This window comes from Acidobacteriota bacterium, from assembly GCA_040754075.1.
Taxonomy (GTDB): Bacteria; Acidobacteriota; Blastocatellia; order UBA7656; family UBA7656; genus JBFMDH01.
The window spans coordinates 1-102,500 of sequence record JBFMDH010000025.1; the positions used below are offsets into that span (position 1 = coordinate 1).

The following is a 102,500-nucleotide window of genomic DNA, read 5'->3' on the forward strand; positions in this document are numbered from 1 at the left end:
ATCGATTCCGCCTCAACCGAACGACTTCAGGGAACTGTGTAGCAGCTACACAGATGTGTAGCTGCTACACAGTTTTCCTTAATTGAATAAATAATTTAATTTATCTGAGATTTACCGGGTCTTGGGCGGGAACTGTGTAGCAGCTACACAGTTCCCGCCCAAGACCCGGAATTCATCTCATCCAATCAAACTGTTGCAATCAAACAGCCTAAGCGATTTCAGAGGTTCCACAAGCGAATGGCACAAACGTTGCCATATGGTATGTCGCGCGAAACAAAAAAAATTAAAGGAGATGTGGAAAATGATTAACGAAATGATCAATAACGATGGTGAATTGTTAGTGGAGTTGGAAATCGTCGAAATGGAAGAGGTGGTTGCACCTGGAATCTTGATTGTCAACTAAGCCGACAAGAATCTCAAAATGCGCGGCGATTATGAGCCTACGTCAACGACACCCTACCCCCGCTCGTGACGATACTTGCTCTTAATCGCCGCGTTTCTCTTTTTATGAAAGGCAAAATCAAATGTTAAGAAACCTCCCCAAACTTAATCTAAATTTTTCGGATATGGTATCCGGCGATAATGCGATTTTTATCGTCCCGGAAATTGAAACCGAACGATTACGGTTACGAAGATTTGCCTCGAATGATTATGATGCCCTTTATCGAATCTTCTCAAACCCGGAAGTCATCAAATTTTTTGGCGAAGGAGACCCGCCTTCAAAAGAAGAAACAGAAGCCCTCCTCAACCGCTATATTGATGCCTACTGGCAAGAACATCATCTCGGTAAATGGGCAGTGATTGATAAACCGTCAAAAACTCTTATCGGTTTTTGCGGGTTCACCATGATTCGTAAAATACCGGAAATCGCCTATATGTTTGCTCAGGAATACTGGGGTCGGGGATTAGCCACCGAAGCCGCTGCCGCCTGTCTCGGATATGGATTCGAGGTTGTCGGTATCGAAAGCGCCATCGCCTATACCAGACCTGAAAATCAGGCGTCGAAACGTGTCCTTGAAAAAATCGGGATGATTTATGAGAATATCGAAGCCCACTATGGCTATGTCTTCGACAAGTATGGCATCAACCGGCAGGATTATCGAAAATTCAACCATCAATTAACCTCAAGCAGCTAACCCGACCCCGATTATTAATGGGTTCGGCATAATTTGGGATGTCTCATGTTTAAAGAGCCGCAAAATGAAATTCAGTTTTGCCGGTATCCACCTAAGGTTTCCGATGCCGTTGATGTGACCGAACAAACCGAAGGTGAGACGACACGTTACATCGTTAGAAATAAACTCAATGCCAAATATTTCTTATTAAGGCTCCCCGAATATCTGATTTTCAAACAGTTGGATGGAACCCAAACGCTATCGGATATTGCACAAGGCGGACGCCGTCAAACAGCGCCCAAAGCAACAGTTCCAACCTTAATCAAGTTTTTAACCAGACTCGACTCGCTTGGACTCCTCGATGGCAATAACCCGCCTGGTATTTCACCGCAAAGCGATAAAACGGAACTTTACAGGCGTATCAAATTATTCAACCCCAGCCGGTTTTTAAACTGGTTAGAGAGACGTTTTGGCTGGCTTTTATCCAAACCGTTTATCATCCTGTCATTTCTTGTCATGGGGTTCGTGCTTCTTGGATTGATCGTCAGGGCTGATGAATTTTCCAACTATACGCTATACACCTATAAAGAATATGGGTTTGCTTCAATCATCCTGTTCACCCTGTCGATTACCGTGCTGCATGAATTCGCGCACGGCTGGGCTTGCAAACACTTTGGCGGCGATGTTGAAGAGATGGGCGTATTGATGATTTATTACGTCCTGCCGGCTTTCTATTGTAATGTTTCGGATATTTATCGTTTGAAAACCAAAAGTCAACGCCTCTGGGTTATCGCTGCGGGTATTTACTGGCAACTGTGTGTGAGTGCCCTGGCAGCGATGCTATGGTTATTAGCAACCCCCTTTTCGCTAATCGCGGATTTCAGTTTTCTGGTACTTCTGGGTGGGACTTTAAATATATTGGTGAACTGCAATCCGTTGATAAAACTGGATGGCTATTACGCGCTGTCACAAGCCTTGAATATTTCAAACTTACAAACGGCATCCAGTCATTACATCCACTCATTCATCGAAAAATTTCTTGGAAATTCAACCGCAAAAAAATTTCAACCTACTCGCCCGCTACTTTTTTTCTCCTATTGGATTCTCTCGATCCTCTATTCAATCCTGCTGATTTATTTCATTTTGAATTTAGCGGGAGCCTGGTTATTGGATAACCTGAGATTTTTCGGCGCAGGGATAACCCTGGGTCTGGCTGGCTTATTAACCAAAAGGTGGTGGATTCCCATCGCTCGGAATTTGCAGGTTTGGTTTTTAGCTTTCAAATCCGCTTCGATGAAAGGAGCAAATCCGATGTCTACTGAGCAACCGTTTCATCAATCGTCATCCGTTAAACCGGGAAGCAAAACACCCGGCGCTAGAATCAGCATTAAACGCAGCACTGTTCTCAAAGGCGCTTTTGCGTTACTGATTTTTGCCATTCTATTTACTCCCTGGGAAGCCTCAACCGGTAGCGATTGCACGCTGCAATTACCGCCCGGTCGTGAAGGCATCGCCAGAGCCAACACTGATGCGGTACTGGCTGAAATATTCGTTCAGCAGGGAGACACGATTGCCGAAGGTTCAAAAATTGCCCGACTCGCAAATCCTGAAATCGAAGATAAACTGACACAAATCAACTCGGAAATTCAACGCTTGAATGCCAACAATGCGCGGATTGAAGATGAATTGAAGGTCAAAAGCGAACTCCTGCTGTCAGCTAATTTGAAAGAAACCGAACGCAAACGCCTTCTCGAAGAATACCAATCGGAATCCCAACAAATCAGGGCTAATGCAACAGAGGCAACATCGCTTCCGCCATCGCTTGCCATCTTGCAATCGGAAATCGAATTGAAACAAACCGAACTTGAACACAATCGCCGAGAAGTCGAACGCTATAAAAAATTATTTGAACAAGGACTGGTCGGTTCGCAAATTTATGACCGGGCAATTGCCGCCATGCGCATCAGCGAAAAAGAATTGCAATCGGCGCGCGCCCGTTTGGAAGCTGCCAAAGTTGACCATCGCCGCTTGACTGCCAGCACGGAAACCGGTTCTCTGGTTGCAGAAACCGAAGCTCGCGCTGCCCGTTCAAATTTTGAAGCCTTGATAGCCGAATTGCATTCCAATCGTCAACAACTCGAAGCCTTGAAAATCCGTCAGGAAATTTTACAACGCGAATATGATGGTATGAATGTCACAGCGCCGCGCGCAGGCGTCGTGCTGGGTGAAGATTTACAAAAAACCACTGGTCGTCATTACAACAAAGGTGATGAGATTTGTCGCATCGGTGAACTGGAAAAATTTCTTTTGAAGATAGAAGTCAGCGAACGTGAAATCAGTAATGTCCGGTTGGAAAGTTCGGTTCGCTTTAAATTAAAAACCGTGCCCGGTCGAACCTTTACCGGACGGGTTTCAAAAATCAATGCCGAACCGATTGCCAATCAAAACGGGCAGCGGTTCTACCCGGTCGAAGTGATGGTTGAAAATTCCGATGGCATGCTGAGACCCGGAATGACCGGCTTTGCCCGTATTTCATTCGGTCGTCAATCGGTAGGATTTATTATTGCCGAAAAACTCTGGCATTCATTACGCCCGGAACTTTGGCTATTTTAAATTTGCGAGAGATACAAAGCACTTTACGTGAGTTGAAAAGCGGTCTTTGACCGCTTTTCAACGGCATTCAGGTGAAATCCATCACCAACTGTTTTAGACTTTCATCCCCAATAAAAAAGGGTAGGCTTTATCGCTACCCTTTTTTGTTTGCCAACCAAATCAATCAACCAGTGCGACTTTGGTCATCTTATCGCCGCGACGAATTTGATTGACCGTATCCATGCCATCAAGCACACGACCAAAGACTGCATAATTCATATCTAAAAATGGTGTGGGCGCAAGCGTGATATAAAACTGGCTTGAGGCGCTGTCGGGATTTGATGACCGCGCCATCGCTATCGCACCGGCATCGCCGTGCGGCAGTTCTCTTGACACTTCAAGTTTGATTCTTCGTTCGCGGCCGGTTTCGTCGATGTAACCGCCGGTTCCGGTTCCCAGCGGACAACCGCCTTGAATAACGAAATTGGGCTCGACGCGGTGAAATGTTAAGCCGTTATAAAATCCTTTTTGCACCAGATCAATAAAATTGCCCGCCGTAATTGGCGCTTTGTCTTCGTAGAGTTCGATGGTGATGTTGCCTTTATCGGTTTCGATGACTGCTTTCTTATTTGCCATAAATTAATCCTTTCAAATTGGTTTAAAATCGAATCTACCATCGCCGGAAAGCTTGCGACAAGTTGATGATGGCAATGGGTAAAGTTATACTGACCGGCTTTCCTATTAAATTTGAGGTGAATAATGAACATTACACATCTTTATTGCTCAGGCTGCGGGAAAGAATACGAACCCCGTCGCCTTTATAATCTCTGTCCCGCTTGCAGCAAACCCTTAATGGTCGCTTATGATTTGGCGAAAGCCGCTCAGAGTTTAACCAAAGACCGGCTTGCCGCACGCGAATCAACCCTCTGGCGTTACCGCGAAGTTTTACCGGTTGATAATGACGCCAACAAACTTTGCCTCGGAGAAGGCATGACACCGCTCATCAAAGCTCAAGGTTTAGGCGAACAACTCGGATTAACCAACCTCTTTATTAAAGACGAATCCTTGAATCCGACGGCTTCATTCAAAGCTCGTGGAATGGCGGTCGCGATTTCGATGGCGAAGGAATTAGGGGCTAAAAAATTAGCCGTTCCCTCGGCAGGAAATGCCGCCGGCGCGCTTGCCGCCTATGCCGCCAAAGCCGGACTCCCGGCTTATATTTTCATGCCGCAGGATACCCCTAAAGCCAATATCATCGAATGCCAACTGATGGGCGCAAAGGTCACTTTGATAAACGGACTGATAACCGATTGCGGCAAGATTGTCGCAGAACGGAAAGAAGCCGAAGGTTGGTTTGACGTTTCGACGTTGAAAGAACCTTACCGTGTTGAAGGCAAAAAAACGATGGGCTATGAAGTAGCCGAGCAGATGAACTGGCAATTACCGGATGTGATTCTCTATCCGACGGGCGGCGGCACTGGGCTTATCGGCATGTGGAAAGCCTTCGATGAAATGGAGCAAATGGGTTGGATTGATTCGCGTCGTCCGCGTATGGTCAGCGTTCAAGCCGACGGTTGCGCGCCGGTTGTCAAAGCCTTTGCGGCGGGCGCAACAGTGGGAGCAGACATTCCTGACGCCCATACTGTGGCATCAGGGTTACGTGTACCCAAAGCGGTTGGCGATTTTATTATGCTCGACATCATTCGCAAAAGCGGCGGCACCGCCATTTCAGTTACCGACGCGGAATTGATTGAGGGCACCAAAACCATCTCATCTTCGGAAGGAATATTTGTGGCTCCCGAAGGCGGCGCGCTTTTACCGGCGTTGAAAAAAATGATTGATAACAATCAGGTAGCCAAAGACGAACGAATTGTTTTATTCAATACGGGTTCGGGTTTGAAGTATCTTGAGGTATTTTGAAACGGATAAGGAGCGGGAATTCATCTTCCGCTCCTTATTTTTTACTCGTGAACCAGTTCGTTCAATTTGGCTTCAACGGCATTTCGGATAGCAGTCAAATGGTTTTCGCTTTCGGCTTCAAAACGCATAACCAATACCGGTTGAGTATTAGAAGCGCGAACCAGCCCCCAACCGTGTTCAAACAAAATCCGCGCGCCATCAATGTCGATGACTTCGTGGGTTTGTTTAAAGGCTTCGGTCAACAGTTTAACGATGTCAAATTTTTTCTCATCGGGACAATCAAAACGGATTTCCGGAGTGTTGATGGTTTTGGGTAAATCTTCCAGAAGCGCGGACAACGGTTGCTCGGTATTCGATAAAATTTCCAGTAACCGCGCCCCTGCATAAACCGCATCGTCATAACCGAAGTAGCGATGGGCGAAAAAGATATGCCCGCTCATTTCACCGGCAAGTACCGCTTGTTTTTCCTTCATTGCGGCTTTGATTAACGAATGCCCGACTTTCCACATCACCGCATTGCCGCCGTGTTTGGCAATGTCATCAAACAGGGTTTTTGAACACTTCACTTCGGCAATAAAAGTAGCGCCGGGAATTTCTTTTAAAATGGCGCGTGAAAAAATGACCATCAATTGATCGCCCCAAATGATTTTGCCTTTTTCATCAACCACACCGATGCGGTCGCCGTCGCCATCAAAGGCAATCACCAAATCCGCCGAATGTTCGTGGACGGCTTTAATGGCGTGTTGCATATTTTCGATTACTGTCGGGTCGGGGTGGTGGTTGGGAAAGCGGCTGTCCGGCTCGCAAAATAATTCGACAACTTCGCATCCCATTTGTCTGTAAAGCGGCGCGCCGATAATTCCGCCCATGCCATTTCCGGCATCCACGACAACTTTCAATTTACGATTGCCGAGTTTGATATTTGATTTTAGAAATTTGAAATAACACGGCACAATGTCGCGTTCGGTCGAACTTCCCTGTCCGGTGGCGAACTCTTTGGACAAGGCATAGGATTTAATTTCCTTGATTTGCTCGCCATAAATTGAACTCTTATTGAAACAGATTTTAAAACCATTATTATCGGCAGGGTTATGGCTGCCGGTTATCATGACGCCCGCATCAACATTAAGGCTATCGGTAAACAGCGAGTAATAGAGCAAAGGGGTCGGCACCATGCCAATATCGACAACATCACACCCTGATTCATTCAACCCATGAATCATGATGTCGCGAAATATCGGTGAACTCTCGCGAGCGTCGCGACCCAAGCTCACGCGGGTGATGTTGCGCTTTCGATAAAAGGTGCCGATGGCGCGCGCTACGCGATACACCGAATCTTCGGTTAAATCTTTTCCCACAACTCCGCGAATATCATATTCACGAAAAATATTCTCATTCATTGTTCAACTCCACTGCTATTTTTGCGAGGTTATTACCCGAAGGGAGGGTATCAGTTGTCAGCCGATTGTTGCCATTTTCACTCAAAAAATACCATCGGGCAATAATAACTTTCATACTTCAAGGAACCGTTATTGCCAAATCTGAAGCGGTTGGTTTTATCACCACCCCTTTACAGATTTTAGAATTACGCGAAAGCTGCAACTCTTTACAACCCTCCAAAGAAAATCACCCACCGGAATTACACATATCATTTAGCCTTGAATCCGTTCAATGCTAATGGCTTTGCCGGATTGTTCTTCGATTTCGACGACGACGCCACTGACCCGCGCATCACCGGTTGCAGGTTCAAATCGAATAGGCATTCCACGAAGAAATCGTTGGATGACAACCTGCGACTGCACCCCGATAACCGAATCGTGCGGACCGGTCATGCCCAAATCGGTAATGTAGGCGGTGCCCTTCGGGAAAATCTGTTCATCGGCAGTTTGCACATGGGTATGCGTTCCGACAACGACAGACACCCGACCATCAACATAACGACCGAAAGCAATTTTTTCCGAGGTTGCTTCGGCATGAAAATCAACGATAATGATTCTGGCGCGTGAAGCCACCTCGCCAATTAATTTATCCGCCATTTTAAAAGGACAATCGGTCGGCGGCATAAAAATGCGCCCTTGAAGATTAATGACGGCAATGGGCGTGCCGGATTCGGTTGCCCCAAACCACACGCCGCGTCCGGGTGTTTCCGAGGCGTAATTTGCCGGACGTAATAATCTTGGCTGATTTTCGATGTAAGCGATGCCCTCTTTTTTATCATAGATGTGATTGCCGGAGGTCATAACATCGACGCCCGCTGTCAGCATCTCTTCACCGATTTTTGTATTAATCCCTGCGCCATCCGCAGCATTTTCGACGTTGGCAATGACAAATTCGGCTTCATACTGTTTTTTTAATTGTCTGATTGATTGACACAAAACCGCGCGACCGGGGTTGCCGACCACATCGCCTAAAATTACGACCTTCATCAAAACCCCAACTTTCAGGGAAAATCAAAGGCGGTCATAGACCGCCCCGATATGAAAAAGAAAATTAAAAAATGTAAACCTTACGCAATCAACCTGTGCGCCCGCAATCAATCACCGCAAGGGGATGGAATATTTGGTCACCACGTTTTCATAGGTTTCACATTCACCGGCTTTGCACATCTTCAATAAATCTTCGATGCGTTGCAACAATTGCGTGCTGAAATGATTGGGTTCATATTGCGGATGCAGCGGCGCGTAATAATTGAAATAACTGCGAATAATCAGGCTGTTTTTATCAATCGGCAAAGCCGCGACATTTTCAATAAACTTGTCGTATTGTCCTTGGCGATGAACATAAAATTCGACATTTGAAACATAAAAAGCCGAGACTTTTTCTTTCAATTCATTCACATATTTGGCTACCGCTTTCATTGCCTGGGTTCCCGCTAAATCGCCGGTGCAAGGGATAATCAAATCCTGTTCCTGCAGGCGTTTTAAAAACTGCCAGTCATCTTCCCGACAGAGGTAATTGTTCTGTTGTCCGGTTAAATCTTTTTCCAGAAGCAAGTCTCTGTAAGTCGGATAGATTGAGCGCGGCGGGCGATTGTGGCTCGAATAGCGAATATCCAGTCCTGCGCTATAAAAAGCTTGTTGAATGGTTTCGATGGTTCTCAGGTCGGTTTCCGAAAGTTTAAGGTCATATTTTTGCACTTCACGGCGAACCGTTTCTAGGGTTTTATCGAATAATTTTTGATCCGAAGGCGTGGAATCAATGTACTCGACCAACCCTTTTATATCTTTCTCTTCCCAACCTTTGGTTTTAGGAAACGGTTTTCCAAATAACAGGCTGAGGTATTCGATGCGGCTACGCGCCTGAATGAACAGGGTTTTGAAAAACAGATGATGCAACAAATTATCTCGACGAATATCAAGCATAATGGCGCGGGTCGGGCGAATTTTGGCAATATAGGTAAAATTCTGATCGGGCCCGACACCGATATAGACACCGCCTTTGGTTTTAAATTCGTTCAGTTTGCCAAACACATGGAGGTAGGACGTTTCATTGGAAATCAAATTATCGGAATCGAAAAACCCTCCCGATTCCGAAAGCCGCGCACTCAAGGCGGCAAACTCTTTATGGTCTTTCGCCTGAGTTGCCGGAACCACGCTCGTTGAAAAAAATGCGATTAAACTGATTGAAAGCATCAACGCTTTGAATTTCATCAATTATCTCTCCAATTATTCGGGTTATTTCTTTTCATTCGGATTACGCGATGACAATCGACGATAGTAATCTTCGATTTGTTTGCGATACCGATCAGGCGCTTCCCCATCGTTTATTGCGCCATTGCGATTGCCCTGTTTTGCCGCAAGCCGGCGCGCCAACTCGAATTCAATCTGGCGCAGCGGGTCAATAATCTCGCTCTTGAGCAGCGCCATTTGCGCTGGGTCGTTAAACGGATTGGGGTTGATGCGATGAAGCGCATCAATGGCGCGATCCACTTCACGTCCCAAATCGGGATTATTTTTCAACATTTGTTTCAATTCACGCAAATCCGATTCTCTTTGACGGAGTTCACTGTCGAGTTGACGGTCACCTGTGCGCGGCGGTCCGCCACCGCCCATAAATTCCGATTGCATTTCAGGATTGGTCGAATTACTGGGTTGATTATTACGCCCCTGTTGTCCACCCGGTTGTTGTCCGCCTTGCTGCTGTCCGCCTTGTTGACGACCACCCTGAGCTTGTTGCTGTCCCTGTTGCCGACTGCCTTGTTGACCTGACTGTTGTCCGCCTTGTTGTTGACCACCTTGTTGGCGACCATTCGCTTGCTGACCTTGTTGATTGCCCTGTTGGCGACCCTGTTGATTGCGTCCTTGTTGATTACCCTGTTGCCCATTTCGAGCTTGTTGCTGCCCTTGCTGATTGCCCCTTTGATTTCCCTGTTGTCCATTCTGCGCTTGTTGGTTGTCTTGTTGATTTTGACGATCTGGTTGACCGCCCTGTTGGTTTTGTTGACCTCGCTCTCCCGGTTGCCCGTTTTGATTCTGCTGCCCCTGTTGTCCGTCCATCTTGCGACGCAGGGATTCCAAACTATCGGCAATCTCACGGGCTTTATTCATCGCCTCTTCACCGCTATCACCTTGACGGCGATTGGCATTGCCCTCGGCAGCCTGCAAATTTTTCAATACTTCTTCCAGATTTCCCTGAATAACCTTTTCGCGTTCTTTCGCTTGATCCATATAACCGCGATCAATCAATTCTTTATTCTGTTTGATTTTATCGGGAATGCGATTGCGACGAATGGCATTGGCGGCATCGCGCAATTTATCGGCAGCCTGTTGTTTTTCGGAACCCATATTGCGCGCCGTTTGGTCAATGTCCTGTTCAAGCCCTGCGACCTGATCGGCTAAGGTTTGTTTGCGCTCGGCGAGTTGGTCTTTCTTCTCCTGATTGCCGCTTTGCCCATTGCGGCTCAACTCATCGACGCTTCGTTGAATATCATTCTGTTTCTTAATCGCCTCTTCTGCGCGTTGGCGAAGTTGTTGAACATTTTGTTGACCGCGCGATTGGTTGGCGGAATTCATCATGCGCTGAGCCTGTTGCAATCGCTGTTGGGCGCGTTGCATTGCGGAATTGGCGTCCGATTGATTGCCGCTCGATTGTTGCGAATTCTGCGATTGAGCCGATTGCGACTGTGAGCGTTTCAAATCTTCTGCCGCCTGGCGCAATTGTTGCGCGGCTTCCTGCATTTTCTGGTCACGGCGATCACGCGACAATTTTTCAAGTTGACGCGCCATCTTCTGCAACTCTTCAATCATTTCCTGTTGTTGGCGTTGCGAACCGCCACCACCGCCGCCTTGTTGTTGCATCTGCGAACGCTGACGCCCTTCGAGTTCTTTTTGCAACCGTCTCGACAACTCTTCCATTTTACGAGCCAGTTCATCCTGTTCCTGATTCTGTTGCGACTGTTGCTGTCGTTGAACGGTCTCGTACTGGTTCTTCATCTTGTCGAGTTGCAGTTCAAATAAATCCGCCAGGTCACGATCCTGTTGCTGCTGCCCTTGCCCCTGCCCTTGTCCCTGAGCAATTTGCATCTCGCGGAAAACCGCTTCGGCTTTCAACAATTGCTGCAACGCCCGTTGTTCCGGGGGCAGCGCATCTTTCGTCGATTTCTCGCGCAATTTGTCTTTTGCAATATCCATCTCCGCAGAAGCCTTGGTTAAATATTCAACCAACTGGGCAAATTGCTGATTGCTGTTTAACTGAGCGCCCATACGCCGTCGAATGCGCTCGATTAACTGGTCGGCTTCACCTTTGAGTTTTTCCTGACTCAGCGTCACGGTGCCGAAATTCTCGTCCTTTTCTTCGGGCGTGTAGGTTTTCTCTTCCCGCTGAACTCTGAAAGTAGCGGCAATAATTTCGCGTTGTTTTTTTGCCAGCGCGTTTGAATCCTGCTCGCCCTGTCCCTGCCCTTGCCCCTGTTGTTGCGACTGGCGAAATTCACGCTCAAACGGTCGCACTTCCATGAAATAAATATCCGAAGTGGATTCCTGACCGCTGTTGTCTTTGGCTTTGGCGTAATAGGAGACAAAATCGCCGACCTGCAAACCCAATTCTTCGAGGAAAAATGTATAAGACCCGGTTAAGGTTTTCGGCTCATCGCGTTTCAAATCCTGCAAAGCGACGTGTTTTTCTTCGCCACCATTCACTTGATAAAAGAGTTCGATTGCAGCAACCCCGAAATCATCTTCGGCGCGCGCCTGTGTGAAAACTTCCTGAATGTTGGTAACTTTGGCATCGCGTCCGGGTTTATCGAAAAGCACCGTCGGCGGCGCATCTTCAAGCAGGGTGATGTCATATTCATTTGAACCGTTATACTTTTCGCCTTCTTCGCTGGTGATTTCGATTTTATAGGTTCCCTCTTTTGTCACGGTAAATGACCCGACAAACCGAATCTCGTTTTCCGGCGCATTTTCCAAATCCGGCGACATTTCAAATTTGCTGCCGTCATTTAAAACGATGCGGGCTGATTTAACTTTTCCGCTGAGAATCGCCGTCACATAAACGACCGTGCCTTTTAATGCCGCGACCTCTCCGCCGTTTTCGATTTTCTTGGAAGGAAGCCCGGAAAAAGCCGGGAAATTTAAAACCAGATCAAGTTGTTTGACATATGGAAGGTCGGCGACTTCGAGCGTGTATTCCGGCGAACGAATATTATTCGATTCGACATAATAGACAATCGAATCCTGAATATTGAAAATCGTGTGTTGAAATTCGTTGAGGTTTTTCGCAGGCTCCATCGCCGTTGCCAGCCAGTTGGCATCACTCATCTTGCGAATGAAAATTTGCGCTACACTCGCGTCAAACCCGCGAAGCAAAGCTTTCAACCGTTGATCGGAACCACGCGGAACTTTGGCATTCCCCGGAAGGATTTCGATAAACATCGCATCGGCGGATGCCGTATCCGTAAGTCCGCCGAACAGCCTGCCGATGCCGCCTGACACCGGTTTGGAAATCCACATCGAACCAATGAGCGCGGCAAGCAGAATTAAAGCGCCTGCGCCGTATCCGTAAGCCTGACGCGGGTCAACGATGCGATTCAGGTCAGCATTCGCCAGTCTTTCATCGGCATCTTTTCTCAGGCGGGTTAAGATGGCGGGCGAGGCATTTTTTTCATTTTCAGCAAACTCGACTGCCGTTGTCACGCGGTCATCCAAACGGACTTTTTCTTCGATTAATCGTGCAATTTGTATGTCGCCAATGCGTTTGCGAAGCGGCAACATCACCAACCAGATTGCCGAACTCAGAGTCAGTAGAAAAGGAATGATGCGAAGCGCCACCAATAGATTGGGTTTGTAATAAAACCGATTGGCTAAAACCGCCGCTGAAATGAAGGTAACAGCCGCAATCGCCAGCGTGATTAAAACCCCAAACAACACTTGCCGGGTTTTAATTCGCGCGCGAACTTTACCGATGACTTCATTGATTTTCGATTGTTGAGGACGCATCACATAATCCCCCTTGGTAATTTATCGACCGGGTTTCAAATTATCTGTTCCACTGAAATCAAAATCCTTGTCCAGGCTTCAAAGACAATCACCATCGAAGAAAATACCGATAGTGAATTATTGATCCTTGCTCATCGCAAATTGTCTTAGGGCTGGTTGCACTGAATCAGGAACGCACAAGTAGTTTTTCAGGATACCATCGTTTTTGCAAGCCCCGCGTTTTGTAAAATGTAAACCTGTAACTGACACTTCCAAACCCATTCATTCAAAAATAAATTTTTCCGCTCTTGATAAATGTCAGGAAGCTAACTGACAAGTTTCGCGATGCGAATGCGGCGTGCCAGTATCGCTTCTGCAACAAAAAATAAGAGCGCCAGAATGATTAACGGCAACCACCAACGTTGTTTGGACTCGAGTTCCTCTTGGGTTTGATGGCTTGAGGCAATCGGTTGAATATTGTCATCAGGGTTTTGCGTAACCCCGGCAATCAATTCATTGGTATTCAACCTGGTAAAATCCGATTCTCTGGCATCGATATTAACCGCCGCATTTTCGGCTTTTTCCCGGTAACGCAAACGATAAAAGCCTGTCTCAATGGCATCAATGGCAAGTTCGCCTGAAGCAGTTCTGCGAGCATCTTCAACACGACCACCCAACGGGTTTTCAACCGCCGGATAATTGCCTTCCGCATCCGGTGGCGCAGTAAACACCTGACCGACCTTGTAAGCAATCGTGCCTTCATCGCCGGTCAGATGTTCCAGCATCTGGCGAACCAGCGGTAAAAACATCGGCGTCAGCGGCAAATCATTCCAGGCGGTGTCGAGGGTGGTGGTCATCAACAAAACCTTTCCGCGACCTGCCAACCCCTCGATTAAAACAGGGCTGCCATCATCCAATGCCGCAAGCACCGCCGCCGTCTCTTTAAGCTCAACGCGATGGTAGGAATAAACCCGCGTAGAGGTTAATCGACCGCTTTTTGAAAACGGGCTGAACACCGGATGGTCAGCTTTAATCTGACTCATCAAAGCGTAGCCGCCGCGAGTTTGCGCGACATCGGAGAGAGTAGCAGGTATGATGCCTTTAAAATTCTGGTTATAATCGCTCGCCTCGGCATGTTTGCCTGCGGCGATAATCAACCCGCCACCACGCTCGACAAAATTTTTTATCGCGCCTGAAAGCTGATCACTTAACGTCACGACATCATTGATGATGATGGCGCGGTATTCATTCAATTCATCCGGGTTTACGTTGCCCGGCGACTTCAAAGTAAGTTCAAAGCGATTGTTCTCACCGGCAAGTAGCGCCTGTTGCAGGTAGAGGCTTTCGCTGCGACCACGCGACGGCGTCTCAATCGCCAGAATCCTGGTCTGGTTTTCACGACGAATGATGAAATGGTTTTTGTTATCGAAATTAAAACTGTCATTGGTGATTTCGATGCTGGCGCGATTTGAACCATCGGGAACATTGAAGCCGGTAAATTCGATGGTTTTGGAAGCCCTGCCATCAAGCGAGATTTCTCTGCGCTCAACCGCCAGATCGTTTAATTTGAAATCCACCGTGCCGTCGAAAATTTCATTGCCGAAATTATTTACTATGGCGGTGACCTTGCCGGAATATTTTTGAGTATAGATTACCGGGTCGGCTTTCACATCAGTAATTGCCAAGTTGGTCACAGCCGTTTCCCCGACATCAATCGGAATCAATTTCACATCCGCAGCAATTTTGGGTTGCGTGGTCGCGCGGTTCCAACCGGAATTTTGAAAATCGGAAATCAGGTAAATTTTGCGGTCGCCTTTTCCGGTCTCTTTCAAAATCGCATCGCCCGCTTGAATCGCCTGTAAATAATCGGTTGCAGCAAGCGTCGGTTTTAACTGGTCGAGGATTTGATGGAGTTCGGCTTTATCGTTTTTCAACGGGCGCAGTATTTCATAGCTCTGGGTAAAACTGACAAGCGCGAGATGTTCGCCATTTGCGGCGTTATCAATAACATTGCGAACCGCTTTTTTGGCGCGTTCAAAATAATCCGCATAGCGCATACTCGCGGAAGCATCAATCAATATCACGCTGTTTTGGGTAGCGGTCGCTGCCTGCATCCGGCTGTTGGTAAAATAGGGACGGGCGAACGCCAGCGCCAGCAGCATAATGGCGAGACACCTTAACGCCAGCAGCAACCAGTTTCTCAAATGGCGACGGCGAACCGTCTTCTGCTCGATTTTTCTAAGAAACATCAGCGACGGGTAAAAAACTTTCTGGGCGCGTGTACGCCTGACCAGATGCACGAGAATAGGAATACCCGCTGCTAAAACGCCGACCAAAAAAAATGGATTTAAAAATGCCATTAGAGTTTCCGATTATAAATTTCAATTTGAGATAAGGCTGAATATCTTAATCCGTTATTCACCAAAAGATTCGCTCAAGGCTTTGTCAAGCAGTCCACTTAAACCAAGCTCCTTTGACCATTGTTTCAAATAATCAATGTCTAATTTATCACCCTGAATTTTGATAATACTTGCAATATCTTGCCATTGTTTATCAGAGGTAAAATTGCCTTTTCGATACCAATCTAATTTTGCCAGAATAGTATCTTCGGGGCTGGCAATATATGCCCGATCTTCAGCATGTTGAGAAACCTGCTGCAACTGTCGTCGTTTAAGTTCTTGTTCCTGAAACCCTCCAAATTTAGCGATAAACATATCCACCTTAAAGATTGATTCGAGGTGAATCATATTAAAGGATTTTTTGAGTTGAATCGCCTTGATAATTGCTTGTTCATCAAGGTAAAACTCATTTTCAAATGACGCGACAAAGGCTTTCACTTGCTTCAGAGAGATTGCAACTACGAAATCAACATCGTTCGTAGCTCGCGCCATACCATGTAAAGAACTGGCAAAAGAACCACCGACGACATATGGGATATTCAAGTCGTCGAGCTTTTCAACGACGCGCAGCAAAACTGCTGTTGCTGGATTGTTCATTTTGTACGCTCCTAATTCGGGTTCAATCGCCACTTGTGATGAGGTTTTCACATTTATAAAGTAATCCAGCAAATTTTTTTCTAATTTCAGTTTCGTCAGCATCAGGATAACGGCTCTTGATACCATTAAGCGTCATTTGCCTGCACGCATTGGTTAGCGAGTCAATTTGTTGAAATTTTTTCCAGTCGGGCATTTGACGAGTCAGTTCAATGAGAACTTTTTCAGTCGCCTCATCCGTATCATCAAACAATCTTTTGCTCATCTCAATCACCTTAACCAAAATGCGAACGCCGGTTCAAATAGGCTGAAAGCGCCTGGTCTAACGGTTCATTGGTCTTCAACAATTCATAATCAACCCGGTTGGCGGTCGCGGCTTCACGGATGGCTTCAATATGCGCGTTGATGATTCGCAAATATTCGTCGCGCAAGGTTTCCGGCTGAACGTGCAATTGTTCTTCGGATTCGAGGTCTTCGAGCACCACCGGCTCTTTGAAATCAAAATCAATTTCGCGTTTGTCCATTAACTGAAAAACGATGACCTCATTGCCTTCAAATCTCAGGTGCTCCAATCCTTCCTTAACTTTTTGCGGCTCGTCATACAAATCCGAAAGCAAAACGATGATGCTGCGGCGATTTAATATTTCAGCGATGCGATGCAGTTGTTCTGAAATCGCCGTTCCCTGTTTAGCCTGCAACCGCTCAATCACACCCAGTACGGTTCGCAAATGACCGGTGCGCGACAGTGCCGGAATGTGCTCAACTGCCGATTCATTGAAGGCAATCAAACCCACGGAATCATGTTGCCGCACACCCAGATAGGCAAGTGATGAAGCGAGGTATTGGGCGTATTGCAATTTAGTCACCTCACTGCTCGCATAGCCCATCGAACCGCTGGTATCAACCATCACCATCATCTGAGTATTGGTATCACCTTGATATTTTTTGATGTACAAACGGTCGGTGCGGGCGAGTAATTTCCAATCCAGGTGACGTAAATCATCACCCGGCATGTATTGACGGTGTTCCGCAAAATCGGTTGAAAAGCCTAAGTAGGGTGAACGATGAAGCCCGGAAATAAACCCTTCGACCACTGACCGGGCAATCAGTTCCAATGAATTGATACGCGCCAGAATTTCCGGCGCGAGATAACGGGTTCCTGTTGGGCTGACAATCGGCATACGTTTTTTTATCTCACAAAATTAAATGTGATTCTGGTAGTTGATGGAATCGGATTGCCATTGGCGGTTGCCGGTTGATATTCCCAGCGTTTGGCGGCATCTATTCCCGCCTGACGAAGTTGCGGTGGGCCACTCACGGCTTCGGCTTTCGTAACCTTTCCGCGTTCATCAATGGTAATCTCAATGGTCACACTGCCACTCACCCCCATACTGCGCGCAAATGAAGGGTATGACGGTTCAACTTTTTTAATGGCTTTCGCCGCAATCACCTCACTGATCACCGGAGCAGATTGAATGGGGGTGGGGTGAGATTTGCTTGTCTCAGATTCTTTTTTCGCTTCTTCCAAAGGCTTTTCAATCGCAACGACAGGCGGCGCGGGCGGATAGTAATGAATGGCGCGATGGGTGACCATTTTACTAATCGGGATGAGATTCCCGTCTTTCAACTGGTTAATGGTTTCAACGCGCTTAACCCAATTGCCTTTGGAATCAAATTCCATTCCCTCATAGGTCTCTTTCACAAGGATTGCGCCTTGGGCGTCGAAACAAGTTTTTTCAACAGCCCGACCTCGCCCATCAAACCCCTCGACACACCTCGACAAAAAAGCTTTATCGGCGCCGGTGATGATTAATTCCTCACGATTATTGTCCGTATCGAATTTATAGGTCTTCTCTTCAATGAGGTTTCCGCCAAGCGAGAATTTATCTTCGCCGACGAGATTGCCTTCCGTGTCAAATATCAAAACGACATTAAAGGTTGTCGGGTCAGCAATGAGTTCGCATTTATTTGTCGCTTCATCAATCACCCGATAACGCATCAGTTTTTCCTGCCGGTTGCCCTCGCGGTCGTAACTCATTACCCGTTTAATCGAAGATTTGGCGTTGGGATAAAAATTGAATTCAAGCATTCGCCCTTGTTCATCGAAGTTACTGGTACTGACGGTTTCGCGCTTCCCTTCAATCCATTTTCCTGAACTTTCGGTCAAGGGTGATTGTTGAACTGCTAAAGTTTTTGGCTGCCCAACCAGATGCGCTATATCCCTATCGTTTTTTTTCGCATTTGTACCCGTTTGAGAAAAACTCAATTGGATAGAAAGGAAAAATACTGCGACCAACATTTGCTAACCCTACAACCCCGATTTTGGCGCGGGAACCGTTTCAATCAACCGTTTAATCACATCATCTGAATTGACGCGCTCGGATTCCGCATGGAAATTCAATAAAATGCGATGGCGTAAAATCGGATAGGCGAGGGCGCGAATGTCTTCAACGCTGACATTGTAACGCCCGCTGATGACGGCGCGCGCTTTACCGCCGAGCGCCAGAAATTGCGAAGCGCGAATCGACGCGCCCCAGTTCACCCATTTTTTAATGAAATCCGGCGCGCCGTCCACAACCGGGCGACTTGCAGTGACCAGTTTAACGGCATAGCGGGTTACGGCTTCGGAAATCGGTACACGGCGAACCAGTTTTTGAAAGGCGAGAATATCTTCACCCGAAACATTTTGTTCAAAATTGAATTCCTGAACCGAAGTGGTGCGGCTGACCACTTCGACTTCATCATCTTCGCTCAAATAGCCGATACGGATGTTGAACATAAAGCGGTCGAGTTGCGCTTCCGGCAACGGATAGGTGCCTTCCATTTCAATCGGGTTTTGGGTGGCGAGCACATAAAACGGTTTCGGGAGATTATAAGTCGTGCCTTGAACCGTAACGCTGCCTTCCTGCATGGCTTCAAGTAACGCCGCCTGGGTTTTGGGCGGGGTGCGGTTGATTTCATCTGCCAGCACGATGTTGGCAAACAGCGGACCACGAATAAATTGCATCTGGCGATGACCGGTGGCGCGGTCTTCTTCAATCACATCGGTTCCGGTGATGTCAGACGGCATCAAATCAGGAGTAAATTGAATGCGTTTGAATGATAAATCCAGGATGTTGGCGACCGTGCGAATCAACAAGGTTTTCGCCAGTCCCGGCACCCCGCTCACCAGTGAGTGACCGCCGACAAACAGCGAAATCAACACCTGATCAACAACCTCATCTTGCCCGACAATTACTTTTCTGACTTCGTGAATTATTTGCTCTCGCGCGGAAAGCAGTTTTTCCAAAAGTGCATCTTCTTGAACAATCTCTCTCGTGTCTATTGCCATTATCTCCTCTGTGAATGATGAGCGATGAGTAATGCGTGATGAGCAAACCTTTAATACTCATCACGCATTACTCATCGCTCATCACTCTAATCAATGTGTCATCGCGTAAAAGATGTAATTGACGCCGAATTTATAAGCGGTATTCGATTCTTCTATCGGCGCAAATGGGTCGTTTGACCATTGCCAGTAATCGCTCACATCATAGTTAAAATTGATAATCATCATCAAGCGACCGTGTTTATCTTCCATTCCCAGAAATTGCGGATTGAAATTATAGCCGCGCTGGCGATACATCGGATTGAGTTCCAGTGTTTTGATTGAGAAAAAACAGTTGAAAATCGGATGCGATACGTCGAGCGGTTTGATTTTATATTCTTCTTCGGGAAAGGCGCGTTTGACATATTCAAAAAAGTTTTGATATTCCCAATCGCCGCGAAAATCATCGACGATTAAAAACCCACCGCGCAGCAAATATTCGCGCATCCCTTTGATTTCATCTTCACTCATATCGAGATGCCCGACTTCACAAATATAAGCCAATGGGTATTTGTGAAGGTTCGGGTCGTTGAAGGTGAATACATATTCGTTTTCTTCAACATACACCGGCGTTTTTGAGACTTCGGACAAAATTTTTCTTAAATGAAGTCCGGCTTCAGGGAAATCATGTGACCATTGTTCGCCGCGATCTCCCCAGTATCCGCCGGGGAAAATCGGCCCGAAATGAATGCGCGCGAACATGAATTTATCGGATAAATCTTTCTGTTCACCCATGCGGTTGTCCGGATAAGAAAATTTGCTTTTGTCGGAGAGTTTATTTGCGGTGCGCTCTCCTTCACCTTCGGCGCGAAATGCCGCAGGCAAGGCAATCAACATCATCATGGTTATGAAAAGTGCAACAACCATTTTTTTATTCATAACTTCACCGACTCATCAAAGAAAATACTGCTGTAAATTGGATAATCCCTTAACCCGGTAAATCAATTTTCACCGCGAATCTTGAGCAACAGTTCCTGCGCCTTTTCAAATCCGGGCGCGATTTCCAAAGACTTTAAGATTTCGCGTTTCGCCTCTTTTTTATCTCCACTGGCTTCGAGCGCGCGGGCTAGATCGAATCGCGCGCCCGCTTCATCAGGCGGTTCAAGCGTCACCACTACGCGATATTCGCGAATGGAATCGCCAAGCTTCCCTTGTTCAAAATAAGCATCTCCGGCGAGCTTATGCAAGCTGGCATCAAAGGGCGAGATGTAAAAACTTGTCATAATGATATTGAGCGCGCCCGCTTTATCACCCGATTCGAGTTTCAACTGTCCGAGTCGTTTATAAGCTTCGGCATCGGTCTCATTAAAGCGAATCAACGATTCCAATGCGCCAATCGCCTCGGCTTTTTTTCCTTGCGCGAGGTAAATTTCGGCGAGCAATTCGTAAGGATTGCCGTCTCCCGAATAATAAGGAAAAAGTTCGATGGCGCGTTTCAGATGTTCAATGGCTTTTGCCTGATCGTTTTCGGATTTGTAAATCGCTCCCATTCTCAAATTGGCAAAATAATCATTCGGTCGCGTGGTTAGCACCGCTGATAAAACCGCTTTCGCCTGTTTTGGGTCATTGGTGGTTTGCGTCGGTCCTTTGCCCAACGCCTCGATATATTTTGACACTTTGGCATTAAGAAACTCTTTAAATGCCTGGTCGAATTTTTCAGGCGTAAGTTGCAAGGCGCGTTGCAAAACCTCAGTGTCTTTCAATCCTTCTTTATATGCCGCCAGCATTTTTAAAATCGTCTCGAAGCCATATTTTTCTTCGACAAACTCACAAACCTGTGAGGCTTGAAAATAAGCAATCGGCACGCCGTCCGGGGTGGTCGGGCGCGTGAAGGCTTTATCCAAATCGGCTATTTTGACGAAGCGACCATCGGTATAAGCTTTCAAGGTCTCGAAACGCCAATCATCGCCCCAACCGGTTCGCGCTCGCCGTTCTTCATAAACCGAAAGCCCTTCAGAGAACCAACGCGGGATTTTGAAATCGGTCATCTGCAACGAGATGACATGCATGTATTCGTGCCAAAGCGTGCTGCCCCAATTGAACTCGCCAGCTTCGCGTGCCGACGGGCTATCCATCGCAATCGTCGGGCCGAAACAGACGCCGAGCGCGCCAAGCCCCGGAAGCCCCAAGGCTTTTACGGCAAAGTCTTCGTGGTTTTCAAAAATCTCTACGGTAATCGGCGATTTCGGCGTGAATTTATATTTCGTGGTTAATTTTTTGTGTGCCTCTTCGGCTAGTTCCGCCGCATACGGCGCAAGCGCTCCGGTTTCATCCGGCGCGGTGCGAATGATAAATGGATCGCGCAAGGTGTCTCGGTACTCTTTCATAGTATCAAGCAAATCGAGCGTATTTTTTGCCCATACATTGAACGGGTCGCCTTCAAATGCCTTTTCGAGTTCTTCACGCCCTTCTGCCGATTTGCCTACGCGAAGCAGTTGAATGCCAAGCTGGGTTCGCGCGCTCCACAAATTGGGCGAAAGCTCGACGGCGCGTTTGTAATATTCGACGGCATCAAAATAGCGGCGATTGTTTACGGAAAAATGACCGAGGGTTTCAAAATAGACACCGGCTTTCGGATTGATCGCGAGCACACGTTTAGTCTCGGCATCGAATTCGCCGGGTTTTCCACTTAGAAAAAACATCGCTCCGCGAATCGCCCGCGCTTCAACCGAGTTGGGGTTAATCGCCAACGCCCGTTCGACGGTTTTATTCGCTTCATCGAATTTTTCATCTTCCAGTTCGAGCCACGATTTTAAAACCAGCCCCCGAACAAAATTAGGATTGATTTTCAAAGCCATTTCGACCGCGCCACTCGCTTCACGCGAAAATGCCTGCCGTTTGGTATCGGCCAATCCGACAATTGCATCGGGTGAACTAGCGTTGATTTGCAGCGCATCATTAAACAAGCTTTCGGCTTCACCGTAATTATATTTTTCGCTCAACAATTCGCCCTGCCCGATGAAAGCTTCGGCATAAGTTTCATCGGCATCCCTCGCATCAATAAAGATGTCATTGGCATCTTGATACTTTTCAAGCAAGGCAAACGTCTTGGCGAAAATCGTCAAGGTTTCTGCGCCATTTTCATTATCACTGTTGTATTTTTCCGCGAGGTCAACCAAAACCACTTTGGCTTCATCGGTTTTCCCTTGCGCGATGAGGGCACGCCCTTTATTCAACAGGGCGCGGTAAAGGGTAGCGCCTTTGCCGGTCTTTGCCGCGCGGTCAAAATCGGCTGCGGCTTCAACATATCGTCCGGTCGCAAATTCGATATTCGCGAGCGCGATTCTCAAGCCCGCATCATTGGGTGATTTCGCCAGGAATTCTTTGACACGCTTTTCGGCAACCGCATATTCCCCGATTTCGGTTTGTGCGCGGATAAGCAGTTCCTGCGCCTCGCGGTTGTCCGGCTGTTTTTCAAGCATCGCATTGCAATGTGCAATCGCTTCTTTATATGTGCCGGTTTTGAAAAAAATTTTGCCGCGTTCGATGGATAAATCCTGAGCGACACTCACGCAACTGAGCGCCAAGCCTAATAAAATAATTCCTAGATGCTTCATAAATAACTACCTGTCTGATGCAATGCTCTATTTTTTTCTTGCTTTGATTTGCCGGTTGGTTTTCGCCAGTTCAACCAGCAACCGCTCAAGTTCAGTTTCGTACTCTTCGACTTGCATTTCCGGTTTGCGCGCTTTGAGTTTTTCAATATCGACTTCGAGTTGTTGTTTGATCTCCAACAGGCGAATGACCTCGACATCGTTAGCGGCTTCTTCAACCGATTTGGAATCGAGATATGTGGTTTTGGCAATCGCGCCATCGCCGTCGCCAGCCTGTTCATGTCCCGTGCCATCGCCATTGTCATCAATCAAGGCGTGTTCGGTTGCAAGTCTGGTCTTTTGTTTATACCAGTCCTGAGTAACTTTGGTTGCAAAATTGAATGCTTCAAGAATTGAAATGCGACCGCTTTTATCGGTATCCGCCGCGCTTTCGGTCAAGGCTTTAATAAACGGTTCAGCAAAGTAGGTGGCATTTTGTTCGTTGCCGCTGCGAGTGGCGGTTAAAACAATGCGATTTTCAGCAGAAAGCGGCTTGATGAAATCACCTGATGAACTGGTGGTATTGACGAATATATTGCGCCTGGTTGGTAAGTCTCCGATGAGTTTGGCATATTCTTTGGCATTGATATCGGGACCGACGAGATTGAATTTTGGATTTTCGGCTTCGGCGGAACCGTGCCCAATCAAACAGATAAACACCAGACCTTCGGGCTTGCTCGCGGCTTTAATTGCGGCAAAGGCTTTGCGGGTTTCCTCTGCGGTGGCGCGCGCGAAATTTCCCTGTGCCACATTTTCCGCGGCGCTCACCACGTTTTCAGTTAACAGGTAAACCTGTTTTTCATCAAATCCCAGTTTGTTGGTAAGCGTGTCGTAAAGTTGCATCGCCTGCGCGGTGAATTTTTTGGTATAGCTTTCTTCGCCGCCAACCCCGGCAATCACCAGCGCAAATTTATTGGGGTCGATGGTGGCGCGTTTGGTTTGCGGTTTTTCTTGTGCAGGTTTTTCAGGTGTTGATTGATTGCTCTGCTCGCCCGCATTGACGCAGGCGCATAAGGCAACACATAAAATCAAGAGGGATGCAGAAAACTTTTTCATGACGCTTTCATGTGGTTTGAAAACGAATTCAATCAATTCGTCAAACCCTGTTTGAAATAATTTTTAAGCCAGTCCTTTGCGTTTGCGGATGAACCATTCGGCTGCGGCAAGGGCAATAGCCAGCAGGAAATTAAACGGCATATCCCAGAGGTCATAAGTAACGCGCACCGAGTTATTGCTTTCTCTGTGGGTCAAATCTTCGAGCAAATTTTTGGTTTCGCTCGGGGTGTAATAATTGCCGCCGGTTTCGCTTGCCACGCGACGGAGCAATTCGCGATTTTGCGCCGCGTCATAAGCTTCGCGATTGATTTTCCCGACAATAAAACTGGCAACCCCGCTTCCTAATCCCGCCTGTGATTTATCGCCGCGTTTGGCTGAGCTTTCGATTTTGTAAAGCCCTTCTTCCTCCGGTATGAATGAGCCGATATATCCTTCAAATCCCGAATCGGTTGACGGTTTCACGGGAACTTCAATCGTTGAACCCGATGGCGAAATCACTTTGGCGGTAACCTGTGCGCCGCTGACATTGAGATATTTCTCATCACCGACTTCGACTTTGATTTTGACTTCCTCACGCGGGTTGTAAAATCCACGTTCGGTGAATGCCTCGACGCGATGGCGAACCGATTCGACAAGGTAACGCGAGAGATTGAGCCAAAAAGTCTCGAACGATTTATTTTTTGAATCCAGCATCATGCGCCAGCGCCAGGTGTCAGACGCCAGAAATGCCATTGTTCGCCCGCGACCATAGCGCTCTTCGATAAGTAGTGGCACCGCGCGATTGCCGGTTGTGCTTTTGGCTTCGAGTAAGACGGTCGCGCCGGGTTTAATTTCGGTAGCGATTTCAGGGAGAGTGATTGGCGGCAACTGTTCCCAGGCTTTGGCGTTGGTTTCAGCCTGTTCAACCAGTTGCACGGCTTGATGCTCTTTGCCGCGCGCCGTCAATTGAGCCTTGAAGGTTTGGCTTTCTGTTGTCGTTTCGCCTTTCATAAAAATCGGCAGCAAATCGGCAATTGGCGTGTTGGTGTAGCCGCCCTGCATTAAAGATTTCGCGCCGCCGAGAACCAGAAGCGTGCCACCGCGCCGCGACACGAATTGTTCGAGGGCGCGAAGTTGGTCGAAACTGAAAAAGGTCGCTTCGATACTGCCAATAACGATGGCGTCATATTTAAATAGTTCTTCTTCGGTTTTCGGAAAGCCTTGAACCAACTCATCGGGATTTTCTATGCCCTGACGATAGTATTTACCATCGGCGGAACGCAGGATTGAAATCAGCGTCATATTTTTTTCTTCAGCGAAGGCTGATCGCAATTTGCCATATTCCCAACGAGGTTCACCTTCAATGTAGAGAATTTTCGGATGCGCGTCTTCGACCTCAACAACAACTTCGGCAGCGTTGTTATCAACGATGGGTTCACCTTCTGCGGGTTTGACGCTGAGCGCGTAGCGGTGTACGCCGAGAGTTAACGGTTTGAAATTGACCTTGGCAACGGTGGTCGCTTCACCTTGTAAAGTGACCGGTTGAGAGCGCAGCGGGTGTCCGTCTTCGAGCAAATCCACCTGGACAACCTGTTGCCCATCACCGCTGCCTTTCAGCAAAACTTCTGTGGTGATGGTTGACCCGGCAATCACCCGACGCGGTGCGGTAGCGCGGATGACCTCGACATCATTTTCGATTTTCGTGGGACCGACGCCAATGGTGAAAACCGGCAGATTACGGGCTTTCAAATTCGTGAGTGTATTTGAAAGATTGTTTGCCGCATCGGCTTCAGCGTTGCTTGCGCCATCGCTGATGACCACGATACCCGATACCGGAAGCCCTGCCGCATCGCGAACGCTTTGTTCGATGGCGGTGGTCAGGTTGGTCTGTTCACCTTCACCTGTGAGTAAACCGGCATCGGCGCGCTCGGCATTATTGGAAAATTTATAAGTGCGAATTTTAAAGTTTGAGGAGAGTTGTTGATTAAACTGACCATCGCTTGCCAGCAATTTTTTAATCGTTTCAAGGCGCGTCGGATTGGTTTCATCGGCAAGTTGCATACTGGATGAATCATCCATTAACACCAGCACGTAACTGGATTGTGGCAGAACCGCCGGAACCACAATGATAGGACGCATAATACAGAAAACGATTAAGGCGATGAGGCAGGTGCGAAGCGCCATCAGACCGATGCGCCACTCAGTAGGGAGTTGGGCAGAAAAGCGCACATAGATGAAATAGAGCAAAGCCGCAATTCCGATGATAGCAACCACCAGCATCCACCATTGCGGACGCACACCAAATCCGAATTGGCTTTTTGAAAATAAAGCGGCTCGATACTTGAACAGGAAGCTAATTAAAGGCTCCAATTTACCCTCCTACAAACGACGCTTAAACGGGCTGGAATGGTGGTTCGATTAAATTGTAGATGCTAACCACCTAAACTTGCAAAAGTTTCATTATTATTTCCCAAACCGCAGGGCAATTAAATGGGGAACTGGCTTTGGAGTGCGGCGACAGTAGAATTATACTCTGCGTTATCGAACTCCACAGAAAGCGTCTTGCATCCGGTGACCGACATCGAACCGAATTGTGTTTAACCGGATGACAACCTTCAAAATAAGATGAAGGGATTAGCCTGAACTCCAGGCTATTAAATGTCGAATGGCTTCAAATAAAAAATATTCAATCTATCTGTATATCCTTAACAACTGAATTTGACCCTTAATTGACCATGCTATAAACTTCCCCGCGCACTGTCAGGCTGTACGATCTTGTTCTGAAGTTTCCGAATTACTAAACAAATAGCATCATCATTCAGTTGAATTGTAACTAAAAGCTTTTAATGCATCTTCGCACGGGAAGCTTTATGGTATCAGATTAGGCAGATAATCTTTCGCAGCAAATTGCGAGGAACCAACCCTGTAGAGATAAGACAGAAGTATCAAAATTAAACCCGGCATCAATCTTAAATTCAAATTGGAGGACCAATAATGAAGTTACCCCTACGAAAACCAACCCTTAGGTTTTTATCTTTACTATTTGTCTTTGTTTCTATCTGTGTCGCGTTGCCTCAACTCTCAAGGACAAGTGAAACAAAGCCCCTAACAGCAGTTGCTACCTCACTCAGTCAAGACCCCCAAACTGAAAAACCCGGACAATCGTCGCAACCACAAGGCAAAACCGAAACCGGAGATCTGCCGAACCCGGATACGGCAATGATTACAGTTCCGGTTTCGTCACCCGTTAAAGGGAAGGTTTCTACTCCCAACCGCGTGAATGCCACGACTACGCAAATCAATGAAGTCGAACCCAACAACACGGCGGCAACCGCAACCGCCATCAGCGGAGCGAGCGCCAAAGTGCGCGGCACGGTATTCCCGACTGCCGATGTGGATTTTTATTCCTTTTCGGCAACCATCGGTGACCGCATTTATGCCGCCACTCAAACACTTTTTGACGCTTCAGCAAGTGGTGATAGTGTGTTGGAGGTGTTGAGCACCGATGGCACAACGGTACTTGAAACCGACAATAACGACGGTTCGTTTAATGCCTCTTCGTCGTCAATTGCGGGATTGCTCATTCCCAGCACCGGAACTTTTTATCTGCGGGTTCGCCATAACTTGCCAACCGGAACGATACGTCCCTACGACCTTTATTTCTCGCGCCAGACCGGTTCGCCGGTTGCTGAAACTGAATCCAACAATACCACCGGAACTGCCAATCCATTGCCTGCATCGGGATGGATGAGTGGCACGGTTACGGCAGTCTCACCGGGCGAGGCGGATTTCTTCAGCCTGACGCTTGCCGCCGGTGACACGGTATTCCTCAGCCTGGATATGAACCCTGAACGTGATGCCAATATTTGGAATGGGCGTTTAGGTTTTGGCTTATTCGGCAATCCCCCGGCTAATCAGATTCTTTTAGTCAATGATGCTAATGCCGGCGGGACGGCTACCGACCCCAACTCGGAAGCCTTCTTTTTTACCGTAAAAGACCCAGGCACCTATTTCGTCTACGTTGACTCAATTGTGGCAGGGGGCTTAGGGGCAACCGCGACTTATCATTTGAGTGTAGCCGTACATCCACAGGCTACCCCGGCGGGAACCTGTACGACTTATACCAACAATACACCGGTCGCGATCCCGACCGGACCCGGTATGGTGACTTCAACCATCACGATTCCCGGAAACCCGCGAATCGAAGACCTCGATATTCGCATCAACCTGGATCACACCTTCATGGCAGACCTTGATGTGCATCTACAATCTCCGGCAGGCAACGATAACGGGCTATTCACCGACATCGGAGCAGCAACCGTAGGTGGCACACAAACCCTGATGGATATCGTCATCGATGAAGATGCCGCGTTGCCTCCGGCATTCGCGCTATCTTCGAGTTTTCATATTCAACCTGAGTTAGCCTATCGACTGGGATGGTTTAAAGGTGAAGATGCCGGCGGCACCTGGACATTGGTGATTCGTGATGATGCGACCGGTGATGGGGGCACGCTCAATTCCTGGAGTATCACGGTGTGCGAACCCGCAAGCACTTCTCCCTGCGCTCCCGGGTTTACCGAAACTCCTATTTTCAGCACAGATTTTGAGTCGGGCGCAGCCGGGTTTACCCATAGCGGCACACAGGATGAATGGGAACTCGGTACTCCAACATTTGCTCCTATCACCACTGCAAATAGTGGAACAACCTGTTGGAAAACCGATTTGGATAATACCTATAATGCAAGTAGCAACCAGGAATTGATTTCACCAAACATCAATCTTGCAGGTGTGTCAGCTCCGATTCGCCTGAACTGGGCAATGCGCTATCACATAGAGTCTGCCAATTTCGACCACTTCTTTGTCGAAGCCCGCGAGGTCGGTAATCCCTCAAATGCCGTGCGCCTCTATAACTGGCTGGATGCCACAATGAACAACACCATCGGTAATCCGGCAACTACAATTGCTGAATCCGCCGGATGGGGGAACTATTCCGGTGACATCAGCGCTTTGGCGGGTTTGAATATCGAAATTGTCTTTCACCTCGACACCGATACCACCGTTCAACTCGCAGGGGTGGCAATAGATGACGTATCGGTTACGACTTGTCTGGGGGCTTCGTGTGAAATCACTTGTCCTGCGGACATTACCCAATCGAATGACACCGATCAATGTGGCGCGGTTGTCAATTACCCGGCTCCGACAACCACCGGCAGTTGTGGTCAAATTATCTGCTCTCCGGCTTCCGGCTCATTCTTCCCGGTTGGCACAACCACAGTAACTTGTCAGGATCAGGGTATCATCATCGACAGGCCAACAACTCCGAGCGGCGAATTGGCGTCCTGTTCATTCACTGTAACCGTAAACGATACGCAACCCCCAATCATCACCTGTCCGGCGAACGCTGTTGTCACCACTGCACAAAACACCTGTACATCAACATCCGCAGTGGTCAATTTCGCACCGCCGACAGCATCGGATAATTGTTCGGGCGTAACCGTCGCCTGTGTGCCGCCATCGGGTTCACCTCTGCCAGTCGGCACCTCTGTAGTTACCTGTACGGCAACCGATGGCAGCGGCAACACCGCGACCTGTAGTTTCTCGGTTGCCGTGTTTGATATGTGGTTGCAGGATGATTCCAATGCCAACAATGTTTTATTGTGGAATTCGCAGACCGGCGATTACCGCTACTGCTGCAATGGCTCGACCTTCTCCGGTAAAGGGTCGGTGAAAAAGCAGGGCTGCGTTTATACTTTAACCCACAACACCCCAGCCTATCGGGTTCAAGGATTGGTTGACCGCTCAACCTTCAAAGGCAACGGGTCGTTGCAAGTACCACCCGGCAACCCGGTTTGTACAACCATAGACAGAGATATTCGTAACAATACTTCTCTCTGTGGGGCAGCACCTCCGCCACCGTGCAGGGGTGAAGGTTGTAAGCCATAGCCTCTCAAATTTAAATTGAGAGCCTTTATTAAAGCCGACGTGGTAATTTTTCCATTACCACGTCGGCTTAATTTTTTCCCATCCTGAAAAAGTCATTAGCCTTCATCTGCACCTTTATAAACCCGGGTACACACCTTTAATTTTATGCAAAGGATAGAGCTTTACTTCGTTCTTTCGGCAACGGGTGATGTTGTTAAGCGCATCCTAAAAATTCAAATAATCGTTAGAAGCTTTAAATTTTGAGGTTTTCAAAAAAATATCGGGGGGAGTAAGATTCAACTATGATGTGCAGAAGCAATAAATTTATCGCGCTAGTGGTCGCGTTCACTTTCATCTTATCAAGCCTTTCACTCGCAAATCACTTTCAAGTGAACGCCAGTCAAGACAGCCAATCGGAAAAACCACAGGACAAATCAAAAGACAAGCCGCAGGATAAAAAACCGTCTAAACCGGAAAACCCGGATGGACCTGACCTCGTTTTGAATGCCGATTTGGTTATGCTTGATGTGACGGTTTTTGACCAAGCCAATGCGCAGACTATCATGAATCTCGCGCAAAAAGATTTTCAGGTATTTGAAGACAAATCCCCGCAGGAGATTACCTTTTTCAGTAAAGACCAGGTTCCGGTGTCGGTGGTCTTCACCATAGACACATCAGGTTCCATGCGCGCGAAGTTAGATACCATTATCAAAGCTTCCAAAAACCTCGTAAAAGACAGCAAAAAAGGCGACGAGATGGCAGTCATCGAATTCAAAGAATCACCGGAACTGCTTTGCGAATTTACCGCTGATACTCAAGAGGTTCTCGACACCCTCGACGGTCTTGTGGCGCGCAGTCAGACCTCTATGCTTGATGCCATTTATCTGGCTGCCGATTATGCAAAAAAAGACAGTAAAAACCGGCGTCGCGCCCTTGTCGTGGTCACCGATGGATTGGACAAGGAGAACTATTATAAATTCGATGAAGTCGTAAAACATTTACAGGAAAGCGATACGCAAATTTATCTCATTGGCTTTACCCAAGACCTCGATACCGACAAAGGGCTTTTCAAAAAGAGTTCCAAGGAAAAAGCCGAAGCCCTGCTGAGCAAGCTTGCGGTTGAAACCGGCGGTCGCGCTTTTTTTCCCAAAGAACTTGCAGAGGTTCACACCATCGGACAACAGATTTCCACTGACCTGAGAACCCAGTATGCAATCGGGTATTATTCGACCAACAATAAAAAAGACGGCACCTTCCGTACCGTGAGAGTTCAAGTCGCCAGTCCCAGTAATAAAAAACTGGTTGCGCGAACCCGTAGCGGCTATTACGCGCCAACCGAAGACGGCTCTCCGGCTAAACAAAAACCTTAAAATTCCCTTTGTAAAATTAATCTCGATGAAGCGACGCAACTTTTCCGCGGCGCTTTTTTAATGTTGCTTTAAAGCTTGATGACAAACCCGGCAATGGGTGCGGCGTTTGGCATTCAACGCGCGACATTCGCTGCATTGAAAATACATTTTGCGGGTAAACCAATTGGTAAAAATCGCGCTGAGTATCAATATCCCGCCTAATACGACAATCGAAATCACGGCATCCCAGAAACTTTTCATTCCCACGATATTATTCTCACCTCTCGAAAAGCGACAACTATAACACCAATTTTTTTTATCAAACTGCATTACTTTTTCGGCTATTGGCGTCTATCGGGTTATCTGAAATTTACGCATTTCTTGATTTTCAGTCATAAATTCGGAGGAAAGCCATGCTGTTCAAAACCTTGAGCGCCGCGGTATTCGGTATTGACGCCTTCGTAGTTGATGTTGAAATTGATTTGACCCCCAAAGCGGGTGACAGTTTGGTGCCCACTTTTACGATGGTCGGGCTTCCCGATGCGGCGGTGCGTGAAAGTCGCGAGCGCATTCGCGCAGCCATCAATAATTGCGGATTCTTTTTCCCGATTCATCGCGTAACCGTCAACCTCGCGCCTGCTGATATAAAAAAAGAGGGTTCAAGTTTTGATTTACCCATCGCAATTGGCATTCTTGGCGCGAACGGCGATTTGAAATGCGAGGCATTGGAAGACACCTTAATCGTCGGTGAGTTATCTCTCGATGGACGATTGCGTCCGGTCAAAGGCGGATTGCCGATTGCCGTTGCCACTCGCCAAAAAGGCTTGAAACGATTATTGATTCCCGAAGAAAACGCCCTGGAAGCCGCCGTCGTCAATGGTTTGGATGTATACGCCGTGAGTGATTTGCAAAGTGTGGTTGCCATCTTGAATGGCGATACCGACCAATCGCCGATGATTATTGATACGCAATCTTTGCTCGCCGACTCCAACTATTATTCGGAAGATTTTCGTGAAGTTCGCGGACAGGCAAACGCCAAACGCGCTTTAGAAGTGGCAACCTGCGGCGGTCATAATATATTGCTCATCGGGCCTCCGGGGTCAGGCAAAACCATGCTGGCGAAACGGGTTCCCAGTATTTTGCCGCCGCTGCAATTTGAAGAAGCCATCGAATGCACCAAAATTCATTCGGTCGCGGGCTTCACTGAAAAACGCGGCATTGTATCGACGCGCCCGTTTCGCGCCCCGCATCACACCATCTCTGATGCGGGTTTGATTGGCGGCGGCGCTGTGCCGCGACCCGGCGAAGTCTCCTTAGCTCACAACGGAGTTTTATTCCTGGATGAACTCCCGGAATTTGAACGCAATGTCCTTGAAGTCATGCGCCAGCCTTTGGAAGACGGTCGCGTCACCATTTCACGCGCTTCGATGTCGTTGACCTTCCCGGCGAGATTCATGCTTGCCGCCGCGATGAATCCCTGCCCTTGCGGTTACTTTAATGACCCGACACGCGAATGCAAATGCTCGCCGATGCAGATTCAACGTTATGTTTCAAAAATCTCTGGACCCTTACTTGACCGCATAGATATTCATATCGACGTTCCGGCGGTTAAATTTGCCGAACTATCCAATGATGAACCCGGCGAATCTTCAAAAGCGATTCGGGAACGGGTCGTTCAAACTCGCGGCATTCAACGCGAACGTTTTCACGGAGAAAAAATATTTTGTAATGCCCAGATGTCTCCGCGTCTGATTCGCAAATACTGCCAGATTGACGCGCGCTCGAAATCGATGCTTGAGAATGCCCTCACCCGACTTGGGCTTTCGGCACGCGCCTATGACCGCATCTTGAAAGTGAGTCGCACTCTGGCTGACATTGAAGGCAAAGACGCAATTGAACCCTATCACGTCAGTGAAGCCATTCAATATCGTTCACTGGATCGCAATTACTGGGCATAAGAGGGAAAATGAATTCGCAAACTGACATCCTGGATTGGCTGGCTTTTAGTTTCATCACCGGGGTTGGTTCCAGAACCGCCGCGATGCTGCTGGATAAATTTGGCAGCCCGACAGATTGTTTCAATGCCAATGTTCACACGCTTGAAACTCTTGGCATCAAACGAGAGATTATTGACCAGTTAAAAAGCATCGAACCGCGACTACGCGCCGAAGCGGAATTAAAACAACTTGAAAATCTGAGTGGCACGATCTTAACCCTTGATGATGACGATTATCCGCCGTTATTAAAAGAAACCTATGACCCGCCGATTGTCCTGTTTGCTTCCGGCGATATTCAACGCGCGCTTGCGCAACCGGCACTCGCGGTAGTCGGTTCCAGACATTGTTCGACCTATGGTCGCAATGTCGCAGAAATGCTTGGGCGCGAACTTGCGATGCGCGGCGTTACTATCGTTTCAGGACTGGCGCGCGGTATCGATTCGGCAGCCCATCAGGGCGCGTTAGATGGCAAAGGGCTAACGCTCGCGGTGATGGGCACAGGATTGGACGCGGTCTATCCCAAAGAGAATAAAAAGCTGGTCGAAAAAATTCGCGAAAACGGCGCTTTATTAACGGAATTTCCCATCGGCACACCACCTTTGCCACAAAATTTCCCCTTCAGAAATCGCATCATCAGCGGCATCTCGCTCGGCGTTTTAATTGTCGAAGGCGCAGAACGGAGCGGTTCGTTAATCACCGCGCGGATGGCTTATGAGCAAGACCGCGAAGTTTTTGCCGTGCCGGGAAACATTACTTCGGCAAAAAGTTTCGGGCCGAATTACTTGATTAAGGATGGCGCAAAACTGGTGCAAAGCTGGCAGGATGTTGTCGAGGAATTCCCTTTCGAGGTTAAAACCCAAATTCTTTCCGCTGAACGCAATGAAAAAATTCCTACCCAATTGGCAATTGATGAAATCAGCCTGTCGGAAAATGAGAAAAAAGTGCTTGCCCTTTTAAAACCGGATGAATCCCTGCACATTGATAAACTCACGGAACTGACGAAATTGAATTTTGGGGAATTAAATGATGCGCTTTTCAACCTTGAGATGAAGGAGAGAATTAAACAATTGCCTGGAAAACATTTTGCAAGGAAGCTATAAGCCGGTCGCTAAATTCTGCATGCAGGTGGCTCACATAATGAGGTTGGATAGGGTAGGTTTATGCAAAAGCGCCGGTTGAATCTCCTGCAATTCCCTTTCGAGAACCAGTTTGTCCAAAACAATCGTCGCCTGTTGAACGAAGACCTGAAATTCTTCAAAGCCTTCAAAATTATCATTCGCCGGATAATTATCGCCGTATACCACAAACAACACTTCACCTTTACAATAGATTGGCAAGGCAAAGGCATGTAAGGCTTTGTTGGTTTCACCCAGTCGGCTTAACACCTCAAAATTCCAATACCCGTCTTTGATGATGCCGACGAACGGTTCGCCGGTGGTCACCACATTGGTAAACACGCTTTGTACTTTTACCGGAATGCGAATGGCGCGTACCAATTCGTCTACGCTACCCTGATAATTGTGATTTTCTACGCCGAATTGACCGAGACCGCAGAGTTCATCATTTTTGACCACAAATAAAATCCCTCGCGAGGCGACCTCACTGGCATAACGCATAACCGACAAACTCACCTCTGCCTCAAACGAAAGTGAGCGCAATTCCGCAAGCAATGAACAAAGCAGATGGGAATTATCCTTTCCGGTTTTATATAAAAGGGCACCAGGGTTTCCACTACCATTCAATGATTGAAATTCTTCCAGATTTTCGCCGGTCGCCTCTTCATTCGGCTTATCATATTCAGCTTGAGGCTTGGCTGAATGAAACCCCGGAAAATCATTACCGTTGGACTGAGGTTGCGGCGGGTCAATGCTGATGGGGTAAACCAGTTCACGGGTTTTGAACTTTTGAGAATCCAGCGAATTGGTCGAAGAACCGTTTAAATATCCGCTACCGTATTGCCTGACGGTTGCTTCAACGGTTGCAGCCATCGCCTCATTCAAGCGATTCGATTCATCGCGGGCTTTGGCTTCTCCGAGTAAAACCTCTTCAACCTCGAATCCTTCACGCAATTTCACATCCCCGAATTGACCGAAACTGATTTCGTTCAGAGCGATTCCGAAATTGGCTTTTTCGAGTTTGATTAACTCATTTAAAACTTCCCATAAATATTGCCGGGCATAGTTTTCCAGAAGGTCTGCAGCAATCAACCCTTTTTCGGCAATCAGCGCCCCGAAAATCCAGGCTTTGTGAATTTGATTGCATTTGGTTTTCAGCTCTTGATATTCACTCAAGGTTAACGCGCCGAATCTGACCAGGTAATCTGCGAAATTTTCACCCGGCGTTCGCGTCGCATGGGTAATGCGTCCCCGCTCCAGAACGATGATCCCGCCCACACTGCCATTCGATAAGGTGAGGGTTCCGGTTCTTTCACTGAGCGACATAATTCTTAGAATATCACCCAATGCGAAATCGCTAAGATTACCAGTCAGTTCCATGGCTTTCCTATTTCAGGTAGTTTTTAATCAAATCCTTCAACTGCATCATTGATACGGGTTTGGATAAATAGCCGTTGGCGCCGAGTTGCATCCCGGCATTGACATCATCATCCGCCCCTTTGGTGGTGATAATGATAATCGGCAATTCATTTTGATGAAGTTCGTTGCGAACCTTATCGAGAAATTCCAATCCGGTCATATTCGGCATATTGATGTCGGTCAACACCAGATCAAAGTGGCGCTCTTTAACTTTATTGTAAGCCTCTGCGCCATCCGAAGCCTCGGTAATATTTGATGAAGAAATGCCATCAACCCTTGCCAAACTCATGCATAACAATTGTCTGAATGTTGCTGAATCATCGACTACCAACAGTGATCGGTTATTCATAACCCCTCCCCTTATCGAACTCTGAGCAAGTTCATAAATCCTTCAATCGTTCGTAACTTTCTGTCAGCCATCGCATAAAGCTTGGAACTGACCAGAGCCGTCGCTGCATCCCCCGCCAGCAATTCCATCAAGCGGTGATCGAGATTCGTCAGCCCGCGTTTATGTCCGAGTAGCCGGTAAATCGCGATAACCCCAATCACCCGTTCTTTAACTTTTAAGGGAATGCAGGCGCATACTTCGCCATTATCACCCAGATCATTCGTAAAGAAAGGTTCGCCGCTTTGGGCAACCATCCCTTCCAATCCATCGCCAAACGCCACACGATCTTTATCGAGCAGGTGAACGATTTCTCCTTCGTGACCGGCAAGAATCAATTCATTGGTTTCATCATCAACGATAAAGACGCCGAACTCTTCTGACCCGATCAGATTGATTAAAATTTCTTTAATACAAGCCATGACCTCTTCGGGGTCAAGCGTAGAATGCAACCGATGACTCGCCACATAAAGGTTTGCCAAACTTTCGTTCTGCTCTTCGACTTCAATATAACGATTGGCAAAATCTTTATTCTCGTCTTCGATTTCCTTGAACCGGAGGCGCAAGAATTCCAGCTTTTGAGTCAACTGGCTGTTGTCGGCTTTTAACCGCTCCATCTCGGCTTGCATGGATTCAACCAGTTTCCGTTGGACGGCGTCGGCAACATTCAACTGGTCGGATTCAAGTTCGACGATGCGATAACGCAACCGCTCGTTTTCGCGCATTAAATCCTCAGTGAATTCTCTGCCTCTTTGGAACATCTCCAAAATCTCTTCACTCTTATTGAAAAGGGTGAGGATATCATCGGTTTTTTGTACCATCATTCAACTCCTTCAATCCAAATCATGAATCGTGACGTTCATTCTGACTTCGCCATAAGGTGTCTGTATGGGAGCGACCAGGGTTTCATAACATCTATCGAAACTTTCCAGATTGGTTCCCTTAATGACGAGTGGTGGGGTCATTTTTAATCGTGTACCGTTGTTGTTAATTTGAGAAATAGCCCGCCCGATAGCCATCGAAGAAAGTTCGGCAATCGAACTGCTGACCATCGAATCCATCTCTTTCGGTTCTTCACCTATCAGGTGGGCACCCAGTTTCATGGAAGTATTTAAATCCATATCAAAAATCACGCGACCATGCGCTTCCCCCGCCAGCCCGATAATCGTAATCACTTCGCTGCCGGTTACCGGCGTCGCCTGCATGTCGATTGACGCTACATCAACATCAGAACCTAATAATTCATACAAAAGTTCCTTTGTTGAACTGATGAATATTTTGACGAAATCTAATCTCATGTTGAAAACCTCAACGACTTTCAAACCACATTTAAAACACGTTCGAGAGTCATCTTTAACATATCTATAGTTACCGGTTTCGAGATAAACCCTTTGGCTCCTGCTTCAAAAGCTTCATCAACCATATCTTTATAATCAACCGAGCTAATCATAATGACGCGCGCCGAGGGGTCTGACTCGCAAATCTTTTTGACGGTTTCGACGCCCTCCATTCCCGGCATGACAATATCCATTAAGACAAAATCGGGTTTTAACAATTTATATTTGGCAATGGCTTCAGCGCCGCTGGTCGCTTCGTTGGCAGTCACGTTTTGTAGCTCACCAATTAATCGTTTCAGGTGAAAACGCATAAATGCCGAATCATCAACGACCAGACAGGTCATTGGCGACATCCCTAGCGATAATTTATCTACGGTTCCCGACATACACTTCCTCCCTATGTCCACGTTGTCCGATTGTAGTGATCAGGTGCGAGGCCATCTCTTTTAAAGGTGCGACAAAATCTACGAAACCCTTTTCCACTGCGACGCGGGGCATACCATAAACCACACAACTTTCGCGATCCTGAGCGATGGTAAAGCCACCGGCTTGTTTGATTTCCCCCAATCCATTGGCTCCATCACTTCCCATTCCAGTCATTAAAACCCCGGTGACGTTTGCGCCATATTCTTCCGCAACCGATTTGAACAACACATCGACGGATGGCATATGCCCATTGACCAACCGCCCTCTTTCCAGGAGAACGACGCCCCCGTTTTCCAAACGTGTGACTTTCATATGAGCATTGCCGGGAGCAATTAAAACTCTTCCGGGTAAAATCAAATCGCCATTAATTGCTTCTTTGACTTCCAATTCACAAATCTCGTTCAACCATTTGGCAAACGAAGCGGTAAAACTATCCATCATATGCTGCACGATTAAAATTCCGGCATCGATATCAGCCGGGATTTTAGGCAACATATAGCGCAAGGCGTTGGGTCCGCCGGATGATGAGCCGATGGCGATTATTTTTTGAGCACATTTTTCATTTGCGCCGAATACCCTTTTCCTCTGAATACGGGGTTGCCGCAAATCACGTTGTCTCGGTTTTACCGGTATGACCCCGCGCGCCGCGGCTTTAACTTTCAAAATCAACTCTTCAGCCATCTCGCCGACATTCAAATAACTTTTCGGTTTATACACGAAATCAACCGCGCCGATTTCCAGAGCCTCCATCGTCAGCGCCGCGCCGTGCGTCGTCAGCGAACTGAGCATCACAACCGGAATTTGATGATTTGAAACCAGGTGTTTCAAAGCGGTCATTCCATCCATCCTCGGCATATCGACATCCAGGGTTACCACATCGGGTTTTAATTGATCTACTTTGTTGATTGCGAAATCTCCGTCGATTGCCGTAGCGATTACCTCAATTGATTTATCGCGGGCTAATAGATTGGAAATCAGCTTGCGCATTACCGCTGAATCATCCACCACCAGCACACGAATTTTTTTCGGATTATCCTGCATTAACCCTCTTTTCAATACTGCGACTCCGCTCGTACCGGATGACTTTGCGGAACATCATTTCTGCATCCATGATGAGTGCCACTTTGCCATCACCCAGAACCGAAGCTCCGGCTAACGCTTCGTTTTGCACCCAACTACTATCCAATGGTTTAATCACCAACTCCTGATCGCCAATCAAAGAGTCCGCGATGATGCCATATTTTTTACTGCCTACATTGAGAACAATGATGAAATATTGGTCGGGGATTTTTCTAAATCCTCCGCCTACTCCACCCTTTCTTCGGTCAAACCCCAGTACGACACCCGGTCGCACCAGAGAAATAAATTCATCTCGCAATCGAAAGGTTTCAAAGCCATCCAGCGATAAAAAGCTTCTCGCTTCGGCTCGGGCAATCTCACGAATCGAAAGCAATGGCAGCGCAAACAATTGTCCGCTGGATTGAAACAACATGGCGCGGATGATTGCCAGCGTCAGTGGCATTCTGAGCGTGAAGGTGGTGCCCAGTCCCGATTCACTTTTTACACTGATGCTGCCGCGCAACTGTTCAACCGAGGCTTTAACCGCTGACATTCCCACTCCGCGTCCTGAAATGTGGGTAATGGCTTTAGCCGTCGAAACCCCCTGATGAAAAATCAATTCCAGAACCTCTTCTTCGGTTAATTTTTCAACCTCTGAAGCGTTGAGGATTCCTTCTTCAATCACCTTTTTCTTTATCGAATCCTTATCAATGCCGCGCCCGTCATCGCTCACCTCGACGACCACCTGATTGCCTTCGTGAAAGGCGCGCAGATTGATTTTTGCGACTTCGGGCTTGCCCGTTAGTTTCCTTTCTTCGAGAGATTCGATGCCGTGGTCAACAGCATTTCTCAATAAATGCAGAGTCGGCTCATAAAGCAAATCCACCAACGCCCGATCCAGTTCGGTTTCACCGCCAACAGATTCCAGGTCAACCAATTTTCCGGTTTCGTTCGCAAGTTCACGCATCGGTCTGGCAAAGCGTTTAAACACCTGATCGATAGTGACCATGCGCATTTTCAAAACACTTTTATGAAATTGACCGATCAGTTTGCCCATTTGCGAATTTGCGTTATTGAATTGTTCGTACAATTCGTGGTGTCGCGAATTGCTTTCAATCTCCGGTTCCATCTGATTGATGATGGAACGCGCGATAACCATCTCCCCTGCCAGATTCAACAATTCATCGATTTTTGCCGCTTCAACCCGAACATAATCCCGTTTGGCTTTGCCCCCATTCATTTTCTTTGCGTCGGCGTTGGCTTCCGAGTGAATGGGTTCACCTTCGTCAGCAAGTATCAAGGGAATTTCGGCAACGGCATTCTCAAGGTTTGCATTACTCAACTTCGCAATCAGATTTTGCGCGACTTCCGGTTTCACATCCTGAATATCTTCGGTCGCAATTGCCGCTTTGATTTCATCAAGCGCCTGTAAAATTAAATCAACTGCGTGCGCCTCAAACTTTCCGCCCTGATGAATCAGCACATCTAAAAAATCTTCAATCCGGTGGGTAATTTCTTTGACCCCATGTAAATCGATACAGGCCGAATCTCCCTTGATGGTGTGCGCGCCGCGACGCAATCGCGCCAGCGTTTCCGCATCCCCCCCAAGAGTTTCAAGCGCCAGCAAATCCTGCGTCATCTCATCCAATATCTGTAATGACTGGTCACGAAATACCGCGAATAACTGGTCTAGTTCTTCTTTGTTGAAATCTTCCATTCGACCCTTTTACACTTCTAACTTGTAAGCAATGCCACGATTTTTATGGAACATCGAAAATTTATTCGACAGTCCCTGTAAACTTTCGGCGTGCCCGACAAATAAATACCCTCCGGGAACCAGGCAATTGACAAAGCGATTAATCAATCGCTTCTGCTCCTCGGCATCAAAATAAATCATCACGTTGCGACAGAAAATAACGTCGAGATTTCTCAGTCCGTTATCATTTTTCAAATTGTGATAGTCAAATATCACGCGCTTTTTAACTGCCTCTTTTATCTGATACCCGTCATTGATGGGGTTGAAATATTTCGCCAATAAATCCGGCTCAACACACTTAACCTGCTCAGTTTTATAAAAGCCGAGCTGCGCGCGTTCCAGCGCCGTAAACGACAAATCCGATGCAAACACCCGGCTCATCATTGAATCGCTTTCGGGAATCGCTTCAAGCAACGTCATCGCCAAACTATACGGTTCTTGACCGGTCGAGCAACCGGCGCTCCAGATGCGCAAAATTTTCGAGCTGCTCTTTTCTTTTTTGGCAATCAATTCCGGCAAAACGACATCGGTAAATAAATCGAATTGCGGTTTGTTTCGGAAAAACGAGGTTTCGCCAATCGTTAAAACATCGAATAAAACCGGCAATTCATTCAGGCGATTTTTGGAACTCGAAACCAGATAGAAATACTCCCCCACCGTATGGATGCCTAATTCTTCCATGCGGCGTTTCAACCGGGATTCCAAAAACAGTTTCTTCTCTTTACTCAAACTGATGCCACACTCTTTGTAAATCAGGTCACGAAACAGAGTGAATTCCTCATCGGATATCGATAACGAAATCAACCCGGTTGCTTTATTAAGCGTGAAATCAGTTAAAGTATTCTGCATTCAAAAACCTCGATTTACGCTAACTGCCGTTGTTCAATCACCTCTCGCTGGCGTTCAATCACCGTCATCACTTCATCAAGTTCGGTAAAAATCTCTTCGGTTAATGCTTTGCGTAAATCAACTAAGGTAATAAACCGATTGTTCAAATTGACGATTCCGGAAACATATTCAACACCCATTTCTGAAATAATATCGGGTGCCGGTTCCAACAAATCATCGGTTACTTTGATAACTTCGGAAGCGTCATCAACAATCAACCCGACTAATTTGTTTTCAAGTCTGGCGATGATGATGCGCACATTGTTGTGTTGTTCGATTTTTCGGGCGCGCAGGCGTTTCCTGAAATCAAGCACCGGAACCAGATTGCCTCTCAAGTTCATGACGCCTTCGACATAATCTTCGGTTTCCGGTACGGGCGTGATATTCCCCATCACCAAAATCTCTTTGGTTAAAAGAATATCCAACGCGAATTCTTCCTGACCGACTTTGAAAACAATCAATTGCCGCTTCACGTTTGCCGTCACCTCCAAAATCAATAGCGCATCGGGGTATATCCGCCGCCCAGATTGTCATCCCCCTGCGGCGGATAATTGAATGAATAATGACCTTCCAATTCTCCGCGCACACGGAATCTCGAAATCGCTTCGTTGAGTTGTTCGGAAAGCGTCACCATGCCTTGAATCGTCTGCGCGGTTTCATGCGCTCCGGCTGAAGTTTCAATGGTGATGCTGGAAATCGTCTGCATGGCGCTTGACAGGTTGCGCGTCACTCTCGCCTGCTCGTCGGCTGCCGTTGAAATTTCTTCAATCAAATCGGCTGACAGGTTTACCGCCGCCGAAATATCCTTCAACGCGCCACTTGCCTGTTCGGCGACCCGGCTGCCATCTTCGACTTCGTGAATGCCTTTGCTCATGGCTTCCTGCGCCTCGGCGGTTTCCTTTTGAATCGATTTAATTAAATTGCCAACATCCTTGGTCGCTTTGGCTGAGCGTTCAGCGAGTTTGCGAATCTCTTCGGCAACCACGCTGAAACCGACACCGGCTTGCCCGGCGTGTGCGGCTTCGATTGCCGCATTCAAAGCCAGCAAATTGGTTTGCGCGGCAATTTCATCAATCAAATCGAGAATTTCCGAAATTTCATTGCTGCGTTGACCAAGCGACCGCATCTTTTCCGAAGTCATCTGCACTGCGGAAATGATTCGTCCCATCGCATCGACGGTGTAACGAACCGATTCGCCGCCGCGTTCGGCAAGCATATAAGCCTGACGCGCCGCATCGGCAGAAGCCTGGGAATTTTTCGATACTTGAGTCATGGATGCCGCCATCTCTTCTACGGCGCTTGAGGTGTTAGTGATTTCATCAGCCTGACGTTGTGCGCCGACAGCCATCTGTTCAGATGCCGCAAGGATTTCAATGGCGCTTGATGAAACCGACAGTCCGATTTGTTTGACCTGAACCAACATTTGCGAGAAATGGTCGAGCATTTTGTTGACCAGTTGAACCACACGACCTACCGCCTCTTCACTCTCATTTCCACGTCCGGTTAAATCACCTTCGGAAACTTTTGTCGCCAGCGTCAAAAATTCCGCAAGTTCATTTTCGACCTGTTTTTCAATTAATTTCCTTTCGGTAATATCGGTTGCAACATTCAACACGCATGGCTCTTCATCCAGATAGAAGACTTCTGCTGAAAGTAAAACCGTTCGGGTTTCCCCGGTCTTCGTATGTAAAACGATTTCCGTATTCCTAAATGAAGTCGAATCGTTCAACATCTTCTGCAATTTGTTCAGGTCTTTTGCGGAATAAAGGTTCAACTCCTGAATGGTGCTGCTTAATACTTCCAAGCGAGTGTAGCCGGATGCCTGCAAGAAGGTGTCATTGACGTCAATAAAGGTGCCGTCGTTCAACCGGTTGATAGTCATGATGAGCGGGCAGAAATTGAAGGTTTTTGAAAACCGCTCTTCGGTAAGCCGCAATTCCTTTTCCGATTGTTTCAACTCGGTCACATCATTGCTCACCCCGATAAAATAAACTTCTCCGTCAATGTTGATTGCCACCCCGGAATAGAGAATGATGCGAACCTCTCCCTGTTTGGTTCGATAGAGCAGTTCCAAATTACGAAATGACCCATTCTCTTTAACCAGTTGATTAATTTTTTCCTGATCATCGGGTGAAATCAGGTTCAATTCGGTAGCCGATTTGCCGATGGCTTCTTCGCGGGTATAACCGGTGGTAATCAGGAAGTGATCATTTACTTCTTGATATTTACCGCGCGCATTATTGATGCTCATGCTGAGCGGCGAAAAGTTAAATATCTTGGAAAATCGTTCCTGAGACAGACGTAACTCTTTCTCTTTTAGTTTACTTTCCGTGATGTCGGACAAGATTCCGATATGTTCGATGACCTGTCCATGTTCATCCGAAATGGAATCGGCTCTCAGCGCAACCAAAATTTCCTTGCCTCCGGCGGTAAGCATTTGAACTTCACCATTCCAGGAGGTTTGGGAATTTAAATGCAGGTTTATATCACTCACTAATTGCTGGTCTTTGCAAAGGAGCGACAGTCCCTCGCCATCTTTTATCTCTTCGGCGGTATAGCCGAATGTATCTGTGAATTTTTTGTTGCAGTAATAGGTTTCTTTGGTGGTGTCGAAAATAAAAATGGCATCCTGACAACTTTCGATTGCCTGGGTAATGCCCATCAATGCCAACTTCTGTTCAACTTCGACATTGACCATCTCTTCAAGTCTGGACAACATCTGGTTAAACCCATCACCGACTTTTTCTAACTCGTCACCGGTGGTGATCTTGGCTCTGGCGCTTAAATTTCCGTCGATAACCTCTTCGGTGGTTTGATGTAAATTTTGAATAGCCGCCGAAAAACTGTTGGCAAAAATCAGTGAGAAGCCGCCGAAAATCGCAAATAAAATCAGCCCGGTTATGATGATCGAACTCAACATTCGAGTGGCTGGCGCATAAACCTCGTTGTAACTGTTATCAACCATCAACACCCAGCCGAATCCCGGAAAGGTGAAGGAATTGTTTCCGGCACCTCTGGATTGCTGAAATGAAACCAACCGCAATTCGTTTTCCTTGGTTACCGGATTGATGCCATCAAAATTGAACAGCCCGGAGATTTTGTTCGTGCCGGCATCAACATTGGTGCTTTTACGGATTTTTTCCGGTGCAGATTTACCGCGCCTGTCAATCTCCGGATGCAAAATGATATTGCCGTCGCGATTAATCACATAGGCAAAACCGCTATCATACTCTTTAAACCGCGAAATATAATCCTGTACATCCTGTAGGTTGTATGCCGTCTTTAATACGCCGTTGGGTTGGCCGGTTTTCGGATGAGGAATTGCCACACATATTTCAATCTCCCACGTCCCTGTGACCTTATCCAAACTCAAATCGCTGAGGTAATAGCCGTTTTTCATGGCTTTTTGCCACCATTGCTCATCGCTTTGCACAAAGTCTTCGGTCATGCTGCTCATACCGACAGTCAATCCATATCTATCGGTAAAAAACATGCGGTCGAAAACCCCTTTTAAATGGCTTTTTTCACGCAGAAATTCAGAGGTTTCCCAGGATTTATCATCAAGTGTGTGGGTCTGTTTAAACTGTTCTTCGAGTGTGGCGATCTGCTGAACTCCCGGCTGCGAGTTAATCGAAAGTTTTTCAGCCGTTAGCGCAGACTGTTCGACTTTTTCCCGAATAAATTGATCGTTTGCAATTGTCCGGACAAACTGAATATTTTCAAAAACCAGCAGATCGACGGTTTCCATCATCGATTGTGAACTTTTCTTCAGATTTCCGCTTGAATCAATGGCATTAAAAAAGCTGCGGTAAGCGATAACGCAGGTCAAAAGTATCGAAAACCCGGTAATAATGATGCTTACCAGCACAAGCTTTTTCTTGACGCTTTTTAGTCCAAGATTGCTTAAAAAAGAAAATAGGTCAAAACTCATTGGATTATCCATTTGCCCTCTCACCGGTTTCCTCCGTCAATTTATTCATTCTTCAAAAGTAAGATAAGGTAGAACAGACAAGAACTAACTGATTCTTTTTGGGGCTTCCTGCTTGCAGGTATTGCTACCTGTTTCGCAAGGAGGGCAAAGAAAAATCTATATTTCAAGTCAGGTAACAGGTAGGAAGCGAGTATAGACATTTTGCCTGACCACACAATTGTTCGACATTTAAGGGGCAATATCAGGAGGTCGCCCCCATTATGAGGGGCATTTTTTTTCAGTCAATACTTATTTTAAATAGAAAAATCCGCATTTTTATTAAAAAACCTGCGGATTTTACAATGATTAATTTTTATGGGGATGAAAACCGATTTATGCAATATGACCGAAAAGGAGTTTCACCTTCGATTGACCTTTCCCGGTCCCCAAATGGCGCGACCGGGCTTCTGACCGGTATGTTCGCCATCCTTTAAAACCTGCGCGCCATTGACGAAGACCTGACGTACCCCAACCGCATACTGATGCGGATTTTCAAACGTCGCTTTATCAGCAATCGTCGCCGGATCAAATACCACCACATCAGCGTACATTCCAACTTTCAAAAAACCGCGACGGTCTAAACCGAGGTTGGTTGCCGGAAGCCCGGTTAACCGGCGAATCGCTTCCGGTAAGGTGATGACCTTTCCGTCACGCACATATTTCCCCAGAAGCCGCGCAAAATTTCCGTAAGCGCGCGGGTGGGTGCTTGATTTGATAAACGGCGCTTCGGGAGCCATCGAACCGGCATCCGAACCGAAAGAAACCCAAGGCAGTTTAATCTGTTTTTGGATGTTCGCTTCATCCATCATGAAATAGACAGTGCCAACGCGCGAGCCATCTTCGAGCACCAAATCCATAATGGCTTCTTCGGGTGATTGACCACGCAAGCGCGCCACTTCAGCCAGGGTTTTCCCGGTGTATTTTTTAAGTTTTTCCGATTTAAATTCCACCAGCAAAATTCTATCGGGCGAACCGGCGCTCAAATAAAGGTTTTCCCATTTGTCGGAAGGCGTCACGATTTCTTTGGCAATCTTTTTTCGGGTTTCCGGGTCACGCAATCTTTTAAACAACGCTTCATAACCGCCATCCTGTGTCCACGGTGGCATTGAGGCATCAAGTCCGGTAGCGCCCGCCGGATAGGTGTACATATCGGCGGTAATCTTCAATCCGCTTTTGCGGGCAGCGTTGACCATCGCAATTACCTTATCCATTTTGTCCCAGTTCTGTTTGCCCGCGGCTTTGAGATGATAAATCTCAGCCGGGATTTTGGCTTCACGGGCGATGCGAATTAATTCCTCGACGGCTTCAATCAAGCGGTTGCCCTCGCTGCGCATATGGGAAATGTATTTGCCCTGGTATTTCGCAGCTACCTTGCACATTTCGATTAATTCTTCGGTTGAAGCATAAAACGCCGGTGGATAAATCAAAGATGAGCCAATGCCCAGCGCCCCGGCTTCCATCTCTTTGCGCACCAGTTCGCGCATCTGCTGCAACTGTTCAGGCGTGGCTTGTTTATCTTCAAGTCCAATCACATATTCACGAATGGTGGTGGCGCCAATAAACGAAGCGACATTTTGCGACACACCGCGTTTTTCAAGATAGAGCAGGTATTCGGAAAGCGTCGTCCAGGGAATGTCATATTTAATATCGCCCATTGATTCGAGGGCGCGCTTTCGCATCTCTTCATTCAATGGACCCATCGAACCCCCTTCGCCGAAAATCTGCGTGGTGACGCCCTGCTTAATCTCCCCCATCGAACGACCATCAACGATTAGAGAATCAACCGACCAGGAAAGCATATTGATAAAACCGGGCGCGACTGCCATCCCGGTTGCATCCACTACGGTTTTTGCTTGCGATGAATTGAGTTTTCCAATAGCGGCAATTTTATCGCCGTTGATACCGACATCGGCGCGAACCGGCGCGCGACCGGTTCCGTCATAAACCATCCCGCCTTTGATAATCACCTCAAAGCTCTGTGCTGTTCGCTTCTGTGCCAAACCGGTCAACGGCAACATGGCACTCAAAGCGGTTACGAAAAACCGCTGAAACCTGGTTATCAGCCCATTGTGCATATGTTCGCTCCATTAAAAAAATTTAAGCAGGGTAATCAATCGGGTGAACAGCGAATCGACAACCTTGGTGTCAGGTTGCGCCCCTTGCTTCCCTTTTATCAACTCCGATTATTGAGACCTGAAACAGTTTGGCATTAGCATACCGACCATATTTCCCACGCGCCGTTTGCATAACTGCCGTTGGAGAATCAATCAACATCTGCCGATTGTTCAGCCGTTGGGCGAAGCGAGATTTGCAATGCCTTGATGCGCGAAGCCAGCGTCGTCGGCTTGACGCCGAGCAATTCAGCCGCGCCGCTCGCACCATAAATTTTGTAGTTCGTCGCCTGCAAAGCCGCTATCAAATTGTCGCGCTCCAGATTTTTGATCTCTGCATAGGTCATGATTCTGGTCGATGACGCGCGGGCAACCGATGGTTCGCTGGCAGATGAAGCGAGCTGTTTTCGCTGTTCGGAAAGCAGCATGGCGTCGAGTATCTCCTGCACATCAAGCTTGTACAAAAGACAATTCGACAGAATACGGGCGCGTTCAATGATATTCTCCAATTCGCGAACGTTTCCCGGATAATGATAGTTTTGCAAGGCGACAAGATTTTCCTCGCTGAGACGCAAAGGGTCGTGACATCGATCACGCCAGTTCATTTTTTGGAGAAAATGCTCAGCCAATAACGGGACATCGTCCAATCGTTCACGCAACGGCGGGATGTGAATCGGAAAAACACTGAGACGATAAAATAAATCCTGCCGGAACGCACCCGCCTCTACAGATTTGATTAGCTCCCGATTGGTGGCGGCAAGTACGCGCACATCAACCTTTCGCGTGTGATCTTCGCCGACGCGCTCGTATTGACCTTCCTGCAAAACGCGCAAAAGTTTCCCCTGCAAAGCAAGCGGAATCTCACCAACTTCATCAAGAAAAATCGTCCCGCCATCGGCAAGTCCGAATCTACCCATACGATCTTTGTGCGCTCCGGTAAACGAGCCTTTGGTATGACCGAAAAATTCCGACTCGAATAAATCCGGGGCGATTGCGGCGCAATTCACTTTCACAATCGGGCGATTGCGCCGCGCGCTTTTGGCGTGAATCGCTTTGGCTACCAGTTCCTTTCCGGTTCCCGATTCGCCGGTAATTAAAACCGTCGTATTCGACGCCGCAACCAGTTCAAGCTGCTGTAGGACTTTGCGCCACACGAGGCTTTTGCCAATCAAGCCATCGACCGTATTTCTATCCTCTTCCTCTTCTTCGTAGAAAAATCCTTCGGCAGGCATCATTTCGCAAGCATAACGAGATTTCGTAATCGAGGCAACGAGAACTCGTGTAGTCACGATTTTTCAAGCTTCATAAGCAACCCACCCCTACAGGTTTTCTCACTGCTTTAAAACGACTTACACCTTTTTCGAGGATTGGCATAAGCGATGCACTATGGGGAAAGCACAGCGTTAAACGCTGAACCGACTAAAGGAGAAAAAATCATGAGTAGAGTTCAAGCTATTGACTACGAACAAGCGACAGGAAAAACCCGAGCGTTGCTTGATGCCGTCAAAACCAAACTCGGCATTACGCCGAACCTGATGAAGACGATGGCACAATCGCCTGCGGTTTTGGAAGCCTATCTGAATTTTAGCGGCGCGCTCAACGGTGGGAAGTTGAACCCCAGGTTGCGCGAACAGATCGCCCTCATCACGGCGGAGATCAATGGTTGCGATTATTGCGCTTCGGCTCACACGGCAATCGGCAAAAGCATCGGTTTGTCTGCCGAAGCGATTCTTGCAGCACGCCAAGGAAACGCCCCCGACGCAAAGTCCGATGCGGCGCTGAAGTTCGCCCGCGCCATTATTGTAAATCGTGGCGAAGTTTCGGATGCCGATTTCCAAACCGTGAAAGCCGCGGGGTTTGATGAAGGGGAAGTCGCAGAAATCATTGCCAATGTTGCGCTCAACATCTTCACCAACTATTTCAATGAAATCGCCAAAACCGAGATTGATTTTCCACGTGTTCAAATCGGAATAACCGCATAAACCATTACCGCGAGCCGCAAGGTCGTTTGAGCCAATCGGCGACTCGCCAATATTCAGAGAAAAGGATACGGATAAAAATGAAACGCGAATTAATTATTAACCCCTGGCGTTACACCTGGATGATGCTCACGCTGTTTGTAAGTTTGCTGTTGGTAACCAAAACCGGCAGCGCACAACCTGTGCGGACATCACTGACGCAGCGACCAGTAACCTACAACACTTTGAAAATTGACAATCTGGAAATTTTTTACCGCGAAGCGGGTGATGCCAACAAGCCAACTATTCTTTTACTGCATGGCTTTCCCACTTCATCACATATGTTTCGTAACCTGATTCCGCTGCTTGCTGACAACTATCACGTTGTCGCGCCGGATTATCCGGGGTTTGGTTACAGTTCTGCGCCGGATGTCAACGAATTTGAATACACATTCGATAATTTGGCGAAAGTCATTGAACAATTTACTCTCGCCAAAGGGTTGAAAAAATACAGCCTCTATGTGCAGGACTACGGTGCGCCTGTCGGTTATCGTCTGGCGGCAAAATATCCTGACCGCGTGCAGGCGTTGATTGTGCAAAACGGCAACGCTTATGCAGAAGGCTTGCCGAAAAACTTTTGGAATCCGCTACAAAACTATTGGGAAAATCCGAGCGCAGAAAACGCCAATAAACTACGGGGATTTTTGCAATTGGAGGCGACCAAATGGCAGTACACCCACGGCACACGTAACCCGAATCGCATCTCCCCGGACACCTGGACATTTGATCAGGCATTGCTGGATCGTTCGGGCAACCAGGACATTCAACTCAAATTGTTTTTTGATTATCGCTCGAACCCGCCATTGTATGCACAGTGGCAGGACTATTTTCGCAAAGCCCAACCGCCAACCCTGATTGTGTGGGGTAAAAACGATCAGACATTTTCGGTAGAAGGCGCAGAAGCATACAAACGCGATTTGAAAAACATCGAGTTTCATTTGCTCGACACCGGACATTTCGCGCTTGAAGAAGAAGGCGAGCACATCGCTCAACTGATTCAAAGCTTTTTGGCGAAACAAAAGATTCGATAACCAAATTTATAAACCAGGAGAAAAATCATGAAGAGATTCAATGGAAAAACAGTTGTGATTACCGGCGGCAACAGTGGCATCGGTTTAGCAACCGCCAAAGCCTTCGCCGCTGAAGGAGCGAAGGTCGTCATTTCAGGACGCGATGCACAAACTTTGAATAAAGCCGCGCAAGAAATTGGTGGGGAGACGCTCTCAGTCAAAGCGGATGTTACCAGTGTGAGCGATTTGGAAAAATTGTTCACTGAAACGCAAAAGCGATTCGGGAAGATTGATGCGCTATTTGTCAATGCCGGAATCGCCAAATTCGCGTCGCTTGCTGAGACCAACGAAAGCGTGTTTGATGAATTGGTCGCCACCAATTTCAAAGGCGCGTATTTCACTATTCAAAAAGCTCTACCACTGTTTAAGGACAATGCGGCAATCGTCATCAATACCACGGTCGCGCATCAACTCGGACTGCCGGCTACGAGCGTTTATGCTGCGACCAAAGCGGCTTTGCGTTCATTGGCACGTTCGCTCTCGGCAGAGTTAATCGAACGCGGCATTCGCGTCAACGCGGTGGCGCCGGGACCGATTGAAACGCCGATTTATGGTCGGCTGGGGTTGCCGCAGGAAGCTGTACAGGAACTGGCGGCGGGCATCCTGAGCCGCGTGCCTATGAAACGCTTCGGCACACCCGAAGACGTTGCCAACGCGGTTTTGTTCCTCGCATCAGAGGATTCGGCTTACGTTGCAGGCGTAGAGGTTGGGGTTGACGGCGGCATGGGGCAACTCTGAGTTCATAAAATCAAAGACGCGCGACTCGAACTGATTCGGGTCGCGCGCCTTTCGATGAATGAAGCGAAATAGTCATACCGAATTTTATTAATTGATTCGGATATACAGTCTGCTGTTGAAATAACCAAAATGATTCAAAATGATTGGAGAAAGAAAATGAGAGCAGTTCAATTACACGGATTTGAAGGCATAAAAAGTTTAAAACTGGTGGACATCGGCAAACCTCAGCCGGGTGAGGGAGAAGTCTTGATTGCAGTGAAGGCGGCTGGAATGAACTACGCTGAAGTCGAACAAATTCATGGCAAGTATCCGACTTTTGGCAAAGAGGTTCCTTTTGTCATGGGGTTTGAAGCGGCGGGGGTTGTGGTCGATACCGGAGCAGGGGTCACGCAGTTCAAAGCCGGTGACCCGGTAGCGGCGCTGGTTTCAAGCGGCGGCTATGCGGAGTTTGCTATCGCTCCGGCGCAAGCGGTGATTCCCTTGCCAACCGCAATCACCTTCCCCGAAGCAACCACCATTCCGATTCAAGGAATGACCGCTTATACCATTCTGAAATATCTGGTGATGCCGGTCGCTCACGAAAGTCTGCTCATTCAAGCCGCAGCCGGTGGCGTGGGACTTTATTTGGTTCAAATCGCCAAACTCTTCGGCATTAAAAACGTCATCGCGCTGGCTAGTTCTGATGAAAAACTTGAATTGGTGAAAACCCTCGGTGCGGATGTTGTCATCAACTATTCCAAACCCGCATGGGCGGAAAAAGTACGCCAGTCCACTCAAGGTCAGGGGGTAGATGTCGTGCTGCAAATGTCATCGGATAAGGTTGGCGAAGAGAGTTTCAAGCTCACGGCTCCCGGCGGGAGAATCGTTCTCTTTGGCGCAAAAAACTATCATGATTCAATCAGCACCGAGCAAGTCCGCCAACTCATCTGGCAAAATCAATCGTTGGTTGGTTTTGCTTATCCGGCTCTGCCACCTGAGCGCATAGCAGAAAGCCTGCCGGACTTTTTGAAACTCATCGAAGAAAAGAAGGTGAAAATTTTTGCCAATCAGGTTTTCCCATTCTCGCAAGCGCCACAAGCATTTGAAGCATTGAGCAGTCGCCAGACAATTGGCAAAGTGGTTCTCACACCGGAGAGTTAGTACGTTGGAAACTAAATTTCTTGAGGTTCAGAGTAACGCCTTCAGGCGTGAAGCGTCCTGCTCTCACGCCTGAAGGCGTTACTCTCAACTCCTAAAAAATATCAACCAACCGAATTTCAAGTGTCGTTATGAGAGCAAATCAAAGACCGGCTCGCAACCGCAACTTAATGACTTTCGGTTGACCTTACTTATTGCCGGAAGCCGCCGGACGTGTGTTGTTGTAATAATTCGGATAGACCGGTTTTTTATGTTTCGGCAAAGGATTTTTCTTCAGCAAATCCATTACCACTTCAACCGCTTTTTCGAGTTGCGGGTCGCGTCCCTGACGCCACAATGCCGGGTCGAATTCAACTTCAACATCCGGGTCGGTGCCGTGATTTTCGACATCCCACTCGCCTTTTAAATTATAGAAAGCGACACGCGGCGCGGTAACGCTGCCGCCATCCATCAAGGTCGGGTAATCGTAAATGCCAACCAATCCGCCCCAGGTGCGTTTGCCGACCAGGGGACCGACTCCGGCATTTTTAAATAACCACGGCATCAAATCGCCGCCTGAACCCGCGAATTCATTAATGATCATCGCCTTCGGTCCATAAATCGACGCCACCGGCGTAGTGAAATCTTTGCCTTCACGAGTTGCCCAGTAATTCATCAGAGGTCTTCGCATGTAATCGATGATGTAATCCGCTGCGGTGCCTCCGCCATTAAACCGCTCATCCACTACCGCACCATCCTTATTGATTTGCGCGAAATAATACCGGTTGAAATTGGTGTACCCGCCAAGAGAAGTATCGGGCAAATGAACATAAGCGAGTTTTCCACCACTCAGTTGATCGACTTTGCGACGATTGTCTTCTATCCACGCGAGGTAACGCAAACTCGCATCATTGGCAATCGGTACGACTGTCACTTCGCGGGCATTTGAACCATCCGGATTAGCGCCGACTTTTATGACTACCTGTTTACCAGCGGTCTCTTCAAAGAAGGCGAATATATTATCGCTTGCCGTCAGGTTGCGACCATTAACCGAAATTAAATATTCACCGGCAGTGACGTTGACGCCGGGTTGCGTAAGCGGCGCGCGAAATTGTGGATTCCAGTTTTCGCCGTTATAGACCCGCGCAAAACGATACCGACCGTTCTCGATTTTATAATCTGCACCGAGTAAGCCGGTTTGCGTCCGTCTTGGGTTTGGAAGATCACCCCCATTAATAAAGGTGTGACCAAGCACTGTGGTTCCCAACATCTCGGTAAACAAATAATTCAAATCCGCCCGATGTGCTACTGCATTCAGAAATGGTTTATACAACGCTTCGGCAGCTTTGATATTCAATCCATGCGTGTTGGGGTCATAGATGAAATCGCGTTGAATCCGCCACACCTCCGTATACATCTGTTGCCACTCGGCTTTGGGGTCAACATAGACTTCAACATCTGCCAAATTCACCATGCCTTGTCCGGGTTGAATCGGGGTTGCGGTTGCGGCGATAAACCAGGCGGGTCCTAACCGAAAGAGAATTTTTTCGCCATTTGCCGAAATATCGAAAGCCGTGATGTTTTCCAAAACCTTATCGAGTTTGCGTTTTTCCAAATCATATTTGTGCAGGGTGACGAGTCCGCCGCCAAACAATCCGCCAAGCCCGCCGGTGGATTCCAATAGATAAACAAAACCTGCTTTTCCGACACGCAATCCGACATAAGGTTTTGCAGGAATCGCTAACGCCAGTATGCGTTGACCGATATTATCGAAATCAATTTTTACCGGTTCGGCTTCTTTTTTCTGTCCTGCGGCATTTGCAGCGCCGCCTGCCGCTGGAGCGTCCGGTTTTTTATTATCGGCTTTCTTCTCTTCTTCAACTTTTTCTTCATCGCTTTGTGGCGCAAGCGGCGAAGGCAAATCTTTTTTCAAGACGATTAAATAGGCGCTGCGCGTCACCTGATGAGGAAAGCTCGACATATCCAACCAACCTGAAGTGGGACCGGCATTGGTGCTTGCGGTAAAGTAGATATATTTGCCGCTCTTATCGAAATTCGCGTATCGCGCATCGCTTAATCCATCGGTAATCTGCGTGCTCTTGTTGTCATCCAATGAATAAACGAACACCGCGCCGAGATGATTATCGAGTTGTTTGGTATAGGTAATCCATTTGCTGTCGTGCGACCAATTCGGGTCTAACACCCGCCAGGGGTTTTCATAGGTATTCGTATCGACTTTAACCGGATTGCCTTTTTCAATATCGACATACCAGAGGTTCAATCGCTTATCCGTATAAGCAATTTTTTTGCTGTCGGGCGACCACAGCGGTGAATAGAAAAATGAAGGGGGATTGCCGAGATTGATTTTTTTCACTTCGCCCATCCCTGATTGATTGCTGAGATGCAGCGCATATTCGCCCGCTGCATCCGAAAAATAAGCAATCCATTTTCCATCCGGCGACCATGCCGGGTCGCGTTCGGCAATGCCTGTGGTGTTGGTTAAATTACGCGGGTTGCCTTTTTCAGCCGGTACGGTGATGATTTCGCCGCGCACTTCAAATACCGCGCGAACTCCTGTGGCGGAAAGCGTCGCCGATTGAACGTTGCGCCCAACCTTGACATATTTGGGACGCACACCCGGCAAATCACCATTTAAGGTGATATTGATTTTTTTCGATTTTCCCGAATCCACATCCAAAAGGTTCAAAGAGCCGAATTGTTCATAAACAATTGCGCCTGCGCCAGCCGATGCCGATTTGATGTCGAGACCGGAATTTTGTATGACCTGATTTACTTTCTTTGAAGCGATGTCATAAGAAAAGAGGGTGACCGCGCCATTACGGTCAGAGAGGAAATAGATTTTATTGCCAATCCACATCGGGTCGGAATCGTTGGAATTGTCGCGCGGCAATTTTTCGATACTTGAATCGGCAAGTCGCGCAATCCAAATCGGGGTGGTTTGTCCGCCACGATATTTTTTCCAGGCAGCCTGCCACTGAACGGTCGGCACATAAGCCAGCCGGGTTCCATCCGGTGAATATGAACCCGATACGCCCATCGGTAGTGGAACTTCGGTTGGATAGCCGCCTTCTACAGGAATCGTAAATAAACGCGGCGTCGGATTGTAGCTGTTTTGATTTGACTCGAAAAGAATCTGTTTGCCATCCGGTGTCCAACCGCGAACTGATTCCGGACCCGGATGATAGGTCAAACGTTTGGGGATTCCGCCTGATGCCGGAATCGTGTAAATATCGACGTTGCCATCATATTCACCGGTAAACGCGATGGTGTTGCCATCGGGTGAAAATAACGGATCGGTTTCAACCCCTTCGCCAGTAGTCAGGCGTTTGGCTTCACCGCCATCGCGCGCCACAATCCATAAATCACCTGCATACGCGAAGACCACCTGGGTTTTATTGACGGTGGGCTTTTGCGGAAGTAACGGTTTTTCTTGTGCACTTGTAAATGCGCATAACCCAAGAAGTGTTGTCAGCAGCAAAAAAATTCTTTTGGTCATAAATCCTCTCTTTACTCATTACTCATTCAAGTTATCGATTAACGAGTTCCGGTCAATTGCAACGCTTTGCCTTCAACCAGAAAGCTGATTGAAGAATTTACGCTTCGCGAACGATAAACCCGTTGCGTGGCTTTTTGAAAATCCTCCGGTTTGGCTTTCGGAATGTCTATGAATTTCTGGGGGTTTCTATCGACCAGAGGAAACCAGGAACTCTGCACCTGCACCATGATTTTGTGCCCTTTGCGAAAAGTGTGATAGACATCCGGCATTTCAAATTTGATGGTTGCAGGTTGATTGGGAATCATCGGCTCAGGTTTCTCAAAACTGTTACGGAATTTGGCGCGGAAAGGTTCGCCATGAACCAGTTGTTGATAGCCTCCCATTTTGACAGCATTCGGCGCGGGGGGGTGACCTTGCGGCAATGGTGGCGTGGGAAAATCGTTCGGATAAACATCAATCACTTTGACGACAAAATCCGAATCGGTTCCCGATGTCGAAACATTGATGTTCACTTTGATGGGTCCCGCGATAGTTAAATCGTCATCGAGTGGCGCGGTTTGATAAACCAAAACATCCGGTCGTTGCGCAGCGAACCGTTGGTCTTCGGTCATATAATCCGAAGTCATGCCATCAACGATATAACTCAAATACGGCACGGGACGCTTGGGGTCGCTGATGTATTCATCATAAGCGGTTTGATTATCCACAGGCATTTCCGGTTTCAATTGACCGTTTGCATGCAAATAAATGGTAAGCGGTTGGGCGTCTTTCGGGGGCCAATCGCTCAATCGTCGCCATTCATTTAAACCCGTGAGAAACATATAGGCTTCGGGTAAATCCACCGGTTTATCTTTCAAATAATGCATGAAGAAGGCGAATTGAATTTGTTCTCGGAAAAACGCCCCGGTCTTAACCCCGAAATTGAGATTGCCGAGTTTATCGCCATCCCCGCGCGCCCAACCGCCATGTGACCAAGGTCCCATGACCAATAGATTCACGGTGCCCGGATTATTTTTTTCAACTGAACGGTAAGTGTGAAAAGGTCCCATCGGGTCTTCGGCATCAAACCACCCGCCAACATTCAACACCGCGCATTTCACGTTTTTCAAAAATTTCCAAAGCGAACGTTTCTGCCAGTAATCGTCGTAATTCGGATGGTCTATGATTTCTTGCCAGTAGGTCGCTTCACCGTTGAATAGTTTTTGATTGAGTTCCGAGAGGGTTCCGAGATTTAAATAATAGTCGTACCCGTCGGGGGTTTTCATATCGAAACCTTCGCGGTTACTGGGAGGCGGCGCTGGCGCTCCCTTTCGCGGGCGAAAAAATCCATAAAAGCCGAAATTTGCCGCCAGCATGAATGCGCCGTTGTGATAGACATCATCATTCAAGTAGTAATCGGTTGTCGGCGCTTGCGGTGAGGCGCATTTTAGTGCCGGATGCGAATCAATGATACTTGCCGCCACATGAAAACCGGGTTGCGAAATGCCAATCATACCGACCCGACCGTTATGATTCGGAATGTTTTTTAACAACCATTCGATGGTGTCGTGGGTGTCTGTGGATTCATCAATATCTTTCGCGGAAGTTTTATTCGGCACATGCGGGCGAACCTGTTGAAACTCGCCTTCGGACATATATCGCCCACGGGCATCCTGAAAGACGAAAATAAAACCTTCTTTCTCGAAATGCTCGGATGGCGCGATACGTTCGCGATATTTATCTACGCCATATGGCGCAACACTGTAAGGGGTGCGCGTGAGCAGAAACGGGTATTTCTGTGAAGTATCTTTTGGCGCGTAAATCGAGGTGAACAAGCGAACCCCATCGCGCATCGGAATCAGATATTCAAACTTGGTATAGCGTTCTTTGATCGTAGGTGGGGTTTGCGAGAAAACCAACATCTGACCACCAAGCAAAAAAGTAAGGATTAAGGCGAACACACAACTGTATTTATTTCTCTTCATAAATTTCTGCTTTTTCATTTACTGAAAGGTTCAACTGGGTTTCAAGAAATTCTCTATCGAACACGTTACTCTTTATTTGCCATTCTGGCGCGAAGCGGTTTGCCGACCATTACGCCGTCCAGGAGTTTTTCGTTGCGCACAACAAAGGTTCCGCCAATCAACACCTGCTTGATACCTTTTGAAAATTGATTGGGGTCTGAATAGGTGGCGCGGTCGATCACTTCTTCGGCATCAAAAATCGTAATGTCAGCATCCGCCCCGACCGTTAATCGCCCTTTGGCTTTAAAAGCCGGAGCAAATTTTTCAAGCCGCTCGGCAGGCATCAAAGTCATCTTGCGAATCGCCTCCGGCAGACTGATGATTTTTTTCTCGCGGCAATAATAGCCCAGAACTCTGGTAAAACAGCCTCTGCCACGCGGATGAGCGCGTTCTTCTAAACTCATAACCGGCATGCCATCCGATGCCACCATGACCAGCGGATGTTTCAACGCCTGTTCAACCCACGCTTCTTTCATTACATGAATAATCACCGTGCCGTTTTTATAACGCGCGCGGTAATCATCCCACATCGCTTTATCTTTAAATCGTTCACCGGTCGGCGGCCATTCGATGGCATCGTAAGAAACACCAAATTTGGTTTGCCAGTCATGGTCAAATATTCCCGAATTGATTCCCGTAGAACCCGCCGTATACGGATAAGCTTCGGTTGTTACATCCAATCCTTTGGCGCGCGCCGCTTCGATCATCTGTAAAAATTTCGGCACGCGACCGAGTCCCGTACTCACCAGATGAACCATATGAAAAGAGGCTTTGGTTTTCTCGGTCATCTTTAACAGTTCGGCAAGCCCGGTTAAATCGTTGCGATCATCCGGCATGCGAATGTGAATAAAGACCGGAACTTTGCGTTTTGCAGCCAAGCGAAACAAGGCTTCGAGTTCGGTGTCATTTACGCCGCGCGATACATAATCAAGCCCGATACCAATGCCAAGCGCCCCTTCATCCAATGCCTTGCTCAAATAGCTTAGCATCTCATTCAGTTCATCCTGAGTAAGCGGTTGATGATTGGTGGCTTGCAAATCGCCTTTTTTCACCAGGCGTCGGGCGGCTGTATGCCCGGCTGAATAACCGTAATTGAGAAGCGATTTCCCTTCTCTCGCTTTCATGACATCAAGCGGATAAGTTCCTATTTCCAATTCCAAAGCCGTGGTGACACCATCCATCAGTTGATAAGTGTTCGAGGGCACATTCTGACCGTGGGCATGCAAATCAATAAAACCGGGAGCCACCACTAAACCCGATACATCTAAAACTTCTTTGCCATTCAGTTTCGATTTAGAAATCGCCGCGATTTTTCCATTGAGAATGCCAACATTGCGAATGGCATCGAGTCCGGTTGCCGGGTCAATCACCCGTCCCCCTGCTAACACCACATCGTAAATTTGTCCTCTCGATTGTGAACCTGTTGTTGGTGGAGCGATGAAGACAACCAGAGCCAGCAACACCAGACCAAGCGGAAAGAGAGTTTTAATGGAGGGCATTCGATTTTTTCGCATGGGTTCCTCGCTAACTATTCAGTTTTTAATTTCGGTCTTGAACGTTCGATGATGGCATCAAATTGAATTCCCGCCGGCAAAGTTCCAAGCGCCATTCGTCGGTCACTCGATAATCTCGATTCACAAAAAGCATCGACGACCGCCTGATTGCCGTGTTGAATTAAAATAGATGCCTGCAAAGCCAACGCCAGGTCTTCAACGATGCGGCGCGCTTGAACCTCTATCAGCCTGGTATCAAGCAATTGGTGTTGAATCTTTTCAACAAACCGATCATAACGACTATCTGCGCCACCGGCTTTTTTCAATTCTGCAAATACTGCTTCAAGCGTTTCGGGTTCTTTACGCATGGCGCGCAGAACATCCAGGCATTGCACATTTCCTGAGCCTTCCCAGATGGAATTGAGCGGCGCATCTTTGTACAAACGCGATAGCGGAGATTCTTCGACATAGCCGTTTCCACCGGTACATTCCAAGGCTTCTGAAACCACCGCAACCGCGCGTTTGGTCACCCAGTATTTCCCAATCGCAGTTGCAATGCGGCTGAACAGGCGTTGCGCCGGATGGCTTTCGGCTTCATCAAAACTTCGCGCCAATCGAATTGCCAGAGCCGTAGCGGCTTCCGATTCAATGCACAAATCCGCCAGCACATTTTTCATGAGCGGTTGATTGATGAGGCGATTGCCGAAAGCATATCGGTAATAGGTGTGATGGGTGGCTTCCGCTACTGCACGGCGCATGGAAGCCGCCGAGCCGATGGCGCAATCCAGACGTGTATGGCGAACCATTTCAATGATATTGGCTACGCCTCGACCTTCTTCACCGATGAGTTGCCCATATGCGCCGTGAAATTCGACTTCACTCGAAGCATTCGATTTATTGCCGATTTTATTTTTCAATCGTTGAATATGAAAGGCGTTTCTTTTGCCATCGGGTTTAAAGCGCGGCAGTAAAAAACAGGACAAGCCATTATCGGTTTGCGCGAGCACCAGAAAAGCATCGCACATCGGAGCCGAACAAAACCATTTATGACCTCGGATGGCATACGCCTCACCGGGCCCGCGCTTGCTAATCGGATAAGCACGCGTAGTGTTGGCGCGAACATCACTACCGCCCTGACGTTCAGTCATTGCCATGCCAATCGTCACGCCGCGTTTGTGTTTTGCAGGTATCATTCGCGGGTCATATTCATTCGATAAAATCAACGGTTCCCATTCGCCGGCTAATTCGGGTTGAATCCTTAAAGATGGAATCGCCGCAAAGGTCATGGTTAAAGGACACCCGGTGCCTTCATCGACCTGATGCCTGAGCAACATCAATCCGGCGCGGGCAACGTGAGCGCCCGATTTATTTGCCGACCAGGGAAGCGAATGAGTTTGGTATTCAATGCCGAGTCGCATCAACTCGTGATATGAAGAATGAAATTCGACTTCATCGATGCGATTTCCAAAACGGTCGTGAGTTTTCAATTCGGGTAAATACCGATTCGCCTGCTCGCCTAATTTTAAGGTTTCGGATTGCCCCAGTAGCTCGCCGAACTCAAAAGCGCGTTCGGCAATCCAGCCGCCACCTTCTCGCTCAATGGCTTCACGCAAACCGTTATCAAACTCTAATAAATTGTAATCTTCGAGTGCCGGTGGCTGATTTAACACCTCATCCGGTGAATGTTTGGCAATTTGCTCTGCTTTCATACCACTACTCCTTAATAATAATCCCCCGCTTTTTGGTTAAATTTATCCGCGCCCGATGTACAGTTGCCCGACCGGAAGCACGATGGCTTCAAGCATATTGATATGCGGTGGAAGCGTTGCCATCGCCAGCGCCGCCTGTGCAATTTCGCTTTCGCTCATCATCGGTTCCGAATCGCCCTGACGTTTTTCAACGGCGACATTGCCGGGATGCAAACACCCGCACGAAATTCCATATTCGCGACCTTCAAGCGCGGTCACCTGCGTGAGTCCCCACAGCCCATGTTTAGTCGTGCTGTATGCCGCGGAATTCGGGCGAACCCGTTGCGCAGAGATTGAACCGATATTGATGATTCTGCCGCTACCTTGCGCCTTCATTATTCGTAAAGCTTCGCGAGTGCATAAAAACGCCCCTCGTAAATTAACCGCCATCACTTTTTCCCACATTTCGAGTGTGAGTTGATCAATTGGCGCGAACCCTTCCATCGTCCCGGCATTATTGACCAGAATGTCGAGGCGGTTGAATCGCTCGATTCCCTTTTGAAAAATATCCTGCACCTGCTCTTCATTCGTCACATCACCGGCAATGGCTAAAACTTCAGAGCCAAGTTTAGTCAACGCTTCGGCGGTCTGTTGCAGACGCTCATTATCGCGAGCCATTAAAATCAGTGATGCGCCTTCACTGGCAAAGGCTTCGGCAATGCCGCGACCAATGCCGCGATTGGCTCCGGTTATTAAAACGACTTTTCCATCAAGCTTTCCCATTACACGCTCCGTCTGCTGGTTTATTCATTAAGGTTTGAAATCAATTTTGTGCGTCGCGTTCGCGGCTTCGAGACTGGTTAAGAAAATCAACCGGACAATCTTTTCCATCTTCGGATAATTGATTTTATCCCAGGTGTCGTTTTCAGTGTGATAATCCGGGTGTTCCCCTGTGTTGAATAACACCATCGGAATCGATTTGGTGGCGAAGGGAAAATGGTCGCTTCGCGAAAACCAGCTTTCGCTATCCACGGTGTCAGTTTTGAAATCGAGTGATAAACCAATCCCCTGATTACTCGCTTCAATCATTTTTCTAAGTTCGGGATTATAAAGCGTGCCGACCACATTGACACCATTACGATTTTGTTCAGGGGTAGTATTCCAGGTTGGCGAATGTTCATCGCGTCCAATCATATCCATATTTAAATTTACATAGGTTTTCGCGAGTGGAATGATCGGTCGGTCAACATAATAAAAAGCGCCGAGCAAACCACGCTCTTCGGCTTCAAAAACCACAAACAGGATGCTGCGTTTCGGTTTTAATTTCGCGGTCAGGTAAGCTTCGGCGATTTCCATCACGCCAATGGTTCCCGATGCATTGTCATCCGCGCCGCGATAGATTCTCCCGGCGACGGTTCCGACATGGTCATAATGAGCCGTGATTATTACTGCCTCATCTTTTAATTGCGGGTCGGAACCTTCAAGGAGTCCAACCACATTTCGCGTGCGAATCACCCGCCGACTCTTCAACGCTTTTTTCAAAGTGATGGTCAATCCGGTGATTTCAATTGGTTGCGGTTTTAAATTCCGGTCAATGCTTTGTTGCAATACGTCAACGGTTTTTCCAGCAGAAGCAAGCCATTCATTGGCGACCGATTGACTGATGGAAAAGGTTGGTATATCCCATAACGAACCCGCAAGTTGGATGCGCGGCGTCACGCCTGCTTGAAAATCCGTAGGCGCACTGGCAAGACGCGGCGGGCGAGTCGGGCGTGAAGGATTGATGACGACTATTCCGGCTGCACCAGCTTTGCGAAGGGTTTCGATTTTGTGCCAGATTTTTCCATGAATGGTTTCCCACTTCCCTTTGAACTTGGAATTGGCATCCGAGCTTTGTGGTTCGGATGATAAAACCATCGCAATCTTGCCGCGCAGGTTTACGCCCGCAAACTCGTTGTAGCCATATTCAGGCGCATTGACGCCATAGCCGAGAAAGATTACAGGCGCTGTGACCTGCGCCGGGTTATTGCTTTGTCGGGCGAGGTTGAAATCAAACCCAAGCTGATAGGTTTTCTCCACGCCATCAATTTTGGCTTTTAATTCGGTGTTGTCATTATCAACCCAGGCTTCTATGAGATCGAAATTCTGAAAGTAAGTGCCGCCATCACCGACGGGTTTCAGACCATAGCGCATGAATTGCGAGGCAATATAATTGGCAGTGATGCGCCCTTCGTGACTGCCCGCATCCCGACCAGCCATCTCATCCGCAGAGAGAAAGTACATATGACTTTTAATATCGTCTGCGCGAATCGATTCGACGGCTTTTTTGGTCGGTTCATCAAGCTGTCGGGCAAAAACCGAAAGTGATAAAAGCAAAAGGAGTATGGTGGATTTTTTCATCATCCCTCATTTATCAGCATTATTAAGGATGCGCCTTTAAAAATGCGTTTATCCAAATTAAAAAGACCAGACAGCCCGATGATTATCGCCAAATCGCAAAACCGAATGATTGCCGAATCGATATTCATCGCGCTTAGGTCTGGTTTTATATTTAAATGTAAAACTTTGAATGCCCTTCCGGGATTGCGTTTCGGGAATTATCGTCAGAGTTATATCTGCGCCAATCATCGTCGTCAAATTCCCATTGGTTTTTGCCTCATACCCGAATAATTTGCAGGAATCAATGAGCGACTTTTTCAGGTTTTCGTCGAGTGCTACGGTTATTGCCAAAACATCCTGAAATACCGGGTCTTTTGGCACTTCTTTTAAAACTGCCGTATATCGCTGCAAGATCTGTCGCCGTTCGATTCCCGCGCTGTTATCGGCTTGAGGATTCCATTCCCGTAAAAAACTGGGCAGGTATTCCATCACCCAGAAACTACTGCCCGATGTAAATGAAGAGGTTTTCCCGGTGAGCATATAAAACCAGTCAACCTGTTTATCGTTATACAGCCGGGTTACTTTAAAGGGGTTTTCACTGCCAAGTTGTTTTTGCAGAATTTTGGATGCGCCGGTTTGTTCTACACCAAACGCGATTCCGGTTTCACTGGTTTTTCGCTTGGTTTCCTTACTTGCATCAAAAAATTCAAAGTAGGTATTTCGCCCGTAAAAATAGAGTCCGGTGTAAGAAATATCGGTTCGCCTGGTGGTGCGGGTTTCGTTCGGGGCAAACTGTTTTCTTAAAAATTCATTCTTTTCAATATCGGCATAGGTTTCCCCATCAACCACCAGAAAAAAATGGTTGAGATAAACCGGAAACGGTGGTCGTTGAATATTGAGATTTGAGTCAGCCGTTATCGTCATACAGATGATGAATCCAACAGATAGTAAATAACGCATTAAAATTCTCATGGAGTTTGCGCTTCAACCGGTAATATCACGCGCGATGGATAGCGTTTCGAGCGATAGATGCGTTGTGTGGCGACTCGGTAATCGGAATCCTTCGCCTTGAAAATATTTTCCACAAAGGTTTGCGGATTGCGGTCAATCACCGGAAACCAACTGCTCTGCACTTGCACCATAATTTTATGCCCTTTGAGAAATCGGTGATTCACATGATGCAGGTCAATTTTGTATTCGGCTACCTGATTGGCAACGAGGGCTTCAGGTTTTACAAAACTTTTACGAAAGCGTCCGCGAAAAACCTCATTGGCAATCATCAATTGATAGCCGCCCATCTTGAAATCCTTAGGATAATCTTCCGGGTAAACATCAATCAATTTCACAATCCAATCGCTGTCCGTCCCGGTGGTCGAGGCAAACAAATGGGAGATGACATCGCCGGTCACCACAACATCTGCCTCCAACGGTTCGGTTTCAAAACTCAACACATCGGGTCGTTGATGGGTGAAACGCTGGTCTTCCAAAAGCCAGGCAGACCAACCTGACCCTTTCGGAAAATAGGTTGGCTCAATCGGTCGCGGGCGGTAAGGCACGGGTTTCGCCGGATCAGAAATATAGGCGTCAAACTCTCTCGGTGAATTTACAAGCGGTTCTTCATTCGATAACCGATTGCCTTTTTGAAAATAGAAATTTTTATCGGTAGTTTGATTACGCGGCGGCCATTGATTATATGACTTCCAACTATTTGCCCCGGTTTGAAAGGTGAGAGCTTCGGGCGGCGGTTGTGTTCCTTGAGCTTTTAAATAATAGGCAAAAAATGGCGCTTGAATTTTTTCGCGAAAATATTGACTCGTCGGGCTATCGAAATTGATTTTCCCTAGCTTGCTGCCATCCGAACGCGCCCAGCCGCCATGATTCCAGGGACCAACGACGATAAAATTTAAATTCGCTTTGTCGTGCTTTTCCAACTCTTCGTAAATTTTCAGCGGCCCGTAAAAATCTTCCTGATCCCACCAACCCGCAACATTCAACGTCGGAATGGTCACGCGGTCGAGGTAAGGGACGGCAGTCTGTTTTTGCCAGAATTCATCATAGTTCGGATGATTGACGAAATCGTTCCAGGTAGGAATTTTTCCTTTCAAATATTTTTCGTTGACGTTCGATAGCGCGCCCAGTTTCAAATACCACTCATAGGTGTCGTATTTATCGAAGGCGAATTGAAAACTGGTCTTGCCGGTTTCCATCATCGTCGCATATTCAAAACCGTAACTCAGTCGGAACGCGCCGTTATGATGAAAATCATCGCCTAAAAACATATCAACGGGTGAGGCTTGCGGTGAACAGGCTTTCAAAGCCGGATGCGGGTCGAGCATTCCCATCACCGTCAACCAACCCGGATAAGATATGCCCATCATTCCCACCCGACCATTGTGATTCGCAACGTTTTTCAATAACCACTCAATCGTGTCATAGGTGTCTGTGCTTTCGTCGATGGCTTTCGGGTCTTGGCGATTTCGCGGCGGTCGTTGCATGACAAACCCGCCTTCGGATTGATAGCGCCCGCGAATATCCTGGAAAACGAAGATATAACCTTCTTCGGCGAGTTCTTTGTTGGAAGTATTGAGTGAAATTCCCGCACTGGCGATACCATAAGGGGTGCGAATAAAAATAAACGGCAGCGGTTTCGTGATGGATTTCGGCGCGTAAATTTCCGTATTCAATTTCGCCCCATCTCGCATGGCAACCATCGCAGTGGTTTTTTGATAGTTGTTGAGGGTTTGCGCTTTTGCAATCGTTGAATAAAAAACCAGAATGATGATTGCCGGAAAAACGCTCATGCCTGTTTTCTTCAAGAGGGGATGAAATCGCATAGCCTAATCCTGCCTTTTATTTTTGGATTTTTTTCGTTTCGATTTAATCGGGTGATTTCCATCCAGTAACGCCGGACTCAAATTTTCAGAATACCAGCGCGCCCCTGTACGATAATCCTCTTCGGTCTTTTCAAGCAATGCCAGCGAACGCGACGGATGTAAATGGGCGGTAGCGATTAAAATGCAATTCATTACCGCAAGCGGCGCAACATACGAACCGGTAAACGACGGACTCGAAATCGATGCCAGAAGATAAGAATCACAAAACAGCGCCAGCGGCGTGGTGTCGCTATCGGTTATTCCAAATGTCGGAACGCCGCGTTCTCTGGCGCGCAACACCGAATCCACCGTATCACGCAAACATCGCCCGAAACTGATGGCAATTACCAAATCTTTCGCCGATAAAATATCTATTTTGTGATGGAGATTTCCCGAACTTCCCACCGGGGCTTCGGCGTCAAATCCGAGCGGCGTCAGTCCATAAGCCAGAAAGTTCGCAAGTGATGAGGCGAGGTCAACGCCGACAATAATAAGTCGTCGGGAGCGGTGCAACAGCTTGGCGAGTTCAATCACCCGCTCGGTATTTAAATTTGCCGAAAGTGAATTGAGGTTTTCGGTATCGCGTTCCAGACAATGGCGAATGTGGTCGGTGACGCTGCGTTTTTCGCGGGTTGCCGATTTCAAAACCGAATAGGGCGTAATCCGCGTGACAAAATGATTTCTTAAATCGGTGGCAAAATCATCATAACGTTCATAACCCAACGCCTGAATGGTGCGCACGATGGTCGAGGCATCGACACCATAGCGTTGTGCCATCTTTCTTGACGAGAGAAAAAAATGCTCTTCGGGATTATCGAGCATCGCTTGAATTAAATTTCGCCGACTGGGATTGAGCTGAGATTTCGCCTGCGTGAACCGCGCTTCGAGAGAGGTCAATGATGAGTTGATGGTGTCCGGATGACCAATGACTTTTTTTGCATTCATGGGTTGCTACCTTAATAAACGGTTTCAAATCGGTTTGCGAAAGATAGCACATCAAGGGATGGCAAACAAGATTATGTGCAACAAGTGTTGTATGATTCTTGACAGCTTGCAACAACTGATGTATAAACCCGCCTACCCAAACTTAAAATCGGCGAGGGGTTTCAATCCAACTTCAAGGAATTAATTTTATGATGGTGAAGAAATCGTCAGGCTGCCAGCTCTTTTTAATCGGGGTGCTTTTAATCGGGCTTTTTACCCTTAAAGTCGAAGCGCAACAAAGCGCCAATCTGCAATCTGAAATTGACCAATTGATGGTCAGTAAATTCAAAGCCGATGAACCGGGTGCCACGGTTATCGTAGTCAAAGACGGCAAGGTACTCTTTCGCAAGGGTTACGGACTTGCCAATATCGAATTAAATATTCCCGCGCAACCCGACATGATTTTTAGAATCGGTTCGATTACCAAACAATTTACGGCAGTGGCGATTTTAATGCTCGAAGAGCAAGGCAAGCTTTCGCTCACAGACGACCTCACCAAATATTTTCCCGATTACCCAACCCAGGGTAAAAAAATCACGGTTGAGCATTTGCTCAATCACACATCGGGAATCAAAAGCTACACCGCGCTTCCCGAATGGCTTCCGCAATGGCGCAAGGATTTTAAAGATGAAGAACTGATTGCCTTGTTCAAGGACAAGCCTATGGATTTCGCTCCGGGGGCGAGTTGGAATTACAACAACTCGGCATTTTTTCTGCTCGGCGTCATCATCGAAAAAGCCTCAGGATTGAGTTATGCCGATTTTATTGAACAGAAAATTTTCCAGCCGCTAGGCATGAAGAATTCATTTTATGACCGCACGGATCGCATTATTCGCGGGCGGGTTTCCGGTTATTCAAGAGGCAGCAAAGGGTTTGTCAATGCCGCATACCTCAGCATGACACAACCGGGCGCGGCGGGCGCATTGATGTCAACGGTTGATGATTTAGCCATCTGGGACGCGGCGCTTTACACAGATAAACTGCTCAAACCGGATACGCTCAAAAAAGCCTGGATGCCGAGCAAATTGACTGATGGTCGCCTGACCCATTATGGATACGGGTGGGCGATTAATGATTACGAAGGTCATCAGATGATTTCGCATGGCGGGGGGATTAACGGCTTCGTTACTCACGTCAGACGTTTGCCAATAGACAAAGTTTTCGTTTCGGTTCTCACCAACCGGGATACCGGCAATCCCAACCCCGAAGAACTTACCTTGAAGATTGCCGCGATGGTTATCGGAAAACCCGTTAAAGATTACACGCCGATTACGCTCGCGGAAAATGTGCTTGACCAGTATGTCGGGGTCTATCAAGTCAGCGAAAAAGAGAAAGCCACGATTGCCCGTGAAGGCAATAAACTGACCTTGATGTTTGGTCCCCAGAAAATCCAAATTTCACCGGTTTCTGAAAAACTATTTGTCTTCAATCGCAATCGTTTCTCATTCATCAAGGAGGGGAATCAAGTGAAAGCCTTAATCCTTCACAGCGATTATGGCATTGATCAGGAAGCGAAGAAAATCCAGTAGGAATTGATGAGTGGGAAAAGCCGGAGTGTCGTTTTCAATTTCAATTCTTAATAAATCGGTTTGAAGGCGACACTCCCATATCGGACTAATATTTCAACAATCACCAGTTTCAGGAGCATTATGGCAAAAACCAAAGCGCAATCACCAAAACCCATTTCCCATCACCTGACTCGCCGCGCGATGTTGAAGAAAACTACGCTTGCGAGTTCGGCTTTATTTTTTGCGCCGATGGTCAATCGCGGGCGGTTTCGCCTTTTTGCCAACGCCAACACCGAGTATTCAACCCGAACCCTTGATTTGATGAAGCGCGCGACGGTGATTGATATGCTCAGTCCTTTGACGCTCAACTTTCCCAAACAGGACAAGTGGTTTCGCGACCCTGAAAGTTTTACTGCTGAAGACCTCAAACCTTTCACAGAATCCGGCATCAAGGTTTTTCATATTGCGATTGGCATGGGAGGCACAGAAGCTTACTCAGAGGTGTTAAAGTTTTTTGCCTTGTGGAATGGTTTTCTGGCAAATCACGACCAGCATTTTATGCGCATCGATAGCGCCGCAGATTTAGAGCGCGTAAAAAATTCCGGCAAGGTCGGCATCCTGCTTGGCTTGCAAAACGCCGATCATTTTCGCGTGCCCAATGATGTCAATTTTTTCCGCAATCTCGGACAGAGGGTTTCGCAACTCACCTATAACTCAAGAAATTTAATCGGCAATGGTTCAACCGAACGGCGCGATGATGGCATCAGCGATTTTGGCGCAATGATTATCGACCGCATGAACACCGTCGGCATGGCGATTGACGTTTCGCATTGCGGCGACCGCACAACGATTGATGCCTTTGAACTATCCAAAAAACCCGTGCTGATTACCCATTCCAATTGTCGCGCGCTGTGTCCTGGACATCCGCGTTGTAAAACCGATGAAGCGATTAAAAAAGTTGGCGCTGCCGAAAGCGTGATGGGCATAACCGGGGTGCGGATGTTTGTCAAAAATGACGAACCCACATCCATTGAAGACTATCTCAACCATTTCGACCACGTCAGAAAATTGATTGGCTCAGAGCATCTGGGCATCGGCAGCGATATTGATTTATACGGTTATGATGCCATGCCGCCGGAACTCAATCGCCAACTTCGCGCCGGTTATAAAGGCAGTTACGGGTTTCGCGAAAAAATCGATATTGAAGGGGTCAATCACCCCAAACGCATGTTCGATTTAACCGAAGGCTTCATTCGCAGAAAATATTCGGATTCGGAAATCGAAGGCATACTCGGCGGCAATTTCAAGCGTGTATTATCGAAAATCTGGACAGTGTAATCGTTCTCATAAAGCTTTTTCAGTCTTTTTCTTTTTTTTAATCCGGTCTCATTCCGTTACATCTTGCGTAGTTTTTAGTCTCATTCTTGGAGAAGGAGGATAATCATGAAAGCTGCTCGCTTTTTAATTTTCGCTTTGGTGGTCTCGCTTTTGCCCTTGCAGGCATTTGGGCAAACCGCAACTACCGCAAGAATCTCAGGGGTGGTATCGGATTCACAAGGTGCAATCGTTGCCGGTGCAGCCGTCAAACTGATTGACAAAGCAACCAAAACTGAAAGAACCGATGCTACCAATTCCGAAGGGCGCTATGTCTTTCCAAACGTAGAACCCGGACTATATGAAATCGCCGTTACCGCGCAAGGTTTTCGCACCACGATTGTTGCCGAAGTCAAAGCCGAAATTGCGAAAACCGCCAACGTCGATATCTCGCTTCAAGCCGGTGGCACCACCGAACAAGTTACGGTTACAGCAACCGGTGAAGTTCAATTGCAAAAAGATGATTCGGCAGTTGGCAATGTGATTGAGAGTGACCGAATCCAGCGATTACCGAATGCCAACCGCCAGGTGACTTCACTCTTGCAACTGCAACCGGCAATCTCGCCGACCGGTGAAACTTCAGGTTCGCGTGGCGACCAGAACACCTTCAGTCTTGACGGAATTGATGTAACCGACAATGTAGGATTTCGCAGTTCCTTTGCCACCGTCATTCCGACTCCGACCGAATCGGTGGAAGAATTCCGTGTAACCGTAGCCAATCCCAACGCGACATTCGGACGATCAGGTGGCGCACAGGTAACGCTGGTTACCAAACGTGGCACCAATCAATATCATGGGTCGGCTTATGAATATCATCAAAACGATAATTTAAATGCCAACTCATGGACGAATAATCGTTTGAAATTGCCAAGGCCACCGCTCATCGATAATCGTTTCGGCTTTTCACTCGGCGGGGCGATCTGGAAAGAGAAAGTCTTTTTCTTCGGCAACTATGAAGGCAGACGATTACCCGGCACGCAACAGATTAACCGCGTGGTTCCAACCGATAGCTTTCGAGCCGGGCAACTGCGGTTTCGCGATGCCTCGGGAGCGGTGTTTACCGTCAATCCGCGAACCTTTGACCCGCGCGCTCTCGGAGCCAATGCGAAAATTCTCAGCTACCTCAACACCCTACCCAAACCCAACAATTCAGGTTTTGGAGACGGATTAAATACCAGCGGGTTTACTTCTAATGTGGCGGCGAATTTAAGGTCTGATTATGGGGTTCTGCGGCTCGATTACCAGATAAACCAGAATTGGTCATTTGAAGCCAAAGGCGCGCTTTCAAGAAATATTCAAATAAACGCCAATCAAGTAGACCTTATCAACCTCAAAGGCGGCGATCAGGTTTCGGAACGACCGAAAAATTTAACCTTTGGACTCACCGGAACTCTGCGACCGAATCTGGTGAATGAAGTTCGCATCGGGCATTCGTTTGACAATTTTATTCTCGAAAGAATTTCCCCGACGACGATTGCCGGATTTAATGTTTCGGTCAATCTTGCGCCCAGCGCAGCAGATTCCAATCCGGCAGTTGCACTGTTAGATGAAGCCATTGACGTTGATACCCAACGCGCCCGTGAACAATCCTTATCAGGAGGCAACTGGCAATTTATTGACAACGCCACCTGGTCGAAAGGTTCACACACGGTGCAATTCGGCGGCAATCTGCGTTACATCACCACATTTCATTATCGCGATGATAAAGTCATCGGCTCCGTCGCCACTCCGGTTGCTTCAATCGGCGCAGCAGGCAATGTCCAGATTAGTGCCGGTGAACGTCCACCCACTTGTGGCGGAGCAGTCACCCAAAATTGTCTACAATCATCCGACCTCAGCCGTTACAACCAGTTTTATGCTTCGCTGCTCGGCATCGTTGACAGTGTCTCTTACCTTGCAGTGCGCGACGGTTCCCTGCAACCGCTGCCGCCGGGAACCGGATTAGTCAACGACACCACGCTTAGACATTGGGAATTTTATTTCTCGGATGTCTGGCGCATCAAATCCAACTTTACCCTTTCATACGGACTTACCTATCAGTGGCACACTCCACCCAAAGACGAACTCGATAGGCAAACCGTCCTCGCCTACAAAGATTCGGGTCAACTGATTGAAGCGGCGGATTATTTGCAGCAAAAACGCGCCGCAGCCGAAAACGGAGAAATTTTTAATCCCGATATTTCCTACCTTCCAATTAAGGAGACCGGCAGAGTCGGCGTATTCGACATCAATCGCAAAGATTTCTCGCCGCGTTTTGCACTCTCGTGGCAACCGGCATACAAATCCGGTCTATTGGGCAAACTTTTCGGCGATAATCACACGGTTATTCGAGGCGGTTATGCCTTGCTTTATGACCGCGTAAACACCGTTTCAAGCGTCGTTGTGCCGATGCTTGGGGTAGGATTCGCACAGACCTTAAACTTTCGCGCGCCGAAAAATTCCGCAGGACAGCCCTTTCGCGCAGGCATTGATGGCAATATCCCGGTGCCGGTAAATACCGCAGCCGTCTCCCCGGTTGTCCCTGCAAAACCTTTCGGTGAGTTGCTTTCGTTCACAATGGACCCGGTGATTCGCGACCCCTACAATCATTCAGTAGATTTTTCGATTCAACGGGAATTGCCCGGTAAAATGCTAATCGAAGTTGGCTACATCGGCAGGTTCGCGCGTAACCTGATTCAAAATGTGAACCTCAATTCAGCGCCGTATTTCTTCAAAGATAAAACTTCCGGTCAAACTTTTGCACAGGCATTCGATAGCGTTGCCGGACAATTGAGAAACGGAGTGGCACCGGGTTCGGTAACTCCGCAACCCTGGTTTGAAAACCAACTGGCGGGAACGCCTTTTGCGGCAATCGGGGCAACACGATTTATCGCGGGTCAGGTCACCGGTGATTTCATTGCCGGAAACATCAATAACCTGTGGAATACATTTTTGGATTTCATCGCGCCGAAATCCTATAACAATCAACAATCGCTCGACCTGTTTGTTCGTACCAGTCTGGGAAGATCAAATTACAATGCGTTCTTTGTTTCCCTGCACAAGCGAACCTCCAAAGGTTTGACGATGGATTTCAATTACACCCTTTCACGGTCGCTTGACCAGATTGGCGGCATACAGAATTTTGTGTCGCAATTTTCAAGCAGCTTTGATGGCGACATTGATTATGCGCCATCAGATTTCGACCGCACGCACATTGCTAATGCCAATTTCGTTTACGATTTGCCGTTCGGCAGAGGCAGAGCTTTCAGCACCGGCAACTGGTTGGACAATATTATCGGTGGTTGGTATGCCTCGGGAATCTGGCAGGCGGCAAGCGGTGGACCGCTCACTGTCGTTCAAGGATTTCAGGTATTCGGAGCCGGAGCCATCTTCGGAACCGGCACCGGGGCAATTCCGCTTCAAAAACCGGACTATGGCAACAGCTTGCAAAGCGGTGTGAGCGGCGCGGATGGCATTGGAACCGCCGGCAACCCGGCTAATCGCGGAACCGGTTTGAACCTGTTCGCCAATCCTGAAAATGTCTATAAGAATTTCCGACGCATCAACATCTCGGAGGACGGACGCAGCGGTCGTGGTGTGTTGCGCGGATTAACACGTTGGCAATTCGATATGTCATTCGGTAAACAGACACGAATTACCGAAAAGGTAAAATTGGGACTTAGCTTCGATTTCTTCAACATCTTCAACCATGTCAATTTTGCCGACCCGTCACTTGACTTGAACAACCGAGCCAGTTTCGGGGTCATTACCAGTCAACTCGTTGGCGTTGCAAATGGATTTTACAGACCACGAGTTATCCAAATCGGTGCGCGAATCGATTTCTAAAAACTTGAGGCGCAGATTGAATCTGCGCCTCTTTTTCTTCCTTCCAATTTCCCCGGTCGCGGTCAAAGACCGCTCGCTAAACCATTCTATAGCCGTTTGCAAAACGATTTACTCAAGTTGAGGAAGCGGTCTTTGACCGCGTATGACGGGAAACGCGGTCAAAGACCGCTTCCTCAACAGCGGCTGAGTAAACTCAATCGCAAACCATTCTAATCTTCAAAAGAAAATGCGTATTATTCTTCAGTTTTTTCCAACCAGAATTGCAGCGGTAAAGATAAAATCGGGTAGCGTTGTCTGAGCTTTAACACCTGTCCCGCATAATCGGCTTTGCGAATTTTTCCGTCGAGCAATTGTTTTCTCAATTTGCGAATTTCAATTAGATACAGGTCGTTGATAAATTCGCGGATTTCTTCAGGTGAAGTCTGCCCGTCGGGCATGATGCCGTGTTTAACCAATTGTTCAACAACCATCGCTTTGTAACGATACGCCATGTTAATTCCCGTTTTTTGTACGTCTCAAATATTATTGCCCTTTTTCATCATTAAATTTCAACAAAGCCAATACAAAAGCGATGGCTGCCCAAATGATTAATAACGCGGCAACCGGCACCAACCAGATGGCAAGCCCCGGGTCGGTTTCTGTATGCCGGATTCCTGAAAGAAAAAATCCCAAGGGCATTAAAACCACTCCGAGCCTTAAAGCCACACGCGGCGCTTTAACAATTTCCAGAGCGAAATTTTTGGCACACAATGCGCCGATGACCAGCAACAATCCGAGTAGTGTTCCATGAGTATGAGCGAGGCGAAAAAGTTCGCGCCGTTGCGCGTCTTCCAGATAAGCCGGAATTTTATAGCCAATCAGCCCTTCCAACAACAATCCAAACATCATCCAGAAGGCGATTGATGCCCAGCCTTGAACCAACATGGGCTTTAACCATCCAAGTGATTTTTCATCGCTTGCCATCAATTATTAATTTATGCCTTTCAAATTATTTTCAGTTGATAAGAAATCCTTCCCCGTTTTCGATTCAAATCAGCATGCTTACTCGCCAACTTCCAAATCCACATCACGACGCATTGATTTCAATTGTTGAACCAACGAAAAAAATTCATCGGGTTTTTGTGAATTTAATCGTTGAACATTTTGCCGCCATTGCAGTAAAGAATTTTGCAGCATCGCTTGTGAGCCTAGATAATCCGGTTTTTCAAGTCCGGCATTTTTCAAATACTGCTCATTGATCTTTGCCAATCCGTTCGCCGCAAAATAACGAACAATCGGGTAGTTATCGGTTAAGGCTTCAACTAAGTAAGGCGCGCTCCAACGCCAATCAATATGCGGATTGCCTCCGCCACCCAGCGATTCCGCCATTAACCCTCTGGTCAATGCGTCACCGGAAAATAAACCGCGAACGCCTTCGGGAATATCAAACTGTTTGTCGGGATGGTTTTCAAGATTGAAAAATTTTGTCTGCCAGAGGCTGCGCGACTGGGCAATCGCCCAGTTCACCGATTTATCCAGGTGACATTGATTGCAGGCGTTCGGAAGCGACTGAGAAATCGTAAGCTGAGGATTGGGAACCGTGATGTCATGCGTCGGATGAATCGACATCACCCCGTAAACCACACGCGGCATATGACAACTGTAACAACTGCTGCCCGAAGAATCCGCTTGATGTCTGGTGTGTTCGGTTAGCGCCTTTCCCGAATTGTATTCATCATGACATTCAAGACAAGGTTTGTTAGTGCGATTTTCTTCGGTAATCTGACCCTTCACATCTCCGCCATGCATGCTGTGACAAGTCAGACAATTGATTTTATTTTTCGGGTCGCCTTCAATAAAACATTTTGACCGCAAGATACCTTGATATTCATAAGCCGTAAGTCGCGGCGAACCGTTCGCCCAGAAGCGATTGGCAAACGAATAATTGCCGACCATGGTATCGCGTTGAACCGGTTGATAAATTTTCGCGAGATCGTCACCGGCATTGTAAGGATCGCCGCGTTGCAGAATTTCCTGTATGCGGTTCAACTCAACCGGTATGCGTTGACCATGACAATGTCCGCAAATCTGCATTGAACGTTCGGCAGAAAGTTTCAACGGATTGACAATATTCTTCTCAGCTTCTCTATCAAATTGCCAAAGGGTTCGGGTAAACGGCGAGCTTGCTTTTTCTGCGTGGTCGGCTGCTGCTCCGTGACAAGCGCCACAGGCAATGCCAAGTTCTGAGACTTCGGTGTTGAATTGCCGGGTCTGAAAATTGATTTGCGGTTGGGCTTTGACGTTATGACAAAATACACAATTGCCATCCCAGTCGCTTTGATGTTGGAAAAAATTTTCTCCATCGGGATAAAAAAACGAGCCGTTTAAATTCATCCACCGGCGATTCAGCAAATCATACGCTAAAGGCAGGCGAATATATTTGCCGGTTTGTTTCGATAAATACTGTTCGATGCGCCGCGACCCGACCGTTCGATCAACACTGAACGTTTGCGCTTGTCCGTTGGGCTGGGTGAAGGTCATGAAAAATTTATCGCCGCGTTTTTCCATGCGCGCTTTCACGTTGAGGTATTCAAGCGTGTTCTGATTTTCAAAATCGCCTTGCAGGGTTTGCGGGCGGGCTTCCTGAGTCATGCGGCTGTGATGGGTTTTCGCCCACGAAGCAAAATGGTCTTGATGACAGGAGAGACAATCTTTGGATTGCAGATAATTTTCATCAGCAAAATTTTTACGAATGCCAACATATTCATGCCGCATCGCCAGCACTGTGAAACCGACAAGCAAAGCGGAGAGCAAAGTCAGGATGAGCGATTTTATGACCAATAGGATTGCCTCACCGAAGTGAATTAAAAATTGGAGGAAGAGATTATCATGATTTTGTTTGTCGGAGAATTTTGGTTGACTGATGTTCGCGAATGACCTTTACCCCTAACCGGATGTAACTCACGCCTGAAACCAGCACCGAGCCGAGAACGATGAAATAGCAGAGTGGCAAAATAACTGTGAATCGCCCCATCCAGTTGAACCACAAAAACCAGACAATCAATCCGAGTTCCAGAAAGGTATTCACTTTGCCCGAAGTCGTCGGTTTGAAATCTTTGAATTTTGTTAATCGGTAAACCATCAATGAGCCTATTAAAATAACGGTATCCCGTAAAATAACCACCACCGCAAGCCACACCGGAATTGAAGGAAAATTCGCATGCGGGATTGCCATCACGATGAAAGAAGCGGTGGTAAGGATTTTATCTGCGGCAGGGTCTAAGGTTTGTCCGAGTTTGGTCTGTTGATTAAATTTTCGCGCCACAAACCCGTCAAAAAAATCCGAAATGCTGGCAATGAAAAAGGTCAGGAGCGCCCAGCCAAATCTTCCGATATAAATAAAATACAAAAAGGGCGGAATCAGCAGGATGCGAAAGAGGGTCAACAGATTGGCAAGATTGAAAAGGTCTCTCACAGGTTTATCAATAATGTCCACATTCAGGCTTGGGCGACGGGTTATCCTGCCATGCGGCTTTCGATTAAATTTTTCAGCAACAACTCTTCAAAGGCGGCGCTCGATTGCATGAAGGTATAGCCGATTCCCTGTTTGCGGCAAAAGGATTCAAGTGATTCGGTAAACTTGGCGAGCGTTTTTTTATAAGCTTCGACGGCGCGCGCGTTGATGGTTATTTCGCGTTCTTCTCCGGTTTCGGCATCGACGACCAGCCAATCGCCTGCGGTTTCAGGGCTGACCTCTTCATCAGCAAGCACCTGAATTAAATTGACATCGAAACGGCGTTGAGCGAGCAGTTTTAAATCCTGACGAAAATCGCCTTCATCAAAAAAATCCGAAATGATGAACAAAATGCCCGGTTTTATGGTGTTTTTTTGATAGGCGCGTAACACCGCGCTCAAATTCGTGCGCTCAGGATTGCGTTCATCAGTTGTCGATTCTTTACCCTCGCGCGATGCAGGAACGGATTCCGTTTTTTTATCGTCAGCCAGAGATTCCAAAAACGACAGTACCGACATCAAATGTCCGCGTCCACGCGAAGCGCGTTTCTGCAAACGAATCGCCGAATCGAAAGTCGCGACACCGACCTGGTCTAAACTTGAAATTCCCAGAAAAGTTAAAGCGGCAGCGGTGCGGCGGGCAAAATCAAACTTTGACACCTTGTCGCCAAAATGCATGGATTGACTCTGGTCGAGCAGAATATCAATGCGTACGTCTTCTTCTTCGACAAATTGGCGAAGCATCAACCGTTCAAGTCTGGCGTAGATATTCCAATCGACGTGGCGAAAATCATCGCCTGCTTCATACTTTCTAAAATCGGCAAACTCGACGGACGCGCCGCGTCTGGTAGACCGCCGCTCACCCCGCATACTGCCGGGAAAAGCGCGCCGCGCCTGAATCCGCAACAGTTCAAGCTTGCGCAAAAATGTGGGGTCTAAAAGGCTTTGATTCGGCATTGAAGTGAAAAATGACTTTAAAATTTTTTAATTGATTTCAGGAAACATAAAAAATAGCAATTGAAATGAGCAGGTTTAACACCGTCATACCCAAGAGCATCCTTTTCAACTCCCTATACCAATAAAAATTCAGAAGACTAAAAGCGATAAAAAAAGCCAAACTATTCGACCAGGGGTTTGAAAGCCAAATCCCTAAAATCCCTTTTAAAATGGTTTTGAAAAACCCCGCCACAACCAAAGGCAATATTATGTCTCTGAAAATATTACTTTTTAAATGAACAATTTTTTCCATTATCAACGGTAAAATTTTGGAGACAACTAATCATTTTGCTTGGCTGATTTCTCAATCGAAGAAAGCACCGCAAGCACATCATCAAGAATTGCATCAACGCTGATGCCTTCGGCTTCGCCTTCAAAATTTAAAATCACGCGATGGCGAAGCGCGGGTTTGACGACTGCGGCAAGGTCGCCGCGACTGACGTTGTAACGACCATCAAGCAAGGCTCTGGCTTTGGCGGTTAAAACAATCCCTTGCAAACCGCGCGGGCTTGCGCCGAAACGCACGAATTTCTTCACACTAATCGGTGCGCCTTCGGTTTTCGGATGGGTCATCAATAAAGCGTCGGCGGCAATCTCTTCGATGTGCGGCGCGATGATAACTTCGCGAACCAGCTTTTGCATTTCGACCAGGTCATCGGGCGAAAGGATGCGAGTGGCATGAGGAATTGATTCACTGGTTGTACGCCGCAAAACCTCAATCAAATCCGAACGCGACGGATAGTTAATCAGCAGTTTGAAAATAAACCGGTCGAGTTGCGCTTCGGGTAGCGGATAGGTGCCTTCCATCTCCAAAGGGTTTTGGGTGGCGAGGGTGAAAAAGACGCCTTCGAGTTTATGAGTTTTTCCGCCAACCGTCACCTGACGTTCCTGCATCGCTTCAAGCAAGGCAGATTGGGTTTTCGGGGTGGCGCGGTTGATTTCATCGGCGAGCAACAGATTGGTAAACACCGGTCCCGGTTGAAACTGAAACATCTTATCGCCCGCTTCATTTTCAACGATGATGTTGGTGCCAACAATATCAGCGGGCATCAAATCCGGGGTAAATTGCACACGCGAAAAATTCAAGCCGAGGGTTTCACCAAGCGTCCTCACCAGCAACGTTTTGCCGAGTCCCGGCACGCCTTCCAACAGAACGTGACCACCTGCCATTAAGGCAAGCAATGCGCCCTCGACAATCTCTTCCTGACCGACGATGACTCGTCCGATTTCGGCTTTGAGATTGCGAAACTTTTCGCCGTAACTTTCAACGCGCTTTTTGATTTCACCTAAGGTTTGCATATATCGGTAGTCGGTAATCGGTAATCGGCAGTCGGTGGAACGTCTGAATATAACCACCGGCTACCGATTGCCGACTACCGGGTTTATCACCAGGGCATTTTCAATCGGACAATATCTTTCATTTGCGTGAGATGGTTGATGTCATTGCCGTTGATTTGACGATTGACCAATTGTTCGACAGTCATCGCCCCATCGGCTTGATGAATGCCGATTCGTCCCCAATCTTCAACTGTAGCTGACGCCAATAAATTGACGGTTTCACCGCGCAGGACTTTGAAATCGTGGAGGGCTGCTTTGGTGTCCTGATTGATGTAATCGTTTTCATAAGCCAGACGATTCTGGTCAACCACTTCCAGAAACGGATGGTCTTCGTTCAACATCTTTTTAAACCGGGCTAAATAAGCGAGCAGTTCCATATCGCGCAGGTGGCACATAATCTCTTTGATTGACCATTTATTGGGAATCGGTCGCCAGCGTAACTGTTCATCATCAAGATTGCCGATTAAATCTTCGAGTTCATTGGGTAACGAGCGTAGGTTATTTAATAATCTGTCTTTTTCTCTCTGATCCATTTATTCACCTCTTAACTTTTCGTTCAATGAAAGAGCAGAAAGATACAAGCCTGATTGGATAATTTCAATTCGATTTTCGGGCATCCGGGTTAATCGCATCAAAGTAGTTACGCACCAGTGACCGCATCTGCGTGGGAACCTGACTGCGTTGAACGCTGCGTTCGGCTTCGCGACGATATTGTGGATAGGCATTTGAATAAGACACCCGCGCCGAACCTTTCCCTGCCTGATTATTGGTATAAACGAAATCGCCTTGTGGGCGCTCCTGCAATTTACCCGCGAATCGCTCTTCTCTGCCTTTGCCTTCCAGTTTGCGACTGCTGTCAGTCGAAGGAGTTTGTATACCTTTGCCTCCGGTTGGATTGTTTTTGCCGGGCTTTCCGGGTTCATTTTTTGCGTTCAAGGTAATCTGTTCGCTTTGCTGTTCAGCCTGTTGTTTGCGAATTTCCTGCTCTTTCAATTTCTCGTCAAGCCCGCGCTCCCGCGCCATCTCTTCACCCATTTTGCGAAATCCGGCAATCATCTCTTTGACCTGTTGGTTCTGCAACAATAATTTGGCAGCCGCCTGTAACTCTTTTCGCAGTTGCTCATTTTTCTGGAGTTCACGCGCGACCTGTTCAATAGTTTGTGGATTGATTTGCTTTACCATCTGCTCAAGGGCATTTTGGAATTCTTTGGACTGGGCAAGCGGCGCGAGGTCTTTGGCTAATTGAGCGGCGGACTGTCCGAGTTTGGCAATATCTTCGGCGCTCAGTTTGCCGTTTTGCAAATCTTTGGCTTTATCCATTAACTCATTCGATAAAGCTTTGGTGCCCTGTTCGGTGAGGGTACTGGTTATCGGATTAGTCGATTCCGAATTTTCATTTGCGCCATCACTTTTTTGCGGGTCGGAGTTTGGCGATTCATTTGGTGTTGAACGGGTTTCTTTTTCAACCTCTTTCAAAGTTTGCGCCAATTCTTTATCAACCGCTTCGGTTTTTCCCGGTTGGTCTTCGGAAGACGGTTCACGGTTCTTCTCCGGGCTTTCCGGCTGTGGCTTTTGCCCTTCGGTGGATTTGCGGCTTTCGGGATTTTCTGTTTTGGCGACCTGAGAATCATCACCTTTTTCAGTTGACTCATTCGGCTGAGTTTCAGGTTTTGCAGTCGCTTCTTTTTTGGATTTATCAACACCTGGGGTTTGCGCCACTTGAGTTTGCTTATCCTTGGTGGTTGATTTGGTCTCGGTTGATTTAGCTTTCGGCTCGGCAGTATTCGGTTTCGTCGCAACGGCTTTTGATTCAGCCGATTTTGGTTGAACCTTGGCAGATTTCGCGCCACTTTTTTCAGGAACAGTTGATTGCGCTTCTTTTATTTCATTACCTTGAATTGCAGTTTGGTTATTGTCACTCGCTTTTTCCTCTTTACCAATATTTGCCAGAACTGAGCGCATACGACGTTCAGCCATTCCGACAATTTCATTTGCCCGTGTGCTGTTTAACTCATCGTGGCGTTGGCGAATTTTTTCCTCAAGCGTTCCCAATTTTTTCAAAGCATCGGCACGGTCATAATTTGAATTGCGAAGTTCTCTACCTAATGCTGCCTGCTCTTTTGCAAGTTGAGCCGTCACCGTATCGGGCGGGGTGAATTTTTCAATCTCTGTGGAATACTTCTCTAACTCTTCACCGGCAAGGGTTATCTCTTCGCGCATCTCGGCGATTTCCTGACCGCCGGGAAGCGACTTTTGCGGGATGAGAAAGGCGACCACAAGAACCAGAGACGAAATCAAACTCATCGCATAAAATTTCTTCAATTGATATGGAATAATGGTTGAAGCCTGCGTTTCCGCAATTTTACCGGCGGCGTCTTTGATTTGCGCTGCTTCAAATTGGTGATACGGATTCCCGCGATTGATAATGGCTTGAGCGGTTGCAAAACGGTCTTCAAGGGAAAGCGATTCGTCGATTAAAAATCCTGCGTCATTTTCATCTTTAAATGCCAATCGCCATTTAATCAACAACCCAATTGAAACGGCAGTGAAAATCGCAGCAACAATCAACCAGATGGGAGTGTTCAATAATTGCCATCGCAAATAAACCACCACCGCAGCCGAAAGAAATCCGGCAATGATGATGCCAAGCACCAGCGCGTCCTGTAAGGCGAGCAAACGCCTGCGCCACATCACATTTCGTGCCAATTGATTGATTTTTTCAACTGCTTCCATTACAACCACTCCCTTACTTTATTCAATCGTCTTAAACTGATGAAAATGCTTAAAGCCGTCAGCAACAAATAGAATATCACCTGGGTTATCCAAACCGGAACGGAATGTAAGAAAACCGTGTTCGGGGGGTTGGGTACACCGGGAATGACCAGATAAGTAATTGCCGCAAACGGATTGGTGCGCAGCAATAAAAACGTCATATTCAGAAATGAGGTTGAAGGTCCGGTGACAAAATTATTGGCAACCGCAGTCAACAACAACCCCAGCGCAGGCATCGCCAGCACCAGAAAAATTACTGTAAAAACGCTAACGAGTTGCGCCAGCACGCCGCGCCGAATCATGGTTGACCACATAAAACTGAGCGAACAAAACGTAACCCCTGCAACGATCATGACCAGATATGACAAAGCGATTTCACCAAGCCCCACACCGCCCAAAGAATAAGTTAAGGTAATCAATGGCAATGATCCGAACATTGTCAGTAAAAGGTAGGTTAAGGCAGCGCCGAGTTTACCGTTTAGTATGGTGGTTGGTTTTGCCAGCGTCGCTATCAACAGACTGAAGGTTTCCTGTTCACGTTCTGATGAGATGGCGCTGGCAGAAAAGGTCGGGGCGATTAAACAAATCAATCCCAACTGCACATAAATCAACACCGGCGAAAGGATTCGACCCGCCATGCTGCTTACCGATACCGGCGCGTTGACGCTGATTGCCCAATAAATCAATCCGATGATGGCGCTCAACACCAGGATGTAGCCAGTCAATACCACGAAGGCGCGTTTGCCACGCATTCTCGTGCGCATCTCTTTAACCAATATGGGATTCGATATTTCCATCATTTAAGTCCTGAGTCCGGAGTCCGGTGTCCGAAATCCTGAATTCAATTGTGCTGTTAAATTAGCTTTCACAAATTTCCTTAAAGACCAATTAAGCCACCACACCGCGAGTAATTTTCAAGAAGATGTCTTCAAGGTTAGCTTGCGAACGATTAAAACCGAGTAATCTGACCTGACGAGCAATCAAGTAATTTAAAACGTCATCGACATCATCGGCATCGCCGGTGAATTCGGCGCGAATCACCCGACCATCACACATGGTTTTCGCAATATCGGTTCGTTCCGCCAGCACTTCCAAAGCCAGTGTGGGATCGCCTTTAACGGTTATCTCCAATAAAACATGACCGGAAAGCTGAGTGGTTATTTCATCAATACGACCTGCGGCTAAAAGTTTCCCGGCTTCGACGATGCCAATAGAAGTACAAAAATCGGCAAGCTCCGTGAGAATATGCGATGAAACCAGCACGGTTTTTCCCATCCGACAGAGTTCGCGAATTAATTCGCGGATTTCAATACGGGCATGCGGGTCTAAGCCGGATGCCGGTTCATCAAGCAGCAAAACCTCCGGGTCGTGCAAAAGCGTCTTCGCCAGACACAACCGCTGTTTCATGCCGCGTGACAGGCTCATCACCTGGGCGTCATATTTTGCCGTCAAGTCGGTCAATTCAAGCACATCCGAAGTCGCCTGTTTACGGCGTTCGGGCGGCAGTTTATAAAGCGCCGCGAAATAATCAAGGTATTCCCAAACCAGTAAATCTTCATACACCCCAAAACTATCGGGCATAAAGCCGATGATGCGACGCACTTCGTGGGGTTCTTTCACGACATCGTACCCCCCGATGTATAAATGCCCTTCGGTTGGCAACATCAAGGTCGCCAGCATTTTTATGGTGGTGGTTTTTCCCGCGCCGTTCGGGCCGATGAAGCCGAAGACTTCACCGCGCCCGATTTCAAAATTGAAATTATTGACCGCCGGAAAGTCTCCATAATATTTTGAGATATTATCGACTTTTATCATGCTCGAAGTGGTTTGGGTTTCTGTTGTTTGAATTTCGCTCATCGAATTCATTTCTCTCATCTGATTAATATCTATTGAATACCTTCGTTTTACACTCGCTGGAAAATTATAAATAAATCACATAAAGCGCGCGGCTTTTTCGATTGGTGGCATTGTTGAAATGAACTGGCGCGGGGTTATGGTTAGTAAAACCAATTAACATGGAATGCTCAAGATTTTTATAAGCATTGGTCATCAACTCATTTTCCCAGAACGCCTGTAAACGGGTTTTATTTTTTCCGGTGCCGCGAATAATCGAATTAACCAACCCGTCAAACATCTGCGATTCATAATTATTTTGCGACGGGTCATCCGGGTTGGCGGGCGGCAATTGAGCCGCGTACCAATCGGGAAAGGGGATGGATTGAGGATTGTTTAATGCGACCTCTTTCTCTTCGCCTGCGGCAATCGTGAACAAATCAGTGATTCCCGATTTGCACACATAAACTGCCTCAGAAATTTCCTTGTCACTCAGATTTTTTATTTTAACGCTGGTGCCATTCTCTGTGGTGCGAATCATCATTGAGGGTTCGTTGATTACCGAGCGAAGGCTGAAATAACCGGGCGTTCCATTGGTCGTTGGCACGGTTAAATTCAGTTTTGCAGCTTCGCGTTCGATTTCAATATTTTTCCCAACCGGAGGTGGACCATTGCGATTATCATCAACCGCAAACGAGGTCTTGCCATCAAGGTTTACGATCTGGGTTCCCTTGCCTTCGCCGCGCAGTAAAAATCCCCCGCGAATATTTTGAATGCTTTCTTTCTGAAAAAATTCGACCAGCACGGCATCGGCGGCGATGCCCTCAACTTTTCTAAACTGCCCGACCCCGACGCTCACCATCGTAAAAAGGATGGCAACCGCCGGAATGGTAATCCAGGCGGAATCCAGCTTTTTCATTTTTCGCAACACCAGATAATTAATCGGGCCCACAGCCAGAACATAAGCAAGCAGGAAGATGAGAAAATAACTGGAGGATGCCGGTTTAATATTGGCGAGCGAGTAGAGAAAATCTGAAGAACCTCCACGTCGGGAAAAGAACCCGCGCTGATCAATTGCCGGATTCAATAAATCAGACCACAAATATCTGCCATTATTCCAACTGCGGTAAGGGTTCAATTTCGGATTAATCGCCACGAAACGGACGAGACCATTGCCATATCGGTTTTCTGCAACCAGCGTTTTATCGTTGGTTCCTAGGATAACTTTGGCATCGGGTTTCGCCTTGGCAGATAAGACCACCAGCGGCGCGGGATTATCAAAAACGCCATAGAGGTCTGTCAATTCGGGAAGCGCGGCAATGGTAGCAGAACTCTCTACGCTTACCGGTAAAAGGTCATCCAGTTTTGCAGCATGCAGTCCGGCAACATCAGTTCCGCCCGTGACAATTAACATTCCACCCGATGCCACCCAGTTCTTTAAAGCTTGTGCCTGATCTTCGGTTAGTTGATTTAAAGGCGCATCGCCCAAGACGACAACTTCAACAGGTTGATAAGAGATAAAATCTCGCGGCATATCTTCGGCAGAAATAACCTGTGGGTGTGCCGTGACATCGCCATTGCCGAAAAATCTGGGATTGCGGCGACGATTAGGTTGCGGATTGCTGGCAGTTTGCGGGGTATCTTCTTTACGTATCTGAATGGTATTTTCAGCAGTAACTTTTTCAAAAGGGTTTCGCGGCGTTTGATTGTTGTTACCTGCTCGATTGGTCAACATCATCGAGGTAATGTTATTGAGCGTCGTGGTATCGGTATCGACGACGGCAATATTTAATTCATCATCTATTCCAGATTGGCGCTCGGCTTCAAGCGTAGTTTGGGCGACAACTTTGCCGCTCGCTTCCAGCGTCACATCGATATTGTCACCGCTATAGAGAAAGACAGGGATTTCGTGATACTGCCGTGAGCCGGTTGGCAATTGAATAGTTTTGATGAACTCACGCCCCTGCTGATTTTGATTGATGGAGGATTGAGATTTAATTCTGATCTGCCCGACGATTTGTTCACCTTGATTGGCAAGCGTGACGCGAAAGGGTGTCCAGGTTCCCTGCCACCCATTTACGGAAACTTTTCCAAACCCGCCGCGCACAATCATCTCTAATTTATCCGAGCGAAAGACCCCGGGTTCAACGGCTTCAGTTTGTGCTTTACCCGATTCGAGATTAAAAAAACCCGAAGCCAATACAAAAATTATTGTGAGAAGAATAAGCTTAATCAAACGGTTGTGCATAATCGTATTCAGGCTCCATTTGCCTGGAATTTACCACCTTTTACACAAAAGATTGAACTCAAACTGCGAATTACCCGTGAAAATACAAGCATCTCGGCATACGAAGCGAGTTTCTTAATGGTTCAATCTTGTTTGTCTTCTGGTGCGTGGTTACGGGATTGCGTTGCTTACAACTTTGAATTTATCCACCCCATCAGCGGACATAAGTAAGATTTTTATGCTAAATTAAAAGTGATGAAAATTACACCGGAAATGAAGTTTTCTACCAAAGCAATTCATGCGGGACAAGAACCCGATCCATCCACTGGCGCTGTGAGCGTACCGATTTATCAAACTTCGACTTATGCTCAAGAGGGGCTTGGCAAACATAAAGGGTTTGAATATGCGCGCACACAAAATCCTACGCGATTGGCGCTTGAACGAAATTTAGCAGCCCTGGAAAACGGCAATTGGGGATATGCCTTTGCTTCGGGAATGGCTGCAATAAACGCAGTGATGACGCTTTTGCAAGCCGGAGACCAGGTCATTGTCAGCGATAACACCTACGGTGGAACCTTTCGATTATTCGATAAGGTGCTGAAAAAATTCGGGCTGCAATTTTCCTACGTTGATACCCGCGAACCTCAGAATGTTGAAGACGCCATCGTGGCACAAACCCGCATGGTGTTTGTGGAAACGCCGACCAATCCGGTGATGTCACTCACGGATTTGCGCCTGGTTTCCGAAATCACCCGCCGTCGGGGCATCCGCTTGGTTGTTGATAATACCTTTATGAGTCCCTATTTTCAGCGACCCCTTGACCTCGGCGCAGATATTGTTGTGCATTCGACGACGAAATATTTAAATGGTCATAGTGATAGTGTGGGCGGCGTGGTGATTTTAAATGACGATGAGGATGCCCGACAGATACAATTCATCCAGAATGCCGCTGGAGCTATCCTTTCTCCGATGGATTCCTGGCTGGTGATGCGCGGGACCAAGACGCTTGCCGTAAGAATGCGACAACATGATGAAAACGGAAGACAGATTGCGCAGTTTTTATCCGAACACCCGAAAGTGAAAAAGGTTTACTATCCGGGCTTAAAATCACATCCGCAATATGAACTTGCCTGTAAACAGATGATGGGGTTTGGGGGAATGCTTTCCTTTGAAACCGGCTCATTGGAGAACGGCAAAAAAGTCTTGGAAAATGTTCGCCTCTGCACCCTTGGAGAATCACTAGGCGGGGTTGAAACGCTCATCACCCATCCGGCTTCGATGACTCATGCGTCGGTTCCGGAACCTGAGCGCAATCGCCTTGGAATTACCGACGGTCTGGTTCGTATATCAGCAGGCATTGAAGATGTCGAGGATTTGATTGCGGACATCGATCAGGCGTTAAGCAAAATAGACTGAAAATCGGGTATTTTTAATCGCTTAACGTATTCTCTTATAAAGAGAATAAATGTTTGTAGCTTTTTTCTATCACACTGGTTTGGGATTAACTTCATTGTTTTTATTGCAACCGGGCATCCTCAAATATTGAATCGCCGGGATGCAACTAACTCGACTTGCTAGAGTGAATTGAAATCAAGCATAATCAGCGAACCGAGGTAAAATTATTTTGGAGAGACACCCATAAATAAGCAGTCAGGCAATTTCGTGTTTCTCAAATAGCAGCGTTAATAATTTAATATGCCGGAAGACGTTACATTTAATATTGCGGTTTACGCAAAAACCAATGTGGGCAGAATTCGCCCAGGAAATGAAGACAACTTTCTTGTCCTTAATCTCTCGACAGCCGATACCTGGACGCCTCAGAGCATTCCGGGCGAACCGGATGGCAACCTGACGACCTTTTCACAAAGTCATTATGGGTCTTTAATGGCGGTAAGCGATGGGATGGGTGGTGCCCTGGCAGGCGAAATCGCCAGCAGTCTCGCCGTAGCCTCGGTGCGTGATCGAATGCTGGAGATTCAAATCAGCCCAACCTATTCAAAATTCCCTTTTCCCGAACGACTGCGCCTGTCTATCGAATTGGCAAATGCCCACATTCATCACGAAAGCCAGGTGCGGCCTGAATGTGCGGGAATGGGAGCCACCTTTACCGGCATCGGCATTCACGAAGCCTACGCCTATTTTGCACAGGTTGGGGATAGCCGCGCTTATTTGATTCGCAATGGACAATTGCAGCAAATTACTCGCGATCAATCTCTGGTTGGGCAATTGGTAGAGGCTGGCCATATCACCGAAGAGGAAGCCGAAAGGCACGCCTATAAAAACGTTATCCTTCAAGCCCTTGGAGCGACGCCCGGCGTGAATATCGTTATCGACCGGTTGCCGGTAAAAGATATGGACATCGTGGTTTTATGCAGCGATGGACTTTCAAATAAAGTGCGACCGGAAGAGATGAATCAAATCATTCACGATGCGCCTTCGCTTAAAGAAGCCTGTGATATGTTGATTGAACTGGCAAACCAGAGAGGCGGCGAAGATAATATCACGGTTATCGTTGCCCAATTTTCCGGCGGTCGTCTGGCAAAACCCAATGATGTGCTGTTTACTACGGGTGAACAAAACCCTGCACAAACTAAACCGATTCATTCAGAAAATAATTTTCGCTGGGGCGCTGAAACGCTTCCGCGCGACCCGGCTCTCCCGTCTGAATTAAGTCAGGTGATTTTAACCGACGAAGAAGAAATCACCCTGACCCCGACCAATAAATTACCGGAATAAAAAAAGCGCAAGATTAACCTTGCGCTTTAATCAATTCTTAACCGCTCCTGAAAGCTTAATGAGAATTTTCTACTGAGCCATAATAAATTCTTCGATAAGAAGTCACCATCGGGATATTGGTTTGAGCTTTTACGGTCGGCGTACCCGTCGGTTCTCCCGAATCGACAATATAACCCGGATAAAATGGCGGCGCATGGTTTTTATCATATCGCGCATCCCATCTGCCTTTGTAAGCATAGCCATGCCAACGTCCATCATACACCCCCAGGTTATCGTAATTGCTCGATTGCGCGCCGCCAACCAGCGTGAAGTTGCCGCGATTGGGCATATTGCGATAATTCAAAACGTCTGACCGGATGCGTCCGCCATAAGGTTTGCCGTTCGTCCCAAGAATTGGATTGCCATCGGCATCGGTTAAATCGAAAGCCGCGATTGATGCATGAACGGTCAGGTTGTCGGGCGCGCGTCCATCACTTGGAATATTAATATTGCCACCGGAGGCAAATAATCCTAATACATTTTTCGCGTCCTGATTGATGGCGTTTCCGGCAGAATCGGTAACCGGAACTTCATAAGTTAAATCACCCGTTAGCGTCAGGCTTCCGCCACTCACCGGTTGACGCGGATTATTTGTCGGCACGCCGCCTGCGGTTACGGTGATGGCAAAATCCGAATCAATTGCCGGTACGGGTTGCCCATCGGCATTTCGACCGGGACCTTTCAAAGAACTGATGTCCCCATAAACATAGAGCGAAGCCGCCGAGCGGCTATTGCCTTTATTCAATGAATGGTCACGAGGAATCCCGTTCAGGGTTTTGGTCACTCCCGTACCCGCATCAATAGTCGTCGTGTTGGCGTCCAAATCAATGGTCACGGTTGTGGTCTTTGCGCCTTGGGTAATTTTTATCGTTTGACGATTACCGGCAGGGTCAGCCAATAACTGCATCTGATCCACGGTTCCCATGACATAGACGCCGCTGCCGATAAAAACATCGCCATCGGTCGGAATATAAACCCCGCGTTCAAGCGAAGGTGTGGTTGAATCGGGAACCTTGGATTCCGGTAAGGCTTTTTGTAAATCGGTTGACAGGCGTAAATTGGTTCGCAGTTCTCTGTCAGTCGGAGGTCCTGCGCCCAGTGAACTCCCACCATCCAACACCGAACGCGCCTGATCAAATGCATTGGTTGGTGGTGGAATGGGTTCAACCCCGCGATCAAAGCCCGCAAGGAATTTCGGCGCGACCAACACGCCATCCACAACATCCGAATCGGCATCAACCGGTGATGGGACAAACGCTGCACCGTGACGATAAAAACTGGTGGTGCGATAAGCCTGGGTTACATAGCCATGAAAAGTCGGCGCATCCTGACCACCGGCAGTTGACCAGAATCCGAAGCGTTGATTGGTGTGAACCCGCCCGGCAAATCTATCACCGGGACCGAGTCCTTGATAGATAAATGGCCCTTCAGGATTGAAAGGATCGAACTTGTCCATATACAAGGCGAATTCCGAAAAACTGCCTACGCGAATCCCTCCGCCTTCAGCCTTGGCAATCAGTTTAAAATTGACCACCCCTTCTTCAACCAGCGTCACCATGCCGTTTAAACCTGCCAAACCCTCACCCAGAGATTCAACTTCATAGGTAACCGAGTAGGGTTCAACCTGTCCGGCTCTTGGATACAATGGCGTGAGGAAATTAACTTTGAATCCTGCGTGACCCGGATTATTGTCATTAGCCGGATAGGGGATACGGATTTCCTTAATTTTTACTTTGGTTTTATAAGCTGCATTGTTGGGAAAATTTTCTGATGTGGTCAGGAGTTTTTCGGCTGCCTGGATAAAGTCATTCGGATTGAGAGAGGGTTGTCCCGGGGTAATGACCGGCGGGTCAGGAAGCGAACCGATAACGAATTTTTCACTGCGAATCAGCCGATGCAGGGTGTTGACGCCAGCCTCTGCGGCATAAAATCCGCTGGTTACATTTTGAAAGTTTGCGGTAATCGCTTTGTCCGTCAGGGTCGTAAAAGTTACTGCTACACCAAGCATCAACAACAACGAGGCAATCAGTAACACGGTAACTAAAGCAATGCCTTTTTCGTTTTCATCACTCTTTGGAAAATCAGCGCCTATGAGATGAAGCGCATGATTTTTACGAAAAAATTTTGAAAACCAATTTTTGAAATCCACTTCCCCTCTCATCATTTCCATCTCCTAAAGTTGCAGGGATGATTGCAACTCAATACTCAATCTTTATCTCACTATGGCTTTCTAACCGTTGTATCGTTCAATTTTTCGCCAAGTCTTGGAGTCTTGCCGATCCGTCGAACATTGTGATTATATCCGCCTCTGCCGAGTGAGCCGCCGTCACCGCTGCCCGAACCATCACCATATCCGCTGCCGTTGCCTCTGCCGAAAGCGCCGCCATTATCGCCAAATCCATTGCCATCTCCGTCACCAAATCCGTCGCCCCCGCCGTTTCCGCCGCCTGTGCCGCCATTCACCCCAGCGCCCGGAGCGCCAGCGGTTGCCCCACCACCGGAATTTCCAAAGGCTCCGGTTGGTGTAGTTCGCGGACGGATAACCGTTGCCAGCGTATACATCTGGTCGGATTTTTTCGCCGGGTCTTCCATTCTCGCTGTCATGGTTACTTCAATGGCATTGGTTCGATATTGGCTTGAAATATTTTGCTCTTTAACCCATTGCCCATCGCTCTCCCCTTCTTTGACTTCGAGGTAGCGCAATTGAAATGCGGTGATGTTACTGGAAATGGTCATCGGAGAAGCGCTGTTGATTGAAAGCGCCAGCGAGGGATTTTCTTTATCTGATTTATCGATAAAATAACGTTTGATAGTTGCCGGTCGCACACTGAATGCGCCATCCATATAAGTTATGCCAAAAGGAACTTCCGGTTTAATTCCGGCATACTCGACGGGTTCAAAACTCACCCCCATCGCTCCGGTCATGGTTAATCCGGCGCTTTTGATCTTTATTAAATCAAATTGAATCGTGCCATCCTGTAATACCGAACTAACAATGAATTGTTCGTCGGGCTGAAAAGCCGCAACCACATCCTTGGCTTCCAAACCACCGGCGGTATTGGGAATTAATTCAACAAATTTATCGAGAATGTTAAATGCCCGAGTCGATGCCGGAATCAGCGGCAAAGCTTTTGAGGGAATTCCGGTTTCCGTATCCGATGAGATGATGGTTAATTCATCGGTCTTTCCATCAATCCCATTATTTGAGTAAACCGAGCGGAAGCGTGGGCCAAGCCCCAGGGCATTTTCTTTGGATTGCTGAATATCGCGGGTTAAAAAATCAATCAGTAGCCGACCGTTTTGATTCATCTCAGCGGCATTTTGTTCGGTAGTAAAGATTCGCTGGCTTTTCAACATCAAGGTCATAATCGAACCCATGATGATCGTGAACACCACCATAGAGATTAATAACTCCGGCAATGAAAAACCGTTTTCAGCATCGTGATGCCGCCTTGAATTTGGATTGTTTTGCACCTTCATAATCAGCCTCCTCAAAAGTCTGGAATGCACTCACAGAAAATTATTGATTGGTCATCACCGTGTAGAGATCAACCAGTTCCGGTGATTTGCCGGGTCTGGCATTTTCACTTTTCACCCGCACCGCAATCGTAAGCCGACGATCCGCTGGATTTTCTTCCTGGCTCGACAGGATCACCCATCTACGAATGTAATTGACCCGCCCTTCAGGAAAAGGATTGGTATTAGAGATGGTGCCATCCGGTCGTCGAGTTTCGGCTGTACCATCCGGGTAGACCACGGTTATCGTGCCTTGCGGTTCAACATCATTTTCATAAGCCAGAATGATTTTGTCGTAATAGTAGGTTCCGTCTTCCCCTTTTACATCATCTTCGAGACTTCCGACGATTAACGCATCGCCTTCACCCGTGGCATTGGGATTGGAATGCAACTTGGCCGGATCAACCAGGCGATGAAATGAGATGGTGCCGAGTTGTTCCAGTTTATCCTGAGCAAAAGTGGTGGCGGTGGTAAAATTGCGAGAACTGGCACCGGTTTTCATGGCTAAGGTAAAAATTCCGGCAATACTGATTAAGGCAACCACGGAAACCCCCATCGCGATCATGGATTCAATTAATGTCAGCCCTGCTTCACCTGATTGGTTTCTTGATTGATTGTTAAACATTAAACTGTCAATCAATTTGCTAATTCGGATTCTCATATTCATAGCTTCTACTCTTTCCTGTCTTCATCATTTTGGGAGGAATTAGTTTTTCTCTTCGCGCTGCATTGGAGAAACATTTACCTGTCCGGTAGGGGAGACCGTGACAATTTGAAAATAGTTATTCTCTCCGTTTACGCGAATCAATTGATTCTCTTTGGGCATTGGCGTGATCACACCTCGCCCATCAAATGCCAGTTGTTTAGGAGCGTCAGAAGCAATGGAAACGCCTTGAGACAGATTGAATGTCCCTTTATTTTGGGGTGTCAATTTCCCTGTCGGGTCATACTCTTCAATATCTATTTGCTGCTCGGACGATAAGATAATCGCGGTTCGTTTATTATTTGAGGTTGCCAGGTATCGCGCGCGTTGAATCGAGGTTGCGACATTGCGCGAGGAGACGGTCAACCGATAGCGTTTGAGATAATTCATAACTTGCGGGATTGAAAAAGCAGCAATGATGGCGATGACTAAAAACACCACCGTCATCTCAACGATGGAAAAACCTTGTTGGCTTGTTGGCGAAATTTCGCGCTTCCCATTTTTTATTCGGAACATAAAGTTACAAATTGAAGAATTTTTTTACCGATGTTTCGGGAAATCTATTGGGGGTTTAAACCAAATTGGGAGCCGAATTAAGGCTTTTTTTGAAACAGGTTCCGATCTTGAAGGGGCAGGCTTGGTCAAACACCGGATTCAAGGCAATCCGTATTCCAATTGTGATACAAGACCTAATTTCAAATTACTCATCAAAAGCACCAACGGGTTTAAGACAATTTTTTATTCCATACACTCCCTTGTTGGCTGATGACAAATTAACGCCATATCTTGTACACTTAAATCAACCTGAGTCACTCGCCCGACAAGATTCAGGTGAAAGGTGGTGACATCTTTGTCAAAGAAAGAATTTGTTTCAACCGATAATCTGGACTTATTACTCAATGTTTTGCCTCCTGAAATTCAAGATGCTTTAACAAGAGAAGGAAACACTGAGTCATTGATTGAAATTGTGCTGGATTTGGGAAGGCTGCCGGAAGCCCGTTATCCTAATCGAGCCGTTTATCTCAATCAATCGGTCATTACTCATCAAAACTTACAATATGTTTCAAGCCGTGTGGGCAATTTCACACGCGATAACCGCGCCGGCATTGAGCGCACGCTTCACCGCATTTCGGCAATTCGCAATCGTTTGGGTGAAATCGTCGGACTCACTTGCCGCGTCGGGCGTGCCATCTATGGCACCGTGGACATCATCAGGGATGTTGTTGAATCTGGCAAGAGTATTCTCTTGATGGGAAAACCCGGTGTCGGCAAAACCACTTTGCTTCGCGAGGCTGCCCGGGTGCTGGCAGATGACCTGGAGAAGCGCGTCATTGTGGTGGATACCTCCAATGAAATCGCAGGTGATGGCGATGTGCCGCATCCGGGAATCGGACGCGCCAGACGCATGCAGGTGCCCGACCCTGAACACCAACATTCGGTGATGATTGAAGCGGTTGAAAATCATATGCCTGAGGTAATTGTCATTGATGAAATCGGCACTTCGCAGGAAGCCTTAGCCGCCAGAACCATCGCCGAACGCGGCGTGCAATTAATCGCTACCGTACATGGCAACACCTTAGAAAATTTGCTGGTCAATCCGACGCTTTCGGATTTAATCGGCGGGATTCATGCAGTGACCCTTTCGGATGAAGAAGCGCGGCGACGCGGAACCCAGAAAACCGTTCTCGAACGCAAAGCGCCGCCGACTTTTGACGTATTAATCGAGCTTAAAACCAAAGATAATTTGAGTATTCATCAAGATGTAACGCTTGCCGTTGATCAAATGCTTCGTGGTTATATACCGCAAATCGAAAACCGTGACCGCGATGAAGACGGGAATTTCATTGTCTCTAAACCTGAATCCAATAAATCAAGAAAGCGGGAATCAGCCAACGGCATATATAATTCACCGCTTTATCAACGACACACAGAAAACAATGGCAACGGTCACAAAAAAGCGATTCGCATCTTCCCCTACGCCATCAGCCGTGAGCGTTTAAAACGCGCGATTGATGAACTGGGCGTTGCTGCGATGATTGTCGATAATGTGAAAGAAGCCGATATTATTTTAACCCTCAAATCACACGCCAAACGCCAATCGCCAAAACTTCGCGAAGCTCATGGTCAAGACATTGAGGTTCATGTTTTACGCAGCAACACCATCACCCAAATGGAAAATTTTTTAAGGGCTATTGGTGGGGGTTCTGAAAATACCGCGAATGAAGAAATCGCCATGCAGGAAGTCGAGGAGGCGGTTCTCGAAGCGGTTGAAAATCGCCGCATGGTTACGCTTGCGCCACAACCTCGTCACATACGCAAAAAGCAACATCTTTATATTGAGCGTAGCGGCTTGATTTCAAAAAGTAAGGGGCAAGACCCAATGCGCCACATCGTCGTTTACCCCCGTTGAAAACCCTTCAATAAAAATTATTCAAGTGCGGTTGTTTTTCAATTTTAGGCAATGGTAATTGAATCTTTTGAGGAAATTTATTGATAGCGAGACTCTCGAATTAAACGGAGTCTCGCTGAATTTGAAGAATTAATTTCCCTGTCTTTGCGGAGGGAAAGCAACAGGTTTGGCTTGCCCTTTGTGACAGGTGTAACAGGTTATGGTCATCTGCCCATTGAAAAAATCTTTGGCTATGCCACCCGCCATCGTCAACATCCCTCGCGCAGTCTGTTTTGCCGGATTGTCATCCTTGGAAAAATCACCCTGCACATGACAATGTGAGCATTGGACGCCTAGCGACTTGGTAAACAATTGCATAGTCATCTTGACTCTGCCGGCAGTAACGCCTTTAAAAATTTGAATATTTTTAAAGGCTTGTTCCGCAGGTCGTTTATCTTTTTCGGCTTCAGCCATCAAGGCATCCATATTCTCTTTGGCGAGAAATGGTGCAGGTTCAGGTTTCACTTGCCCTGCGTGACACATAAAACAAGAGGCATTTTTAGCGCCTTTTTCCTGAGCGAATCGCACCAGAGCATACATTTTCCGGGCAGCCAGTTTTGCAGGTTTTTCATCCTTTTCGTTCTGCCCCTGGACGTGGCAATGGTCACATTTCACACCTAATGACCGGGCAAAAAAACCCATCGCCCCCATCACTCTCGAAGCCGGAATCCCTTTTAAAATCTGGATGTTTTTATAAACCTCTTCGGCTTTCTTATCATCCTGTCCCGAAGGATTGGATTGATTGCTTTCGTGGATTGAAAACCCGGTTTCAGAAAACTCATTTGCGTTCAAATGACTCATCGACAGGTTTTCAAAAAAATTGTTCGCCGCAGCCTGTTGTTTAAAACCTAAACCCCATAGACAAACACAGACAAAACTGATCACAACTGCTCTTGGCAGAATTCTTTCTGACATTCCTAACGCCTCCTTGATTAAATGTGAACGGAATTCTAATGCAGGGTAATACGCTCAGTTCTCAGAACCGAGTTACAACTTTTATTTACTTTTTAGTTGATTATTTTATTGGGGTGAAAGCTTCCCAGTCATAGGTAACACCCAGCGAGAATCCGCTTTTCGGTGCATTTTTTGATATGCCAAAAACACCGGCGGCATTCCATCTCACACCCAACGCCTGTATCTGTGTGCCGATTCGAGCCGTAGAAAAATCTTCAGTACCCAGCGGGGCATGTTTTCGAGTTGAATGCCGCCCATTAATTTCGCCTAAAAGATTGACCTTATCTGAAACTTGATAAATGCCCGCCAAGCCAAAAAGCAAAACATCATTTTGAGAAAAATTACCTAACGGAGCTTCTAAAATGCCGATTCCGAGATTGCCAAAGACATTTAATTTTTCATTATTGAATTTTTTCCCGGCAGTTATCATGCCAAAGACGTTGGTGGTATTTGTGCCAATTCCCCGCGTTTCGTTGGAATTTGGCAGTTGCATACCGAAACGAAATCCAAAACCGGGCAATCGTTTGGTTTCATTTCTAAGTTTAATTTTCATCCACAGGGTAGCGTCTCCGACATCATTGGTATCGGTCGCATTGTCGCCAAGTTTGAGATTAACCGCAGAAGGTGTACGACTTTTTATGGTTAAAAACTGTTGTAAAGTCCATTCAATTTGAAATTCAACATTCGGCGCTAACCCGAAACTCAACCGCGTATCGGCTAACTTAGTCACATCCCCCCGCAACCCGGAAAGCGGAAAGGTTTGATCTTGAAGAAATTCAAATCCCGACTCAATTCGGATGATGCCTGGTTTAATGATATCTACATCTTCTGTGAGAAGCGGGCGCTGTTGTGCTGTTGAAGAGTCAACCAAAACGACGGTGATGAGGATTAATAGAAACGGGAATATTTTTAAGACCATTTTCAGTTGCTCCACCTGGGTTCCCCCTCAAACAATGCGGCGATTCTATGATTTGTAATATGGTTTTGTCAATCAAACCAGGCTCACGCCGACTAAATGAAAGCGGGAAATATTCTGTCTCAATTAAATACTAAACCGATTGCCTTAACTTCGACTTACATCATAAAATTAAAGCTCTCACACGAATGTCCTCAAGGATTCTTTCTGTAAGGATGAAATGTTTTGATAAGTTATAATGACGCTGAAAAGCCTCAGATTAAACACCAGCGAATAATTAACCTAACCGATTCAATTATCACCTTCTCGCTGATATTGTATGCAGCCTTTCTTCCTCATTCGATAGCGGTCACTCAATCCGCTTTTTTAATCGGATTTTTAGCCTGGGTAACCCAGCTTATTGTAAAAAAGGAATACCGACAGAAACGGGCACCAATGGATATTGCCATTCTTGGCTTTTTCGCCTGTTGTGTGATTTCTTCTTTTCTTTCATTCGTCCCTTATATCAGTATTAAAGGTCTTAAAAGTCCGGCTTTTTTTCTAGCCTTCTATTTCGTATACAAGAATGTCAAAGATTTAAGATTCGCCCGTTTGCTCGCGCTTATTGTTATTATTTCCTGTTTAGGAAACGTTGCCTACAGTGTCGGTCAGGTTGCCATAGGTAAAGGGATTCGGATTGATAGCATTCAATCTGGTGGGCCATTCGATAAAGAAGGGTTTGCAGTTGGCGATGTGATTCTTGAAGCCGATAAGCAGAAGGTAAAGTCACTTGATGATTTGGCAAAAATTGCCGATGCGGAGCGCGGCAGAATACAAATTACTTATTTGAGAAATGAAGCCATCGACGAAGGGAGTATCTCCCGGAAAGCCATTCGCAATTCCGAAGGCGATGGCGTTGCCCGTTTAGGAATCACCGGCTCGCCCGGCAGAAATTTTCGGGTTACGGGGTTCTACAGTCACTATGAAACTTATGCCGAGGTTCTCCAACTGATTGCCCTGCTTTGCATTGGATTATTAGTTGGTCAACCGAAAAAGAAATCCCCCTTATCTATTTTTCTGTTGGTATCTGCTTGCTTAATCATTTGTGCCTTACTGTTAACCTCAACGCGCGCCTCAATAGCCGGCTTGGCAATCGGCATTGGCATTATCGCTATCTCCAGTTCCAGAAAACGATACATTGCAGCCGCTGTGATATTGGTTATTTTAATGTCACCTCTTGCTTTTCTGATCATTAAACATTCACGAGGAGATATCCTTTTAAATTTTCAAGAAGAGAGTACAACCTATCGATTGGAAGTGTGGCGAGAGGCGTTGAATTTAATTAAAGACTACCCGTTAGCTGGGATTGGAAAAGGAAGTGAGGGGAGACCTGATTTTCGAGAAAAATACGCCCTATACAATAATGGCAAATTACCACCCGGTCATTTTCATTCTTCGATAATTCAAATTGCCACCTGGTGGGGACTTCCAGCCCTGGTTTTTTACATTGCCATGATGGTGATATTTTTCATTGACCTGAGACGACTTAAAAATCTTCTTGCCAGTAGAAAAGAGGTAGAAAGCTGGGGAATCATCTTAGGAATTATTGGTGCGCTTGTGGCATTTAATGTCTGCTCACTGGTTCATTTCAATTTTGGTGATGGTGAAGTGGTTATGACTTTTTGGTTTCTTTTAGGATTGGGGGTGGCAATTCGTCATAACGTTGAGGAACAAGTTTCGCAGGAAGCCAAAGCGTATAAAGTAGCCCCATCAATACCAGCATATTTATATAAAAATCCACCCCAATTACCAGCAACCAACGCTGAAGCGAACGTCCAGGCAGCAGCGGTAACACAAAATTCAAAAGGGAAATAATTATCAAAATATTTCTAGTTACTACAGATTTTGATTGTTCAGCGAATTGAGCGGCTGCGAGCGCGAAAACGGGTAAAAGCAAGGCAATAAAGTAAATTTTAGAAGTCAAAGGCCCAATCAATAACAGCAAGCTAATAAAAATACCCGTCTCGAGCAGATATAAATTGCCTTTTAAATTTATCCCCTCCTGCTGAATGGAATCAGGCATTCGCTTTTGAAATAAATAACCAGCCAGTATGATTAAAAACAAAGAGATTCCCATCCAATATTTATCTAAAGTTGAAGGTGAAATTGATAGCAAATTAACCGCCGGATATCGCGTATCCCCATCAACTCGCCGTCCGTAATCAATATCGGAAAAATATCGTCGAAGTTGCCCTTTTAAGGAAAGATTAATCGGGCCGTTCGCTTCATGAAATTCCTGATTAACCGCAACATGAGAGAACCACTGACGGAAGAGTTCGTTGTTTCTTGAAAACCCGAAATAAAGCGCAGGTAAAAGATTGAGGGTTATTAAAAAAATTCCTGTGTATAAGAGGGGATGCCATCGCTTTTTAAAAAAAAAGTAAGCGAATAGAAAAATCGGCGTGAGTTTGATGGTAATCGCTGTTGCCAAACAAAGTGCAGCCCAAATCTCTTTTTTGGTGAAGACAAAATACAGAGAAAGAAATGTTAGAAAAGTAATCAGTAAATGGGCATTCCCATAATGTAGAACCTGAATAAAATATTGTCCGGTTGAAAGAAATAAAACCGCCCAAACCCATTTTGAAATTTTTTGTTGGTTTAAAATTCGACCAAAAATAATCAGGCAGCCGATAATTTGAAAAATTGAAAACAAATACCAGAAATAGGCGGCAACTTTATAAGGAAGCAGCCAGAGAGGGAGAAATAAGAGCAGAAAAAACGGTGGATATCGATAATCCATTACCCGACCGAGGGCAAAATCGGGAGCATATAAATCGGTTCTTCCTGACAGCAGGGATTGGCCTGCGGCATAATAAACTGGAAAATCAATTAAATTTTTTATGAACACCAAACCAAGGGCGATCAAAAATCCTGCGATAAGGAAACAGCAAGAGATTTTAATGAGTTTAACCGACATCGGTTAGCAGGAAACCAGGATGGTAAATTTAAATGCCGAGGGCGGGACTCGAACCCGCACGGGCTTTTGGCCCAGAGGATTTTAAGTCCTCTGCGTCTACCTATTCCGCCACCACGGCTGATTTGACTTGGTGATTATAAATCAAATATCGGAAGGTAGGAAATTCAATATTGGAATTTCCACAAAAAGAAAAGCCCGCCAGTTGAAGCGAGCTTTCTTGGAAAAATTAAATTCCGGCAGCGACCTACTCTCCCACACAGTTTCCCGTGCAGTACCATCGGCTCCGTAGGACTTAACTTCCGTGTTCGGGATGGGAACGGGTGTGACCCCTACGATAAAACCACCGGAAAAATCGAAAGAACGTAATAAGTGTTCTCAGAAAATCGAATAGTTGATAATCCCTGAATATATGCTTTTAACCGTTTTGCAACCAGCAAACTTTACGGTCAAGCCTATGGATCAATTAGTACTGGTCAGCTAAACACATTACTGTGCTTACACACCCAGCCTATCAACGTAGTAGTCTTCTACGGATCTCATAGGGAGAACTAATCTTTGGTCGGGCTTCACGCTTAGATGCATTCAGCGTTTATCCCTGCCCAACATAGCTACCGAGCGCTACCGTTGGCACGATAACTCGTACACTAGAGGTTGGTCCAATGGGGTCCTCTCGTACTACCACCAGATTCCATCAATTCTCCTACGCCCACGCCAGATAGGGACCGAACTGTCTCGCGACGTTCTAAACCCAGCTCACGTACCGCTTTAATCGGCGAACAGCCGAACCCTTGGGAGCTTCTGCACCCCCAGGATGCGATGAGCCGACATCGAGGTGCCAAACCCTGCCGTCGCTGTGGACGCTTGGGCAGGATCAGCCTGTTATCCCCGGGGTACCTTTTATCCGTTGAGCGACGGCACTTCCATACGCAACCGCCGGATCACTAAGGCCGACTTTCGTCTCTGTTCGACTTGTTTGTCTCACAGTCAGGCTGGCTTATGCCTTTACACTCTACAGGTGATTTCCAAACACCCTGAGCCAACCATCGCGCGCCTCCGTTACAATTTGGGAGGCGACCGCCCCAGTCAAACTACCCGCCTGATAGTGTCCCTCTCCCGGATGACGGGAGTAGGTTAGATTCCAAGCGCAGGAAGGGTGGTATTTCACCGTTGGCTCCACCGAGCCCGAAAGCCCGATCTCAAAGCCTCCCACCTATCCTACGCAT

The 102,500-nt window shown here is 47.2% G+C and carries 72 protein-coding genes, 1 tRNA gene, 2 rRNA genes and 1 pseudogene (1 of these 76 running past the window's edge); 18 read left to right on the forward strand and 58 right to left on the reverse strand.

Going from position 1 to position 102,500, the window contains the following annotated elements; translation table 11 throughout:
• Nucleotides 1–524: 524 nt before the first annotated feature.
• Nucleotides 525–1,136, forward strand: a complete 612-nt coding sequence (locus AB1757_22440) for a GNAT family N-acetyltransferase (GenBank protein ID MEW6129816.1) — start codon at nucleotides 525–527, stop codon at nucleotides 1,134–1,136.
• A 45-nt stretch (nucleotides 1,137–1,181) separates the two neighbouring features.
• Nucleotides 1,182–3,728, forward strand: a complete 2,547-nt coding sequence (locus AB1757_22445; protein ID MEW6129817.1) for an efflux RND transporter periplasmic adaptor subunit — start codon at nucleotides 1,182–1,184, stop codon at nucleotides 3,726–3,728.
• Between the two features lie 159 nt (nucleotides 3,729–3,887).
• On the opposite strand, the gene AB1757_22450 is transcribed toward AB1757_22445, so the two are convergent.
• Nucleotides 3,888–4,343, reverse strand: a complete 456-nt coding sequence (locus tag AB1757_22450; GenBank protein MEW6129818.1) for a peptidylprolyl isomerase — start codon at nucleotides 4,341–4,343, stop codon at nucleotides 3,888–3,890.
• Between the two features lie 123 nt (nucleotides 4,344–4,466).
• On the opposite strand from AB1757_22450, the gene AB1757_22455 reads away from it, so the two are divergent.
• Nucleotides 4,467–5,627, forward strand: coding sequence for a threonine synthase (locus AB1757_22455; GenBank protein MEW6129819.1), 1,161 nt, complete (start codon nucleotides 4,467–4,469; stop codon nucleotides 5,625–5,627).
• 41 nt (nucleotides 5,628–5,668) lie between these two features.
• Here the strand turns inward: AB1757_22455 and AB1757_22460 are convergent, their stop codons facing one another.
• The 14 genes from AB1757_22460 to AB1757_22525 all read right to left on the reverse strand — a co-directional run bounded on the left by AB1757_22460 (nucleotide 5,669) and on the right by AB1757_22525 (nucleotide 26,400).
• A complete protein-coding gene (locus tag AB1757_22460; protein MEW6129820.1) occupies nucleotides 5,669–7,027 on the reverse strand; it encodes a phosphomannomutase/phosphoglucomutase in 1,359 nt (452 codons plus the stop codon).
• 252 nt (nucleotides 7,028–7,279) lie between these two features.
• Nucleotides 7,280–8,053, reverse strand: coding sequence for a TIGR00282 family metallophosphoesterase (locus AB1757_22465; GenBank protein MEW6129821.1), 774 nt, complete (start codon nucleotides 8,051–8,053; stop codon nucleotides 7,280–7,282).
• A 111-nt stretch (nucleotides 8,054–8,164) separates the two neighbouring features.
• Nucleotides 8,165–9,277: a hypothetical protein gene (locus AB1757_22470; GenBank protein ID MEW6129822.1), complete on the reverse strand. Its 1,113-nt coding sequence runs from the start codon at nucleotides 9,275–9,277 to the stop codon at nucleotides 8,165–8,167.
• A 24-nt stretch (nucleotides 9,278–9,301) separates the two neighbouring features.
• Nucleotides 9,302–13,063, reverse strand: a complete 3,762-nt coding sequence (locus AB1757_22475) for a DUF4175 family protein (protein ID MEW6129823.1) — start codon at nucleotides 13,061–13,063, stop codon at nucleotides 9,302–9,304.
• Between the two features lie 305 nt (nucleotides 13,064–13,368).
• Nucleotides 13,369–15,402 (reverse strand): BatA domain-containing protein, encoded by a 2,034-nt coding sequence (locus tag AB1757_22480; protein MEW6129824.1) that lies wholly within the window; start codon nucleotides 15,400–15,402, stop codon nucleotides 13,369–13,371.
• Nucleotides 15,403–15,456: 54 nt separating this feature from the next.
• A complete protein-coding gene (locus AB1757_22485; protein ID MEW6129825.1) occupies nucleotides 15,457–16,038 on the reverse strand; it encodes a DUF6036 family nucleotidyltransferase in 582 nt (193 codons plus the stop codon).
• Nucleotides 16,039–16,060: 22 nt separating this feature from the next.
• Nucleotides 16,061–16,300: a hypothetical protein gene (locus tag AB1757_22490; GenBank protein MEW6129826.1), complete on the reverse strand. Its 240-nt coding sequence runs from the start codon at nucleotides 16,298–16,300 to the stop codon at nucleotides 16,061–16,063.
• Nucleotides 16,301–16,310: 10 nt separating this feature from the next.
• Nucleotides 16,311–17,216 (reverse strand): DUF58 domain-containing protein, encoded by a 906-nt coding sequence (locus AB1757_22495; protein ID MEW6129827.1) that lies wholly within the window; start codon nucleotides 17,214–17,216, stop codon nucleotides 16,311–16,313.
• An 8-nt stretch (nucleotides 17,217–17,224) separates the two neighbouring features.
• The gene (locus AB1757_22500) at nucleotides 17,225–18,202 is read right to left on the reverse strand and encodes an energy transducer TonB (protein MEW6129828.1); all 978 of its coding nucleotides are present in this window, start codon (nucleotides 18,200–18,202) and stop codon (nucleotides 17,225–17,227) included.
• A 141-nt stretch (nucleotides 18,203–18,343) separates the two neighbouring features.
• Nucleotides 18,344–19,366, reverse strand: a complete 1,023-nt coding sequence (locus AB1757_22505; protein MEW6129829.1) for a MoxR family ATPase — start codon at nucleotides 19,364–19,366, stop codon at nucleotides 18,344–18,346.
• Between the two features lie 90 nt (nucleotides 19,367–19,456).
• The gene (locus AB1757_22510; protein ID MEW6129830.1) at nucleotides 19,457–20,281 is read right to left on the reverse strand and encodes a DUF4159 domain-containing protein; all 825 of its coding nucleotides are present in this window, start codon (nucleotides 20,279–20,281) and stop codon (nucleotides 19,457–19,459) included.
• Between the two features lie 62 nt (nucleotides 20,282–20,343).
• Nucleotides 20,344–22,959, reverse strand: coding sequence for a tetratricopeptide repeat protein (locus AB1757_22515; GenBank protein MEW6129831.1), 2,616 nt, complete (start codon nucleotides 22,957–22,959; stop codon nucleotides 20,344–20,346).
• Between the two features lie 27 nt (nucleotides 22,960–22,986).
• Nucleotides 22,987–24,051, reverse strand: a complete 1,065-nt coding sequence (locus AB1757_22520) for a C13 family peptidase (GenBank protein MEW6129832.1) — start codon at nucleotides 24,049–24,051, stop codon at nucleotides 22,987–22,989.
• 63 nt (nucleotides 24,052–24,114) lie between these two features.
• Nucleotides 24,115–26,400 carry a glutamine amidotransferase gene (locus AB1757_22525; GenBank protein ID MEW6129833.1) on the reverse strand — a complete coding sequence of 762 codons (2,286 nt, stop codon included), beginning with the start codon at nucleotides 26,398–26,400 and terminating at the stop codon, nucleotides 24,115–24,117.
• Nucleotides 26,401–27,249: 849 nt separating this feature from the next.
• Between AB1757_22525 and AB1757_22530 the strand changes: the two genes are divergently transcribed.
• Nucleotides 27,250–29,973: an HYR domain-containing protein gene (locus AB1757_22530; GenBank protein ID MEW6129834.1), complete on the forward strand. Its 2,724-nt coding sequence runs from the start codon at nucleotides 27,250–27,252 to the stop codon at nucleotides 29,971–29,973.
• 281 nt (nucleotides 29,974–30,254) lie between these two features.
• Nucleotides 30,255–31,322, forward strand: a complete 1,068-nt coding sequence (locus AB1757_22535; protein ID MEW6129835.1) for a VWA domain-containing protein — start codon at nucleotides 30,255–30,257, stop codon at nucleotides 31,320–31,322.
• Nucleotides 31,323–31,379: 57 nt separating this feature from the next.
• On the opposite strand, the gene AB1757_22540 is transcribed toward AB1757_22535, so the two are convergent.
• Nucleotides 31,380–31,562 (reverse strand): hypothetical protein, encoded by a 183-nt coding sequence (locus tag AB1757_22540; GenBank protein MEW6129836.1) that lies wholly within the window; start codon nucleotides 31,560–31,562, stop codon nucleotides 31,380–31,382.
• Between the two features lie 152 nt (nucleotides 31,563–31,714).
• Between AB1757_22540 and AB1757_22545 the strand changes: the two genes are divergently transcribed.
• Together AB1757_22545 and dprA are read left to right on the forward strand one after the other, a co-directional pair.
• Entirely contained in the window at nucleotides 31,715–33,259 is a 1,545-nt protein-coding gene (locus tag AB1757_22545; protein MEW6129837.1) for a YifB family Mg chelatase-like AAA ATPase, read from the forward strand.
• Nucleotides 33,260–33,267: 8 nt separating this feature from the next.
• Nucleotides 33,268–34,398 (forward strand): DNA-processing protein DprA, encoded by a 1,131-nt coding sequence (dprA, locus tag AB1757_22550; GenBank protein ID MEW6129838.1) that lies wholly within the window; start codon nucleotides 33,268–33,270, stop codon nucleotides 34,396–34,398.
• Between the two features lie 30 nt (nucleotides 34,399–34,428).
• Here the strand turns inward: dprA and AB1757_22555 are convergent, their stop codons facing one another.
• The 12 genes from AB1757_22555 to AB1757_22610 form a co-directional block, all read right to left on the reverse strand.
• Entirely contained in the window at nucleotides 34,429–35,793 is a 1,365-nt protein-coding gene (locus tag AB1757_22555; GenBank protein MEW6129839.1) for a DUF4388 domain-containing protein, read from the reverse strand.
• A 7-nt stretch (nucleotides 35,794–35,800) separates the two neighbouring features.
• Nucleotides 35,801–36,181: a response regulator gene (locus AB1757_22560; protein MEW6129840.1), complete on the reverse strand. Its 381-nt coding sequence runs from the start codon at nucleotides 36,179–36,181 to the stop codon at nucleotides 35,801–35,803.
• Between the two features lie 11 nt (nucleotides 36,182–36,192).
• Nucleotides 36,193–37,041 carry a GAF domain-containing protein gene (locus AB1757_22565; GenBank protein MEW6129841.1) on the reverse strand — a complete coding sequence of 283 codons (849 nt, stop codon included), beginning with the start codon at nucleotides 37,039–37,041 and terminating at the stop codon, nucleotides 36,193–36,195.
• Nucleotides 37,042–37,050: 9 nt separating this feature from the next.
• Nucleotides 37,051–37,515, reverse strand: coding sequence for a chemotaxis protein CheX (locus AB1757_22570; GenBank protein MEW6129842.1), 465 nt, complete (start codon nucleotides 37,513–37,515; stop codon nucleotides 37,051–37,053).
• Nucleotides 37,516–37,535: 20 nt separating this feature from the next.
• Nucleotides 37,536–37,940, reverse strand: a complete 405-nt coding sequence (locus AB1757_22575; GenBank protein ID MEW6129843.1) for a response regulator — start codon at nucleotides 37,938–37,940, stop codon at nucleotides 37,536–37,538.
• Entirely contained in the window at nucleotides 37,921–39,036 is a 1,116-nt protein-coding gene (locus AB1757_22580) for a chemotaxis response regulator protein-glutamate methylesterase (protein MEW6129844.1), read from the reverse strand. Before AB1757_22580 ends, AB1757_22575 begins: the two co-directional genes overlap by 20 nt.
• On the reverse strand, nucleotides 39,011–40,756 hold the full coding sequence (locus AB1757_22585; protein ID MEW6129845.1) for a chemotaxis protein CheA: 1,746 nt from the start codon (nucleotides 40,754–40,756) through the stop codon (nucleotides 39,011–39,013). The genes AB1757_22580 and AB1757_22585 overlap by 26 nt, the downstream gene beginning before the upstream one ends.
• A 9-nt stretch (nucleotides 40,757–40,765) precedes the next feature.
• Nucleotides 40,766–41,644, reverse strand: coding sequence for a protein-glutamate O-methyltransferase CheR (locus tag AB1757_22590; GenBank protein ID MEW6129846.1), 879 nt, complete (start codon nucleotides 41,642–41,644; stop codon nucleotides 40,766–40,768).
• Between the two features lie 14 nt (nucleotides 41,645–41,658).
• Complete coding sequence (locus AB1757_22595) at nucleotides 41,659–42,156, reverse strand: chemotaxis protein CheW (GenBank protein ID MEW6129847.1); 498 nt, start codon at nucleotides 42,154–42,156, stop codon at nucleotides 41,659–41,661.
• 20 nt (nucleotides 42,157–42,176) lie between these two features.
• On the reverse strand, nucleotides 42,177–45,614 hold the full coding sequence (locus tag AB1757_22600) for a PAS domain S-box protein (protein MEW6129848.1): 3,438 nt from the start codon (nucleotides 45,612–45,614) through the stop codon (nucleotides 42,177–42,179).
• A 398-nt stretch (nucleotides 45,615–46,012) separates the two neighbouring features.
• Nucleotides 46,013–47,728, reverse strand: coding sequence for a D-aminoacylase (locus AB1757_22605; protein MEW6129849.1), 1,716 nt, complete (start codon nucleotides 47,726–47,728; stop codon nucleotides 46,013–46,015).
• Between the two features lie 188 nt (nucleotides 47,729–47,916).
• The gene (locus tag AB1757_22610; protein ID MEW6129850.1) at nucleotides 47,917–49,053 is read right to left on the reverse strand and encodes a sigma 54-interacting transcriptional regulator; all 1,137 of its coding nucleotides are present in this window, start codon (nucleotides 49,051–49,053) and stop codon (nucleotides 47,917–47,919) included.
• 147 nt (nucleotides 49,054–49,200) lie between these two features.
• Here AB1757_22610 and AB1757_22615 point away from each other — a divergent pair, with 147 nt between their 5' ends.
• From AB1757_22615 to AB1757_22630, 4 genes are all read left to right on the forward strand, one after another.
• Complete coding sequence (locus AB1757_22615) at nucleotides 49,201–49,746, forward strand: carboxymuconolactone decarboxylase family protein (GenBank protein MEW6129851.1); 546 nt, start codon at nucleotides 49,201–49,203, stop codon at nucleotides 49,744–49,746.
• 77 nt (nucleotides 49,747–49,823) lie between these two features.
• Complete coding sequence (locus tag AB1757_22620; GenBank protein ID MEW6129852.1) at nucleotides 49,824–50,813, forward strand: alpha/beta hydrolase; 990 nt, start codon at nucleotides 49,824–49,826, stop codon at nucleotides 50,811–50,813.
• A 27-nt stretch (nucleotides 50,814–50,840) separates the two neighbouring features.
• A complete protein-coding gene (locus tag AB1757_22625; protein ID MEW6129853.1) occupies nucleotides 50,841–51,590 on the forward strand; it encodes a glucose 1-dehydrogenase in 750 nt (249 codons plus the stop codon).
• Nucleotides 51,591–51,746: 156 nt separating this feature from the next.
• Nucleotides 51,747–52,730 (forward strand): NADPH:quinone oxidoreductase family protein, encoded by a 984-nt coding sequence (locus tag AB1757_22630; protein MEW6129854.1) that lies wholly within the window; start codon nucleotides 51,747–51,749, stop codon nucleotides 52,728–52,730.
• A 184-nt stretch (nucleotides 52,731–52,914) separates the two neighbouring features.
• On the opposite strand, the gene AB1757_22635 is transcribed toward AB1757_22630, so the two are convergent.
• The 9 genes from AB1757_22635 to AB1757_22675 all read right to left on the reverse strand — a co-directional run bounded on the left by AB1757_22635 (nucleotide 52,915) and on the right by AB1757_22675 (nucleotide 67,604).
• Entirely contained in the window at nucleotides 52,915–56,223 is a 3,309-nt protein-coding gene (locus tag AB1757_22635) for a PDZ domain-containing protein (protein MEW6129855.1), read from the reverse strand.
• A gap of 38 nt (nucleotides 56,224–56,261) precedes the next feature.
• Nucleotides 56,262–58,187, reverse strand: coding sequence for a CocE/NonD family hydrolase (locus tag AB1757_22640; protein ID MEW6129856.1), 1,926 nt, complete (start codon nucleotides 58,185–58,187; stop codon nucleotides 56,262–56,264).
• Nucleotides 58,188–58,252: 65 nt separating this feature from the next.
• Entirely contained in the window at nucleotides 58,253–59,740 is a 1,488-nt protein-coding gene (locus AB1757_22645) for an amidohydrolase family protein (GenBank protein MEW6129857.1), read from the reverse strand.
• A 14-nt stretch (nucleotides 59,741–59,754) separates the two neighbouring features.
• The gene (locus AB1757_22650) at nucleotides 59,755–61,428 is read right to left on the reverse strand and encodes an isovaleryl-CoA dehydrogenase (GenBank protein ID MEW6129858.1); all 1,674 of its coding nucleotides are present in this window, start codon (nucleotides 61,426–61,428) and stop codon (nucleotides 59,755–59,757) included.
• Nucleotides 61,429–61,470: 42 nt separating this feature from the next.
• A complete protein-coding gene (locus AB1757_22655) occupies nucleotides 61,471–62,190 on the reverse strand; it encodes an SDR family oxidoreductase (GenBank protein MEW6129859.1) in 720 nt (239 codons plus the stop codon).
• Between the two features lie 27 nt (nucleotides 62,191–62,217).
• Nucleotides 62,218–63,810: a M28 family peptidase gene (locus AB1757_22660; protein ID MEW6129860.1), complete on the reverse strand. Its 1,593-nt coding sequence runs from the start codon at nucleotides 63,808–63,810 to the stop codon at nucleotides 62,218–62,220.
• Nucleotides 63,811–63,864: 54 nt separating this feature from the next.
• On the reverse strand, nucleotides 63,865–64,746 hold the full coding sequence (locus tag AB1757_22665) for a DUF5829 family protein (protein ID MEW6129861.1): 882 nt from the start codon (nucleotides 64,744–64,746) through the stop codon (nucleotides 63,865–63,867).
• A gap of 8 nt (nucleotides 64,747–64,754) precedes the next feature.
• Nucleotides 64,755–66,587: a CocE/NonD family hydrolase gene (locus AB1757_22670; GenBank protein ID MEW6129862.1), complete on the reverse strand. Its 1,833-nt coding sequence runs from the start codon at nucleotides 66,585–66,587 to the stop codon at nucleotides 64,755–64,757.
• Between the two features lie 36 nt (nucleotides 66,588–66,623).
• Entirely contained in the window at nucleotides 66,624–67,604 is a 981-nt protein-coding gene (locus AB1757_22675) for a MurR/RpiR family transcriptional regulator (protein MEW6129863.1), read from the reverse strand.
• Between the two features lie 188 nt (nucleotides 67,605–67,792).
• Here AB1757_22675 and AB1757_22680 point away from each other — a divergent pair, with 188 nt between their 5' ends.
• From AB1757_22680 to AB1757_22690, 3 genes are all read left to right on the forward strand, one after another.
• The gene (locus AB1757_22680) at nucleotides 67,793–69,172 is read left to right on the forward strand and encodes a serine hydrolase domain-containing protein (GenBank protein MEW6129864.1); all 1,380 of its coding nucleotides are present in this window, start codon (nucleotides 67,793–67,795) and stop codon (nucleotides 69,170–69,172) included.
• A gap of 120 nt (nucleotides 69,173–69,292) precedes the next feature.
• Nucleotides 69,293–70,489 carry a membrane dipeptidase gene (locus tag AB1757_22685; GenBank protein MEW6129865.1) on the forward strand — a complete coding sequence of 399 codons (1,197 nt, stop codon included), beginning with the start codon at nucleotides 69,293–69,295 and terminating at the stop codon, nucleotides 70,487–70,489.
• Between the two features lie 105 nt (nucleotides 70,490–70,594).
• Entirely contained in the window at nucleotides 70,595–74,350 is a 3,756-nt protein-coding gene (locus tag AB1757_22690; GenBank protein ID MEW6129866.1) for a carboxypeptidase regulatory-like domain-containing protein, read from the forward strand.
• A 233-nt stretch (nucleotides 74,351–74,583) separates the two neighbouring features.
• Here the strand turns inward: AB1757_22690 and AB1757_22695 are convergent, their stop codons facing one another.
• The 11 genes from AB1757_22695 to AB1757_22745 all read right to left on the reverse strand — a co-directional run bounded on the left by AB1757_22695 (nucleotide 74,584) and on the right by AB1757_22745 (nucleotide 87,029).
• A complete protein-coding gene (locus tag AB1757_22695; GenBank protein MEW6129867.1) occupies nucleotides 74,584–74,841 on the reverse strand; it encodes a hypothetical protein in 258 nt (85 codons plus the stop codon).
• A gap of 31 nt (nucleotides 74,842–74,872) precedes the next feature.
• Nucleotides 74,873–75,313 carry a hypothetical protein gene (locus tag AB1757_22700; protein MEW6129868.1) on the reverse strand — a complete coding sequence of 147 codons (441 nt, stop codon included), beginning with the start codon at nucleotides 75,311–75,313 and terminating at the stop codon, nucleotides 74,873–74,875.
• 78 nt (nucleotides 75,314–75,391) lie between these two features.
• Entirely contained in the window at nucleotides 75,392–77,170 is a 1,779-nt protein-coding gene (locus AB1757_22705) for a cytochrome c3 family protein (GenBank protein MEW6129869.1), read from the reverse strand.
• 46 nt (nucleotides 77,171–77,216) lie between these two features.
• Nucleotides 77,217–77,804, reverse strand: a complete 588-nt coding sequence (locus AB1757_22710; protein MEW6129870.1) for a CDP-alcohol phosphatidyltransferase family protein — start codon at nucleotides 77,802–77,804, stop codon at nucleotides 77,217–77,219.
• A gap of 41 nt (nucleotides 77,805–77,845) precedes the next feature.
• Nucleotides 77,846–78,799, reverse strand: coding sequence for a DUF58 domain-containing protein (locus tag AB1757_22715; GenBank protein ID MEW6129871.1), 954 nt, complete (start codon nucleotides 78,797–78,799; stop codon nucleotides 77,846–77,848).
• A gap of 318 nt (nucleotides 78,800–79,117) precedes the next feature.
• A complete protein-coding gene (locus tag AB1757_22720; protein ID MEW6129872.1) occupies nucleotides 79,118–80,137 on the reverse strand; it encodes a MoxR family ATPase in 1,020 nt (339 codons plus the stop codon).
• 86 nt (nucleotides 80,138–80,223) lie between these two features.
• Nucleotides 80,224–80,709: a DinB family protein gene (locus tag AB1757_22725; GenBank protein ID MEW6129873.1), complete on the reverse strand. Its 486-nt coding sequence runs from the start codon at nucleotides 80,707–80,709 to the stop codon at nucleotides 80,224–80,226.
• Between the two features lie 64 nt (nucleotides 80,710–80,773).
• A complete protein-coding gene (locus AB1757_22730; GenBank protein ID MEW6129874.1) occupies nucleotides 80,774–82,909 on the reverse strand; it encodes a hypothetical protein in 2,136 nt (711 codons plus the stop codon).
• Nucleotides 82,909–83,748 (reverse strand): ABC transporter permease subunit, encoded by an 840-nt coding sequence (locus AB1757_22735; protein MEW6129875.1) that lies wholly within the window; start codon nucleotides 83,746–83,748, stop codon nucleotides 82,909–82,911. Before AB1757_22735 ends, AB1757_22730 begins: the two co-directional genes overlap by 1 nt.
• 88 nt (nucleotides 83,749–83,836) lie before the next feature.
• Nucleotides 83,837–84,805 (reverse strand): ABC transporter ATP-binding protein, encoded by a 969-nt coding sequence (locus AB1757_22740; protein MEW6129876.1) that lies wholly within the window; start codon nucleotides 84,803–84,805, stop codon nucleotides 83,837–83,839.
• 64 nt (nucleotides 84,806–84,869) lie between these two features.
• Complete coding sequence (locus AB1757_22745) at nucleotides 84,870–87,029, reverse strand: hypothetical protein (GenBank protein ID MEW6129877.1); 2,160 nt, start codon at nucleotides 87,027–87,029, stop codon at nucleotides 84,870–84,872.
• Between the two features lie 252 nt (nucleotides 87,030–87,281).
• Between AB1757_22745 and AB1757_22750 the strand changes: the two genes are divergently transcribed.
• Together AB1757_22750 and AB1757_22755 are read left to right on the forward strand one after the other, a co-directional pair.
• The gene (locus AB1757_22750) at nucleotides 87,282–88,424 is read left to right on the forward strand and encodes a cystathionine gamma-synthase (protein MEW6129878.1); all 1,143 of its coding nucleotides are present in this window, start codon (nucleotides 87,282–87,284) and stop codon (nucleotides 88,422–88,424) included.
• Between the two features lie 279 nt (nucleotides 88,425–88,703).
• Complete coding sequence (locus tag AB1757_22755) at nucleotides 88,704–89,744, forward strand: PP2C family serine/threonine-protein phosphatase (protein MEW6129879.1); 1,041 nt, start codon at nucleotides 88,704–88,706, stop codon at nucleotides 89,742–89,744.
• Between the two features lie 55 nt (nucleotides 89,745–89,799).
• Here AB1757_22755 and AB1757_22760 read toward each other — a convergent pair whose 3' ends face one another.
• Genes AB1757_22760 through AB1757_22775 form a run of 4 tightly spaced genes read right to left on the reverse strand, consistent with a single transcriptional unit; the run spans nucleotide 89,800 to nucleotide 94,518 of the window.
• Nucleotides 89,800–91,947: a pilus assembly PilX N-terminal domain-containing protein gene (locus AB1757_22760; GenBank protein ID MEW6129880.1), complete on the reverse strand. Its 2,148-nt coding sequence runs from the start codon at nucleotides 91,945–91,947 to the stop codon at nucleotides 89,800–89,802.
• 56 nt (nucleotides 91,948–92,003) lie between these two features.
• The gene (locus AB1757_22765; GenBank protein MEW6129881.1) at nucleotides 92,004–93,263 is read right to left on the reverse strand and encodes a prepilin-type N-terminal cleavage/methylation domain-containing protein; all 1,260 of its coding nucleotides are present in this window, start codon (nucleotides 93,261–93,263) and stop codon (nucleotides 92,004–92,006) included.
• 40 nt (nucleotides 93,264–93,303) lie between these two features.
• Nucleotides 93,304–93,966, reverse strand: coding sequence for a hypothetical protein (locus tag AB1757_22770; GenBank protein MEW6129882.1), 663 nt, complete (start codon nucleotides 93,964–93,966; stop codon nucleotides 93,304–93,306).
• Between the two features lie 39 nt (nucleotides 93,967–94,005).
• Nucleotides 94,006–94,518, reverse strand: coding sequence for a prepilin-type N-terminal cleavage/methylation domain-containing protein (locus AB1757_22775; protein ID MEW6129883.1), 513 nt, complete (start codon nucleotides 94,516–94,518; stop codon nucleotides 94,006–94,008).
• A gap of 325 nt (nucleotides 94,519–94,843) precedes the next feature.
• On the opposite strand from AB1757_22775, the gene AB1757_22780 reads away from it, so the two are divergent.
• Entirely contained in the window at nucleotides 94,844–96,412 is a 1,569-nt protein-coding gene (locus AB1757_22780; GenBank protein MEW6129884.1) for a R3H domain-containing nucleic acid-binding protein, read from the forward strand.
• 129 nt (nucleotides 96,413–96,541) lie between these two features.
• Here the strand turns inward: AB1757_22780 and AB1757_22785 are convergent, their stop codons facing one another.
• Both AB1757_22785 and AB1757_22790 read right to left on the reverse strand, forming a co-directional pair.
• Nucleotides 96,542–97,366: a c-type cytochrome gene (locus AB1757_22785; GenBank protein ID MEW6129885.1), complete on the reverse strand. Its 825-nt coding sequence runs from the start codon at nucleotides 97,364–97,366 to the stop codon at nucleotides 96,542–96,544.
• A 100-nt stretch (nucleotides 97,367–97,466) separates the two neighbouring features.
• Entirely contained in the window at nucleotides 97,467–98,324 is an 858-nt protein-coding gene (locus tag AB1757_22790; protein MEW6129886.1) for a hypothetical protein, read from the reverse strand.
• A 432-nt stretch (nucleotides 98,325–98,756) separates the two neighbouring features.
• Here AB1757_22790 and AB1757_22795 point away from each other — a divergent pair.
• Nucleotides 98,757–99,797: pseudogene (locus tag AB1757_22795) on the forward strand (O-antigen ligase family protein).
• Nucleotides 99,798–99,972: 175 nt separating this feature from the next.
• On the opposite strand, the gene AB1757_22800 reads toward AB1757_22795, so the two are convergent.
• The 4 genes from AB1757_22800 to AB1757_22815 all read right to left on the reverse strand — a co-directional run.
• Nucleotides 99,973–101,277, reverse strand: a complete 1,305-nt coding sequence (locus AB1757_22800) for a glycosyltransferase family 87 protein (GenBank protein MEW6129887.1) — start codon at nucleotides 101,275–101,277, stop codon at nucleotides 99,973–99,975.
• A gap of 33 nt (nucleotides 101,278–101,310) precedes the next feature.
• Nucleotides 101,311–101,395, reverse strand: a tRNA-Leu gene (locus tag AB1757_22805).
• A gap of 113 nt (nucleotides 101,396–101,508) precedes the next feature.
• Nucleotides 101,509–101,625, reverse strand: a 5S ribosomal RNA gene (gene rrf / locus AB1757_22810).
• Between the two features lie 94 nt (nucleotides 101,626–101,719).
• Nucleotides 101,720–102,500: ribosomal RNA gene (locus AB1757_22815) — 23S ribosomal RNA — on the reverse strand; it runs 2,228 nt beyond the window's last position.

Coding starts and splice junctions, on each gene's coding strand:
- AB1757_22440 (MEW6129816.1), top strand. CDS start 525: ATGTTAAGAAACCTCCCCAAACTTAATCTAAATTTTTCGGATATGGTA.
- AB1757_22445 (MEW6129817.1), top strand. CDS start 1,182: ATGTTTAAAGAGCCGCAAAATGAAATTCAGTTTTGCCGGTATCCACCT.
- AB1757_22450 (MEW6129818.1), bottom strand. CDS start 4,343: ATGGCAAATAAGAAAGCAGTCATCGAAACCGATAAAGGCAACATCACC.
- AB1757_22455 (MEW6129819.1), top strand. CDS start 4,467: ATGAACATTACACATCTTTATTGCTCAGGCTGCGGGAAAGAATACGAA.
- AB1757_22460 (MEW6129820.1), bottom strand. CDS start 7,027: ATGAATGAGAATATTTTTCGTGAATATGATATTCGCGGAGTTGTGGGA.
- AB1757_22465 (MEW6129821.1), bottom strand. CDS start 8,053: ATGAAGGTCGTAATTTTAGGCGATGTGGTCGGCAACCCCGGTCGCGCG.
- AB1757_22470 (MEW6129822.1), bottom strand. CDS start 9,277: ATGAAATTCAAAGCGTTGATGCTTTCAATCAGTTTAATCGCATTTTTT.
- AB1757_22475 (MEW6129823.1), bottom strand. CDS start 13,063: ATGCGTCCTCAACAATCGAAAATCAATGAAGTCATCGGTAAAGTTCGC.
- AB1757_22480 (MEW6129824.1), bottom strand. CDS start 15,402: ATGGCATTTTTAAATCCATTTTTTTTGGTCGGCGTTTTAGCAGCGGGT.
- AB1757_22485 (MEW6129825.1), bottom strand. CDS start 16,038: ATGAACAATCCAGCAACAGCAGTTTTGCTGCGCGTCGTTGAAAAGCTC.
- AB1757_22490 (MEW6129826.1), bottom strand. CDS start 16,300: ATGAGCAAAAGATTGTTTGATGATACGGATGAGGCGACTGAAAAAGTT.
- AB1757_22495 (MEW6129827.1), bottom strand. CDS start 17,216: ATGCCGATTGTCAGCCCAACAGGAACCCGTTATCTCGCGCCGGAAATT.
- AB1757_22505 (MEW6129829.1), bottom strand. CDS start 19,366: ATGGCAATAGACACGAGAGAGATTGTTCAAGAAGATGCACTTTTGGAA.
- AB1757_22510 (MEW6129830.1), bottom strand. CDS start 20,281: ATGAATAAAAAAATGGTTGTTGCACTTTTCATAACCATGATGATGTTG.
- AB1757_22515 (MEW6129831.1), bottom strand. CDS start 22,959: ATGAAGCATCTAGGAATTATTTTATTAGGCTTGGCGCTCAGTTGCGTG.
- AB1757_22520 (MEW6129832.1), bottom strand. CDS start 24,051: ATGAAAAAGTTTTCTGCATCCCTCTTGATTTTATGTGTTGCCTTATGC.
- AB1757_22530 (MEW6129834.1), top strand. CDS start 27,250: ATGATTACAGTTCCGGTTTCGTCACCCGTTAAAGGGAAGGTTTCTACT.
- AB1757_22535 (MEW6129835.1), top strand. CDS start 30,255: ATGATGTGCAGAAGCAATAAATTTATCGCGCTAGTGGTCGCGTTCACT.
- AB1757_22540 (MEW6129836.1), bottom strand. CDS start 31,562: ATGAAAAGTTTCTGGGATGCCGTGATTTCGATTGTCGTATTAGGCGGG.
- AB1757_22545 (MEW6129837.1), top strand. CDS start 31,715: ATGCTGTTCAAAACCTTGAGCGCCGCGGTATTCGGTATTGACGCCTTC.
- dprA (MEW6129838.1), top strand. CDS start 33,268: ATGAATTCGCAAACTGACATCCTGGATTGGCTGGCTTTTAGTTTCATC.
- AB1757_22555 (MEW6129839.1), bottom strand. CDS start 35,793: ATGGAACTGACTGGTAATCTTAGCGATTTCGCATTGGGTGATATTCTA.
- AB1757_22560 (MEW6129840.1), bottom strand. CDS start 36,181: ATGAATAACCGATCACTGTTGGTAGTCGATGATTCAGCAACATTCAGA.
- AB1757_22565 (MEW6129841.1), bottom strand. CDS start 37,041: ATGATGGTACAAAAAACCGATGATATCCTCACCCTTTTCAATAAGAGT.
- AB1757_22570 (MEW6129842.1), bottom strand. CDS start 37,515: ATGAGATTAGATTTCGTCAAAATATTCATCAGTTCAACAAAGGAACTT.
- AB1757_22575 (MEW6129843.1), bottom strand. CDS start 37,940: ATGTCGGGAACCGTAGATAAATTATCGCTAGGGATGTCGCCAATGACC.
- AB1757_22585 (MEW6129845.1), bottom strand. CDS start 40,756: ATGGAAGATTTCAACAAAGAAGAACTAGACCAGTTATTCGCGGTATTT.
- AB1757_22590 (MEW6129846.1), bottom strand. CDS start 41,644: ATGCAGAATACTTTAACTGATTTCACGCTTAATAAAGCAACCGGGTTG.
- AB1757_22600 (MEW6129848.1), bottom strand. CDS start 45,614: ATGAGTTTTGACCTATTTTCTTTTTTAAGCAATCTTGGACTAAAAAGC.
- AB1757_22605 (MEW6129849.1), bottom strand. CDS start 47,728: ATGCACAATGGGCTGATAACCAGGTTTCAGCGGTTTTTCGTAACCGCT.
- AB1757_22615 (MEW6129851.1), top strand. CDS start 49,201: ATGAGTAGAGTTCAAGCTATTGACTACGAACAAGCGACAGGAAAAACC.
- AB1757_22620 (MEW6129852.1), top strand. CDS start 49,824: ATGAAACGCGAATTAATTATTAACCCCTGGCGTTACACCTGGATGATG.
- AB1757_22625 (MEW6129853.1), top strand. CDS start 50,841: ATGAAGAGATTCAATGGAAAAACAGTTGTGATTACCGGCGGCAACAGT.
- AB1757_22630 (MEW6129854.1), top strand. CDS start 51,747: ATGAGAGCAGTTCAATTACACGGATTTGAAGGCATAAAAAGTTTAAAA.
- AB1757_22635 (MEW6129855.1), bottom strand. CDS start 56,223: ATGACCAAAAGAATTTTTTTGCTGCTGACAACACTTCTTGGGTTATGC.
- AB1757_22640 (MEW6129856.1), bottom strand. CDS start 58,187: ATGAAGAGAAATAAATACAGTTGTGTGTTCGCCTTAATCCTTACTTTT.
- AB1757_22645 (MEW6129857.1), bottom strand. CDS start 59,740: ATGCGAAAAAATCGAATGCCCTCCATTAAAACTCTCTTTCCGCTTGGT.
- AB1757_22650 (MEW6129858.1), bottom strand. CDS start 61,428: ATGAAAGCAGAGCAAATTGCCAAACATTCACCGGATGAGGTGTTAAAT.
- AB1757_22655 (MEW6129859.1), bottom strand. CDS start 62,190: ATGGGAAAGCTTGATGGAAAAGTCGTTTTAATAACCGGAGCCAATCGC.
- AB1757_22660 (MEW6129860.1), bottom strand. CDS start 63,810: ATGATGAAAAAATCCACCATACTCCTTTTGCTTTTATCACTTTCGGTT.
- AB1757_22665 (MEW6129861.1), bottom strand. CDS start 64,746: ATGCGTTATTTACTATCTGTTGGATTCATCATCTGTATGACGATAACG.
- AB1757_22670 (MEW6129862.1), bottom strand. CDS start 66,587: ATGAGCGTTTTTCCGGCAATCATCATTCTGGTTTTTTATTCAACGATT.
- AB1757_22675 (MEW6129863.1), bottom strand. CDS start 67,604: ATGAATGCAAAAAAAGTCATTGGTCATCCGGACACCATCAACTCATCA.
- AB1757_22680 (MEW6129864.1), top strand. CDS start 67,793: ATGATGGTGAAGAAATCGTCAGGCTGCCAGCTCTTTTTAATCGGGGTG.
- AB1757_22685 (MEW6129865.1), top strand. CDS start 69,293: ATGGCAAAAACCAAAGCGCAATCACCAAAACCCATTTCCCATCACCTG.
- AB1757_22690 (MEW6129866.1), top strand. CDS start 70,595: ATGAAAGCTGCTCGCTTTTTAATTTTCGCTTTGGTGGTCTCGCTTTTG.
- AB1757_22695 (MEW6129867.1), bottom strand. CDS start 74,841: ATGGCGTATCGTTACAAAGCGATGGTTGTTGAACAATTGGTTAAACAC.
- AB1757_22700 (MEW6129868.1), bottom strand. CDS start 75,313: ATGGCAAGCGATGAAAAATCACTTGGATGGTTAAAGCCCATGTTGGTT.
- AB1757_22715 (MEW6129871.1), bottom strand. CDS start 78,799: ATGCCGAATCAAAGCCTTTTAGACCCCACATTTTTGCGCAAGCTTGAA.
- AB1757_22720 (MEW6129872.1), bottom strand. CDS start 80,137: ATGCAAACCTTAGGTGAAATCAAAAAGCGCGTTGAAAGTTACGGCGAA.
- AB1757_22725 (MEW6129873.1), bottom strand. CDS start 80,709: ATGGATCAGAGAGAAAAAGACAGATTATTAAATAACCTACGCTCGTTA.
- AB1757_22730 (MEW6129874.1), bottom strand. CDS start 82,909: ATGGAAGCAGTTGAAAAAATCAATCAATTGGCACGAAATGTGATGTGG.
- AB1757_22735 (MEW6129875.1), bottom strand. CDS start 83,748: ATGATGGAAATATCGAATCCCATATTGGTTAAAGAGATGCGCACGAGA.
- AB1757_22740 (MEW6129876.1), bottom strand. CDS start 84,805: ATGAGCGAAATTCAAACAACAGAAACCCAAACCACTTCGAGCATGATA.
- AB1757_22745 (MEW6129877.1), bottom strand. CDS start 87,029: ATGCACAACCGTTTGATTAAGCTTATTCTTCTCACAATAATTTTTGTA.
- AB1757_22750 (MEW6129878.1), top strand. CDS start 87,282: ATGAAGTTTTCTACCAAAGCAATTCATGCGGGACAAGAACCCGATCCA.
- AB1757_22755 (MEW6129879.1), top strand. CDS start 88,704: ATGCCGGAAGACGTTACATTTAATATTGCGGTTTACGCAAAAACCAAT.
- AB1757_22760 (MEW6129880.1), bottom strand. CDS start 91,947: ATGATGAGAGGGGAAGTGGATTTCAAAAATTGGTTTTCAAAATTTTTT.
- AB1757_22765 (MEW6129881.1), bottom strand. CDS start 93,263: ATGAAGGTGCAAAACAATCCAAATTCAAGGCGGCATCACGATGCTGAA.
- AB1757_22770 (MEW6129882.1), bottom strand. CDS start 93,966: ATGAATATGAGAATCCGAATTAGCAAATTGATTGACAGTTTAATGTTT.
- AB1757_22775 (MEW6129883.1), bottom strand. CDS start 94,518: ATGTTCCGAATAAAAAATGGGAAGCGCGAAATTTCGCCAACAAGCCAA.
- AB1757_22785 (MEW6129885.1), bottom strand. CDS start 97,366: ATGTCAGAAAGAATTCTGCCAAGAGCAGTTGTGATCAGTTTTGTCTGT.
- AB1757_22790 (MEW6129886.1), bottom strand. CDS start 98,324: ATGGTCTTAAAAATATTCCCGTTTCTATTAATCCTCATCACCGTCGTT.
- AB1757_22800 (MEW6129887.1), bottom strand. CDS start 101,277: ATGTCGGTTAAACTCATTAAAATCTCTTGCTGTTTCCTTATCGCAGGA.